The 108,724-nt window shown below is 42.8% G+C and carries 87 protein-coding genes, 1 tRNA gene, 1 pseudogene and 1 riboswitch; of the genes and pseudogenes, 36 read left to right on the top strand and 53 right to left on the bottom strand.

The features are described 5' to 3' along the window. Nucleotides 1-389: 389 nt before the first annotated feature. A tRNA-Arg gene (locus tag LN995_RS16160) sits at nucleotides 390-463 on the bottom strand. 66 nt (nucleotides 464-529) lie between these two features. Then, a complete protein-coding gene (locus LN995_RS16155; RefSeq protein WP_229962119.1) occupies nucleotides 530-1,249 on the bottom strand; it encodes a TVP38/TMEM64 family protein in 720 nt (239 codons plus the stop codon). A gap of 165 nt (nucleotides 1,250-1,414) precedes the next feature. Between LN995_RS16155 and LN995_RS16150 the strand changes: the two genes are divergently transcribed. Both LN995_RS16150 and LN995_RS16145 read left to right on the top strand, forming a co-directional pair. After that, nucleotides 1,415-2,557: a cystathionine gamma-synthase gene (locus tag LN995_RS16150; protein WP_229962118.1), complete on the top strand. Its 1,143-nt coding sequence runs from the start codon at nucleotides 1,415-1,417 to the stop codon at nucleotides 2,555-2,557. A gap of 90 nt (nucleotides 2,558-2,647) precedes the next feature. Further along, a complete protein-coding gene (locus LN995_RS16145) occupies nucleotides 2,648-3,169 on the top strand; it encodes a DUF6141 family protein (RefSeq protein ID WP_229962117.1) in 522 nt (173 codons plus the stop codon). A gap of 79 nt (nucleotides 3,170-3,248) precedes the next feature. On the opposite strand, the gene LN995_RS16140 is transcribed toward LN995_RS16145, so the two are convergent. Next, on the bottom strand, nucleotides 3,249-3,959 hold the full coding sequence (locus LN995_RS16140; RefSeq protein ID WP_229962116.1) for an OmpA family protein: 711 nt from the start codon (nucleotides 3,957-3,959) through the stop codon (nucleotides 3,249-3,251). A gap of 775 nt (nucleotides 3,960-4,734) precedes the next feature. Further along, a complete protein-coding gene (locus LN995_RS16135) occupies nucleotides 4,735-5,133 on the bottom strand; it encodes an NUDIX hydrolase (protein ID WP_229962115.1) in 399 nt (132 codons plus the stop codon). 182 nt (nucleotides 5,134-5,315) lie between these two features. Between LN995_RS16135 and LN995_RS16130 the strand changes: the two genes are divergently transcribed. Continuing rightward, nucleotides 5,316-6,356 (top strand): isoaspartyl peptidase/L-asparaginase family protein, encoded by a 1,041-nt coding sequence (locus LN995_RS16130; protein WP_229962114.1) that lies wholly within the window; start codon nucleotides 5,316-5,318, stop codon nucleotides 6,354-6,356. 110 nt (nucleotides 6,357-6,466) lie between these two features. Here the strand turns inward: LN995_RS16130 and LN995_RS16125 are convergent, their stop codons facing one another. Both LN995_RS16125 and LN995_RS16120 read right to left on the bottom strand, forming a co-directional pair. Beyond that, entirely contained in the window at nucleotides 6,467-6,823 is a 357-nt protein-coding gene (locus tag LN995_RS16125) for a SpoIIAA family protein (protein WP_229962113.1), read from the bottom strand. A gap of 92 nt (nucleotides 6,824-6,915) precedes the next feature. After that, nucleotides 6,916-7,329 (bottom strand): DUF5329 family protein, encoded by a 414-nt coding sequence (locus tag LN995_RS16120; RefSeq protein ID WP_229962112.1) that lies wholly within the window; start codon nucleotides 7,327-7,329, stop codon nucleotides 6,916-6,918. A 139-nt stretch (nucleotides 7,330-7,468) separates the two neighbouring features. Between LN995_RS16120 and LN995_RS16115 the strand changes: the two genes are divergently transcribed. The 3 genes from LN995_RS16115 (at nucleotide 7,469) to LN995_RS16105 (ending at nucleotide 10,922) form a co-directional block, all read left to right on the top strand. Next, nucleotides 7,469-9,394 (top strand): hypothetical protein, encoded by a 1,926-nt coding sequence (locus LN995_RS16115; RefSeq protein WP_229962111.1) that lies wholly within the window; start codon nucleotides 7,469-7,471, stop codon nucleotides 9,392-9,394. A 275-nt stretch (nucleotides 9,395-9,669) separates the two neighbouring features. Further along, nucleotides 9,670-10,179: a DUF421 domain-containing protein gene (locus LN995_RS16110; protein WP_229962110.1), complete on the top strand. Its 510-nt coding sequence runs from the start codon at nucleotides 9,670-9,672 to the stop codon at nucleotides 10,177-10,179. A gap of 80 nt (nucleotides 10,180-10,259) precedes the next feature. Then, entirely contained in the window at nucleotides 10,260-10,922 is a 663-nt protein-coding gene (locus LN995_RS16105; RefSeq protein WP_229962109.1) for a hypothetical protein, read from the top strand. Between the two features lie 52 nt (nucleotides 10,923-10,974). On the opposite strand, the gene trxA is transcribed toward LN995_RS16105, so the two are convergent. Together trxA and dnaE are read right to left on the bottom strand one after the other, a co-directional pair. Beyond that, on the bottom strand, nucleotides 10,975-11,301 hold the full coding sequence (gene trxA, locus LN995_RS16100; RefSeq protein ID WP_229962108.1) for a thioredoxin: 327 nt from the start codon (nucleotides 11,299-11,301) through the stop codon (nucleotides 10,975-10,977). A gap of 412 nt (nucleotides 11,302-11,713) precedes the next feature. After that, nucleotides 11,714-15,337, bottom strand: a complete 3,624-nt coding sequence (gene dnaE, locus LN995_RS16095; protein WP_229962107.1) for a DNA polymerase III subunit alpha — start codon at nucleotides 15,335-15,337, stop codon at nucleotides 11,714-11,716. Nucleotides 15,338-15,588: 251 nt separating this feature from the next. On the opposite strand from dnaE, the gene LN995_RS16090 reads away from it, so the two are divergent. Continuing rightward, nucleotides 15,589-16,185, top strand: coding sequence for a thiamine phosphate synthase (locus LN995_RS16090; protein WP_229962106.1), 597 nt, complete (start codon nucleotides 15,589-15,591; stop codon nucleotides 16,183-16,185). Nucleotides 16,186-16,224: 39 nt separating this feature from the next. Here LN995_RS16090 and moeB read toward each other — a convergent pair whose 3' ends face one another. The 6 genes and pseudogenes from moeB to thiS all read right to left on the bottom strand — a co-directional run bounded on the left by moeB (nucleotide 16,225) and on the right by thiS (nucleotide 22,698). After that, on the bottom strand, nucleotides 16,225-17,316 hold the full coding sequence (gene moeB / locus LN995_RS16085; RefSeq protein WP_229962105.1) for a molybdopterin-synthase adenylyltransferase MoeB: 1,092 nt from the start codon (nucleotides 17,314-17,316) through the stop codon (nucleotides 16,225-16,227). A 192-nt stretch (nucleotides 17,317-17,508) separates the two neighbouring features. Then, on the bottom strand, nucleotides 17,509-18,618 hold the full coding sequence (thiH, locus tag LN995_RS16080; protein WP_229962104.1) for a 2-iminoacetate synthase ThiH: 1,110 nt from the start codon (nucleotides 18,616-18,618) through the stop codon (nucleotides 17,509-17,511). 224 nt (nucleotides 18,619-18,842) lie between these two features. Further along, nucleotides 18,843-19,610, bottom strand: a complete 768-nt coding sequence (locus LN995_RS16075; RefSeq protein WP_229962122.1) for a thiazole synthase — start codon at nucleotides 19,608-19,610, stop codon at nucleotides 18,843-18,845. 234 nt (nucleotides 19,611-19,844) lie between these two features. Continuing rightward, nucleotides 19,845-20,399: pseudogene (locus LN995_RS16070) on the bottom strand (thiamine phosphate synthase); the annotation flags it as partial. Between the two features lie 187 nt (nucleotides 20,400-20,586). Further along, nucleotides 20,587-22,449 carry a phosphomethylpyrimidine synthase ThiC gene (gene thiC / locus LN995_RS16065; RefSeq protein WP_229962102.1) on the bottom strand — a complete coding sequence of 621 codons (1,863 nt, stop codon included), beginning with the start codon at nucleotides 22,447-22,449 and terminating at the stop codon, nucleotides 20,587-20,589. Between the two features lie 45 nt (nucleotides 22,450-22,494). Continuing rightward, entirely contained in the window at nucleotides 22,495-22,698 is a 204-nt protein-coding gene (gene thiS, locus LN995_RS16060; RefSeq protein ID WP_229962101.1) for a sulfur carrier protein ThiS, read from the bottom strand. Between the two features lie 78 nt (nucleotides 22,699-22,776). After that, a riboswitch (TPP riboswitch) is annotated at nucleotides 22,777-22,881 on the bottom strand. Between the two features lie 337 nt (nucleotides 22,882-23,218). Between thiS and LN995_RS16055 the strand changes: the two genes are divergently transcribed. Beyond that, nucleotides 23,219-24,550, top strand: a complete 1,332-nt coding sequence (locus LN995_RS16055) for an MFS transporter (RefSeq protein WP_229962100.1) — start codon at nucleotides 23,219-23,221, stop codon at nucleotides 24,548-24,550. Nucleotides 24,551-24,650: 100 nt separating this feature from the next. Here LN995_RS16055 and LN995_RS16050 read toward each other — a convergent pair whose 3' ends face one another. The 4 genes from LN995_RS16050 to LN995_RS16035 all read right to left on the bottom strand — a co-directional run bounded on the left by LN995_RS16050 (nucleotide 24,651) and on the right by LN995_RS16035 (nucleotide 30,516). Beyond that, nucleotides 24,651-27,053 carry a LysM peptidoglycan-binding domain-containing protein gene (locus tag LN995_RS16050; RefSeq protein ID WP_229962099.1) on the bottom strand — a complete coding sequence of 801 codons (2,403 nt, stop codon included), beginning with the start codon at nucleotides 27,051-27,053 and terminating at the stop codon, nucleotides 24,651-24,653. Between the two features lie 309 nt (nucleotides 27,054-27,362). Continuing rightward, nucleotides 27,363-28,007: an O-methyltransferase gene (locus LN995_RS16045; protein ID WP_229962098.1), complete on the bottom strand. Its 645-nt coding sequence runs from the start codon at nucleotides 28,005-28,007 to the stop codon at nucleotides 27,363-27,365. 92 nt (nucleotides 28,008-28,099) lie between these two features. Continuing rightward, on the bottom strand, nucleotides 28,100-29,332 hold the full coding sequence (locus tag LN995_RS16040; protein ID WP_229962097.1) for a M16 family metallopeptidase: 1,233 nt from the start codon (nucleotides 29,330-29,332) through the stop codon (nucleotides 28,100-28,102). Between the two features lie 56 nt (nucleotides 29,333-29,388). After that, nucleotides 29,389-30,516: a glycosyltransferase family 4 protein gene (locus LN995_RS16035; RefSeq protein WP_229962096.1), complete on the bottom strand. Its 1,128-nt coding sequence runs from the start codon at nucleotides 30,514-30,516 to the stop codon at nucleotides 29,389-29,391. A gap of 183 nt (nucleotides 30,517-30,699) precedes the next feature. On the opposite strand from LN995_RS16035, the gene LN995_RS16030 reads away from it, so the two are divergent. Beyond that, a complete protein-coding gene (locus LN995_RS16030) occupies nucleotides 30,700-31,995 on the top strand; it encodes an aminopeptidase P N-terminal domain-containing protein (protein WP_229962095.1) in 1,296 nt (431 codons plus the stop codon). Nucleotides 31,996-32,390: 395 nt separating this feature from the next. Continuing rightward, on the top strand, nucleotides 32,391-33,854 hold the full coding sequence (locus tag LN995_RS22065; protein WP_317206963.1) for an OmpA family protein: 1,464 nt from the start codon (nucleotides 32,391-32,393) through the stop codon (nucleotides 33,852-33,854). 150 nt (nucleotides 33,855-34,004) lie between these two features. Here LN995_RS22065 and LN995_RS16015 read toward each other — a convergent pair whose 3' ends face one another. The 6 genes from LN995_RS16015 to LN995_RS15990 all read right to left on the bottom strand — a co-directional run bounded on the left by LN995_RS16015 (nucleotide 34,005) and on the right by LN995_RS15990 (nucleotide 39,526). Further along, nucleotides 34,005-35,015: an LLM class flavin-dependent oxidoreductase gene (locus LN995_RS16015; protein ID WP_229962094.1), complete on the bottom strand. Its 1,011-nt coding sequence runs from the start codon at nucleotides 35,013-35,015 to the stop codon at nucleotides 34,005-34,007. Between the two features lie 192 nt (nucleotides 35,016-35,207). Continuing rightward, nucleotides 35,208-36,131 carry an aspartate carbamoyltransferase catalytic subunit gene (locus LN995_RS16010; protein ID WP_229962093.1) on the bottom strand — a complete coding sequence of 308 codons (924 nt, stop codon included), beginning with the start codon at nucleotides 36,129-36,131 and terminating at the stop codon, nucleotides 35,208-35,210. Between the two features lie 9 nt (nucleotides 36,132-36,140). Continuing rightward, nucleotides 36,141-36,689, bottom strand: coding sequence for a bifunctional pyr operon transcriptional regulator/uracil phosphoribosyltransferase PyrR (gene pyrR / locus LN995_RS16005; RefSeq protein WP_229962092.1), 549 nt, complete (start codon nucleotides 36,687-36,689; stop codon nucleotides 36,141-36,143). 137 nt (nucleotides 36,690-36,826) lie between these two features. Next, entirely contained in the window at nucleotides 36,827-38,347 is a 1,521-nt protein-coding gene (locus LN995_RS16000) for a hypothetical protein (protein ID WP_229962091.1), read from the bottom strand. Between the two features lie 123 nt (nucleotides 38,348-38,470). After that, on the bottom strand, nucleotides 38,471-38,875 hold the full coding sequence (locus tag LN995_RS15995; RefSeq protein ID WP_229962090.1) for an EVE domain-containing protein: 405 nt from the start codon (nucleotides 38,873-38,875) through the stop codon (nucleotides 38,471-38,473). Between the two features lie 252 nt (nucleotides 38,876-39,127). Next, on the bottom strand, nucleotides 39,128-39,526 hold the full coding sequence (locus LN995_RS15990) for a hypothetical protein (RefSeq protein ID WP_229962089.1): 399 nt from the start codon (nucleotides 39,524-39,526) through the stop codon (nucleotides 39,128-39,130). 349 nt (nucleotides 39,527-39,875) lie between these two features. On the opposite strand from LN995_RS15990, the gene polX reads away from it, so the two are divergent. The 3 genes from polX to LN995_RS15975 all read left to right on the top strand — a co-directional run bounded on the left by polX (nucleotide 39,876) and on the right by LN995_RS15975 (nucleotide 43,119). Continuing rightward, nucleotides 39,876-41,579, top strand: a complete 1,704-nt coding sequence (gene polX / locus LN995_RS15985) for a DNA polymerase/3'-5' exonuclease PolX (protein ID WP_229962088.1) — start codon at nucleotides 39,876-39,878, stop codon at nucleotides 41,577-41,579. A 149-nt stretch (nucleotides 41,580-41,728) separates the two neighbouring features. Beyond that, on the top strand, nucleotides 41,729-42,718 hold the full coding sequence (locus LN995_RS15980) for a glycosyltransferase family 9 protein (protein ID WP_229962087.1): 990 nt from the start codon (nucleotides 41,729-41,731) through the stop codon (nucleotides 42,716-42,718). Next, on the top strand, nucleotides 42,718-43,119 hold the full coding sequence (locus LN995_RS15975) for a hypothetical protein (protein WP_229962086.1): 402 nt from the start codon (nucleotides 42,718-42,720) through the stop codon (nucleotides 43,117-43,119). Before LN995_RS15980 ends, LN995_RS15975 begins: the two co-directional genes overlap by 1 nt. 132 nt (nucleotides 43,120-43,251) lie before the next feature. On the opposite strand, the gene serS is transcribed toward LN995_RS15975, so the two are convergent. Then, nucleotides 43,252-44,526, bottom strand: coding sequence for a serine--tRNA ligase (gene serS, locus LN995_RS15970; protein ID WP_229962085.1), 1,275 nt, complete (start codon nucleotides 44,524-44,526; stop codon nucleotides 43,252-43,254). A 281-nt stretch (nucleotides 44,527-44,807) separates the two neighbouring features. On the opposite strand from serS, the gene rho reads away from it, so the two are divergent. Then, the gene (rho, locus tag LN995_RS15965; RefSeq protein WP_229962084.1) at nucleotides 44,808-46,613 is read left to right on the top strand and encodes a transcription termination factor Rho; all 1,806 of its coding nucleotides are present in this window, start codon (nucleotides 44,808-44,810) and stop codon (nucleotides 46,611-46,613) included. A 98-nt stretch (nucleotides 46,614-46,711) separates the two neighbouring features. Here the strand turns inward: rho and LN995_RS15960 are convergent, their stop codons facing one another. The 4 genes from LN995_RS15960 to LN995_RS15945 form a co-directional block, all read right to left on the bottom strand. Continuing rightward, nucleotides 46,712-47,185, bottom strand: a complete 474-nt coding sequence (locus LN995_RS15960; RefSeq protein ID WP_229962083.1) for a hypothetical protein — start codon at nucleotides 47,183-47,185, stop codon at nucleotides 46,712-46,714. A 53-nt stretch (nucleotides 47,186-47,238) separates the two neighbouring features. Then, nucleotides 47,239-48,126 (bottom strand): UbiA family prenyltransferase, encoded by an 888-nt coding sequence (locus tag LN995_RS15955; protein WP_229962082.1) that lies wholly within the window; start codon nucleotides 48,124-48,126, stop codon nucleotides 47,239-47,241. An 83-nt stretch (nucleotides 48,127-48,209) separates the two neighbouring features. Continuing rightward, complete coding sequence (locus LN995_RS15950; protein WP_229962081.1) at nucleotides 48,210-49,010, bottom strand: class I SAM-dependent methyltransferase; 801 nt, start codon at nucleotides 49,008-49,010, stop codon at nucleotides 48,210-48,212. A gap of 46 nt (nucleotides 49,011-49,056) precedes the next feature. Then, nucleotides 49,057-49,563 carry a hypothetical protein gene (locus LN995_RS15945; protein WP_229962080.1) on the bottom strand — a complete coding sequence of 169 codons (507 nt, stop codon included), beginning with the start codon at nucleotides 49,561-49,563 and terminating at the stop codon, nucleotides 49,057-49,059. Nucleotides 49,564-49,787: 224 nt separating this feature from the next. Here LN995_RS15945 and LN995_RS15940 point away from each other — a divergent pair, with 224 nt between their 5' ends. Beyond that, entirely contained in the window at nucleotides 49,788-52,112 is a 2,325-nt protein-coding gene (locus tag LN995_RS15940) for a penicillin-binding protein 1A (protein ID WP_229962079.1), read from the top strand. Nucleotides 52,113-52,210: 98 nt separating this feature from the next. Here the strand turns inward: LN995_RS15940 and LN995_RS15935 are convergent, their stop codons facing one another. From LN995_RS15935 to LN995_RS15880, 12 genes are all read right to left on the bottom strand, one after another. Next, complete coding sequence (locus tag LN995_RS15935) at nucleotides 52,211-53,128, bottom strand: TIGR01777 family oxidoreductase (RefSeq protein ID WP_229962078.1); 918 nt, start codon at nucleotides 53,126-53,128, stop codon at nucleotides 52,211-52,213. Nucleotides 53,129-53,247: 119 nt separating this feature from the next. Further along, the gene (folE, locus tag LN995_RS15930; protein ID WP_229962077.1) at nucleotides 53,248-53,934 is read right to left on the bottom strand and encodes a GTP cyclohydrolase I FolE; all 687 of its coding nucleotides are present in this window, start codon (nucleotides 53,932-53,934) and stop codon (nucleotides 53,248-53,250) included. After that, nucleotides 53,897-54,304 carry a 6-pyruvoyl trahydropterin synthase family protein gene (locus LN995_RS15925; RefSeq protein ID WP_229962076.1) on the bottom strand — a complete coding sequence of 136 codons (408 nt, stop codon included), beginning with the start codon at nucleotides 54,302-54,304 and terminating at the stop codon, nucleotides 53,897-53,899. The genes folE and LN995_RS15925 overlap by 38 nt, the downstream gene beginning before the upstream one ends. Nucleotides 54,305-54,589: 285 nt before the next feature. Then, nucleotides 54,590-55,177 (bottom strand): inorganic diphosphatase, encoded by a 588-nt coding sequence (locus LN995_RS15920; RefSeq protein ID WP_229962075.1) that lies wholly within the window; start codon nucleotides 55,175-55,177, stop codon nucleotides 54,590-54,592. 126 nt (nucleotides 55,178-55,303) lie between these two features. Further along, the gene (gene rplS / locus LN995_RS15915; protein WP_229962074.1) at nucleotides 55,304-55,657 is read right to left on the bottom strand and encodes a 50S ribosomal protein L19; all 354 of its coding nucleotides are present in this window, start codon (nucleotides 55,655-55,657) and stop codon (nucleotides 55,304-55,306) included. A gap of 154 nt (nucleotides 55,658-55,811) precedes the next feature. Then, nucleotides 55,812-56,489 (bottom strand): tRNA (guanosine(37)-N1)-methyltransferase TrmD, encoded by a 678-nt coding sequence (gene trmD, locus LN995_RS15910; RefSeq protein WP_229962073.1) that lies wholly within the window; start codon nucleotides 56,487-56,489, stop codon nucleotides 55,812-55,814. Next, nucleotides 56,489-57,070 (bottom strand): ribosome maturation factor RimM, encoded by a 582-nt coding sequence (rimM, locus tag LN995_RS15905; RefSeq protein WP_229962072.1) that lies wholly within the window; start codon nucleotides 57,068-57,070, stop codon nucleotides 56,489-56,491. Before rimM ends, trmD begins: the two co-directional genes overlap by 1 nt. Nucleotides 57,071-57,081: 11 nt before the next feature. After that, the gene (locus LN995_RS15900) at nucleotides 57,082-57,621 is read right to left on the bottom strand and encodes a 30S ribosomal protein S16 (RefSeq protein WP_229962071.1); all 540 of its coding nucleotides are present in this window, start codon (nucleotides 57,619-57,621) and stop codon (nucleotides 57,082-57,084) included. A gap of 174 nt (nucleotides 57,622-57,795) precedes the next feature. Further along, nucleotides 57,796-58,551: an acyl-CoA desaturase gene (locus LN995_RS15895; RefSeq protein ID WP_229962070.1), complete on the bottom strand. Its 756-nt coding sequence runs from the start codon at nucleotides 58,549-58,551 to the stop codon at nucleotides 57,796-57,798. Nucleotides 58,552-58,884: 333 nt separating this feature from the next. Further along, the gene (locus LN995_RS15890) at nucleotides 58,885-59,553 is read right to left on the bottom strand and encodes an RluA family pseudouridine synthase (protein WP_229962069.1); all 669 of its coding nucleotides are present in this window, start codon (nucleotides 59,551-59,553) and stop codon (nucleotides 58,885-58,887) included. A 107-nt stretch (nucleotides 59,554-59,660) separates the two neighbouring features. Beyond that, a complete protein-coding gene (panB, locus tag LN995_RS15885) occupies nucleotides 59,661-60,479 on the bottom strand; it encodes a 3-methyl-2-oxobutanoate hydroxymethyltransferase (RefSeq protein ID WP_229962068.1) in 819 nt (272 codons plus the stop codon). A gap of 149 nt (nucleotides 60,480-60,628) precedes the next feature. Beyond that, nucleotides 60,629-63,310, bottom strand: coding sequence for a putative LPS assembly protein LptD (locus LN995_RS15880; RefSeq protein ID WP_229962067.1), 2,682 nt, complete (start codon nucleotides 63,308-63,310; stop codon nucleotides 60,629-60,631). Between the two features lie 73 nt (nucleotides 63,311-63,383). Here LN995_RS15880 and LN995_RS15875 point away from each other — a divergent pair, with 73 nt between their 5' ends. The 4 genes from LN995_RS15875 (at nucleotide 63,384) to LN995_RS15860 (ending at nucleotide 68,003) form a co-directional block, all read left to right on the top strand. Further along, entirely contained in the window at nucleotides 63,384-64,166 is a 783-nt protein-coding gene (locus tag LN995_RS15875) for an N-acetylmuramoyl-L-alanine amidase family protein (RefSeq protein ID WP_229962066.1), read from the top strand. 21 nt (nucleotides 64,167-64,187) lie between these two features. Continuing rightward, nucleotides 64,188-65,288, top strand: a complete 1,101-nt coding sequence (locus LN995_RS15870) for an MlaD family protein (RefSeq protein WP_229962065.1) — start codon at nucleotides 64,188-64,190, stop codon at nucleotides 65,286-65,288. 96 nt (nucleotides 65,289-65,384) lie between these two features. Continuing rightward, nucleotides 65,385-67,013 carry an acyl-CoA carboxylase subunit beta gene (locus tag LN995_RS15865; RefSeq protein ID WP_229962064.1) on the top strand — a complete coding sequence of 543 codons (1,629 nt, stop codon included), beginning with the start codon at nucleotides 65,385-65,387 and terminating at the stop codon, nucleotides 67,011-67,013. Nucleotides 67,014-67,139: 126 nt separating this feature from the next. Next, nucleotides 67,140-68,003, top strand: a complete 864-nt coding sequence (locus LN995_RS15860) for a transglutaminase-like domain-containing protein (RefSeq protein ID WP_229962063.1) — start codon at nucleotides 67,140-67,142, stop codon at nucleotides 68,001-68,003. 173 nt (nucleotides 68,004-68,176) lie between these two features. On the opposite strand, the gene LN995_RS15855 is transcribed toward LN995_RS15860, so the two are convergent. Continuing rightward, nucleotides 68,177-68,767 (bottom strand): thioredoxin family protein, encoded by a 591-nt coding sequence (locus tag LN995_RS15855; RefSeq protein ID WP_229962062.1) that lies wholly within the window; start codon nucleotides 68,765-68,767, stop codon nucleotides 68,177-68,179. After that, on the bottom strand, nucleotides 68,764-69,435 hold the full coding sequence (locus LN995_RS15850; RefSeq protein WP_229962061.1) for a 4'-phosphopantetheinyl transferase family protein: 672 nt from the start codon (nucleotides 69,433-69,435) through the stop codon (nucleotides 68,764-68,766). The genes LN995_RS15855 and LN995_RS15850 overlap by 4 nt, the downstream gene beginning before the upstream one ends. Before the next feature lie 107 nt (nucleotides 69,436-69,542). Here LN995_RS15850 and LN995_RS15845 point away from each other — a divergent pair, with 107 nt between their 5' ends. Genes LN995_RS15845 through folB form a run of 3 tightly spaced genes read left to right on the top strand, consistent with a single transcriptional unit; the run spans nucleotide 69,543 to nucleotide 71,796 of the window. Next, the gene (locus tag LN995_RS15845) at nucleotides 69,543-70,466 is read left to right on the top strand and encodes a WD40 repeat domain-containing protein (RefSeq protein ID WP_229962060.1); all 924 of its coding nucleotides are present in this window, start codon (nucleotides 69,543-69,545) and stop codon (nucleotides 70,464-70,466) included. A 4-nt stretch (nucleotides 70,467-70,470) separates the two neighbouring features. Further along, nucleotides 70,471-71,430 carry a DivIVA domain-containing protein gene (locus LN995_RS15840; RefSeq protein ID WP_229962059.1) on the top strand — a complete coding sequence of 320 codons (960 nt, stop codon included), beginning with the start codon at nucleotides 70,471-70,473 and terminating at the stop codon, nucleotides 71,428-71,430. A 9-nt stretch (nucleotides 71,431-71,439) separates the two neighbouring features. Beyond that, nucleotides 71,440-71,796, top strand: coding sequence for a dihydroneopterin aldolase (folB, locus tag LN995_RS15835; protein WP_229962058.1), 357 nt, complete (start codon nucleotides 71,440-71,442; stop codon nucleotides 71,794-71,796). A gap of 74 nt (nucleotides 71,797-71,870) precedes the next feature. Here the strand turns inward: folB and LN995_RS15830 are convergent, their stop codons facing one another. From LN995_RS15830 to meaB, 3 genes are read right to left on the bottom strand one after another with little or no spacing between them, the layout of a single operon-like run. Continuing rightward, complete coding sequence (locus LN995_RS15830; protein WP_229962057.1) at nucleotides 71,871-72,533, bottom strand: ATP-binding cassette domain-containing protein; 663 nt, start codon at nucleotides 72,531-72,533, stop codon at nucleotides 71,871-71,873. Beyond that, nucleotides 72,520-73,467 (bottom strand): hypothetical protein, encoded by a 948-nt coding sequence (locus LN995_RS15825; protein ID WP_229962056.1) that lies wholly within the window; start codon nucleotides 73,465-73,467, stop codon nucleotides 72,520-72,522. The genes LN995_RS15830 and LN995_RS15825 overlap by 14 nt, the downstream gene beginning before the upstream one ends. A gap of 13 nt (nucleotides 73,468-73,480) precedes the next feature. Continuing rightward, complete coding sequence (meaB, locus tag LN995_RS15820) at nucleotides 73,481-74,461, bottom strand: methylmalonyl Co-A mutase-associated GTPase MeaB (RefSeq protein WP_229962055.1); 981 nt, start codon at nucleotides 74,459-74,461, stop codon at nucleotides 73,481-73,483. A 306-nt stretch (nucleotides 74,462-74,767) separates the two neighbouring features. Here meaB and LN995_RS15815 point away from each other — a divergent pair, with 306 nt between their 5' ends. After that, entirely contained in the window at nucleotides 74,768-76,162 is a 1,395-nt protein-coding gene (locus tag LN995_RS15815) for a DUF5723 family protein (RefSeq protein ID WP_229962054.1), read from the top strand. Nucleotides 76,163-76,258: 96 nt separating this feature from the next. Here LN995_RS15815 and treF read toward each other — a convergent pair whose 3' ends face one another. From treF to LN995_RS15785, 6 genes are all read right to left on the bottom strand, one after another. After that, on the bottom strand, nucleotides 76,259-77,920 hold the full coding sequence (treF, locus tag LN995_RS15810; protein ID WP_229962053.1) for an alpha,alpha-trehalase TreF: 1,662 nt from the start codon (nucleotides 77,918-77,920) through the stop codon (nucleotides 76,259-76,261). A 425-nt stretch (nucleotides 77,921-78,345) separates the two neighbouring features. Further along, the gene (locus tag LN995_RS15805) at nucleotides 78,346-78,606 is read right to left on the bottom strand and encodes a hypothetical protein (RefSeq protein WP_229962052.1); all 261 of its coding nucleotides are present in this window, start codon (nucleotides 78,604-78,606) and stop codon (nucleotides 78,346-78,348) included. A gap of 169 nt (nucleotides 78,607-78,775) precedes the next feature. Continuing rightward, entirely contained in the window at nucleotides 78,776-79,240 is a 465-nt protein-coding gene (locus LN995_RS15800) for a hypothetical protein (protein WP_317206962.1), read from the bottom strand. Between the two features lie 47 nt (nucleotides 79,241-79,287). Then, the gene (locus LN995_RS15795; RefSeq protein ID WP_229962051.1) at nucleotides 79,288-80,211 is read right to left on the bottom strand and encodes a restriction endonuclease; all 924 of its coding nucleotides are present in this window, start codon (nucleotides 80,209-80,211) and stop codon (nucleotides 79,288-79,290) included. A 74-nt stretch (nucleotides 80,212-80,285) separates the two neighbouring features. Beyond that, nucleotides 80,286-82,436 carry a methylmalonyl-CoA mutase gene (scpA, locus tag LN995_RS15790; protein ID WP_229962050.1) on the bottom strand — a complete coding sequence of 717 codons (2,151 nt, stop codon included), beginning with the start codon at nucleotides 82,434-82,436 and terminating at the stop codon, nucleotides 80,286-80,288. A gap of 82 nt (nucleotides 82,437-82,518) precedes the next feature. Beyond that, nucleotides 82,519-84,363, bottom strand: a complete 1,845-nt coding sequence (locus LN995_RS15785) for a methylmalonyl-CoA mutase family protein (protein WP_229962049.1) — start codon at nucleotides 84,361-84,363, stop codon at nucleotides 82,519-82,521. A gap of 257 nt (nucleotides 84,364-84,620) precedes the next feature. Between LN995_RS15785 and LN995_RS15780 the strand changes: the two genes are divergently transcribed. Next, entirely contained in the window at nucleotides 84,621-85,964 is a 1,344-nt protein-coding gene (locus LN995_RS15780) for an amidohydrolase (RefSeq protein ID WP_229962048.1), read from the top strand. Nucleotides 85,965-86,187: 223 nt separating this feature from the next. Next, on the top strand, nucleotides 86,188-89,055 hold the full coding sequence (locus LN995_RS15775; RefSeq protein WP_229962047.1) for a ligand-binding sensor domain-containing protein: 2,868 nt from the start codon (nucleotides 86,188-86,190) through the stop codon (nucleotides 89,053-89,055). Between the two features lie 6 nt (nucleotides 89,056-89,061). Here LN995_RS15775 and LN995_RS15770 read toward each other — a convergent pair whose 3' ends face one another. After that, a complete protein-coding gene (locus tag LN995_RS15770; RefSeq protein ID WP_229962046.1) occupies nucleotides 89,062-89,274 on the bottom strand; it encodes a hypothetical protein in 213 nt (70 codons plus the stop codon). 427 nt (nucleotides 89,275-89,701) lie between these two features. Between LN995_RS15770 and LN995_RS15765 the strand changes: the two genes are divergently transcribed. From LN995_RS15765 to LN995_RS15715, 11 genes are all read left to right on the top strand, one after another. Further along, a complete protein-coding gene (locus LN995_RS15765; protein ID WP_229962045.1) occupies nucleotides 89,702-92,701 on the top strand; it encodes a SusC/RagA family TonB-linked outer membrane protein in 3,000 nt (999 codons plus the stop codon). A 17-nt stretch (nucleotides 92,702-92,718) separates the two neighbouring features. Continuing rightward, nucleotides 92,719-94,203 carry a RagB/SusD family nutrient uptake outer membrane protein gene (locus LN995_RS15760; protein WP_229962044.1) on the top strand — a complete coding sequence of 495 codons (1,485 nt, stop codon included), beginning with the start codon at nucleotides 92,719-92,721 and terminating at the stop codon, nucleotides 94,201-94,203. A 181-nt stretch (nucleotides 94,204-94,384) separates the two neighbouring features. Next, nucleotides 94,385-95,755 carry a glucoamylase family protein gene (locus LN995_RS15755; protein ID WP_229962043.1) on the top strand — a complete coding sequence of 457 codons (1,371 nt, stop codon included), beginning with the start codon at nucleotides 94,385-94,387 and terminating at the stop codon, nucleotides 95,753-95,755. Between the two features lie 97 nt (nucleotides 95,756-95,852). Beyond that, entirely contained in the window at nucleotides 95,853-98,168 is a 2,316-nt protein-coding gene (gene bglX, locus LN995_RS15750) for a beta-glucosidase BglX (protein ID WP_229962042.1), read from the top strand. A gap of 66 nt (nucleotides 98,169-98,234) precedes the next feature. Further along, complete coding sequence (locus LN995_RS15745) at nucleotides 98,235-99,026, top strand: carboxylesterase family protein (RefSeq protein WP_229962041.1); 792 nt, start codon at nucleotides 98,235-98,237, stop codon at nucleotides 99,024-99,026. A 233-nt stretch (nucleotides 99,027-99,259) separates the two neighbouring features. Further along, nucleotides 99,260-100,015: a 5'-nucleotidase C-terminal domain-containing protein gene (locus LN995_RS15740; protein WP_229962040.1), complete on the top strand. Its 756-nt coding sequence runs from the start codon at nucleotides 99,260-99,262 to the stop codon at nucleotides 100,013-100,015. A gap of 9 nt (nucleotides 100,016-100,024) precedes the next feature. Continuing rightward, on the top strand, nucleotides 100,025-100,957 hold the full coding sequence (locus LN995_RS15735; protein WP_229962039.1) for a bifunctional metallophosphatase/5'-nucleotidase: 933 nt from the start codon (nucleotides 100,025-100,027) through the stop codon (nucleotides 100,955-100,957). Nucleotides 100,958-101,062: 105 nt separating this feature from the next. Further along, on the top strand, nucleotides 101,063-102,487 hold the full coding sequence (dnaA, locus tag LN995_RS15730) for a chromosomal replication initiator protein DnaA (protein WP_229962038.1): 1,425 nt from the start codon (nucleotides 101,063-101,065) through the stop codon (nucleotides 102,485-102,487). Between the two features lie 1,233 nt (nucleotides 102,488-103,720). After that, the gene (locus LN995_RS15725) at nucleotides 103,721-104,929 is read left to right on the top strand and encodes an alpha/beta hydrolase family protein (RefSeq protein ID WP_229962037.1); all 1,209 of its coding nucleotides are present in this window, start codon (nucleotides 103,721-103,723) and stop codon (nucleotides 104,927-104,929) included. Nucleotides 104,930-105,838: 909 nt separating this feature from the next. After that, nucleotides 105,839-106,306 carry a hypothetical protein gene (locus LN995_RS15720; protein WP_229962036.1) on the top strand — a complete coding sequence of 156 codons (468 nt, stop codon included), beginning with the start codon at nucleotides 105,839-105,841 and terminating at the stop codon, nucleotides 106,304-106,306. Between the two features lie 52 nt (nucleotides 106,307-106,358). Further along, on the top strand, nucleotides 106,359-108,724 hold a 2,366-nt coding region (locus tag LN995_RS15715), incomplete at its 3' end, for a beta strand repeat-containing protein (protein WP_394801834.1).

Genomic DNA, 108,724 nt, shown 5'->3' with positions numbered 1-108,724 from the left:
TAGTTCTAAAATTGGGGAGCCGACAAACGCATGTGAGAATGACAGACAATGATTGTTTATTCTCAAATTATATTCAACTAAACTGTAGAGTCTATATCATTTAAATGCTGAAGGCTTAAGAGAAAGCTTCTGATAGATTTTATACCTAACATATATGAAGGGGTTAGGAGCTTCTAAAGCTGGTCTTATATGTTCTACATCATGATAAAAAAGGCTATCCACACCAGGTAGCCTTTTTATTTTATTCGTCTTATTTACAAAAATTATAATTTGTAAAATTTAACTATAGAAACATTAAGCGAAGGACAATAAGTGGTGAATTTGTGTGGTGAATATAAAATAAAATGCCGCTAAGGTATTGAGTCTTAGCGGCATTAAGTGTAAAAGTGTGGTCGCGAAGGGAGTCGAACCCCTAACCTTCTGATTCGTAGTCAGATGCTCTATCCAGTTGAGCTACGTGACCATTCCGTTATTGTGATGCAAAATAACAGCGTTTTTTCTTAATACGCAAGTGCTGCTTGAAAAAAAATTAATTTTTAGTGCTGGCCCGTTTCAAAGCTTTCTTCAGGGCCCGGTCAAAAATAAAGTATAGACCAGCTATAGATATGATTATCAATACGATCATAAGCAGGCGTCCGTTACTGCCACTGTCGGGGTTTTGCAGCAAATTTATGATGTCATTAGCCTTTGTTCCTATCCAGAAGAAGAAAAAAGTGCGCGGTAGCATACCGACAATACTGGCTATAAGAAATTTTTTCATACTAACCTGAAGCAACGACAATACAAAGTTCATCAGGGCAAAGGGTAGTACCGGCGAAATGCGGGTTAAGAAGATCAGGCTCCAGCTTTGGTGTTGCAGTTCCTGCATCAGCAGCCTGGATTTTTCAAACTGGTTAAGGAAACCCATCATTTTGCCATGGTCTATTACCTTGGCAATACTGTATCCTACAATTGCAGCGGCACCATATGATAAGACCACGCCAGGAAAGCCACTCCAGCCTAAGTAAAAGCCACTTACCAGTGCCACAAACGTAGTAGGTGTAAGCGCAAGCCCCATGGTAACCGACACAACTGCAAAGTAAAGCAGCATTTGCCACCACGCCAGGTTCTGAAGCAGCACTTGGTGCTGGTAGAAAAAGTAGGCTAGTGTAGAACTAACTACTACCGGTACTACCACCAGTAAAACCATCGATATAAATGTAGAGGCGTTTTCGCGTAAGAGGCTTTTCAGCCAAATAATTCTACTCATGTATCAGTTTTTCTTTGACAGATGAAAGGCAAAGGAAGGAAGTATAACCCAACAATGAAAACTTATCGTAGCCCGACTTCCGTAAGCAGTATATACTTGAGTAGTGCCATCCTTGCTAATTTTGTTATCTTGCATCATACTGATTTTTAAGAAACCATTAAAACTATGAAGTTCGGAACCAAAGCAATACATGCTGGCATAGAGCCAGATCCAGCCACAGGTGCCATCATGACACCTATTTACCAGACCTCTACATACGTACAAAAGTCTCCGGGCGACCACAAAGGCTATGAATACTCCCGCACACATAACCCCACTCGCACAGCATTGCAAAACTCGCTGGCTGCATTGGAAAATGGAAAGCACGGCTTATGCTTTGCTTCTGGCATGGCAGCTGTAGATGCTATTATTAAGCTGCTGAAGCCTGGCGATGAGGTTATCTCAACGAACGACCTGTATGGTGGCAGTTACCGCATCTTCACACGAATTTTCCAAAACTACGGCATTAAGTTCCACTTCACCAATATGGGCAACTTAAGTAAGGTAGAAGAGTTGGTGAATGAAAATACACGCATGATTTGGGTGGAGACTCCTACAAACCCGTTGCTCAACATTATTGATATCAAAGGCTGTGCCGCTATTGCTAAGGAACATAGCCTGTTGCTGGTGGCTGATAATACCTTTGCCACGCCCTATATGCAAACACCACTCGATTTGGGTGCCGATATTGTGATGCACTCCCTTACGAAGTACATGGCTGGTCACTCTGATGTGGTGATGGGGGCCATAGTTGTAAAAGACGATGACCTAAGAGACCGGCTGGCGTTTATTCAGAACGCTTGCGGTGCCACCCCCGGTCCGCAGGATTGCTTCCTGGTGCTGCGTGGCATTAAAACCTTGCACCTGCGCATGGAGCGCCACTGCCTGAACGGACGAAAAGTTGCGGAGTACCTGCGTAATCATCCGAAGGTAGGAAAAGTGTACTGGCCTGGTTTTGAAGACCACTACAACCATAATGTAGCTAAAGAGCAGATGCGTGATTTTGGAGGCATGGTTTCATTTGAGCTGAAAGGAGATAAGGTAGATGATGCAACTAAAGTACTGGAACGCCTGCATTATTTCTCTTTGGCCGAATCGTTAGGTGGTGTAGAGTCGCTCTGCGGGCACCCAGCCACCATGACACATGCCAGCATTCCGAGTGCAGAGCGTTTAAAAGCAGGCCTTAGCGATTCACTTATCCGCTTAAGTGTAGGTGTGGAAGATGTAGAAGACTTAATTGCTGACCTGGAGCAGGCAATAGGGCAGTAACAAAGAGCCTGTAAATTAATATATGAAGAGCCACCTGCTGTAGCCGTAGGTGGCTTTTTTCGTATCCTTATTTTATAAGGTGATGCAAAGATGGCAGAAACAGTGCTCTTTCAGGAAAAGCAACGGTTCAGGCAGTTGGGGCTCTGGACAGTAGTGCTTGCTTTTGCTGCTATATTCTGGGTAGGTTTTGTTTATCAGGTACTGTTAAGCGGTACTTATGGTAATAATCCTGTTTCCGATGTAGAGTTAAGTGTTGTGTTTGCTGTTGTTGGAGTGTATTTGCCTTTGTTCTTTTACAAGATGAACTTAACAACAGAGGTACTGCCGGGTATGCTGCAAGTGTATTTTTCTCCGTTCCATCTAAACCCTGTGCGCGTACCTTTGCGTTTGGTGCGCACTTATGAGAAAGTAGTGTACAGCCCCATTGGAGACTATGGCGGGTGGGGAATCAGGTGGGGGCGTAAAGGGAAAGCCTATAACATGTCTGGCAATGAAGGTGTTGAATTGTTATTCTACAACAAGAAACCATTGCTCATTGGTTCTCAAAGAGCGCATGAGCTATACCAAGCTATCAGGCAGGCAAAAGAAATGAAATCAGAAATTGGTAGCTAGCTATACCCTAAGCTGCAGATAATGAAAAAGCCAGTGACCCTGTACTGATCACTGGCTTTTACTATTGCTATAGAATTAACTAAGCCTGGATACCTAAGATTTTGTAAATCTCGGTGAAGTCAGGAGTTAAGATAATTTCAGTACGGCGGTTTTTAGCTTTTGCTTCAGCTGAGCGGCCAGTATCAACAGGCATATAGAAAGAACGACCTGCTGCAGTTACCCTATCAGGAGAAAGACCTTTCTCAGTCATCATACGAGTAATTTCTGTAGCACGAAGTACGCTCAGGTCCCAGTTGTCAGTAAGGTATCTCATACCGGTTAATACACTAACATCATCTGTGTGGCCTTCTACCATTACGCCAACTTGCTGGTTTTTAGTTAGTACGCTTACTAACTGGTCAATAGCTCTTTTGCCGTTGGTATTTACTTTAGTGCTACCAGTTGCAAAAAGAAGCTTATCAGACATAGACACATAAACTTTACCATCACGAATGCTTACATGCAGGTCACCTTGGTTGAAGCCTTGCAGAGCCGTGTTAACTTCGTTTTTCAGGTTGTCTAATACTTTCTGCTGCTCATTCATAGCACGCTCCATCTGAGCAAGCTTTTGCTCACGGTCTTTCAGGCTGGCTGTCAGCTCATCAACTTTTTGGCGGCTTGCGGCTTGTTCACGCTCAAGGGCTTCTTTACTTGCTTGAAGATCTTCGTATTTTTTAGAAGAAACACAAGAGGCTAAAAGGCTGGAGCACAGCAGCATCGATAAAGATGCTTTGAAGAAATTAACTTTCATTTTTACTTGATTTGTTGTTTATGATTAGTGATAGTTAATGAATGTCGTTAGCAAATATGATAAAATATTGGTGTTCAAGCTATAAAAAATCGAAAAACTATATATTTTGTTAGGCTTATCTAAGGTGTTCCTTACCTTTTACTATCTTGTCTAGAGTTATAATTTCTACTAACTCCTTCGTTTGAGTTGTAAAAGCAACAATCAGGCCACAAATATATTTATTTTATATATAGTTAAATCGTTGTTAAATAAAACTAATACCCAAAGGCAGGAAAACCTATAAGTAGAATGGCTTTACAAACTCAGTTGTATCTATAGATTTTGTTTTTCAATTACTTATGTAGAAATGGCCACAAAATAAAAAATATATAAAATATATAATGAGCAGAATGTGGCAGAAAAGTGAGATGGCACAAACATAAAAACTATCGCAAAAGGAAAAATCAGGCTTTCTCTTGCTGTTGTAACAGCATAAATAAGTAGTGCTGCATATAGCAGCAGGTAAACTAAGCCAAGCTCATAACATGAGCAGCTGATAGAAGTGCTTTTTTGTAACCGGCTGTGTAAGTACAGCTCTGTTACTCAAGGCCACGCCAGGTAAAATGCTACAGGAAGTAAACTATAACACAGGTTGTATTACATCTTTAAGGGTAAGGGTGGTCCCGTAAAGAGAAAGCACAAGAAATACTGCAGCAAAACCGGAAGCACAAATAATAATAGAAAAAGCTGCGATTGTTCAATTTAATACCCAGTGCAAGTTTAAGTGTGTTTAGCCTTAATCAATCAGGTACTGCTGCTTTAACCAGTCGAAAATAAGCTTGTCTACAGGAGATACCAAGTTTCGGTCGCTATAGCTTAGCCACACTACTTCTTCAATTTCATTGTTGGCTACAATGTCTCCTATGCAGGAACCTTTATAGCACTGCATTTTTACTTTTACCCCTGGTGCATGCCCATGTGCTTGAGCCTGAAATGTAGCCAAATACTCCAGTGTTTCCGGGGCCAGCGTAACGCTCAACTCTTCCTGTATTTCTCGTATAAGTGCCTGATGGTCTGATTCTCCTGCTTCGCGCTTGCCTCCAGGTATATAGTAAGTATCTTTGCCTTTGCTGCGGGTGCTTAAAATCTTTTTGTCCCGGATTTCAATCCATGCTAGTTTATCTATCAACATCATGTGGCGAATATAAGCATAAGCTGCAGAAGCTTTAGGTTAGGCGTTGTGTCTGTTCCTGATTTATTGTTTGACTGTTTGACTGTTACGTTTTCTTCTTCAGGCAAAAAGCCTAATTTAGGACTTATAAAATTACTAAGCTTGTAAGCAAACTAACCTTTACATTTTACCTTATTATACTAACCATGAAAAAACAATTACATTTCCTGTGCTTGCTTCTGTTATCCGGCTTTATAAACTTGGCACAGGCACAAACAAAGCCGGATTATAGTAAAGTAACGCTGGTGATACATGGCGGCGCAGGTACCATCACCAGAGAGAACATGACTCCTGAAAAAGAGAAGGCTTATCGCGAAGTGCTGAATGAGGCGCTGCAGACAGGTTATGCTGTACTAAAGAAAGGCGGCACAAGCCTTGATGCTGTAGAGGCTACTATACATGTAATGGAAGACTCTCCTCTGTTCAATGCAGGTAAAGGAGCTGTTTTTACAAACGAGGGTAAAAATGAAATGGATGCTGCCATTATGGATGGCAAAACCCTTAATGCCGGCGCTGTGGCCAGCATAACGACTATCAAGAACCCAATTTCGGCAGCTCGCGCTGTAATGGAGCAGTCTGAGCACGTAATGATGATTGGGAGCGGGGCTGAAAAGTTTGCCAGAGAGAAAGGCCTGAAGATTGTCGATCCTTCTTATTTCTATACAGAAACCCGGTATCAGCAACTACAGAACATCAAAGGCAAAGAGGAAACACAACTTGACCACAGTAGTAATGGCACAAGCAATAACGAAAACATCTTTATAGAAGGTAAAAAGTTTGGTACAGTTGGAGCCGTTGCTCTGGACGCTTACGGTAACTTAGCTGCGGCTACCTCCACAGGCGGTATGACGAACAAGCGCTATGGCCGTGTAGGTGATGTGCCTATTATTGGGGCAGGTACCTATGCTGATAATAATACCTGTGCTGTTTCGGCTACAGGGCATGGCGAATACTTTATCCGTTCTGTAGTTGGACACGATATTGCAGCACTAATGGATTACAAAGGCTACTCCGTTAAAAAGGCAGCAGATGAAGTTGTTATGAAAAAGCTGGTAGAGCGAAAAGGTGAAGGAGGGGTTATTGCTTTAGACAGAAAAGGAAATTTCACGATGACCTTCAACTCAGCAGGCATGTACCGGGGCTACATTAAAGAAGGTAAAAGTGATGTTTTAATCTATAAAGAATAGCTTTAACAAGTACTTTGTAGTTAGCGTCTGAAGCTGAAGAGCCTAGCTTTGTAAAAAGAAAAAAGAGACCTCGCTTAAAGTGCCTCTTTTTTCTTTTTACAAAGCTATATTTAAGATTCTAACCAGTTTATGGCTTCTGTACGCTGGCTTGTTTCAAAATATTTTACATCTGCTGAGGTAAAGGGTGAGGCTGCCGATGTTATCCAATCCAGCCATTTTTTATCCCCAACAATAACCACCTGGCTAAAGTTATTGGCATGTTTAAAGTCATATCTTATTTCTTCCCACAGAGCTTTTGCCGAATACTCGTCTACATCCTGAACTTCGGCATAAACACGTATCTTCTTGTACTGCTTTATTTTTTCTTCTAACAAAGGCAGCATGACATCATAGTCCTGCTTGTCCACTTGTCCGGAAATACGCATGGCAGCTAAATCGCCTTTCGATTCTTCTAAGAGTTGTAGCATGAGAAGTGTATTAATTATTAATCATTAATCATTAATCAGATTGCTTTAAAGTACGAGCCCTCGCAGTATGTGTTGAGTAAAACTACAGGCAGTTATAAAAGCTTTTCTTTTTCTATTTTATTAAGTTCTGTATGCAGTATATCAGCAGATTTATGTGTCTTGCCATCTGCAAACCGAATAAGATACGGTTCGCCAGACATAGACGATTTAGAGGCAAGATGTTCTATAAAGTCATCTGCATCTTTTATACGGTCGCTATGTTTATGCCATTTGGCTTGTAAATGGTCTGCTGCTTCTTTGCAGCTGTGCTCGTTACCGTTTCTTATAAAAGTGGCATCATTCATGCTGCGGATAAATTGAATAAGCTGTTCTATTTTTTGTTTTTCTGTTAATGTTTTGCTGTTAGAAGCATTTGTAACAGGTGCTGAATTTTGTTGTGCTACAGCATATTGAAGCGGGAGAGCGACCAATATTATTACCAGGCATTTTAGAACATATTGTAACATGATAGTGAAATGTTTATAAGTTATTTTTTATGATTATCGCTTAATTATTAGCAATTTTAATGCACTTAATTTCAGGCTATAGCGTTAAGCTGTGTTAACGAAAAGACCAGTATTGACTGCAAAGACTTCAACGTAATACATGAAAAAATTAGTTACACTTTTTCTTGTGCTGCTGCTGTGCCAGCAGGTTTTCGCCCAGCAAAGCATTGAAACCCGCCTGGGCTATAGTTATAACGATGATTTCGACTTCTCTGATGAGTGGCAATACCTCTCTACAGACTTATACCTATTTAACGGGAGTAAGTTTAACAGAGTATTACATGAATTAGAGACTGGTTCAAATAAAGAAAAGAAGAGGTACAGAGAACAACTTGAGTACCTTTTTATAACAGCACAGCTCAAAAACGTAAAGCTTTTTGGAAATGATGAAGTTATATATCCGCTTTACAATTTCTATATCACGAAAGACAATAATGCTACCAGTACGCAGGTAAGTGATAATATTGAGGTGGTTCGTATTATCGATAAAATGCCACTTACTTCTGCCCAGAATAGCATTGATGCTGGAATTAATGCTAAAGCTGTAACAAATGACGAAGGCGACCAAGTATTTAGCCTGGTCGCGAACCAACTGGTAAACCTGTCAAAGCTTACTACTCCAACTGGAGCCGTTATGTCTTTAGTAGGAGAGTTTGGTAATTTGTTAAGTACCCGTACCAGAAAGAAAGAATATAAATTTAGCTCTACCATTCGCCTGTACGAGGGGCAAAACTTTGATACGCGCCTACACTCTGTAAAAATTTATGTGTTTGTTCCCGGAGGTATAAAATCAGTAAACATAAAATCTGTAAAACTGACCGATTACCTTTCTAAAAACCCGAATGGCTTAAACAGGAAGCAACTGGAGGAGATGATTGGCTATAGAGATTATCCTTATATAGTAGTAGCCAATTACAAATCACTGTATAAGATGGATGTACTTACTGGCGATGAGGTAACCTTAGAACTGGTTGAAAAGCGCAAGCAGAAAGTACAGAGTGCCTATGAAGCCAAATTGGTAAACGATGAGACGTATAGGCAGGAAAAGCTGTATGTGGAGTTTTTGCGGGTATTTGCTGAAATGAAGCAAAACTTAAATACTTACCGGCTAAACTATAGAAACAATAGTCCTGAAGGCAACGCTAAAAACCTGTTTGCTATTATTCAGGAGTACAAGCGATTAAAGAGTACTTTCGATGCCAGGGAGCAGGAATTTGTTGAGGATAATACGACCTACCAGAATATCTTCAGGCATGAATATCAGGCCATACTGGATAATGCAGACTTGTATCTGGAGGCTGATCATAACCTGAAGAATGGCAAAGTGCTTGTAAACACTTTACGTGAACTGGAAAATAACCAGAAAGCCTGGGATACACCCGAAAAGCGTGAGGCATCTTTAGCCAAACTTTATGCTGTTGAGTTGCCAAGGGCAGAATTTTTATCATCATCAGTAGAGGGGGAGGCAATTATAAGGCTGATAGCCAAACTGGAAGATTTGCAATACAGGGAAGTTTTTGTGAAAGATGTACAGAAGTTATCTGAGCTTCCGGCCACAGATGAAACAGTAAATCAGCGGAATGTGCTTCAGGATAAAGCTACTGCCAGTAAGTGTCAGAACTGCCGAGATAAAGTGCGGGATGTTATCTCAGACTATAATAAACGCTACGATACTTATAAACTAAAGCAAGCCTTAAAGCAGAAAGATGAGCTTAACCAATTAGCAGATCAGGTAGTATTAAAGTTCCTGAAGCGGCAACTGTGTATAGAGAGCAATCTGCAGGTTGTGGCATCAGCTAACCAGGGCCTTGATTTGTACATGACACGTATGATTGAGAAAACAAAGGAGTTAGCAAATATCATTAAAGCACTGGATGAGCTTAATAAGAAAGAACCGGAAGCAGACAAACTTTCAAAAGTTCAGGGCTATAATTCACGCCTTCAGTATTTAATGAAAGAAGTGGAAGACACATTCAATATAATCTATACTCAAGATAAGACCTTGTGTGATTGCAATGATGTTTGATGGCTTTCAATAGTTTCAGATGTACATAAACTAAGTTACAGAAATAAAAAAGGGAGCAAATGCTCCCTTTTTTATTTCTGTAACTTAGTTTATAGTAAACAGGCAAGTTGAAAATGCTTCTTTAAACTTGTCTGTTTATAAGTTGAAAGGTAAAGTAGATGCTTTTTCAGTTTAGCGCTTTATTCTGTTTGAGTAGTTATGTGTTCGCTGACATAGCATGTGAATGCATACTTACTAGCACAAAACATTCATAATACATATCCGTTTCCAGATGTATGCAGGATTTTTTTGAGATAGCTTTTGGTTTAGAAGAACAATCTTTAACCTGGTGGCAAATGTCTCTTAGGGCCATCGGTGTTTTTGTGATGGCACTCATTATTTTGCGCATAGGCAGTGTCCGTATTTTTGGAAAGAATACTGCTTTCGACATTGTGTTAGGAGTTATTTATGGCTCTATTCTTAGCCGTGCCATCACAGGCAATTCTCCTTTCTGGCCTACTATAGTGGCAGCCTTAGTGTTAGTGCTGTTGCATAATGGTTTGGCGGCACTGGCCTATCGCACTCATTTTGGTGTTGGAGACTTTATAAAGGGTAAGCCAAAGGTTCTTATCAAAGATGGAGATCTGCAGCATGAGATTCTGAAAAGCAATGGCATCACCGATAATGATTTGCTGGAGGCATTAAGGAATTCTGGGAATGATGATGGCTTAGATATGATCAAAGCTGCTTATTTAGAACGTAGCGGGGATATTAGCATCATTCTTAAAAAGAAGAAAGGTAGTTGAGTACAAGTAAAATATAAAAGAACCCTATATTTAATGAGTGGTACATTGGTAAATTCAAAATAACCTGCTACTTTCATGTTATGAAAAAGCTGCTCATCATACTGATAGCTTGTGTGTTAGGGTCCAATATAGGCTTTGGGCAAAGCAAAACAAAACTAAAAGAGGTAATAGTAAGGCCTGGTGGGCAGAAAGTAGTGTTGGGCACCAAAAGAGAAAAAGCAGATTATGGACATGGTGGTGCTCCTAATAATCCGAAATACCAAACAGCTTATTTTATTCCTGCCAAAGGTGCATCAGGGCTAATAGATAGGGTAGGCATTTACATTTTTCAGAAGCACTCCTTCCTGGAATTTCTGAAGCCTTCTAATCCCGTGTACCTTTACCTGTACAAAGCAGATGCAAAAGATTTGCCTGGAGAGTTACTGGTGCCAGAGCCTTTAGTTATCAAACCTAAAAAGAATACGCATTGGTATTGGGTTGATATATCAGAATATAGCATTGCCTTGCCGAATGATGGGCTATTTGCTGCCGTGAGTTGGCCCAAGGCTACTAAAGAAGATAATGGACCTTATGTTGGGATGACAAACGAGTGTGATTCCTGCCCTTTTTACCTGTATCACTTTCCTTCTGAACCAAGGTGGCTCAAGGTTGATGAGAGGATGAAAAAGTCAGTTGAAAAGGGAAACAAAGAGAAGCTGAACCAGAACCTGATGGTGCGGTTGGAAGTGTCCCTTAAGAAATAGAAAAGCCTCTCCTGAATGGAAGAGGCTTTTCTTTTGCAGTCTGAAAGACTACTTATGCAATTTGTGCATCAAGTTTCTGAGATAATACATTTTTAGGCACTGCACCTACTTGTTTATCTACTACTTCACCGTTTTTGAAAACTAGTAGTGTTGGAATACTACGGATACCGAACTTAGAAGAAATCTGTGGGTTAGCGTCTACGTCAACTTTACCAATAACGGCTTTGCCCTCGTATTCGCCAGCTAATTCCTCTACAATAGGGCCTACCATACGGCAAGGTCCGCACCATTCTGCCCAAAAGTCTACTAATACTGGTGTATCTGAATTTACGATCTCATCAAAGTTCGCATCTGTAATTTCAATTGCTTTGTTAGCCATAACTTTAACGTTTATTAAGTTAAATTCTTAGTTACAAAATTAATGACAAAAAATAATAATCATTTATTTAACAAATATCTGCCCAAACTATTACAGCCTGACAAGCTGTCGTGAAGTACATTTACCTGTTATTTAATATTATACCAGTTATACTTACGGCGGAACCCGCCGATGGGTACATTTTATTTGTATAAACAAATGTCATAATTAAAAGTTTCAGAAGCAAGTGTGTGGATGAAAAGTGATTTAGGAGAAGATCTTTTAAGTGTTGAATATTGTATCTCTTTGGTAAGCAAAGTACAAGTTAAGCTGAAAGAATAGTTAACGGATGATCTCTCAAGACTAAAAACAAAAGGTATGCTACTACGGTAGCATACCTTTTCAAGAGTATAAATTATAGCTAACCTTTAGGTTATATTAACTTACATTCTCCAAAAGCCAGATCTTTAATCTGAGTCAGAAACTGTTTGGGTTCAATTCTGTATTTGCGTGAATACATTGGAATAGAAAGCTTTTCTTCCGGAACCTGTAGTGTTATTTCCAGGCGCTTCTGGCCAGGGCTAGCCACAATAGCATTCTCTAATGCATCGGCTAAGTTCTGATTAAAGAGCTGCATATTAATGTTAAGTTGAACGCCTTGTGCCATTTTATCCGTAATATCACCAAGTAGCTGGATATTAGTTGGCTTCAGTTCCCATTGGTCTTCTGTACGGTAACGTAGCTGTACCTTACCTCTAATATAGAGATACATGCCTTCTTTTAACCAAGGAGAGAACTTTATAAAGTCTTCTCCAAAGAGGGCCATTTGTAAGGTAGAGTCGTAGTCTTCAATAGAAAACAGCGCGAACGGGTTACCGTTTTTGGCCGTGCGAATGACTACTTCCGAAACCATACCCGCCACGTTTACATCACGGTTTTTATACTCGGCAATCTTATCCAGCGGGCAAGTACAGTAAGAGTCTATTTCTAGCTTAAACTGGTCGAGCGGGTGGCCCGACATATAGAAACCAACCACCTCTTTTTCGCGGCGCAGCATTTCGGCTTGTGTCCAGGGCTGTACTTCTGGTATTTTAGGCATGGGTGCTGCCACAGCGGCTCCACCACCAAAAAGCGACTGCTGCGCTGCCTGTAACTCTGCCTGATAATTGTTGCCGTAGCGTACTGCTTTCTCCAGTAAGCTGATGTTTTCGCCCTCTGGAACTTCTATAAGCTGCGCACGGTGGTACAGTTCCCACGAGTCGAAGGCTCCGGCCAATGCCATGCTTTCAAAAGTCTTTTTGTTTACGGCACGCAGGTTCACACGCTTCGAGAAATCAAAGATATCTTTGTAAAGGCCGTTCTGCTCGCGCTCTGAAATAATAGCATCCACTGCCGATTCACCTGTTCCTTTTATTGCAGCCAAACCAAAACGGATCTGGCCTTTTTCGTTCACATTGAACTTCAGCAAGGATTCATTTACGTCTGGACCTAATACCTCTACACCCTGCTTCCGCGCCTCTTCAATAAAGAACGTTACCTTTTTGATGTCGTTCATGTTGTTGGTAAGCACGGCAGCCATATACTCGGCAGGGTAGTGGGCCTTCAGATAACCCGTCTGGTAAGCCACGACAGAGTAAGCAGCAGAGTGAGAACGATTGAAGCCGTACTGCGCAAACTTCTCCATCACATCGAACACCTCAGAGGCTTTTTTTGCAGGAATGTTGTGCTTTTCGGCGGCACCCGCAATGAACTTCTCACGTTCCTCGGCCATCTTTTTCATGTCCTTCTTACCCATGGCGCGGCGCAACAAGTCGGCACCACCCAAAGAGTAACCAGCCAGAATCTGGGCCGTCTGCATGATCTGCTCCTGGTACACCATAATACCATAAGAGTATTCCAGTATCGGCTTGAGCAGCTCGTGCGGGTATTCCACTTCCTCCCTGCCATGCTTACGGTTAATGAAGTTTGGGATGAACTGCATCGGGCCTGGGCGGTACAAGGCATTCATGGCGATCAAGTCTTCAATGTTGGTTGGCTGAAGATCTTTTAGGTACATGCGCATACCTTCCGACTCGAACTGGAACGTACCAATGGTGTCGCCACGCTGGTAGAGCTGATACGTCTTTTTGTCGTCTATCGGAATCGCATCAATATCAATCTTAATGCCGTGGTTTTTCTTGATGAGTTCGATAGCATCTTTAATAATGGTCAGGGTTTTTAAGCCCAGAAAGTCCATCTTCAGCATGCCCGCACTTTCGATCACCTTACCGTCGAACTGCGTTACAAGCAGGTCAGCGTCTTTGGAAGTGGAAACAGGAATGTAGTTCGTTATATCGTCTGGGGCGATGATCACACCCGCCGCATGTATACCTGTGTTTCGTACAGAGCCTTCCAATTTCTCGGCCAGCTTCAGCACGGCTGCACGCGCATCGTTGCCTTCACGTATTGCGGCCAACTCTAAATTCTCTATAAAAGCTTTGGCGAGTGTAGTACCAGGCGTATCAGGAACCATTTTTGCCAGTTCGTTGGCTTCAGCCAATGGCAATGAAGTAGAGCGGGCCACGTCTTTTATCGACGATTTAGCCGCCATTGTACCAAAGGTGATAATCTGCGCTACCTGCGTTTTACCGTACTTCTCCACCACGTAATCAATTACGCGCTGGCGGTTTACGTCGTCGAAGTCAATATCAATATCGGGCATCGATACACGCTCTGGGTTCAGGAATCGCTCGAAAAGCAGGTTATACTTTATCGGGTCGATGTTTGTGATACCGATGCAATAGGCCACAGCAGAACCCGCAGCAGAACCACGACCAGGCCCCACGGCCACCCCTATATCGCGGCCTTTATTGATAAAGTCCTGCACAATCAGGAAGTAGCCTGCAAAGCCCATTGTTTCAATGATGCGCAGTTCGTAATCAAGGCGTTCTTCTATTTCAGGCGTAATATCTGTATAGCGCTTCTTGGCACCGACAAAGGTCAGGTGGCGCAGGAAAGCATCGGCATTGGCGTGCTCAGGCGGTATCGGGAAGTTAGGTAGCAAGATATCGCGCTTCAGTTTCGGAGGCGTTATCTTATCTACAATCTCATTCGTATTATCTACCGACTCAGGCACGTCCTTGAACAACTCGTTCATCTCGGCCTGCGTCTTAAAGTAGAACTGGTCGTTCGGGAAGCCGAAGCGGGTTTTAGGGCCAGCCTCATCAATGCGGTTCAACATCTGACGCACGCTAGCATGGTTACTATACTTGCCACGCACATTCTCCACCGTATCATAAATCACCTTCTGGTCATCCGACAGAAAGCGGTAATATTTTGTCTGGAAATCACCGACTGGAGTAGACTGATCTTCACCCGTGTTTACGCAAAGCAGGATGTCGTGCGCGTTCCAGTCGTCCTGGTCCACATAATGCGAATCGTTTGTGCAGATAACTTTGATGTTATACTTCTGCGCAAACTTCAGCAGCACCTGGTTCACATCTTCCTGGCTTTTGCCTGTGCCGTCGATGTTCTGCAGGCCGTGGCGCTGTAGTTCTATGTAGTAATCTTCACCGAACAGGTCGAGCCACCATTTCAGGTTTTCCTCGGCCTCTTCTTCGCCTTTCCAAAGTATAGTCTGCGGCAGTTCCGCCCCGATACAGCAACTGGTGGCAATCAGGCCTTTGCTATACTTCTGCAGCAGTTCTTTGTCGATGCGCGGCCATTTGCTATATACGCCTTCGATGTAGGATAGCGAGCAAAGCTTAGCCAGGTTTTGATAGCCTTCCTGGTCTTTGGCCAGCAGCAACTGGTGGTGGCGCACGTCTTTCTGCTCTTTGCTAAAGGTTTTCAGGTGGCGGTCTTTCACCAGGTAAAACTCGCAGCCTACAATCGGCTTCACGTTATACTTGTTCGCCTCGGCCACAAAGTTGAAGGCGGCAAACATATTTCCGTGGTCGGTCATGGCAACAGCGGGCATACCATCGGCCTGCGCCTTTTTCATGAGAGCACTAATGCTAGCCTGGCCGTCGAGCAGCGAGTACTGCGTATGTGTATGTAAATGCGAAAAAACTGGCAAGTTTCTAAGTATTAGAAATTAAAAAATTATGAATAAGCAATGACTTCTGTATTAGAGGAAATCTATACTTATAAGTCATTTTGGGATGTTAAAATTACGGAAAAACACGCGGATATCGAAAGGTTTTATATCTTGTCTTACTACCTTTAGAACACCTGCTTTAAGTAAGCAGTTCTTTTAAAGCCCGATAAGATGCTGGTTTATTTCGACACCTTGGCTACCCAACCTTTTTAAGTAAATACCTGCCGTACATGAAACTGATTGTTGTTGCCTCGCCTGTTCCACTTCCTATGGAGCAACAGCTCATAAGCCAGCTGTTTGAGCATGGTTTGGAGACACTGCATCTGCGGAAGCCAGGTTTTTCTTTAGAGGAGATGCGTAAGTTTATAGCTGAAACTCCAGCTCAATACCACTCCCGCCTGATGCTGCATAGTCACCATGAGTTGGCACAGGAGTTCGAGGTAAAAGGCCTGCATTTTCCAGAGGCGATACGTGCTAGTGCGGCTACAACACCAAAAGATAGGCTGCTTTTCTCTACTTCTTTTCACCAACTGCAAAATGTGCTGAAGCCTCAGCCATTGTTCGACTACGTTTTTCTGAGCCCGATTTTCGACAGTATCTCGAAAGAAGGTTACCAGGCAGCTTTTGCACCAGAAGATTTGCAAAGAACTGTGCGGCAAGCAAAAGTACCTCTAGTGGCTTTAGGTGGAGTTAACTTGAGCAGTCTGGAAGCTGTGCAAAAGATGGGTTTTGCAGGAGCAGCTGTGCTCGGTGCGGTATGGCAGGCAGAAGAGCCAGTAAAGACCTTTCTGGAGTTACAGAGGTTAGTTAATGATAGTGAAGCCTAATGCCACCAAACGTTCGTCGGAGTTGCACATGCTGCGAGATTAATACGGATACTGGTCTATGCCGCCTGTAAGATTATAGAAGGTAGTCTGAGGAAAGTGCTGTTGCAGTAGCTGAATGGCTTGGCGGCTGCGGCTTCCTGTTTTGCAGTGGACCACCACGGTTTTACTCGGCTCTACTTTATCGAGTTGCTGCTCCAATGTGGAAAGAGGCAGCAGCGTCCCTTCTATATTATACTGCTCATACTCATAAGGCTCCCGCACATCCAGCAGTTGAAAATCAGCTTCCTCATCCAGAAGGTCTTTCAGTTCATCGGCAGAAATCTCCTCTATCTCGTCAGCGGCAGATCCTGCAGTAGCAGGGGCGCAAAAGGCTTCGTAGTCAGGTTGAAGCGCTGTGACTTCTGCCTGTGCAGTACGCTTAAACTTAATGGACGAGGTTTCCATAGTCAGTGAGTTGAGCAATAACAGCTTTCCTGACAATACCTCGCCTGCCTCACAAATAATTTTGATAACTTCCGTAGCCTGTATCGTTCCGATCAGCCCTGGCAGTACACCCATTACACCTACCTCTGAGCAATTAGGTACTTCGTTCCGTGAAGGCGGTTCTGGAAAAAGGCAGCGGTAGGAGGGACCGTTTTTATAGTGAAAAACGCTTGCCTGTCCTTCAAATTTAAAGATAGCACCAAACACCAGCGGCTTTTGCTGCATGGCACAGGCGTCGTTTACCAGGTAGCGCGTCGGGAAATTGTCAGAACCGTCTACCACAATGTCATAATCTTGCACCAGTTCTAGCGCATTTTGCACCGTAATGCCCTCCGTATGCAGCTCAAACTTTACAAACGGATTCTGCACTGCCAGCTTTTGTGCGGCCACCTCCGCTTTAGATTTTCCTACATCCGCAGCTGAAAAAAGAATTTGGCGGTGCAGGTTGCTTTCCGAAACCACGTCAAAATCAGCTATACCAATCGTGCCGACACCAGCCGCCGTTAAATACTGCAGCACAGGGCAACCCAATCCGCCCGCACCAATCACCAGCACGCGTGCCTGCTTCAGCTTTTCCTGTCCTGCCAAACCAATTTCAGGAAGTATAATGTGTCGGTTGTATCGGTTAAGTTCTGCAGAGGATAACAAAGCGTTTGGGAGTTAAAGGGTTGAAGAGTTAGAGATTTAGAGAGTCTATTTGAGTTAAAGATTTAAAAGTTTGAGATTAGTATACGCATAAACTGAACGTTAAAGGTAATGATAAGATAAGACTGAGGCAAAAGTAGAGCCTTGCACATGTTCAGCGCTCTAAATTTTAACTCTCTAACTCAGATCAACTCTCTAACTCAAAGAAGCGTCCCAATCTTTCCAGATGGCTTCGTAGCCTTGGCTGCGGATCATGCTGAGGATTTCGGCAGGGGTGCGTTCGTCGCTGATTTCGAACTGCTCCAGCGCGTGCTCTTGCGAGGCGTAACCGCCTGGGTCTGTTTTGGAGCCAGCGCTAATAGAGGTAATACCGAGTTTGATGGCATTGTTGCGAAAAGTATGGCTTTCACGGGTAGAAAGCGACAACTCCACTTCCTCATTAAAGATGCGATAGGCACAGATTAACTGCACCAGTTCCCGATCGTTCATTTCTACTTTCGGAGGCAAACCACCTGAAAAAGGGCGCAGCCGAGGGAAAGAAATAGAATATTTCGTTTTCCAGTACTTCTTCTCGAGGTAGTTCAGGTGCAGGGCTGTGAAGAAGCTGTCGGTGCGCCAGTCCTCCAAGCCAATTAATACGCCTAGACCAATCTTATGTATACCTGCTTTTCCCAATCGGTCAGGCGTTTCAATGCGGTACTGGAAGTTTGATTTCTTTCCTTTCGGATGATGCTTTTTATAGTCCTCCTGGTGATACGTTTCCTGGTAGACCAGCACAGTATTCAAACCCAACGGCATTAGTTCTTCATAGTCTTCCTGATCCAGCGGCTGTACCTCCATCGAAATATGGGAGAAGTGCTTTCGGATGAGCTGCAAGGCGTTTTTGAAATAATCTACCCCCACGGTTTTATTAGCCTCACCTGTTACCAGCAACACATGATCGTAGCCATAGCTTTTAATGACAGCTATTTCATTCAGAATCTGTTCATCATTGAGCGTGATGCGGCGCATCGGGTTATCTAAGCTAAAGCCGCAATAAGTACAGATATTCTGGCACTCATTCGACAGGTATAGCGGAATGTACATCTGCAGTGTTTTGCCGAAACGTTTCTGCGTCAACTGCTGGCTCAACGTTGCCATCTGCTCCAAGTAAGGCATAGCGGCAGGCGAGATCAATGCTTTGAAGTCTTCCAAATCACGCGTAGGCTTAGCCAGCGCCCGCTCCACGTCTGCACCAGTTTTAGCATAGATGCTTTGCTTCACCTTATCCCAATTATGCTGCTCAAAAATATCGTTAAAACCCACTTCTTTATAGTTAAGAGTTAAAAGTTTAGAGTTATGAGTTGCGTCAAATTAAAAGTTATGAATTAGAAATGACGTTTTTTCCAGTGTCTGCTACTCTTTATGCATAGCAACCAACCCTAAAATCAAGGTTTTCCTGCAGCAACTCTGGCTAAATAGCGTTGCTTAACATCCAGTTTTAGATAAAGGAAAGTCGTGCATCTTGTGTCCTGAGTCATTTGTCTCTTTTAAAATTCATCCAGAAAAGCCGTAAGCGGGCTGCTGGCTACGGCAACTGAACCAACGGGAGCAAGCTTTGCTTCGTAGGCCATGCGTCCTGCTTCTATTGCCATTTTAAAGGCTTTTGCCATTTGTACAGGGTTTGGCGACACGGCTATGGCTGTATTTACAAGCACGGCATCGGCTCCTAATTCCATGGCTTCTGCTGCATGCGAGGGCGCACCTATACCTGCATCTACCACCACAGGCACGTTACTTTGCTGGATAATGATTTTTAGAAACTCACGGGTTTGCAAGCCACTGTTACTGCCGATAGGCGAGCCAAGCGGCATAACGGCAGCTGTTCCTACTTCTTCCAATCTCTTGCACAAAACAGGGTCTGCATGAATGTAAGGTAGCACCACAAAGCCAAGTTTTACCAGTTCTTCTGCAGCTCTCAAAGTTTCTATGGGGTCGGGGAGCAGGTACTTTGGGTCTGGGTGGATTTCCAGTTTGAGCCAGTTCGTCTCCAGTGCCTCACGGGCCAGTTGTGCGGCAAAAACAGCTTCTTTGGCATTACGTACACCCGATGTGTTAGGCAGCAGGTTAAACTGCGGATGTGCCAGGTGTTGTAAGATATCATCTTCCTGGTTCTGTACATCCACCCGCTTCAGTGCTACAGTAACCAGTTCTGAACCTGATGCAAGTAAGGCTTCTTCCATCTGGCTACTGGAACCAAACTTTCCTGTGCCAGTGAACAGGCGGGAGGTAAAAGTTTTATCTGCTATTTTGAGTATGTTCATAAGTATTGTGCTGCGCCAAAATAAAAATTAGAAATTAAGAATGAGAGGGAACGGGTCCTATCCATATTTACCCAAGCCATGTCATATGCTATAAATTACTTTAGAAGCTTGATTTTAAGCAAGCAGATAACTGTGCTAGTTGCTGAAATCAATTGCCTCTGCATGTAATTCTTTCTGAAAAAGCTTTACCATCTGCACTTTATCTGTGGCCAGGTTGATTGCTGATGAAATAGCAATACCATAAACACCTGCGGCCAACAGAGGAGCGACATCAGCGGTCGCAATACCTCCTATGGCAATAACAGGTATGGAAATATTTGCACTGTGGCACTGCTGCAAGATGTTTTGATAACCCTCTAAACCAAGTATAGGACTTAAGTTATCCTTAGTAGAAGTAAAACGAAAAGGGCCAAGACCGACATAATCCACTCCTTGCGCCACCAGCCGCTGCACATCCTCAAACGTGTTGGCGGTGCCGCCTATAATCTTGCCGCTGCCTAATAGCATGCGTGCTTCGGCTGGCGACATGTCTGTTTTTCCCAGGTGTACACCATCAGCATCTACTTCGGCAGCCAGAGCCACGTTATCGTTTATAATAAAGGTGCTACCATACTTTTGGCAAATGGCTTTAGTTTGTAAGGCTTCTTCTTTCCAAAGCGCTTCAGGCTGATGCTTTACTCGTAGCTGTACCCAGTCAGCACCAACGGCACAGGCTGCTTTGGCGGCTTCTGCATGGCTGTTTCCGTTTACAGCTTGCGTAATAAAGTGCAGTTTTGAAATCATTGTCTGGGGGTTTAATTTAAAAAAGACACAAGTATCAGGACACGCGACTTTTAGTTAATATATTCTCTTCAGGTTAATCAGGTCACTATACTTTCAGAATTAAGCTACCTGCCGCTCTCCACCAAAACTGAAGAGCGGCGGCAGCCTGTTTATCATAGCCTGGAATGGCAAATGTATTCGTAAAAGCTTATAAGTATATCGCGGAGCCCTGCGCTTTAAAAGCATCAGAACGTTCTTCCATACCTTTATTAAGTGCTTCTTCTTCAGCCATACCTGTTTTCTGAGCATAATCGCGCACTTCCTGCGTAATTTTCATTGAGCAGAAGTGCGGGCCGCACATCGAGCAGAAATGAGCTACTTTAGCGCCCTCAGCAGGCAAAGTTTCATCGTGGTATTCACGTGCCGTGTCTGGATCAAGCGACAGGTTGAACTGGTCTTGCCAACGGAATTCGAAACGGGCTTTGCTCAAAGCATTGTCGCGGTATTGTGCCCCAGGATGACCTTTAGCTAAGTCGGCGGCATGTGCAGCCAGCTTATAGGTAATCACCCCGTCTTTCACATCTTTTTTGTTCGGCAGGCCGAGGTGCTCTTTCGGCGTTACATAGCAAAGCATGGCCGTGCCAAACCAGCCGATCATGGCAGCACCGATCGCTGACGTAATGTGGTCGTAGCCAGGTGCAATGTCGGTGGTAAGCGGGCCCAAAGTATAAAATGGGGCCTCGCCACACACTTCCAACTGCTTATCCATATTCTCCTTAATCAGGTGCATCGGGATGTGGCCTGGCCCCTCAATAATCACCTGCACATCGTGTTTCCAAGCAATTTTGGTAAGCTCTCCTAAAGTCTCCAACTCTGCAAACTGTGCGGCATCGTTGGCATCGGCAATAGAGCCTGGTCTCAAGCCATCACCTAAAGAGAAAGCCACATCATAAGCTTTCATTATTTCGCAGATTTCCTCGAAGTGCGTGTACAGAAAGCTCTCTTTGTGATGCGCCAGGCACCATTTTGCCATAATAGAACCACCGCGCGATACAATGCCCGTTACACGCTTTGCCGTTAGCGGGATGTAGCGCAGCAGCACACCTGCATGTATCGTAAAGTAATCCACGCCCTGCTCTGCCTGCTCAATCAGGGTGTCTCTGAAAATCTCCCAGGTCAGGTCTTCGGCTTTGCCGTTTACTTTTTCTAAGGCTTGGTAAATCGGAACCGTGCCAATCGGAACAGGAGAGTTGCGGATAATCCACTCGCGGGTTTCGTGTATGTTTTTGCCTGTGGATAGGTCCATAATCGTATCAGCACCCCAGCGGCAGGCCCAAACAGCCTTTTCTACTTCTTCCTCAATGCTGGAGGTAACAGCCGAGTTACCAATGTTGGCGTTTATCTTCACCAGGAAATTGCGCCCTATAATCATTGGCTCGCTTTCAGGGTGGTTGATGTTGCTTGGAATAACCGCACGTCCTGCGGCCACCTCGTCTCTTACAAACTCTGGCGTGATAAAGCCTTTCGGTGTGTTTGCCCCAAAGCTGTGCCCTTCGTGCTGATGCCCCAGCTCCTGTATTTCCTGAATACGCTGATTCTCACGGATGGCAATGTACTCCATCTCTGGGGTAATAACGCCTTTGCGCGCGTAATGCAGTTGCGTTACGTTCTGCCCTTCTTTGGCGCGGAGCGGTTTGCGGAGGTGCTCAAAGCGCAGTTCATCCAGTGCAGCGTTGTGCAGCCTTTCTTTTCCGTATTCCGATGTAATACCTGACAGTTCTTCTACATCCTGGCGGTTCAGAATCCACTCTTCCCGCAGGCGCTGTAGCCCTTTTTTTACATCAATCTTAACGTTCGGATCAGTGTAAGGGCCGCTGGTGTCGTACACCGTTACGGGCGCGTTTTCTTCGCGGCTTTCAACGCCTAAAAACTGGGTTACGGTGTCTTCCTGCATGATTTCGCGCATGGCTACTTTAATGTTGTGTAGCTGGCCTGGTACGTAAACTTTGCGTGACCCAGTGAAAGGCGTGCAGGTAACGGCGCTTGCGCCAGGTATTTTGTCTTGCTTCATATTGCTTAATCTTAGTGTTGCGATGAGAGGTAACCAGAAAATCTTTTAGCCGCCTTGTGTGGCGCGAATGAGGGTGAGCCGGTCGTTTTCCTGTAGCCGATGGTGTTCCCAGTCAGCACGGGAAATAACTTCGTTGTTGATGGCAATGGCAACACCACGGGTGTGCGGCAACTGCAACTGCTGTAGCAAAGCAGAAACAGAAAGAGGCTCGGAGAGCTCCTTTAGCTGGTTATTCAAAAAGATTTTCATGATTCGCTCGGGAAGAGATGCAGAAAGCATGGGCGAAGACGCGCCGAGCGGCAGCAAGAAGAAGTAGGAAGAATGGAGTTCTTTTCATATACTTTTCCCTTCGTCAGTGCTAACTGTATCAGGTTCAGAGGGTATTTCTCAGTCCTGCAAATCGTTTAAAGCAGGACACCCCTAAAGTTTCAACCAAGGTAAACTATAGGTATGAGAGAAGCAAGCTTTATTTGAAGGAAAAGGGAAATAAATGTGATGCTAAAGATTTTATACTCTGCAAAACAGCTCCTGCTTCCATACTCGTTATTCACGCTAACAAGCAGCACAACATAAACTGAATTTAATGGCTGTATAGTTGTTGGTGAGAACACACAGCCATGGCCAATATCTTCCAGCATTAAGCTGTGGGCTCGCATTGGTGTATAATGTCAAACTTCTCTTGATGCCAGAAAGTCTCGCTTCTTTACCAGTTGCTAAACAACTTGCTGTGGAAAGAACGTAAGATAGAATCGATTAACTTGAATGATAAATGACGAAGGAAGAAGAATCGACGAGCAGGCTTGGTGGCATGTTTAGGGCACTGCGGTATCGTAACTATAAATTATTTTTTTTCGGGCAGGGAATTTCGCTGATCGGTACCTGGATGCAGCAGATTGCGCTTAGCTGGCTGGTGTACCGCCTCACCGACTCGGTTTTTCTGCTGGGTGCTGTTACCTTTTGCAGCCAGGTACCATCGTTTTTGCTAGGCCCGTTTGCAGGAGTGGTAGCCGATCGGTTTAACAAGCACAAAATATTAATCGCTACACAGGCACTCTCTATGCTACAGGCCTCCGTACTAACGGTGCTTGTCCTGACGGATACTATTGAGATATGGCATGTGCTGGCGCTAAGTGCCTTTCTCGGAATAATAAATGCCTATGATGTAGCCACCAGGCAGGCTTTTGTAATACAGATGGTGGATAAGCGGGAGGATGTGAGTAATGCGATTGCTCTGAACTCTTCGATGTTTAACATGGCAAGGTTGGTAGGGCCTTCTGTGGCGGGTATTCTGATAGCAGCAGTAGGAGAGGGCATGTGTTTCCTGATTAATGCGGTGAGTTACCTGGCTGTAATCGCTTCGCTGCTGCTCATGCGCCTGAAGCCTTTCGAGAAAGTGGTGCAGGAGCGTAAAGTGTGGCAGTCGTTAAAAGAGGGTTTTGGCTATGCGTTTGGTTTTGCGCCTATTCGGGCATTAATCAGTATAGTGGCTTGCCTGAGCCTGTTTGGGATGCCGTTTAGTGTGCTAATGCCTGTTTTCGCGCGCGACATTCTGCATGGTGGTGCTAATACATTGGGTTATTTGATGGGCGCATCGGGTATTGGTGCATTAACGGGTGCTATGTTTTTGGCGCAACGTAAAACAGTAGTGGGTTTGGGAAAGGTGATGGTTTTTACGATGCTGCTGTTCGGGGCTGGACTGGTTGCTTTCTCCTTCTCGGAAGTGCTGGTGATGTCGCTGGTGTGTATGCTTTTTAGCGGTTTCGGGATGATTGTTACAATGGCTTCCTGTAACACGCTGTTACAAACCATAGTGGAGGACGATAAACGTGGCCGCGTGATGAGCCTCTATAGTATGGCTTTTATGGGAATGGCTCCTTTCGGAAGTATGCTGGCGGGTTCGGTGGCAGAATTCATCGGCGTAAACTACACCTTGGCTGCCTGCGGATTGCTTTGTGGACTAAGTATTATACCTTTTGCCTTTAATCTGGGTCGCCTGCGCGAAATGGTGAACCCGATTTACGAACGGTTGGGCATTTTGCCTGAAATAGCTACAGGGCTGCAATCTGCCTCTACGCTTACTACGCCGCCAGAGGAAAAATAAATTAAAAGCAGCAGAGCCTGTCCTTTATCAGGGACAGGCTCTGCTGCTTTTACTGCTTTTGGGGTTATGTATTCTTTTTATTGGATTAATTCCTCTTAAGTTACTTCTTTTTTATCAGTAGCTTTTCTCCAATGCTTACAGAAAAATCGCTTTTGTTATTCCACTCCATAATGTCTTTGATCGTAACACCATAGTTCCTGGAGATCTGATACATGCTTTCGCCAGCTGCTACTGTATGGTAAGAAGACTGGTTAACATTTGCAGAGGTACTACTTACTGGGGCTTCTGCTTCCTGAGCAGGTGTGGCTATGTTCTCAGCAGGGGCTGCTACACGTAGTTCCTGTCCAACTTTGATGCTATTATCTGGCAGGTTGTTCCATTGCCTAAGATCATCTAAAGATATGTTGTATTGCTTGGAAACCTGGTAAAGCGTTTCGCCTGTTACTACTGTATGTAAACTGGTTGTAGCCTTTGTTGGAGCAGTAGTCACAGGTTCTTTAACTTCACTTTTCCCTGTTTCTGATGGTGTAATTAGTGGCTCAGCAATAATCAGCTCCTGCCCAATTTTGATTGGTGTGTCACCTAAATTATTCCATTTGGTGATATCGTTTAACGAAACAGCATACATCCTGGAAATGCTGTAAAGCGTTTCCCCTTGTTTAACTACGTGTTTAGCTGATTTCGCATTTGCTGCTGATGTAAAAGGTTGAGCTGTAACAGTAGTTTCTGTTGCGTTTTCAGAAGAGGCTTGTTCTTCTGTTTCAAAAGCTTCATCTGTTTCAACTGCCACTTCAAAAGATTCCTCTTTTACTGGTTCTGTTGTCTTGATAGACTCAGTTGTTGCCTCAGCTTTTTTGCCAGGGTAAAGAACAGGATTCACTGTGCTTTCTTTTGCAGCAGGAGCCTGAGTTGAAACTTGTTCTGCTGAGGTTGTTTCTGAAACAGACATAGCTTCTTTGTCTTGAACTTCTTCTTGATTGCCAGCGATGTACTCATCTTCTTCTGTTTCTTTTTTGAAACGCTTAAAGCTGTTAATAAACCTTTTAAAGATGTTTTCTTTTGGCTTATCCTCTTGGGTTTGTGTAGTAGCTACACTCGTAGAGGTGTCTTGCTTGCTGGTATCTTTTTTAAGGCTGTCGGATAATTTTGCAAAAGGGTTTTCTTTAGGTACACTGCTCTGAGTAGTGGTTGTTGTTGAGGCAGTTAGTTGTCCTTTCTGTTCGCGTACCACCTCTATTGGTTCGTTCTTTGGCCTGCGTTTCTGTAACCACAGTACACGACCTGGTGCCGGAGCCTCATTACGCTTCATGCGGTTTTTGTAAAGCAAATACCGTAGCTGTACGCCATAGTGCTGAGATATCTGTTGCATTGTTTCTCCTGCTTGTACCACATGGTAATCTTTATCTGCTCTTGCTTTCTTGCGCTCGATATAATAGGCAGTTCCCTCTTCCACTTTATCGAAGCTGTACATGTCATTGAATCGCAAGAACTTCTTAGTTGTTAATCCAGCTTTTTCAGCCAGTTTATCATGTGTATCACCTTTGTCGGCTATAATGGTATTTAAACCGTTTCGTTTAACTACGGCTGCCGTTATATGCTTTGTACTTCTTCCAAACCCTCTGAATATATTGGGAGATGCAGCAGTTGTATTATCTGTAGCAGTAGTGTTTGCAGCTAAAAGTCCACGATCATCACCATTGATGAGAGGGATCATGACATAATAATCCTTGTCTGAAGGTATTTTGTTTCCTAGGAGCCATTTGTTATATCTTTCAACCTCTGCCGGGTCGGCCTTGGTAGCACGGGCAATTTCAGATAAGCTCTGTCCTGGTTTTGCTCGCATCTCACGGAGTGACACTGGTGGATTTTGGGATTTACCAATAAACTCCTCATAAGCTATTTTGTGGGCCAGGAAAGTAAGCACATATGGATGTGTTTTATCCGTTACTTCCATTCTGCGGCTACCGTTGTCAGAAGCTTTGCTATAAGATTTAGCTCCGGTAAGGCCAAGATTATAAGAGAGAAGGGTATTTAACCAGTTATTATAATAATTGTTGCTTCTTTTGAGGTATTTGGCTGCGCCACGACTGGCCTCTATAATATGGCGTCGCTCATCAACCTGATTGTCAATCCGGAGGTTGAAATCAGAGGCAGCTTCTTTCTTAAACTGCCAGAAGCCAACAGCATTAGAGCTGGAAACTGCATCAGAAACCAGCCCGCTCTCCTGAAGAGCCAGGTATTTGAAGTCATCCGGAACTCCCTCTTCTTTAAGCGTTCGCTCAATAAGAGGGAAGTACATATCTGCCAAATTAACCTTTGCCTGAAAATATACAGGGTGCCGGTGTAGTGCATCTACTTTCTTTTGAATTTCCTGTTGGCCTTTATTCGATATTTTAACTTGAATATCAGCAAAATTAATACTGTTTGGTACTACAACGCTTTGGGCCAGTGTTAAAAGCGGCAGCAGAAGTAGCAGGAGGAGAGGTAGCTGCTTTCTCATCATACAATTGGAATAATACTTTGGCTATATATAATTTTTGCTCTACTTTAAGTTTAAAGAAGAGTAGGTAATTTACTCTAAGCTAATACGTTCAGAGACTAATATATCAATGGCAAAGTAAATCATTTTGCCTTGCTTTCTAAAGGTTGAACGAACTTCTTTTTCTAAAATTTTTTCAGGGATACAATCTTCTGTCTCGCAGTGAAGGAGGGAGGATGGATGTAACTTATAGAACTGCTTAAAATACAAGCGTCTGCCAAAACTTGTTATTAAAGCAGACGCTTGTGTAGGTTTATTATGTATGTAGCTTGTCTACAGCTTTCTGGCTACCAAAAGCCCATCGCGTACAGGCAGCAGAATATTTTCCACACGTTCATCGTCCTGTACTTTTTTATTGAAGTCCAGAATTTCCATAGTGCGTTCGTCGGACTTGGTGCGGTGCTTGGCTAAAACTTTGCCGCTCCACAGTACATTGTCTGCAATAATATAACCTCCAGGGTTTACACTGTCAACAATTAGGTCGTAATATTTGGCGTTGCTTCGTTTGTCTGCATCTATAAACACCAGGTCAAAAGTGGCATTTATGGTCGGGATAACATCTATGGCATTACCAATGTAAAACCTGATGCGTTCCGTCAGCCCTGCTTCTTTAAAATAGCTCCGTACTGTTTCCTCCAACTCCTCATTTACATCAATAGTATGTAAGGTGCCATCCGGCTGTAGCCCCTCCGCTAAGCATATAGCCGAATAGCCGGTGTAGGTGCCTATTTCCAAAATCTGCTTCGGCCTGATCATGTGTGAGAACATGGACAGCAAGCGCCCTTGCAGATGCCCCGAAAGCATGCGTGGTTTCATCACGTTCAGGTGTGTCTGGCGGTTTATCTTTTGTAGCAACTCGCTTTCAGGTGAAGTATGGTCTTCAGCGTAGTGCAGTAACTCTTCGTCTATAAACTCCATTTTTATAAATTTGGACAACTAGGATAAGGGGAAGTATAATGGTTTATTTTCTCCTCATTTCTAATTCATAATTTCTGATTCTATCGCTAATACTATGCTGGTACATAATTCAGAAAGCTTAGCTGATCTTCGCGTAGCGCATCGTTTGCTATGTCTACTAAATCTCCTGCTGTAATGCTCCTGATCTGGTCGAAAATTTCGTTGAGGGAGTCTATTTTATCCTGATCCAGGATACTTTTTCCCATCATCGTCATCAGGCCTATGTTGCTTTCCTCGGCCATTGCCAACTGGCCCATCAGTTGTTCTTTCGCTGTGTGTAATTGCAATGTGCCAAGTGGCTTCTCCCGAAGTTTCTTCAGCTCTTTCAGTACTAAAGAAGTTGTTCGCTTTAACTGCTTCTTTTCTGTGCCAAAATAAATAGACAGCAGTCCTGTATCTATATAAGTGGCATAATTGGCATCTATTGTATAAACTAAGCCATGTTTCTCACGCACGGCCAGGTTTAGCCGGGAGTTCATGCCCGGCCCACCTAACAGGTTAACCAGCATAAAGAACGGGATGCGGCGATCATCACTAAGGGCGTATGCGGGGCAACCGAGTACACAGTGTGCCTGCGAAATAGCCTTTTCTATAGTTAAGGTTTTAGGAACGTAGTTTTTGAATGGGACACGGGCCCGGTGCTTTTGAATAGCAGGAATGTCTCCCATGTATTTTTCGGCTAGCTTTACAACTTTCTCAAAAGGAAGGTTGCTTACAGAGCAAAACACTAAAGCGTCGGTACTCATGTTGCGGTCGATAAAGTCCAGGAAATCCTGCTTCACAAAACCGGACACACTTTCTTTGGTACCAAGTATGTTATTGCCCAGCGGATGCCCTTCGTACACGACAGCATCAAATTCGTCTACAATAGCTTCTTCTGGTGCATCTAAGTACATCGACATTTCTTCCAGAATTACACCCCGTTCTTTCTCAATTTCTTTTGCCGGGAAAATAGAGTGAAAAGTAATATCAGTCAGTAGTTCAAAAGACTTTTCGAAGTGCTTGTCCAGTACAGAACTGTAGAAGCAGAGCTTTTCTTTAGTAGTGTAGGCATTAAGTTCGCCACCAACTGACTCAAGCCTATTTAATATGTGGAACGATTTACGCTTGGTAGTGCCCTTAAAAGCCATGTGCTCCCAGAAATGTGCCAGGCCAAGCTGGTTGGGTAATTCATCGCGGCTACCTAAGTCTAAAATAAAGCCACTGTGGGCAATTTTAGTATGGCTTACTTGTTTATGAACGACACGTATGCCGTTTGGTAATGTATGGATATGATAATCAGGCATTCAATTTTAAATTAGCCTGCAAAGTTACTGAAAAAACAGTTAAAAAGCTGCTATGTCTATTCTTGGAGCACCTGCTTGTATAGCTGGTATAGTTGGGCTATGGTAACCTCTGGCCTGAAAAGTAAGGCATGTTCATAGCCATCTTTTATCATCTGGCTACGCAAAGGCTGGTTCGTGCTTGCCTCATAAATTGCCTGGGCTAAAGCATGTACATTGTCTGGGGCTATGTATAAAGCTGCTTTACCGCCTGCCTCACTAAAACAAGAGTCTGTTGAAGTTATTACAGGTACACCACTATTAAGGGCTTCTATAATAGGAATGCCAAATCCCTCAAAAATGGAGGGGTAAGCAAAGGTCGTGGCCATCTGATAAATGGCAGGTAACTCCTGAAAAGGAATATAAGGCATAAAATGCACTGTAGCTTCTAGCTTATGCTTCTTTACATAATCATTTAACTGATCGTAATAGGCAGTTCGCCTGCCCACAAACACTAATTCTATAGCTGCCCCTGAGCTATGCCAGGCTTTTAGCAGGTTGAGCTGGTTTTTGCGTGGCTCTAAGGTTCCGACACACAGCAGGTACTTCTCTGGTAGGCCATACTTCTCCTGAACGTTTTTTTTAATTTGGCTATCACAGGCTTGATGAAAGATCGGGTCACAGTCCTGGTATATAACTTCAATTTTAGCGGGATCAGTATGGAAGAAGTTAATTATGTCCTGCTTTGTTTGCTGGCTTATAGCTATAATCCGGTGAGCCTGCTCACATGCACGCCTAAACTTATAGTTATAAATAGCTCGGTCAATAGGCTTGTACAGCTCCGGGTGGTGGAGAAAAATCAAATCATGTATCGTTACAATAGCTTTAGCCTTACTCCTTCTGATGTTTAAGGGTAGTTCGTTGCTTAACCCATGAAATAGATCAAGCTGGTGTTCTTTTATAGATGAAGTTAACCCCAACACACGCCATGCAGCGGATAATTTTTCCCATAGGCCCTGTGGCTTAACAACGTGGGCAGAAGGAGTCACTGAATAAAAGTTCTGGAAGTTCTCGTTTATCCTGGGGGTGTAAAGCTGGTAGTTATTTTGAGGAAAATCGTGCAGGAGCGAAGAAATTACAAAGCGACTGTAATTGCCTAATCCCGAATTGTTTGTGAAAGCCCGCTTTGCGTCGAATCCTATATGCATGATTTACTTAGAAGAATAAAGCTGCAAGTTTACAAATTGTTTCCTCCTTATCTAAGGCAGGTGCCGGAGAAAGTTTGAAGGCCTAATATGTACGAAGTAAAATATATAATCCTATCTTTAACTTTACAAAAGAACATTTATATATCTGTTTTTGATATAAAATTAATAGCCGACAGAAAGACCATGAGATACCTGCCTATTAACCGGGAGTTGTTTATTCATAACCGACACAATTTTGTAAAGCAGTTAAAGCCTTGTTCTATAGCTATTTTTCACTCTAATGATGTGATGCCTACCAATGCAGATGGCACGATGGCATTTTGGCAGAATAGCGACTTGTTTTATTTGTCAGGTATTGACCAGGAGGAGAGCATATTGATACTGTTCCCTGACTCTAAAGATCAGAAGCTGAAAGAAATATTATTTGTGCGGGAAACCAACAACCTTATCCTGACATGGGAAGGCTATAAGTTAACAAAGCAACAAGCAAAGGAAGTATCAGGTGTTGATGCCGTGTACTGGACACATGAGTTTGAACAGGTACTGAATGTACTAATGAGTGAAGCGGAGCATGTTTACCTGAATACGAATGAGCACCTAAGAGCTGTGGTGGAGGTTGAGACCCGTGATGCCCGCTTTGTGAAATGGTGTAAAGAGCGTTATCCGTTACATAAATATGAGCGAAGCGCTCCAATTATGCATAATTTGAGGGCGATAAAGTCTGAAATGGAGATTGAACTCATTAAGAAGGCTTGTCAGATTACAGAGCTTGGTTTCCGTAGGTTGCTGAGCTTTATCAAACCAGGAGTAATGGAGTATGAGATTGAAGCAGAGATATACCATGAGTTTATCCGCAACCGCTCCCGGGGGCCTGCTTATAGCTCTATTGTTGCTTCAGGCGGCAATGCCTGCATCTTACACTACATAGATAATAACCAACCGTGTGAAGACGGAGACTTGGTACTGATGGATTTCGGAGCAGAATACGCTAATTATGCCGCTGACCTGACCCGGACGGTGCCTGTAAACGGAAAGTTTACAAAGCGCCAGCGGGAGGTATATGAGGCAGTGCTGCGCGTAATGAAAGTAGCTACCCGCATGCTGGTGCCTGGCAACACTCTAAACCAATACCACTCTTTTGTAGGCACTGTCATGGAAAACGAGTTAATCAGGCTTGGTTTGCTAGACCAGAACGATGTACGTAATCAGGACCCGGAGAAGCCTCTTTATAAAAAATACTTTATGCATGGCACTTCTCATTTTTTAGGTTTAGATGTGCACGATGTTGGTAATAAATATCGTCCGTTTGAAGAGGGAATGGTGTTTACCTGTGAACCTGGCATCTATATTAGAGAAGAGAATATTGGTATCAGGTTAGAAAATGATATTCTAATAACCAAAAATGGAGCAGTCGATCTTATGAAAGACATTCCGTTGGAGGCAGACGATATAGAAAGGCTTATGAAAAATAAAAATTAGAAGCTTAGGCCTTTATATAAGGAAAGCCAATTATTGGCTGTAGACTGAACTTTTTTCTATTCTCGCCTTAGATTTAAGGTTATTTCAATTTTTTTTCATGTTGTATAAAACTTTGTGCTCTAGTATCAGTTTCATTTACTATAGCCTGATCCATTAAACCTAAAAGTTGTACTGTTAAATATAATACTTATTGTTCCTGTTGAACATCAGTAATTTATAAGAGTTGATAATATTTAACGTAAAACATTTTGCCTATGAACAAACTGTACATGAACCCTTCATATGGGCGGAGCTGCCCTCATTTTACTACTTATGTCCAAATAATTTTTTGATAACTCAAAAACTTGATTGAAAACATGCACGTATTGTCATATCAGAATATATTTTTAAGAATTATGCGAACACAACTAACAAAACTTAGTACAATAGCTTTTGTGCTTATATTCCTGCTTTCAGCAAGTACAGCCTTACTTGCACAAAGCTCTGACCAGAGGACAAACCTCCAGATATATGGAAGTGCCTTACAATATAATGGCGAATTAGAGAATCAATTCTTCGAAAGCAACAGGCTTGAGTGGGGTGGTGGTCTTAACCTGAACCGCTATATAAGCCCTTCCTTTGATGCTGGTTTGCATCTGACCTATGGTGGTGCTGAATCATACCTTTCGAACACAGATAACTTTGATGCTCACATAGGTACCGCTATGCTGGCTCTTCGTCTGAAACTTTATGGTAATGTTTTGAAGGAAGATGCCTTTATAGGGCCATACCTGCAAATTGCGGGTGGTGGTGCATGGACTAACACTGAAGCGGTAGCTGGTGGCACTATGCTGGAAGATGATAAATTCATTACAGCCGCTGCAAAAGGTGGTGCCGGTATTCGTTTCCGTTTTTCTGATGCCGTAAGTGCTTTCATAGAAACAAACTACATGATCACTGGCCAGGATAAATTTGATGGCCAGTTTACTGGTAAAAATGATCGTTTCTTTATGCACAACGTAGGCCTAGGCTTTAACTTAGGTAGTGCAACAGACACTGATGGTGACGGTGTGCCAGATAGAAGAGATGATTGCCCTGATACACCAACAGGTGTACAAGTAGACAAAAGAGGATGCCCGATTGATACTGATGGCGACGGTGTGCCAGATTATCAGGACCAATGCCCTACTGAGACAGGTACTGCTGCAACGCAAGGTTGCCCTGACAGAGATAGCGATGGTGTAGCTGACAAAGATGATCAGTGCCCTGACCAAGCAGGTACTGCTGCAATGCAAGGTTGCCCAGATTCAGACGGTGATGGTGTTGCCGATCCTCAGGACCAATGCCCAGACACTCCAACTGGTGTGCAGGTAGATGCAAATGGTTGTCCAATGGATAAAGACGGTGACGGTGTATCTGATAATGAAGATCTTTGCCCTAACACACCTGGTACAGCTGCTAACCGTGGTTGCCCTGATTTAGATGCTGAGACGCTTCGATTAATGGAAGAGAAGGTACGTTTCGAATTTGACCAAGCTCGTGTTCAAGATAGCTATAAGCAACTATTAGATAGCATTGTAACTGCTCTTGAGAAATATCCTGAACATGTGCTGCTTATCAAAGGCCACGCTGACTACATCGGTAGTGAAGAGTACAACCAGGCACTTTCTGAAAGCAGAGCGCAGGCTGTGAAAGATTACCTGATCGAGAGAGGTGTTCAGAATCCTGATAGATTGGTAACAAGAGGCTACGGTGAAACTCAACCTTTGGTACAAGTTAACCAGCGTCTGTCACGTCGTAGAACTGAAGAGGCCAGAGCTCAAAACAGAAGAGTTGGCTTCGAAATGAATACGCCGGATATGCAGTTGAATATTGAATAGACTCCAAATAAACAAATATTAAAAAGGCACCGCAGGTAATACTGCGGTGCCTTTTGTCTTATAAGCCTATGCTCACGAAGCGATAATACTAAACATTAGATTTAGAGGGATGTATGCTTTGCTTTTTGTATTCCCTTTTGCGTAACTAGATCAGCAAAGTTCAAACGCTTCTGCTAATAATCGGTATGAACTTTTTCTGTCTTCAAAGCTATGGGTGATGGTTACAACTATCAGCTCATCCACCTCATATGTTTTTGCCATCTCTTCCAACTGCAATTTTACCTGCATCGGAGTACCTGAGACCATACGCTGCCTGTTATACTCAATGCGAAGTTGTTCTGCCTCTGAATATTGCTGTATCTTAACCTCCTCATAAGACGGAACACCTGAACTCCTGCCTTTCTCTATGCGAAGCATCATCAGGTCCATTGTTTCCTGCAGTTCCTGTGCTTTCTCTTCTGTTTCGGCACACATAACAAACACTCCGACATTTGCTTCAGGCTGCTGCATAAACCTTGACTTCTCAAAATGTTGTTTATAAGCTTTCACCATCTGTTCGCCTCCAACAGGATTGATGAAATGAGCAAAGGAAAAGCCAAATCCAAAGTGAGCGGCAAACAGGCCGCTTTGCCCGCTGGAGCTTAGCAACCATACTAAAGGAACCGAAGGAGTAGCAGGAGTAGCGTACACATTCTCTGTTATGTCGCCTTCTTCCGAAGTATCATGCAGATAATGTCCCAAGTCTTTTAGCTGCTGCATAAATGCTGCGTCGCTAAACTGGTTGTGCGGGTTAAGTGCTGCTGCTGTTACTCGGTCAGTCCCGGGAGCACGACCAATGCCCAGGTCAATACGATCAGGAAAGAGGTTCTCCAGAACTTTAAAATTTTCGGCAACTTTAAGTGCGCTATAATGAGGGAGCATAACACCGCCTGAGCCAACCCTTATACGTTTTGTAACTGAAGCCAGGTAAGGGATGAGAACTTCAGGGGAAGATCCTGCCAAGCCTGTTGTATTGTGGTGCTCAGATACCCAGAAACGGGTGTAGCCAAGTTCGTCTGTAAGTTTAGCCAGTTCTATCGTTTCCATAAGTGCCTGCGCAGCTGTGCCTCGTTTTCTGATAGGAGACTGGTCCAACACACTTAGCCGTATTTTCTTTGGCATGATAAAAAAACAATTTCTAAGTTTGTTTACAGTATTACAACAACTGAACTATGTAATGGTTCTGATACAGGAAAGCAGGAAGTGCCTTGCTGTCGGTGTTATATAGTTGCCAGTTGGCTTTTTAGTTCAGAAAAAATAAAAGCCCGCTTCTTTTTCAGAAGCAGGCTTCTCCTGTTCTGAATGTGTTTGAGCTTAGCCTTTCGCAGCCAGCAGATAAAGCACAGCCATTCTGATAGCTACGCCATTTTCTACCTGATTCAGTATAATGGAGTGCTGGGAGTCGGCTACATCACTACTAAGTTCTACTCCGCGGTTTATTGGCCCGGGGTGCATAATGGTTATTTCTTTGTTTAGGCTATCCAGCATCTTTTTATTGATGCCATAGTACAAAGTGTATTCCCGTAAGGATGGAAAATACTTCATCTGCATGCGTTCCAGCTGTATGCGTAGTACGTTTGCCACGTCGCACCATTGTAAAGCTTTGCGTACGTCCAATTCTACTTTCACACCTAGGTCTTTAATATATTTGGGTAGCAAGGTAGAAGGACCGCATACCATTACCTCGGCACCTTGTTTCTGTAAGGCAAAAATGTTGGAAAGGGCTACTCTGGAGTGCAGAATGTCTCCAATAATTACCACTTTTTTGCCTGCTACTTCACCATACCTTTCTCTGATGGAGAAGGAATCCAGCAGAGCCTGTGTGGGGTGCTCATGTGTGCCATCGCCGGCGTTCACAATGTTTGCCTTAATGTGACGCGATAGAAAGTGAGGTGTTCCAGGGCTGGAATGGCGCATTACGATCATGTCCACTTTCATAGCCAAGATGTTGTTAACAGTATCAAGTAACGTTTCTCCTTTTTTTACGGAGCTGCCGCTGCTGCTAAAGTTTATGACATCTGCCGATAATCTTTTCTCTGCCAGTTCAAAAGACAGGCGTGTGCGTGTAGAGTTCTCGAAAAAAACGTTGGCAATAGTAATATCACGTAGCGAAGGCACTTTTTTAATCGGCCTGTTTAAAACATCTTTAAAATTATCAGCTGTCTCAAAAATAAGCTGAATATCTTCGTGGGTGATGTCTTTTATGCCTAACAGGTGCCGGACGCTGAGCTCTTGCATGGGTGAGGTTTATTCTTCGTTTTTGGTAATAAGCCAGATATTATCTTCCGGAGTTTCCTGGCCTTTCCACTCTACCAATACCCGCTGGCTTTGTAAGGAATTAACACGTTGCCCTACATAAGTAGCATGAATAGGCAGGTGGCGGGTGTAGAGGCGGTCTATCAATACCAATAACTCCACGTTCGCAGGTCGCCCATAGGCGATCATAGCATCCAGGGCTGCGCGAACTGAACGGCCTGTGTACAGCACGTCATCCACCAGTATTACTTTTTTCCCTTCAATAAGGAAATCTATACGGGTAGCGTTGGCAGTAAGCGGAGTATCCCTGCGGCGGAAATCGTCGCGATGAAAAGTGGTGTCGAGGTAGCCAGTAGGTACTGGTTTCCCTAGTATCGAAGCTAAAGTGTTTTGTATGCGCTGTGCCACAAATTTGCCCCGTGGCTGCAAACCAAGAATAACTGTATCAGAAAAGTCACCGTGGTTCTCAATGAGCTGGTGGCAAAGGCGCATCACCATAATATCGAGTAGTTGGTGGTTTACGATGATTCTTTTCTGCATGGCCGGATGAATTAGGTGCAAATATAGAGAGTCAGATTAAGATGCGAAAATTTTTAAGCCCCCAATCAATAGTATAATTGTTATCAGCATATTATTAATGCAGCTTTAGATAAAACCTAGCTTTATAAGCAATACAGTTAAAAGCTTATTTTGTTGATATAGAAAACTTTTCGAGACATGCCACTCTTAGGTTTAACATGCTGAAAGCCAAAGGCCGCAAAATTTCCGTCATACCACTTTATAATGCCGACCTCCTCACTGGATACTATTTTTTCATCATCCTCATATGTTAAAAGAGTCAACTCTGTTTTTTCATCAGAAAACTTGTCTTCTTTCATGACATGGTAGAAAATTTTTTCATCTTCCGGATAGGCCATAATAACTCGTCCGTCAGGAGCATATGCAACTTCTAAAGTATATACCAGCGAATAGCTAACTACATTGATTAGAGGAAAAGCATTATCCCAAAGCAGGACTCCATTCTTATCGAAGCCAAGTGCTACCGCATGCGTGCGCTTGTACCCATCGGGGCCACGGCTAAGGGTTGGGGTGTTATTGCGATATAACCCTTGGTTGTGTGCCATATAAGGGTTTACAGACCAGCTGGACATGTTACTACGGTACTGGGGGTAATACACTTCGGCAGGCAATATATAGCCTGTGGGAGTCGTAATAAGATCGTGAAAAAGCAAACGATAGCGCAGCTTTGGATTTTTTCCTGCTTTCAAACGTGAGGCTTCTCTACGACGAGTGCGCGCTTCACGGCGCGGTTTCATGTACTTTAAAAAATTCTTAAGCTGTAGTATGTTGTAGAACTGCCCATCAGAAGCATTTGTGGCCATACTAGTAGTAAAGAAGCCTTGGGTATAGCGTAAGTCCCGTGTGCCAAAGGAACCTATCAGCATTCTGGAGGTAGTATCACCTGGGGTGATCTCTGCATTTAATAAGCTTTTATTATCCTGCTGCAGTATAAAATGGTTACTGAGTAGCTCCCCGTTAGCATCGAAGCTTTTTACCTGTAGCCGCGATACACGGCCGTTAGACTCTGTCATGACTACATCTATACGTTTGTTAACAGGGTCTGCCATCAGATCAGAGAAAGAAGACTCATCACCATAAACGGCAGGCAGGAGTTTTATCTGTCCATCGGCGGGGTTTAAGTGCAGTAGGAGGGGCTGGCTGGAAGACCTGTTGCGGCCAATAATAAAGTATCGGCCATATAATACCTTAAAGTCAAAAACAGCGTCTATCGCCTCAATTCCATATTCCTTGTACTGTAAGTCACCAGATAATAAGTTGATTCGTACAATATGGTACTTTTGTGCGTTAGTCTCCTCTCCGAAAATTAAGTAGGTGTAGGGAGCCTCTGTGAAATAATGTAGGTAATGGCTTCTAACAGGAATCTCGGCTGAATTACTCCAAATCTTATCCAGCTTATAGTTGTACTTAGTGAAATGAAAGCTGGCTTCACTGCCCCAGGAGTTAACTGTTTTATTGTATAGCAAGAGGCTGCTATCAGGTAAGGCAATTACTTCTGCATAGGTTCTTTCATAATCAAAATCAAGTTCCAGGCGCACAGGCTGGCTTGGCTCCTGCGCAAACAAAGAGGCAGAAGCTAAAAACAGGTATAAGCAAAACAAGTAGCGTACTTTAGCCATATTCGGGTGAGAGTGCTGTTAAGTAGCAGAAAAGAAAGTATAAATGGAAGTTAATTAATGTACTTGAATTAACCTCCATTCGTTGTTATGCATGTTAGCTTTTTTGCAAGTTGCTGTTAAAGCCTAGTTCCCCAAAGCCAATAGCACATCGTATTCCTCCGGCTTAAGCGGCATTACAGATAAACGTGACTGGCGCAAAAGTGCTATATTTTCCAGGCGCAGATCTTTCTTTATCTGATCCAGTGTTACAGGCTCTTTAAAGTCCCTTACAGGTACTATATCCACTGCTACCCATTTAGGGTCATCGGCAGTAGGATCAGGGTAAGCAGATTTGTCTACTTTGGCAATGCCTACAATAGCTTTTTCTGAAACGCTGTGGTAAAACAACACCAAATCCTCAGGCTGCATCTGTTTCAGGTTGTTACGGGCCTGAAAATTGCGAACTCCGTCCCAACAGGTGCGTCCATCTTGTACTAAGTCAGCCCATGAATATGTGCCGGGCTCCGATTTTACTAACCAGTATTGCATTATTATAGATTATATATTTAGAATGTTATAAGCCGAATTTACGTCAGGCTTTTTAATTTGCGACATTTCTATTTTTGAAAAATATGCTTAGGTTTATAATCACCGTGCCTGCAAATGCTCATAAAGAGAGCATGAACAGCATCAGAAGGCTGCAATATAGGGATCAATAAAAAAGAACAAACACTAATTGCAGTCGCTTTTGGGCTTCCATTTGCTCGTGTAGATACATTTTATGCTACTTTAGCTTACACTTTACTGATGGTGCTGCTTAATTTTTAGTACATCATCTTTCAGCGACACTATTTCGAAGGCAAAATTCTGTGGTGGCAAACTATCCCCCTGCATCTTTACCTTAACCATATTGTTTTTGTCATCTAACTCCCACTGGCCTTCTTGTTCTTCCAGGCCATCGGTAGGGGCGATGTCATAGCGTTTAATAACTCCTCCTGCTTCCAACGCAAAACCTGTACGGCCTCTTGATGGTGGAAAATCATAAGAATTGGGGCGATACACCAACGTATCACCCTCATCTTCCTCATAAGAATGTAACCAGGTTTTCCCGACAAGGCCAGACATTACTTTATCTTTTTTATTGCAGGTATTAGCCAGCAGGAAAAGGCATACTATACAAAGCAATGTTATCTTTTTCATATTTAAGTTTCTGGTAAAAGTCTGTTGAATTAAGCAACCTTAAAATTGCTTTTTTGTGCACCAGCTATTTATAATTAGCTGGTCTTTCTTGATTCAGTCTACAGTTTAGTGTTGATTCTTTGCGTAAATTCTGATTCATTTACTTTAACTATAAACGCCTTGATGAAGAAATTAATACAATATTGATGGACATCAGCGGTACTTGGTTCTTAAATAAAGGCGCTTTTAAAGAACCTTCGTAAGGCTAAGGTACGGATTTCTTCTTTTATATAGAATGCATAGAATATAAAAGGGCATCAGGTAGTGTTCGCAGGGTTTTTTCTATCTTTGTAAGATACGATTTTAAGCTTTGGAAAATAAGAAGATAATAAAACTGTTTAAGCTGACTGCAGAACTGTTGGAACTGCATGATGAGAATCCGTTTAAGGTTCGTTCTTACACAAACGCAGTAGGAGCCCTGGAACTGCTTGAGGAACCGCTGGAGGGGAAAGCCCAGGCTGAACTGGAGAAAATAGGGGGAGTGGGCAAGGGCATTGCCGCCAAAATTGTAGAGATAAACAGTACAGGTTCTTTTGAGGAGTTGGACCAGATGCTTGCCGCAACGCCTCCTGGTGTGGTAGAAATGCTGCGCATTAAAGGCATCGGCCCCAAAAAAGTGCGCAACCTCTGGAAAGAGCTTGGTACGGAAACAGTAGAGGAATTACTGGAGGCTTGTGAGCAGGACAGAGTAAGCAAGCTGAAAGGCTTTGGAGCCAAAACACAGGAAAATATAAAGCAGGCATTGCTTTTCACGCAGCAGAACAGTGGTAAGTTGCTATATGCTGAGGCGGAGGCATCGGCAGAGGAATTGCTTAAAAGCATAAAAGAAGCCATGCCGCAGGCACAGGTAGAATTGGCTGGTGATGTACGCCGCCGAATGGAGATAGTGGAAACGCTGCAGTTCGTTTTGGCTACAGATGAACCTGTTCATACACAGGAGGCACTAAACAAATTATCAATCCTGGAGCAGAATGTTAAGTTATCCGGACCGATGGTGTGGCGAGGACAACATACAGTAAGCAATCTGCATACAGAAATAAAGCTAGTGCCATCTGCACGTTTTGCGAATGAGTTGCTGCTACAATCAGCGTCGGTAGGGCATGTGGCGCAGCCATTTAAAGAGGGCAAGAACCTATTGGCCCTAGTGCGGGAGCAAAATTTTGCTTCAGAAGAAGATGCTTACAAAGCAGCAGGAATGGCTTATATAGTGCCTGAGTTACGCGAGGGCACTACTGAGTTACAGCTGGCACTGGATAACAAGCTGCCACAACTGCTGGAATTATCAGATTTAGCAGGTAGCCTGCATAACCACAGTACTTATTCTGATGGTGCCCATACGCTGGAGCAAATGGCTACCTACTGTCGGGATATGGGTTATCAGTACCTGGGTATATCTGACCACTCTAAAACAGCATCTTATGCAGGTGGCTTACGGGAAGGTGATGTGCTGCGTCAGCAAAAAGAGGTTGATGAGCTGAACAAGAAATTGGCTCCGTTCAAAATATTCAAAGGCATTGAGTCTGATATATTAGGTGATGGTTCTCTGGATTATGATGCTGACATTCTCTCTACATTCGACTTTATTGTGGCTTCTATTCACAGCAGCCTGAACATGGATGAAAAGAAAGCCACTAATCGCCTGATCTCTGCTATTGAGAACCCTTATACAACTATGCTGGGCCATCCGACAGGGCGCTTGCTGCTACGTCGTAAAGGCTACCCGATCAATCATAAGGCAGTGATAGACGCCTGTGCAGCTAATAATGTCATCATTGAGATTAATTCGAACCCGTGGCGTCTGGACCTCGACTGGCGTTGGGTACAGTATGCACTGGAACAGGGCGTAATGTTAAGCATAAACCCGGATGCACATCATACCAGTGGTTACCATGATATGCGTTATGGTGTGCTGGTTGGCCGCAAGGGAGGTCTTACTAAAGAATTGACCTTTAATACTAAATCTGCTGAGGAAGTAGAAAAGTATTTCAGGGAGAGAAAAGAGAAGGTTAAGTAAAGAGTAAAGTATGTATGCTGATTATTATTTAGCTTTCACCTCTCTACAAGTAAAGCGTAGTTAAGATAATTAAACAGGTCAGCTGAAAGCTGGTCTCCTAAAGTTTAGCCGCAAGCTTATAACTTTAGGCGGTGCTTATAGAGTTTAAAATGCCAAAAATCCTTATACTTCGTTTCTCGTCTATAGGTGATATCGTGCTGACGACGCCGGTAATCCGTTGTATAAAACAGCAGGTGCCGGAGGCGGAAGTGCACTATTGTACCAAGCAAGGCTTTAGAAGTATACTGGAGCACAACCCGTATGTAGATAAAGTACATGTGCTGAAGGATAGCTTAAAAGAGCTGGTGCGCGAGTTGAAAGCAGAAAGTTTTGATTATGTGATTGATCTGCACAATAACCTGCGAACTCGCGTTATCAAAGCAAGGTTAGGCAGGCCCAGCAAAAGCTTTAATAAGCTGAACTATGAAAAGTGGCTGATGGTGAACTTCAAAATGAACCGTCTGCCCGATGTGCATATTGTGAATCGTTACCTGGCTGCCGCAGCTGCTTTGGGTGTAAAAGACGATGGAAAAGGGTTGGATTACTTTATTCCGGCTCAGGATGAGGTGAATTTACAAGCACTTCCACAGCCTTTCCAGCAGGGTTATGTAGCCTTTGCCATTGGAGCTCAGCATTACACAAAACGCCTGCCTACGGAGCGTATTATTGAGTTATGTGAGCGGTTGAATAAGCCAGTCATTCTTTTAGGAGGCAAAGAAGATGCTGCCAAAGGAGATGAGGTCGTTGCTTATTTCGATAAACGAGAAGATACGAAGCCTGATGCACAAACATTGATTTTCAATGCCTGTGGTAAGTATAATCTCAATGGGTCAGCCTCTTTGGTGCGGCAGGCAGAGCAAGTGGTAAGCCATGATACTGGCCTGATGCATATTGCGGCTGCTTTTCAGAAAGATATTATAAGTGTATGGGGCAATACCATTCCTGAGTTTGGCATGTACCCTTTCCGCACCAAGTATAAAGTACTGGAAGTACATGGTCTCAGTTGCCGCCCCTGCTCTAAAATTGGCTATAGCAAATGCCCTGAAGGCCACTTTAAATGTATGTGGGATATTCCTTTTAATAATTTAGAAATTAACTAATGCTTAAATATAACCTATCCTGGCAAAGAACGGATGCACAACTGCTGGAAGCACTGTTGTTAGCAACAGGCGGTGAAGGAGGAACCACTCTGCAGGATGTGCTTTTAATGATTGATGCCATTGATGGAGATGTGCTTACACTACAGGAGGTGGAGCAGGCGCTGGAAAAGCTTATGGCTGTTAATTATGTGAGCGTGCAGAAGAATAAGCTGTCGCTGTCGCCACCCTTTATGCAGGATTATGAAGATGTGTCTGGTGCTGAAGATGAGCAACAGGCATTGTTCAGGTTACTAGAAGCCAAAGAGTTGACACCTGAAAGCATGGATGAACCTAAGATATTACTTAAGAAGTATAAACTGAAGAGTTATTATCAGCAATACCAGGAGCAGTTTGGCGGATAGTATGGTGATTTTAAAAATAACTGCTGTAACAACAGAAGCTTATAAAAAGAGAAAGCCGCTGAGCACGTTCAGCGGCTTTCTCTTTTTATAGCAGAATACTTCTCCACCACTTTAAACTGGCATGTACGGAAGCTAACCGATCTTCTCAAAACCTAGGTAAGGATGCAGTACCTTAGGCATGTTTATACCGTCAGGAGTCTGGTTGTTTTCCAGTATAGCAGCTACAATACGAGGCAAAGCCAGAGCGCTACCATTCAGCGTATGTAGCAACTGTGTTTTACCAGAATCATTCTTGAAACGCAATTTCAGGCGGTTTGCCTGGTACGTTTCAAAGTTAGAGGCAGAGCTTACCTCCAGCCAACGACCTTGTGCAGTAGAATATACCTCCATATCATAAGTCAGGGCAGCGGTAAAGCCAAGGTCACCACCACACAGGCGTAGCACACGGTAGGGCAGTTCCAACTTCTGCAACAGGCTTTGTATATAGCTGCTCATTTCTTCCAGCGCTTCATAAGATTTTTCTGGCAGTGATATCTGTACGATCTCCACTTTATCGAACTGGTGCAGACGGTTCAGACCCCGTACATCGGCTCCCCAGGAACCAGCCTCACGGCGGAAACACGGTGTATGACCTGTATTTTTTACAGGTAATTGCTCTACAGGAACAATAGTATCCCGATACATGTTTGTAATTGGCACCTCTGCAGTTGGAATCAGGTACAGGTTATCTGCAGTAGCGTGGTACATCTGGCCGTCTTTATCTGGCAGCTGACCTGTTCCGTAGCCGGATGCCTCGTTAACCATAATAGGCGGTTGCACCTCTATGTAACCAGCCTTCATGGCCTCATCTAAAAAGAAGTTGATGAGTGCACGCTGTAAACGGGCACCTTGCTTTTTATAAACAGGAAATCCAGCACCGGTAATTTTGTTACCCAGCTCAAAGTCGATGATGTCGTACTTCTGGATTAACTCCCAGTGAGGTAGAGCGCCCTCATATAACTCAGGAATTTCTCCCTGTTCGAGAACTACTTCGTTGTCTTCAGATGTTCTACCTGCAGGCACACTTTCGTGCGGGAGGTTTGGCAGTTTGTATAGCGCTTTCTGAAGATCTTCTTCTATAGTAGAAAGCTGTTCAGACAAGGCCTTTGCTTTCTGCTTTAGCTCAGTTGTTTCTGCTTTATACGATTCTGCTTTGTCACGCTCACCGCTCTTCATCATAATGCCAATCTCCTTGGAGATGCTGTTGGCCTTCGCTTGCAAGTCGTCGTGTTCGCTTTGCAGAGCGCGGCGTTGCTGGTCAAGGTCCAGTATAGCGGCGACTTCCTCGGCTGCATTTTTGTAGTTTTTTTTGTTCAAACCCGCCACTACCAGGTCGGTCTGCTCTCTTAAAACTGTTAATTGTAGCATATAAAGGGGTTAGATAGAGACACAAAAATATACTTTTTTGAGTAGTTAGAGGCATTTACGTAATCTTTTACGTTTTTTTGAAACATTTTTAACAAAAAGTTCCGTAATATTTGTTAATTAAACGGCATTGCAATAACATTGCGGTACAATTGAAGACGGCCCGTTCCTGTGCCTCAATAACTCTATCACAACCTATTCTTTTTCCTGATTAAAAAATAAATCTCTCGCTACGTTCGCTCACCGCGAAACAGGCAAGTTAAGTTAACTACCATACTATTATTATGTATAATATTGAAGAATTGAAAGATAGGCTTCTTTCAGAACTCAAGGAAATTGCTGAAGACTTAGGCGTAAAGAACTTTAAAAAACTAAGCAAGCAAGATCTTATCTACAAAATCCTTGATCAGCAAGCTGTAACCCCTCCTGAGAAATTGCCTAGAAAATACAAATCCACTCCTCGTGCAGCCGCCTCAACTCAAGAAGAAGCCCCTGAAAGCACAACTGAAGTAACAGAAGTAACTGAATCCGTCAAAGAACCTGAAGCAGTAACAACTCCTGCTCCTGTAGAAAGAGAAAAAAGACAACCTCGTCAGAAATCTGCTGCCCGTAACGAAGATCAGGTTCAGATGTTTGTGCCTGCACCTGCACCGGCTAAAGACCATGGGGCACAATCACAGCCAAGGGAGCGTGTTCGTACACGTAACGACAAGCGTGATCAGGGAAACGAGCATTACGAGCGTGTTGATAATCAGCGCAACGATAGCCGCGGTGAGGTTCGAAATGAGCGTAATGATACCCCCCGCACTGATGGTCGTAATGATCGTGAGCAGCAGCGTGATTACAGCAACAATCGTAATAACAACGACAATCGTAGCAACGATATTCGCAATAACGACCGTAACGACAGCAACCAGAACCAGCGTCGCAATAACAATCAACAGCAGCAGGCCAGCAGCAATAGCTTTAAAGAGTTTGATGGAATAATTATAAATGAGGGTGTGCTGGAGCTAATGCAGGATGGTTATGGTTTTCTGCGTTCTACACATTATAACTACTTAGCTAGCCCGGATGATATTTATGTGTCTCCTTCGCAGATAAAGCTTTTTGGTTTAAAAACTGGTGATACAGTAAAAGGACAGATTCGTCCTCCGAAAGAAGGTGAGAAATATTTTGCCCTGCTTAAGGTAGAAACGGTTAACGGACGTACGACTGAAGAAATTCGTGACCGTATTCCGTTCCAGCACCTGACACCGCTTTTCCCTGAAGAACGTTTAAAGCTAACCACAAGGCCTAGCCAGTTATCTACACGTGTGTTAGATCTTTTCGCCCCTATAGGTAAAGGGCAGCGTGGTATGATCGTAGCGCAGCCAAAAACTGGTAAAACAGTATTGCTGAAAGAAATTGCGAATGCCATCACAGAGAACCATCCGGAAGTTTACTTGATGATTCTGCTGATTGATGAACGCCCTGAGGAGGTAACCGATATGGCCCGTAGCGTAAAGGCAGAGGTAATTGCCTCTACATTTGATGAGACAGCTGACCGACATGTTAAGGTATCGAGCATTGTGCTGGATAAAGCAAAACGTATGGTAGAGTGTGGCCATGATGTAGTTATTCTGCTGGATTCTATTACACGTCTGGCTCGTGCTTACAACACTGTAGTTCCATCTTCTGGTAAGATATTATCTGGTGGTGTGGATGCGAATGCGCTGCATAAGCCGAAGCGTTTCTTTGGTGCTGCCCGTAATGTTGAAAATGGCGGTTCACTTACCATTATTGCAACAGCTCTGATTGATACCGGATCTAAAATGGACGAGGTTATTTTTGAAGAGTTTAAGGGTACTGGTAATATGGAGCTCCAGTTGGATCGCAAACTGGCGAATCGACGGGTTTATCCAGCTATCGATGTGCCTGCTTCTGGTACTCGTCGCGAAGACCTGCTTATGGACAGAGACGAACTGAATCGTATCTGGATTCTGCGCAAATACATGTCTGATATGAATTCTGTAGAAGCAATGGAGTTCCTGAAAGATAAAATGACTGGAACAAAGAGCAATGAAGAGTTCCTGATCTCAATGAACGGTTAAGTTCTGACAGCTATAAATCAAGAAATGCCTGCTTACCCACATAAGGTAGCAGGCATTTTTGTTAGTATAAAGCCCCTTGTAAAAGATATCAAACTCACTTATTGCCAGAAGCTGTACCCCGGATGCTGTAGTAGGTGAAAAGTATAGGTTACGAAAAAGCCAAATATTATATGGGCAAAAATAAGCGTAATAAGGTAAGTCTTGAGCTGTAGGAGAGGAGGCCTGGGGTGCATCATAAAAAAGAAGTACCAGGCTATCATTGCTAATATGCCATTGCCGAAGCCTAAAAAGGCACCCCATGAGGCTGTTAGCATACCAACACCAGAATCCCATAAGGCAAGGTAAAGAACCGCCAGAAAAACACCTACTGCATAATGTGCTATGGTCCCTATCAATTTTGTGCTGACGGCATCGGAAAGGCTGCCATCTGGTTGAGTACGATTGGTAAGCATGGTGCCCAAGATTTTAATTACTTTCATGACACGGTGTGTAGCTAGCGAAAGTAAGTAAAGAAAGGCAGTCATGGCGGCGGTACCGGAAATGCCAGCAAGTACTGCATATAATAGCTTCATCGGGAAAATATCTTTATACTATATACGAAGTAGTAGCTTTGGGTTATAAGAGACTATACTGAGAGAACTCGCACTGCTATAATGAACATAAAAGCCAGGCTTATACATATAGAGGATATCTTATTCATTAGCATCGTGTTTTCATAGTTTACCTCTCTGGTGTCGCGGAGTGCCCGAAAAACCCAGCCTGTAAAAAAATATAAGATAGGGGCTGTGCTTATCAGGAAAATAAAGAGGCTGGTTAATTGGTCGTTTGTCATGTATAGCCACAGGAGAAGTGTGGCACCGAGCGTAAGGCTAAGGCCAGCGAAAATATAAGTGCCTCTAATACCCAGTAAAAGGCTTAATGTTTTGTCGCCACGCCGGCTGTCTTCTTCGTGTTGGTAAATTTGTGTAAGCGGATAAGAGCCACAAAGAAAAAGTGTACTGATGAGGGCGTACCACATATTAGGTGTTACTACCACTTCCATAACAGATAGGCCCAACCCGATCTGTACCATTACATAAGTAAAAGCTCCTTGAAAGAAAGTGACGACAATGGTGCTAAGTATAGGTTGCTTCTTAAGCCTGATACCTTCAAAACTATATGCTTTGGAAATGAGCAGGTACAAAGCAACTAAGGCACCAAACAAAGGCGCTAACATTATGGCTAAGGCTACCGCTAATATATCAAAAAGCAGCACTAGGTGCATAAGCTCACGTGTTACCTTAGGAGGCTTTTTTAAGCCTCCAATGCTTCCCTCGTCGCGGTCATAATAAGAGTTATAGCCATTGCTGGCTGGGTACACCAACAAATGCAGAATTATAAACACAGCTGTTGCCCGCCATACACTGTACCCTGATACCGTGCTTAGTGCAAACCAGAATATCGGCATCAGGTAAACTGAAAACGGAATGCGCATCAGTGTCAGAGCGGTTTTATAATTATGGGAAACTGGCATTTTAACCTTTATCTGATAACCTGTTTCTTATATATAATATTAGTGTTTTCTCTAGAGTATAGCTCTGTTGCATTATTGGTTTGTTAATTTGTTTTAAGTTGATGGTCTGGATAACCAATAATGTAAATAACATGTTTGCCAATACGTGATCCTGCTTTACCCATACGCCATCTATAATGTGGGGCTGATACTTTGGCAGCCATGCTTTCCAGCATCTTCGGCGTGTAAATGCGTAGCAACGACACAGTACCATCCCAAACAATTCCGAAAGGTATTATTGGAATTAAATACGTGAAAAAGAGACGGCTAAGTTTAAAAGGGTGAATAAAAGGTGTTACCAGAAAAATGACTGCCGGAAAAGCAAGCCATAAAGCTAGCAGTTCGAGCCAGCTTTTACTAGCTCCCTCAAATATACCTATGGCAGCACTTTTGTCAGCAGCATCCTGAAGCACTGCCTGTGCCTGTTCGGGCTTAAGGTGATGAAAAGAAGAAAAAATGGTACGTACTCCCTTTATGCTTTCAGGTACTGAGGTAGCATCAACAGGGGAAGCAACAAAGTTTATTGTGTTGTTAGATTTAGCCTGCAAATATTGATAAGACGAAATATTAGGATACAGATCTGTTAGCGTTATCAGAACAGGTTCTTGCATTTGCTGTGCGAGCGCCTGCTGGATACCGGCTATACCTCCTCCGGCGCCGGAACACAAGTCTGTAATATGCCGCTGTTGCGTTTTTAGGAGTAGCTCCTGCAGCAACGGAACGGCAGCTTCATAAGCACCTAGTTTAGTGATCATGAAGCGTAGAAAATCAAGCATGCCTTCCCTGACCACGTGCGGAAACCACGGGAAGTCTTCAAACTCAAAAAGGTGGAGGCGAATGTTCAAAAGCTGCGTTTATGTTAGCCATACTGTTCACCCGCCGGAAAGGTTTTTAGTATATGATACCCGCTGCTCCGGCTCCTACCTTAAAGTCATTGCCTGTGTTGCTAAACAACTGCCAATAAACTTCTGCCTGTTTTGTAAGATCAGGCATTACCTCCAGTACACTTCCATTTATAAAGTAAAGTGTAAAGGTATAGTTAGCTTTCAGTTCTACACTTTCTACGGCTAATGCTGCAGTGTCTTTTACCAGTTCTTTCAAACGTTGGTCACGTAAGTTTGCACCTGGTACTTTCCAGTCGAATTTTGGGGAGGGTAAGCCTGCTTCGCGTTTGCGCATGAACACCTCGCCGTGCTTTATTACATCGCCGTCAACTGTTTTGAGCTGCCAAGGGCAGTTAAGGGCTAAGGTAAAGAGGCCAACATCTAAAATAAGTCCTTGCGGGGTAGTGTAGTGAGTGCTACCAAAATGGAAGTACTGTATTAGTTCGCTTCGTGTGGTTTTTGTAAGGGGCAAGCCTTTAATTTCATCTAAAGCCTGTTGTAAGTTCTGCTGCATTTGTTTATAAAATTAATATACAAAGATAGGAAGTGCAGCGTTAATGAGCAGTAGATAGTACATGTTCTGCTTAATCCACTGTTACTTTTTAAGTTTGTCCATGCCACTTTTACTAAGTTTTATATCTATAAACCATAGATGTTGTGTACAAAAGGTATATTTGTAAGTCTTTTTAAAGGAAAAGTGATAGGGAATTTTAAGAGGTTATCCTCTGTTTGATCAAAATGCTGCAAGAGCAAGAAATAGTAAAAGAACCTAAAAACTCGGTTTATAAAAGCGTGGTAGGGTTCATCTGGAAGTTGTTTTTTCTGGGTTTGGCCTTAGTGGTTATTTACCTGCTTAGTGTTGATAATAACGTGTTCTATCTGTTCGGAGCTTCCCCAAGCCTTGATAAGCTGGAAAACCCTCGTAGTGACCAGGCTTCCGAGCTGTATACAGCTGATGGAAAACTGATCGGGAAGTACTTTCGCGAGAACAGAAGCCCCGTTGCCTATAACAAAATATCGCCGATATTAATAAAGGCGCTTGTAGCTACAGAAGATGCGCGTTTTTATGAGCATGCAGGTATAGACCCAGCCGCCCTTTTCGGTGCCGTTTACGATAACCTTCGTGGCGAAAACCGTGGTGCCAGTACCATTACGCAGCAATTAGCCAAGAACCTTTATAAAACCCGTACCGATTCTTCTAAAGGAGTACTGGGGCACGTGCCGGGTGTTAATATCATCATTTCTAAAACAAAAGAATGGCTTACAGCCATAAAGCTGGAGCAACGCTATACCAAAGACGAGATTCTGGCCATGTACCTGAACACGGTAGACTTTGGTAGTAATTCTTTTGGAGTTAAAGTAGCTGCTAAGACTTTCTTTCATGTATCTCCGGACAGCCTTAAAACGGAGCAAGCCGCTGTGCTGGTGGGGCTGCTAAAGGCTCCAACGTACTACAGCCCGAAGTTCAATCCTGAGAATTCTCTTCGCCGCCGGAATACTGTGTTGGGTCAGATGGCAAAATACGATTATATCTCAGAGGCCGAAGCTGATTCACTGAGTAAGCTTCCACTGGAATTAGAGTATAAAGTAGAAAGCCATTACGATGGGCCAGCTACTTATTTTAGGGGAGCAGTGGCTGAGTATCTGAATGAATGGTGTAAGGATAATGGTTATGACCTTTATCGTGATGGTCTTAAGGTTTACACTACCATTGACTCGCGTATGCAGCAATATGCTGAGGAAGCAATGGAAAAGCAGATGCGCACGTTGCAGCACCGTTTTGACAATCATTGGAAAGGAAAGAACCCATGGGTAGATGAGAAAGATCAAGAGATTCCAGGTTTTATTGATGCCACTATTAAGCGAACAGCCTATTATAGGCGTTTAAAAGAGCGCTTTGGAGATGATACTCAGGCAATCAACAAAGAACTTAACAGGCCTCGTGAAATGATGGTGTTTACCTGGGACAATGATTCGCTGGAGAAAAAGGTAACTATGTCGCCGTTAGATTCTCTGGCTTATTATAAGCATTTTCTGCACGGAGGGCTCATGACGATGGATCCTTTTACAGGGCATATAAAAGCCTGGGTTGGTGGTATTAACTTCAAGTACTTTAAGTATGACCACGTGAAACAGGCGCGTCGCCAGCCTGGTTCTACTTTTAAACCTTTTGTGTATGTGTCTGCCATTGATAATGGCTATTCACCTTGTGATAAAATAGTAGATAAGCGCATCACCATAAACTATGTGGAGAAAGGGGAGAAGAAGAGCTGGTCGCCTACCAACGCTGATTGGACTTATACCGGGGCTCCTATGACATTACGCCGGGCAATGGGTAAGTCTGTTAACTCTGTTACAGCACAGCTTACAGAACTGGTTGGCTGGGAAACTGTCGTAAAATATGCACATCGCTTAGGAATTACCAGCCCATTGGAATCAGTGCCGTCTATTGGTTTGGGGCCAAGCGATGTATCTGTTTTTGAAATGGTAGGAGCCTATAGTACTTTCCCTAACAGAGGCTTCCATACCAACCCTATGTTTATTACCCGTATCGAAGACCGAAACGGCAATCTAATCCATCAGTTCGTGCCAAAGCAGAAAAAAGTGCTAAGCACAGAGACTGCTTTCCTGATGATGCACATGCTTAAAGGTGGTATGGAGGAGCCTGGTGGTACATCGCAGGCATTGTGGGAGTATGACCTTTGGAAAGGCAATGAGATTGGAGGCAAGACCGGAACTACTTCTAACCATTCTGATGGTTGGTTTATGGGAGTAACCAAAGACCTCGTTACAGGTGTGTGGGTAGGCGGTGAAGACCGCAGTATTCACTTCAGAATATCGCAGTTAGGTGAGGGGTCTAAGACAGCCCTGCCTGTATTTGGGCTCTACATGGAAAAGGTCTATAAAGACAAAGATCTTGGCTACACCATGGGCCGTTTTCCGGGGCCAACAGTAGAAATAAGCAAAGAGTACAACTGCACTACTGTTTTACCAAGAGCACAACCAGATTCTACCGCTGTAGACTCTGTTCTGCAGATACTTAATATGGGGAACATCTTGTAAATGTGGTATCATACTAAAGAAAGAGCGGCTACTATACATTATAGTAGCCGCTCTTTCTTTAGTATAGGTTTTGTTGTAGATCTGATCAGTGTAAAAGCTTAATCTTTAGGTGACTTATAAAATGTCTCCAGCGCTTCGTTCAGATAATTGTATTCAAATGTGAACCCGGTTTGCAACACTTTATTAGCGCTTACCCGTTGGCTGGCTAGCACTACTTTACTCATCTCACCCATCATCAGGTTAATGGCAAATGCTGGCACATTTGGCAATAACAGGGGCTTGTGCATTACTTCGGCAAGCGTTTTTGTTAATTGTTCGTTTGTAACAGGGTGTGGGGCTACTGCATTATACACGCCTTCAAACTGGGTGTCTTCAATAGCTTTTATAAACAAGCGACACACGTCATCAATATGTACCCAAGACATATACTGTTTACCTGATCCTAGGGCTGCTCCAGCCATCATCTTGATAGGTTTTGCAATCTGAGGTAAAGCTCCACCTTTATCACTGAGTACAATGCCTAAGCGAAAGATAGCAGTACGCAGCCCTAGCTCTTTTACCTGCCAAGCTGTACTTTCCCATACTTTACACACACTTGCCAGAAAATCGTCGGCATAGTTGCTCTCCTCAGACATTAGGCGGTCTCCGGAGTTGCCGTAAATACCAACAGCTGAAGATGAGATAAAGCCTTTTACATGATGCGGTATGTTTCTAAGGCTCTTATAAAGTAAGTTGGTGCTGTCTACGCGGCTCTTGAATATCTCATGCTTGCGTTCCTCGGTCCACTTACTACCTGCTACACTTGCGCCTGCTAAATGTACAATATAGTCGGCATACGTAATAGCGCTGTCGTCTATGTACCCCTCTTCTACATCCCACTTAAATGTTTTATAGACAGACACTTTTTCAGGATTCCTGCTCAGGTGTCCTACTTCATACCCTTGGTCTATTAACATTTCAGAGAGTCGCATGCCTATTAAGCCTGACCCGCCTGTAATTAAAATCTTACCTGGCATATTTCTTTTTTAGCGTAAAGCTGACTGAAATCCCCTATACGTAAATATAGTGTTATTCAGTTTGATAAATATTAGAGGTGTTAAATAAAGTAGGTTAATTATTCAGGAGTACGTGAGAACTACTTCTTACGGACGTGAGCTAAAAATTCTGTTCTATACTGATCCTGCTCAAACAGACCAGAATACTCAGCGGTAATAGTGCTGCTGCTAACATCGTTTACTCCACGGCTCATAACGCACAGGTGATCAGCTTCAATCATGACAGCCACATTCTCAGTATTAAGTGCTGACTTTAATTCATTGGCAACCTGCATAGTCAGGCGCTCTTGTACCTGAGGGCGGCGGGCATAGTACTGTACAATACGATTTAACTTAGAAAGCCCGATAACATGCTCGTTTGGCATATAAGCCACATGTGCTTTGCCTATGATAGGTACAAAGTGATGTTCGCAGGAGGAGTAGACGGTAATATCCCGTTCCACCAACATGTGATTATATTTGTACTTATTCTCGAAGCGGCGTAACACAGGCTTGTTATCCGGGTGCAAGCCATTAAAAATCTCCTGTACATACATTTTGGCTACACGCAGGGGAGTACCTTTAAGACTATCGTCTGTAAGGTCTAAGCCCAATGTACGCATTATATCCCCGAAGCGATCTGCAATGATAGCTATTTTTTCCTCATCTGAAAGATCAAAAGCATCAGCACGTAGAGGTGTTTCCAGAGAACTCAGAACATGATCATCCATTTCCTCTTCTTGTTCCCTGTTATCCATTATATTCAACAAAGTTTCGTTCAGTTTCATAAAGTGTTACAGCTAAATCGTATTCCTTGCTTATCTTCTTTCGAAGCTTGTTCCAAATAACAGTAGCTATATTCTCTACTGTCGGGTTCAGTTGCTTAAACTCCTCTGTGTCAAGGTTCAGGTTTTTGTGGTCAAATGGCTCCACTACTTCCTGCCGTACCAGCAGGCTTAGTTCTTTCATATCGTACACATAACCTGTATCCTCATCAACAGGGCCAGATAGCTTCACGGTTAGCTCATAGTTATGCCCATGATAATTAGGGTTGCTGCATTTCCCAAACACATCTGCGTTTTCTTTATCACTCCAGTTTGGGTTAAACAGTCTATGGGCTGCATTGAAATGTTCTTTTCGGCAAACAGTTAATCTCATAGTGTTGTCAACTACCAATGTCAGGATAATGTTTAGCCTTGCGTATTATCTTGGGCTGCAATTGCTATAAGTTTGCAAAGTTAAGGTTGATGGCCCTATTCCCAAACCAATTCTTTTCTAAAATTGTGCCCCAAATACTATCTTTCTTATTTTAAGCTGATCAGGCTGTAGATAGTTTGTGCTTGAACTGCAACAGTATTTACATATGCAGCATGTATAAGGCAATATTGAAGGCTTTAGGAAAAATGATGTCAATATCAGAATTTTATTATGGTGGCTATGTTGCTATAGCTTCATCCAACGTTGAATCTCCTGCTTTGCGAAAGCCTCGTCGCGCCATGCTACAAACTTAGTTTGTGCATTTGCATTATAATGTACAAACCAAGCTTTAAGTATATCCTTTGCTGCCGGATATTCCTTGCTAAAGCTCTCGTAATCTGTGGCCATAAATGTCTGCTCGCTTGGTCTGGCTGGTACAGCAATAATAACTGATTTAAGCTCTGCAGTAGTTTCCAGTTGCAACACAGCTATGGGTGTTATCTCCATTACCGTTCCTGGCTCCACCCGCTCCGAAATTACCAGAACCTCTAAGCCCCTGCCATTGCTGCTTACTTCAGTAGACGGTATAAAGCCTAAGTTTCCCGGGTAGGGGAGGTAGCGGGCAACATAATCCTGACCAGCTACTTTTTTATTTTCAAACTCCCGGGTTTCCAGGTTGTACTGCAGCTTATGGTTATTACCTGCCGGTACCTCTATGACTGCCTGCAGTTGTTTGTTTATCGTATACGTAGGCAAATTAGCATAATCTGTTTTACAGCTTGTCAGGCATAAGGCATTTAAGATTAACAGAAGAAGCGGTAAATAGTCTTTCATGGCAAACAATAATATAAGAATGATAAAGATAGTAAGCTGCCTTTGCTGGGAAAACAAAAAAAGGAGCCGACGTTAGGCGGCTCCTTTTTTACTAAAACTATGGTAAACTTATGAAAACAGGTATTTTTATCTTCTTTCTTTGATTCTTGCAGCTTTTCCTGAAAGACCTCTCAGGTAATACAACCTAGCTCTTCTAACTTTACCTTTTCTGATAAGTTCAATCTTTTCGATAGCAGGAGAAAGGATTGGGAATATACGCTCCAACCCAACTTGGTTAGATACTTTTCTTACAGTGAATGTTTCACCGTTTGTACCAACGTTTTTACGCTGGATAACAACGCCCTGGAACTGCTGAACACGCTCTTTGTTACCCTCACGGATTTTTACGTGAATATTAATTGTATCACCCGCCTGAAAAGAAGGGAAAGAGGTGCGTTTTTCTGTAGATTCCTGCTCGATTAATTTTAATAGGTCGCTCATGGCTATGATCTTAAAGTATCTTCTTCAATTTTCGGACTGCAAAGATATAGAATTATTTAATTAATAAGAAGATTAACTGAAAAATATTTTACTCAATTATCTTATTAACAGTCTTCTTGGTTTCTTTTAGGATAAAAAGCTTACCATCGTAAACCTAACCATCCAACAAATCAGGGCGGCGTTGCTTCGTACGCTCAATAGCTTGTTCAAACCGCCACTGCTCAATTTTAGGTGCATCACCTGATAACAGTATTTCAGGCACTTGCAGGCCTTTGTACTCTGCCGGGCGTGTATAAACAGGTGGAGCCAATAACCCATCCTGAAAAGAATCTGTCAGGGCAGAAGACTCGTCGTTCAACACACCAGGGATAATTCTGATGATAGCATCTGTTAATACTGCAGCACCTAATTCTCCACCGGATAATACATAGTCTCCAATGCTTATCTCGTGGGTTACAAACTGCTGACGAACACGCTCATCTACCCCTTTATAATGCCCACAGATTATGATTATATTTTGCAGCAACGAGAACTGGTTTACAATGCTCTGATTCAGCGTTTGCCCGTCAGGTGTCATGTAAATTACTGCATCATAATTTCGTTCAGCCTTTAACGCAGAAATACACTTGTCTATGGGCTCAATCATCATAACCATGCCGGCTCCACCACCAAAAGCATAGTCATCGATCTGGCCATGCTTGTTTACAGCATACTTTCGCAGATCATGAATGTGAATTTCTACAAGGTTTTTTTGTTGCGCTCTCTTAAGAATAGAGTGGCTGAAAGGGCTGTCAAGTAAATCTGGTTGGCAGCTTATAATATCAAAGCGCATTAGTTGTCCTCCTCTGTCGCGTCGTCTTGCTCGTCGGTAGCTTCGGGAGTACCAGGTTGTGTATATACTTCCAGTAAACCTTCTGGCAATTTTACGTGCAATGCTTTAGCCTCGTGGTCTGCACGAAGCATAATGTCGTCGTTAACCGGTACCAGCATTTCCTGACCCAGGTAATCCATTGCCATTAACTGCTGTTGAGGCATATCGTAAAAGTCTTTTACTGTTCCCAACTCGCCATGGTTCTCATCTACTACTTTATAGCCGATTACGTCATGGAAGTAAAACTGATCTTCTTTCAGTTCAGGTAGTTTGTCAAGTGGCAGGTACAAGCTTGTGTTGCGCAGTTTTTCAGCTTGCTCCATTGTTTTGATATCCTCAAAACTGATAATGAAACGGCCTTTTTGCTGCGGCTCCATGCCCGCTATAAAAAAAGGAATCAGTCTTCCTTGTTGTTCAAGGAAGACTGATTCCAAATCTTCATAATCTTCGGGATAGTCTACGTCAAAAAACGCAACAACTTGCCCTTTGGTGCCATGGGTTTTGACGATATATCCCAGCAAAAAGCAGGCATCAATATTCATGGCAGATTAAATTATGCTTGTTCTTCTGTAGACTCGCCGCCTTCAGCAGGAGTTTCTGTAGCTTCCGCAGCTGGTGCGTTTGCTGCAGCTTTCTCTGCCTCACGCTGACGGATAGCCTCAGCACGAGCTTCTTTTACTTTAGTCTCAGCAGCAAGCGCAGCTTGTCTGGCTGTTTCTTTTGCAGTGCCAAGTGCGGTACGCTTACTTTCAACTGCAGCTTCTTTAGTTGTTTTCCAGTCCGTAAAGCGAGAGTCGGCAGTTTCCTGAGAAATTGCTCCTTTGATCACACCAACCTGTAGATGTTTTCTGTAAAGGATGCCTCTGTAAGAAAGCATAGCTTTTACAGTGTCAGTTGGCTGTGCACCATTCATCAACCACTGGAATGCTTTATCTTCGTTGAAGTCGATAGAAGCAGGGTTTGTATTAGGGTTGTAAACACCTAATTTCTCAATAAAGCGACCATCACGTGGTGCTCTTGCGTCAGCTACTACGATATCATAGATAGCGGCTTTTTTACGACCTCTGCGGGCCAGTCTGATTTTTACTGCCATTTCTTATAGATGTATTTAAGTCGGTGGATCCCGTCCACCATTTTAGAACCGCAAAATTAGGTATTAATTTACGGTATTACAAAGTTTTTAGAATAAGTATTTCTAAATTATTATCTCAGCTACAAAGGGTTATTGTAAAGTAAAAACCCTCCGGTTGTGGGGAGGGCTTTTATTTTAAACTGCTGCTTTGGCTTTTACAGTTTTAGCTTCTTTCAGCCTGATAATATTTAACTTATTGAGTGTCCAGATAACTGGCCAGGTTGGGTCAACCTCCCACCACTTTACACCAAAATTAACACGGTTTGGTAATTTATGATGGTTGTTCTGGAAAAGCTCCCCTCCGGTAAGGAAATCGAAAAACAGGGAGTTCCTTGATTTGTCGTTGTTGTCGAAGTTCTGATAGCCATACTTGTGTCCGCTCCAGTTTACGATAGCGCCGTGAACCGGCCCCATCAGAAAGTGGATTGGCAACAACAGGTACATCCACCATTGTGTGGCAAAGGCAATGTAAAATAATACATAACCTACACCCCAGCTAACCCTTGATAAATAAGTGTCTCCGAATTTCTCCAGAGCTGGCCAATAAGGATAGTTACCCTCAAAACGTTGCTCAGGTTCAATTCTGTTGTTTAATACGTTGTTGTAGATTTCTTTGGTTTTCCACATCATGGTAAACGCATTGTTAGAAAAATGCGGAGAGTGTGGGTCTTGCTCCGTGTCTGAGAATGCGTGGTGCATGCGATGCAGAATAGCATAAGCACGAGGGGAAAGGAAGGAGGAGCCTTGTGCTATATAAGTTAATAAATAGAAAGCCTTTTCCCATAATGGGTTCATGGTGAACATTTTATGGGCAGCATAGCGGTGCAGGAAGAATGTCTGTACGAACAGTGAAAGGTACCAGTGCACCACAAAGAAAATGAGTATGGCCATTAAATAAATTTAAAGATTTTTAATTGAGTTTAGATTAGACAGGTAAATTACTATAACCATGCCATGATTTTACAAATCTACAACACGAACTTTAAGTACAATATACTGAAGTCTATAAAAGTTCAGAAAATGATAAAAATCACTTTTTATAAATTTTAACGTTTGCGTTTGCCACAGTTGCTGTAGTTAGCATTTACTAATGCTATATTAGCTTTTAACCCAAGCTTTTTACCCACGGAACAGGCTATTCTAAATGGGTTTGCAAGACCCAAATTACTAATGCGGAAAAGCTTATAAAATTACTGCTAATATACAATAGAAAGGTCTGTCTGCTTACCTGAAAGGAGCCCAGGCGGCAGTGCGAGGTGGAGGAGCGCTTACCGTTATTGTTGTTTTAAGAGTGGGATGCTCAAATTCTAGCTGTCGTGCATGTAGAGCTATGCTTTTGTCAGGAAGAGGCAGAGGGGCGCCGTATTTTAAATCGCCCATGATAGGGCAGTTAATAGAGGACAGCTGCACCCGTATTTGGTGTGGCCGGCCTGTAATCGGGTTTACTTTCAGCAAATATTTGCCGCCTTGATGGTTAAGTAACTGATAACTTAGCTCTGAGCGTAAACCGCTTTTATTTTCTTTAGCATAAGCTTTTGTTACATTTTTTTCACTGTTCTTTACGAGCCAATGTACCAATGTGGCTTGTTCCTGTTGAGGCCTGTTCTGAACGACAGCCCAATATGTTTTAAGTGTTTTTTTACTTCGGAATAGCTCATTAAGACGTGTTAAGGCCTTGGAAGTTTTGGCAAGTAGTACCACTCCGCTTACCGGCCTGTCGAGGCGATGAACAACCCCCATGAAAACATTGCCTGGCTTATTGTACTTCTGCTTAATATATTCCTTTGCTAGTTCAGCAAGGGGCGTGTCACCAGTCTCATCGCCATGCACCAGCATCCCTGCTGGTTTGTTTACTACCAGTACATGGTTATCCTCATATAAAACCTCAAGCATAGAAATGATGAATTTGAAATTATGGATTATGAATGAGTATCATAAAGCGGGTGCCAGTCTTATGTTTGGCTCTCCGCATAGTTCTTGCCCCATAATCCATAATTTAATTAGTAAGCTTCCTTTTCATTAGGGAAGTCCTGGGCTTTTACGTCTTTTACATAGTTGGCAACAGCATCCGTCATGATAGTGTGCAGGTCCGCATAGCGTCTTAAAAACCGTGGTTTGAACTCTTTATTGATGCCAAGCATATCATGCACCACCAGTACCTGCCCATCAACATGAGGTCCGGCCCCGATACCTATAATAGGAATGTGTAGTGTTTCAGCTACTTTTTTAGCCAGTGAGGCAGGCACCTTTTCCAACACAATGGCAAAGCAGCCCAGTTCTTGTAGTAGTTGAGCATCACTTAAAAGCTTTTCGGCCTCAGCGTCTTCTTTGGCTCTGACACTGTAAGTCCCAAATTTGTAAATAGACTGTGGTGTAAGGCCTAAGTGCCCCATTACCGGAACACCAGCACTTAAAATACGGGTAACAGATTCTTTTATTTCAGCACCACCTTCCAGCTTAATGCCATGCGCCCCGGACTCTTTCATAATACGGATTGTAGAGCGAAGGGCCTCGGAAGAATTTCCCTGATACGAGCCAAAAGGCAGATCTACTACTACAAAAGCACGTTTTACTCCCCGCACAACAGAAGAAGCATGGTAGATCATCTGGTCTAATGTAATCGGCAGCGTTGTTTCATGGCCAGCCATTACGTTAGAGGCAGAGTCTCCTACCAATAAAACATCTATGCCAGCTGCATCCAGTATAGTGGCCATGGAATAGTCGTAGGCCGTTAGCATGGAGATTTTTTCGCCACGCTCTTTCATGTTCTGCAGTTGGTGAGTGGTTATAATTTTAACCTCGTTTTTATGAACAGACATAGCTTTGTTCGATAAATTCAAATAAAAAGTACAGGCCCAAAGTTTACAAAAATTATTCAGATTTGCGCCTGTTACAGCACTAATAATGCAGAAAGCCACTCGTGTACTAGTGGCTTTCTGCATTATGAATGGGGATATTGTTCTGTAAGTTAGTAAAGACCAGAGGAGTAGTTCCTCTTTGTAAGTTTCAGATCCCGTAGCAAGGACGATCTGGCATTAATGGTCAGGTTATAGCCTCGCTGAAAACCAAACGGAATCCAGGTAATGCTCATGTCCCAGCAGTGCAGGTCACGGTAAATGCTTACCTGAGAATAAGAAATGTTGTTATTAGTGAAGTCGTAGTTAGCATTATAAGTTACTTTCCACTTTTCTGTCAGGTTAACGGAGCCATTTACCCCAAATGTTTTATTAAATCGATCTTCAGCCGTTGCCGTTTGAGCAGGAGCATAGTAGAGTGTAAAGTCAACGTTGAGCGTCCACGGAATTTTAAAATCTACATATTCCGGCATAAAGGGATTGTTGTTCTGCTGTAGGTCAGGCAGGTTTGTTGGCGCCGTTGTTTCTGACCGCCTTGCCTGAGGGTTTAAACTTGCGGTAAGGCTCAGGTTTGCGTTGGTTAACCTTGCTAATTTAAACTGATTAATGTCAAAAACATATTCGTTTATTCTTATACCATCATCACTGATTTTATATGGGTCAAAGGTAGAACTGAAGTTAAGGTTAATAACCTTTAGTAAGGTCGTGTTCATATTCAATGAAATGGTGCTGAGGTTAAGGGAATCGGCCGCAAAATTGTAAGAGCCGCTTAAACCTAAATTGTTTATCAGGCTTACCTTTTCAAAAGCATTCTCTGTGGAGTCACTCTTGGAGCGAACTTTCATTTCCACACTATTCTGCAAACTGAAAGACATAGCACTCTGTAAGCCTCTGCCTGGCACACTTGCACCAGACCCAAAACGGGAAAGAGTCTGGTATATGGGCACCTGCGTATCTGAGTTTACGCCAGTCTGTACTGTTTGATAGAAGCCATAACGTTCGTTGCCAAAGTCGGGAGTGTAGTTATAGGAAATAGAAGGCCTTAGAAGGTGGCGGATAGCCTCCACTCGTTTTCCTTTTACATACACTGTACCATAAATATTGGTGCTAAGAGAAGCTCCTGCATTATAGCGGTACACACGCCCGAAGTTTGCTGTATCAATTTCAACCTGGTTTTGATCAGGATTATATGTGTAGGTGAATTTTCTGTCTACCCACGATTCTGCGTAACTAACAGAAGGCGAAAAGTTCAGATACTTCATTACTTTATAGCTACCCAGGCCAAGCTGGAAACTATGGTCAGCTGCTCTTCTGCCGTTTCGCCACAATCTGCCGAAATCATCAAGGCTTATAGTACCAGTATCTCTTTCTGCCGCTGCTGCTAAGCCTACCACAGATTCTGTAGAGAGGCCGCTGGGTGCAGTTCGGGTAGTCGGCACGTTAGAAATAGTATTGTTAGCTGTAAAGCCATAACCAAATGTAAACTGCTCGTACCATCGCCCGGTTGAGGGAGCATCTGAGAAAAGTTCAGAAATACTAACCTGTGACATACTAAAGCTAAGGTCTGGCAATACAAAGTTCATGGTACCGTTGCTGTTCTGCCCCTGGCGTAGCTTAGCTGTATAACTGAATGGTGTATTGGTTATGTTTTTCTGGTAAGAGATACTCGAGTTAAATGTTGGTGACAGATATTGGGTCGTGTTGGTATAGTGTAACCTTTGGTGTAAGGTGCTACCCGCGTTCACGCTTGCTGTAAAGCGCCCTCTACCCGGTTTCTGCTCTGGCGTATGAGACCAGTTAATCCAGAACGTTTTAGTACTTGGTGGTAATGACGAAAGCAGGTCGTTCGTGGAAAGAGAGGCAGCTATATCTGCCTCATCGTTTTTAAAATATTGATATTGTATGTTAAGGTTTCCACTGTAGGCATAGCGCTTTCTATAACTATTGTCTACTGTTACGTTGTAACCTCCGAGGGAATATATATCACCAGTCAGGCGGGTACCAATATAGTCGTTCCAGGCAAAGTAGTAGCCACCACCACGCAGGTAAAAGCCTTGCGCATTAGACTCTCCATAGCTCGGCACAATAACACCTGAGGCGCGTCGCTGAGACTTTGGAGTGGGAAAAAGGCCAAAAAGAAATCCGACAGGGGTTGGAATGTCGCTAATTACCAGGTTAAATGGCCCGGACATTATTTTGCTGTTAGGTATTGCTTTAATCCTCCTGGCATCAATGTAAAAGTGCGGATGCTCCAGGTTACAGGTTGTGTACTTTGCGTGATAGATAAAGGCCTCGTTGTTTTCGTTCTTCTTTACAATCTCACCGTGTATGTATCCTTCCCCTTGCTGCGTTACTACTTCAGCAATGCGACCTTTCTTGGTCTTAAAATTATAAGAAATACGTTTGGCAGCATATTTTTCACTGCCATCTACAAACACAGGTACGCCTATATCGCTACCAGTAGAGTCGGTAAGAGGAGTGGCGGTAAGCATATTTGAGTCGTAGTCTATCTCTATATAGGCTGCGTCCAGCGATATGCTCCCGTAATTAATTTTCGCGTCTCCATAAAGATGCACTACCTTGCGGTCAACCTCAAACTGAATAGAGTCTCTGGCTGAGTACTTGATAGTGGTTTCAATATCTCCCTGCGGGGTGTTTACTGTAACCGTGTCCAGCCCGGATATAAGAGTATCCTGGGGTGTAGCGGGTAGTTGGGGCCTTTGCTGGCCTATCACCTGTGAGGGGGAAAGTATGCCAAACTGCAGTAGCAGTAAAAAGATTAAAATGTAGCGCAACTTCTTCAGACTTCCCTAAAGTTTTATTTAATTTGTACAAAGTTATTGTTTTAGCTTTTAAGTAACGAAAGTTGTGAGAAATATTGTTGTTGTTTCGTTTTTAGCTGCCGTATTATTGCTGTGTTCTTCTAATAAATTAGAATATCGCAAAGCGTATAAGGTTCGTACAGTGGTAATTGATGCCGGGCATGGGGGGAAAGATGTAGGCTGTAATGGCAGGTTTTCACATGAAGCAGATGTTGCATTGCAGATAGCAATGCAGGTGGGGACGCTCATTGAAAAGAATCTGCCCGATGTTAAGGTTATATACACGCGTAAAAATAATACATTTGTTGAGTTGATAGACAGGGCCGGTATTGCTAACAAAAACAACGCTGATCTTTTCCTTTCTATTCACCTTAATTCAGGGCCATCAGCGGCACAGGGAACAGAAACCTATACAATGGGCTTACATACCTCTGAAGGTAACCTGCGTGTAGCTAAGCGTGAAAATGCAGTTATTCTACAGGAAGATAACTATCAGGAGAAATACGAAGGCTTTGATCCTAACTCTCCGCAAAGCCACATTTTGTTTGCCCTGCAGCAGAGTGCCTATATCGATAACAGCTTACGCTTTGCCGGAAAAATAGAAAATGAGTTTAAAACACGGGTCGGACGCACAAGCCGTGGGGTGAAGCAGGCTGGATTTCTGGTGCTATGGAAGTCTTTTATGCCTAGTGTCTTAATAGAGTGCGGCTTCCTGACAAATCCTACCGAAGAAAAATTTCTTAACGATAAGACCGGCCAAACGTATATGGCATCAGGTATATATCGCGCCTTCAAAGAATATAAACAAGAGTTGGAGGCCATGAACTAGTGTTTAAGCTAAAGCTCTTACGTGAAGATATCCAAAGAAATTAAAGTTGCGCTGCTAGGCATAGTGGCACTTGTTATTCTGTATTTAGGTTTCACCTTTCTGAAAGGATCAGATGTATTTTCAGATTCTAAAACATTTTATGTCGTCTACGACAATGTAGATGGCCTTTCTGTTTCGAATCCGGTTATTCTGAATGGTGTTCAGATTGGTTCGGTACAGGATATTACATTGCTGACAAGTAAGGACAACAGTATAAGAGTTGAGCTTGATGTGCTGGAAGATGTACAGGTTGGGGATTCAACAATAGCAAGCCTTGCCAGTTCTGACCTATTGGGGAGTAAAGCTATTGTACTTTACCCGGGAAACAGCAGAACAATGTATGACGGAGGTGAAACCCTGATTCCTTTACATGAGAGTAGTATTACTGATATGATCTCCTCTAAAACAGTCCCTGTTATTGACAGAGTAGATACTACTTTAACCCGTGTAAACAGGCTGCTGGATGATGATACCAGAAGCAGTATACAAGGGATTCTGGAAAATACCCAAGCCACTTCGGCTGCCATAAACGATATGCTTCGGGCAAACCAGCAAAATATTAACTCTATCACCTCAAATATTAGTGAGCTGACATCATCTTTACGACAGACGGAGCGCCAGATCAACCGCCTTGCCGGAAATATGGCTGATATTACGGACTCGCTTAAGCAGGTGCAAATTAATAAACTTGTAAACGATGCAGATAAAGCCGTTACAGAACTGGAAACGGCAGTTGCCAAACTCAACTCTAACGAAGGCTCCATCGGCAGAATGATGAACGACGATGAGTTATACCAGAACTTGGAACGTTCCACAGACGCACTTAATCTGCTGCTACGCGATATTCAGGTAAACCCTAAACGCTATGTGCAGTTTTCTGTATTCGGTCGCCGCGATAAATATAAAGTAGATGAAACTGGTCGGGTTATCACTATTGATGAGGTGAAAGATATGCAGGATGAACATCCGCAGAACTTTCGCGAACCTGTACCAGACACTGTATACGTGCCAGTGCCGGATACTTCCAGAACGACTATCAAAATGCAGAACACTACACCTGGTGCAAATAGGTCAGAACAGTAATGGTTTTGAACAGTATCTTTAAATCCGCTTCTTTTAAGCGGATTTTTTGTTAGTTCTTAACTCTTAGGTTTAATTCTAACTCTTGAAACAGTGCCTATGGATATCGAATTCAATAAAAATGAAGACGCACTAAAGCAGTTAACGTTTCAACTGATAAGCAAGCTGAAGAAAGTTTATGTTGGTGGAGGCGAAAAGCGTATTCAGAAAGAGCACGATAAGGGTAAAATGACTGCCCGTGAGCGAATTCAATACCTGCTGGACGAAGAAAGAGAATTCTTGGAAATTGGTGCACTGGCAGGCGAGGGAATGTACCAAGAGGTTGGCGGCTGCCCCAGTGGAGGGGTGGTTACAGGTATTGGGTACATTAAGGGGCGCCAATGTGTGGTAGTGGCTAACGATGCCACTGTTAAAGCAGGAGCCTGGTTCCCGATTACGGCCAAAAAGAACCTGAGAGCGCAGGAAATTGCTATAGAAAATAAGGTACCCATTGTCTATTTAGTTGATAGTGCAGGCGTGTTTCTGCCGATGCAGGATGAGATTTTTCCGGATAAAGAACACTTTGGGCGCCTGTTTCGCAATAATGCTGTTATGAGTTCGATGGGGATTGTTCAAATTGCTGCCATTATGGGTACCTGTGTGGCAGGAGGCGCATATTTACCCATTATGAGCGATGAGGCACTGATTGTGGAAGGTACAGGCTCTGTATTTTTAGCTGGTTCATATCTGGTAAAATCTGCTATAGGCGAGAATGTGGATAATGAAACATTAGGCGGGGCCACTACACATAGTGAGATATCTGGTGTTACCGATTATAAATGCAAGAACGATAAAGAGGCTTTAGACCATATCCGAAGTACTTTTGACAAACTTGGAGACAATCAAAAAGCTGGTTTTAGCAGAGTAGAGCCTGCGGAACCAAAGCTGGACCAGAACGAGATATACGGGTTGTTGCCAACAGACCGAACAAAGCCGTACGACATGATGGACGTTATTCTGCGCCTTGTAGATAACTCAGAGTTTGAACCATACAAAGACCTCTATGGCCAAACGCTTATCTGTGGCCTGGCCAGGATTGATGGATGGGCTGTAGGCATTGTCGCGAACCAACGTAAAATCGTAAAGAGCAAAAAAGGAGAGATGCAGATGGGCGGTGTCATCTACTCTGACTCTGCTGACAAAGCGGCACGTTTTATTATGAACTGCAACCAAAAGAAGGTTCCGTTGGTATTTTTGCACGACGTTTCAGGTTTTATGGTGGGCAGCAAAGCAGAGCACGGTGGCATTATAAAAGACGGAGCCAAAATGGTAAATGCCGTGGCAAACGCTGTTGTGCCAAAATTTACTGTTATTATAGGCAACAGCTACGGAGCGGGTAACTACGCCATGTGCGGAAAAGCTTACGACCCACGCCTGATTTACGCTTGGCCAACAGCGCAACTGGCTGTAATGAGCGGGGCTTCTGCTGCTAAAACATTGCTCCAGATTCAGGTATCCTCCTTAAAAGCAAAAGGGGAAGAAATTACTCCTGAGGCAGAGCAGGAACTGCTAGAAAGAATAACTGCGAAATATAACGAAGAACTCTCTCCATACTATGCAGCGGCACGTTTATGGGTAGATGGTATTATAGACCCTCTGGAAACACGCAAAGTAATAGCTATGGGTATAGAAGCTGCCAATCACGCACCTATTGAGAAGAGATATAACGTAGGCGTTATACAGACCTGACATGAATAAATTAAAAAGCAGGAATTAAAAATTAGAAATGAAGTGTTAAGAATAAAAAGATCATTTAGGTAGCTTTGCTGTCTGGAATTTCTGATTTTTAAATTGCATTTCTAATTAGGAGATAGAGTGACGAAGAAAGAAATAAAAGCGTTGATATCCTTGCTGGACGACAGCGACTATGAAGTTGCCTCGCATGTAGAGAAAAGAATTGTGTCGTTAGGTACAAGCATTATTCCATACCTGGAGGAAGAGTGGGAGGAGACGCTGAACACTGATCTTCAGAAGAAAATAGAAGACCTGATTCATGATCTGCAGTTCGATGGACTGTTGCAAAGAATTCAGGAGTGGAAAAATAATGGGGCAGAGAACCTGCTGGAAGGGATGTGGCTTGTGAATTCTTACCTGTATCCTGACATAGAGCTTTCTACTATAACCAAAGCGATAGATCAATTGTATTTCGATGCCTGGGCAAGTATGCAGGACAATATGCATCCATATGACCAAGTAAAGGCATTGAATAACGTGCTGTTTCGCGAAAAGCGCTTTTCAGCAAACACCAAAAACTTTCATTCGCCAGCTAATTCTATGTTGCATCTGGCACTGGAGACAAAGCGAGGAAACCCCCTTACCCTATGTGTTATTTATATGACATTGGCTCAACGCTTAAAAATGCCTGTGTATGGTGTAAACCTGCCTAATCTTTTTATCCTGACTTATAAACTGGATGATCGGTTACAGTTTTATATTAATGTCTATAATAAAGGGCTTATCTTGTCAAAGTCAGATATTGATAACTACATTCTGCAGTTAAACCTAAACCCGTTAGATATTTTCTATGAGCCTTGCTCTAATATAGAGATTGTGAAACGTGCACTACGAAATCTTGCTTTCTCTTTTGAGAAAATGGATGATTTGGAAAAAGCGACAGAAGTAACCAAGCTTTTGACTGCTATATCAGATGATGATCCGACCTTAAGTGGTACTGCTTAAGGCTAAGCCTTAGAATATATTTTACATAAAAAGCAGAAGCCGCTTCTGCTTTTTATGTAAAATATATTCTAAGTATGGACACTAGACTAAATTGCTGTATCAACAAATGCTTTTCAGTATTTAAATCATCCTACAAGTTAGTTAGATCAAAAGCAGGTATGTTTTCATACTTATTAATATCTTTTAATTAAACAGCCTGTAGCGCGTCTGTCTAAAGTGGTTACTGTTTTATTGGCTAGCACATCATCAAGCACCTTCTTCAGGTAATTGTCTTTTACGCCAGACTCTACTTGCGGATTATCGTCGATAGCACCTTTATACTTTAACACAAAGTTGCCATTGATATTGTGAAGTACAAAAACCTCCGGCGTTTTAGTGGCACCAAACTGTGCACTAATTTTCTGCCCCTCATCAGCAAGATATGGGAAACTGTAATTTTTTGCAGCCATTTCCGCTAGCGTTTCACTTCCATCTCCACTGCTCACACCAGGGTTAATAAAAATGAACTGTGCACCACGGCTGTTATAAGTGCTTGCCAAGGTAACTAAGCGGTTTTCATACAATTTAGCATAAGGGCAGGTCGTGTTGGTAAAAACCAGTACAACAGTCTTGCTATCAGCAAAGTCACTTAAAGATACTGTCTGGTTATTGCTGCCTTTAAGGGTGAAATCAGATACTTTATCACCAAGTTGATATCCACTTGATTGGGCAAACACTGTTACAGAAAAAAGTACGGCTGTAACAAGAGAGGCAAAGTGTTTCATATAGAGGTATAGTTTGTTTGTAAGGGGTAAGAGTGGTTATCTACAGTGTAAGTAAGTATGTGATTTAGGATTGTCTCATAGCTTATGCGGTATAATTTAAGATAATTCTCAGTTTGTACACGCCCTAACAACACATTTGCCTCTTCTGCTGGCTTTATGAACAGATTTTCTTTCAGCGTAAGCTTTCTACGGCTATACATCTTGTATAAAGTTTCTTTAGCACTCCAGAATAAACAGGTACTTGTTTCATCTCTGCCTGTAAACTCACTTTCTGCTTTTGAGAGAAATTTATCAGCCACACGTAGCGCCTTTGGGCTAATTAATTCAATATCTATGCCAACTTCATGTTTATCAGAAACTATAACAGCAGCAAGCTTTGGTGAGTGTGTAATAGAAAGGTGAAATCGATGGTCAGAAAAATAAGGGCGGTTATTGTCATCCTTCTGTAGAAGGAGAGGCGCATTTGTAAAATGCTGTAGTAACCTGTAGGCAAGAACACGACTGGCTAGCCATTCCTTCTGGCGACGGTGGTGTACTTTGCTAAGTACTTCAGTAGCAATTTTAAGATGCGATGGAAGTAACGGCAACAGTTGATCAGGTTCCTCTGTCAACTCCCAGATACCTAATAAAGTATGATGGCTTAAGGGGCGGGTTTCTAGGAGAGGCATATCTGATAAAGCGCCAAGCGCCATGTTTTATAAGTGTATGAGCCGCTTGTTCTGCGCTATTTGTCGTAAATTTAGCTAAAAATTTAGACACAGTATACAAAGCCACTATGGCCAGTAAAATACAGGTACAAAAAATAGCGACACTAACCGGGCACCGTGATTGTGTTTACACGTTGGAGCCTTCTGGAAATCAGGCTAAATTCTTCTCAGCAGGAGGCGATGGCCTTGTAGCTGCCTGGGACCTGCATAACCCTGAGAACGGTGAACTGATGGCGCAGGTAACAACTTCTGTGTATGCTTTGCGGTTTGTGCAAGACCGTAACCTGCTGCTGATCGGACAGAACCAGGAGGGAGTGCAGGTAATCGACCTGAAAGATAAAAAAATATTGAAATCAGTAGCCCTGCCTAAGGTGGCTATTTTTGATATAATTTATAGCCTGGAGCATAATAAAGTGTTCGTGGCTTTGGGTAATGGCAGTATTGCTGTACTAACCGCGGATACTTTTGAGCTAAAAGCCATGGTGCGCAAATCAGACCAAAGCGTTCGTTGCCTGGCATTGAATAATAATACTGGAGAACTCGCTGCAGGTTACAGCGATAATATTATCCGTGTGTTCAATGTGAGTAACCTGGAGCTAAAACATGAATTAATGTCGCATACAAACTCAGTGTTTACGGTTGCGTATTCTCCAGACGGGCTCTTGTTGCTCTCAGCAGGACGTGATGCGCACTTGCGGGTTTGGGAGGTAGAGAAGGCATATGAGGAGCGAGGCTATGTAATTGCACATATGTACACTGTTAATCATATTGCCTACAGCCCTGATGGTCGTTTTTTTGCTACCTGCAGCATGGACAAATCCATTAAATTATGGGATGCACAGACCTTTAAACTATTGAAAGTGATAGACAAAGTGCGGAATGCCAGCCATGGCACATCCGTTAATAAATTATTTTGGTCGGCTCATCAGAATCAGTTAGTTTCGTGTAGTGATGACCGTACTATTTCGGTTTGGGATATTAATTTAGGTTAGAGTTATGAAGATTACACCATTAGAAATCAGGCAGAAGACATTTGAGAAAGCTTTCAGAGGCTTAGATAAGGATGAGGTTAATGCCTTTTTGCTTACGCTCTCGCAGCAATGGGAAAGGCTGATGGATGAGAACAAAGACTTGCGCATGAAGTTGGAGGCATCGCACCGCGAGACTCAGAAGCTGCGTGAGGTGGAGTCTTCATTATACAAAACCTTAAAAACAGCCGAAGATACTGGTAATAGCATCTTAGAGCAGGCAAACAGGTCAGCGGAGCTAAAAGCACGCGAGTCTGAGCTTAAGGCCGATGAGTTGATAAACCAGGCCCGTAATCAGGCACGCCAGATGCTGGAAGATGCAACCAAGCAGTCTGAAAAAGTGGTAGCGCAGATGCAACAGGAGGTAAGAGCCCTGGAGCAGGATTATCAACGCATGGAAGGATATCTGGACTCTCTGGTGCGTGAACTTAAGAATATGGCAGATGATGCTTTGGAAAAAGTTGAAAAGACCAAAGCAAAACCTAAAACCTATGTACAGAGTATTCTTTCAAGAGCCTCGGACGTAAAAGTACAAAGTGCCGAGTTGTTAAAAGACTTGAAAGAAATGAATACGACAACTGAAAATACAACCATACAATTAGCTGAGTCTACAGCTGCAAATGCACCTGTAGCTGTAAAAGACATAAGTGCATATGAGCCCTTTGGCGATCCCGCACCAGATGTAACACAGCCACATCCGGAAATTCCAACTCCCACGACCCCGGTACCTGATGTACCAGGACCAGAAATTGAGCAGCCAGAGCCTGATTATCCAGGGCGTGTGCCTTCTCCGGGTATTGATAAACCTGTACCAGATGTGCAACCCGTGCAGCCTGACAAACCGGAAGTGCAGCCGCCGCTTACTGAGCCGTCCCGTAATATGGCCTTAAAGCAAACAGCTGGTTCTTTTTTTGACGAGATAGGTTAACAAGGAACTATGGGGCAAATTGCGCTGGAAGGCATGGAATTTTTTGCTTTCCACGGTTATTACGACGAAGAGCAAAGAATTGGCAACAAGTATGGCATCGACTTATTCATAAATACTGATCTGCAACGTGCAGCTGAGTCTGACGACTTAGATGAAACGGTAAATTATGAAGTGCTGTACAATTTAGTATTAGAGGAGATGAAAGTACCTGCCCGCCTGCTGGAGCATCTGGGGCACCGCATTATAGACAAAGTGTATGACAGGTTTACATTTGTACAGTCTGTAAAGATAAATGTTTATAAGTTTAACCCGCCGCTTGGAGGTATCTGTAAGTGGGCAAAGGTTAGCTTAGAAGAAAGTAGATAAAAATTTTACTTATTGATACAGAAGCAGCTGGTTCAGAAATGGGTCAGCTGTTTCTGTTTACTTAAGAGCAAACCTTATTGAAGTGCAGTCTTTTCATGCAGTTCCTGATACAAAAGCTCCTGGAACTGCTTGAAATCTTCTTTGGCGTAAACCTGGTTTATTTTTTTGTGTTCCAGTCGATGGATAAAATCGCAGTTGTCCGTAAGCGTTTCTAATATGTGTGAAGTAAGCAGAATTGTTTTTGTATGCTTTATATCAGAAATAATCCGTTTCACCACCCACATACTTTCCAGGTCCAGGCCGTTAAAAGGCTCGTCGAGTAGCAGAATGGGCTTATTCTGCAGTAGTACACCCATAAGGGCAAGTTTCTTTTTCATACCTGTAGAGTAGCTTTCTATCAGGTTGTTTAAAGGCAGCAGAAACAGCTTGTTCCATTCTTTATGTTTCTCTGTGGCTTTGCAAAAAAGCTTAAGATACTCTCCTCCGGTTATACCAGCATAAAAGTAGTTTGAAGTCTCCAGGTAAGAAATATACTTTTTGCTGAGCTTTTTCTCCTGGTAAGTAATTTCTCCTGCAGTAGGTTTTATAAAGCCATAGAGTGAGTTTAAGAAGGTGGTTTTCCCTGCTCCGTTCAAGCCCACAATGCCATGTACCTGTCCTTGTTCAAATTGGCCTGTCAGGTGCTGTAAGATTACCTTGCCCTTCTGTTCTACGTTAAGGTTTTTAATTGAAATCATGCAGGTACAAGTTTAAACGGTGAACAGCTTTTTTATAGTTACGAATAGAGCTAATGAGCGGAAAAAGCAGCAGGAACGGGAGCAATGGACTTAAAATGTCAATGCTGTTTAAAAAGCTTGCCGCCGACGATACTGTGTTGTTTGGTTCATAATAAGCATATTTGGCAAGTATGCTTGATACAAGCACAAGTAACAGGAGCGGGTAGAAAACCAAAGCAGGTACCATGTGGTCGGGGTGCAGGAGGCTATATAGCAGTAATAACGGCAACGTGAGCACCATAAACTGCTTCAGGTTAGCTTTGAGTTTGTAATACAGAAAAGCCTTTGCGCCCTTCTCGGGTACGGTTAACAAATTTACTGGCTCACACCTCTGGTAAAAGGTACTTATAATAGCAGTAGAGAACCAAAGTATAAGAAGAGAGCCAAAGGGGTACAGGCAAAGAGCAAACGCTGCCACATAAAGTATACACAGGAGCCACTTGTTTTTTCTGACTCCTGCCTTCCATTCAAAACAAGCATCAGCAATAAATACTAAAGGTATAGCCTTGCGAGGTTTTGGTAATTCAAGCCCAAAGTTTGAAATGGGAAGTAAAGCAAGGATTACAGGGCAAATCAAAAACCAGCTAGCAGTAAAGGTGTATAGTAGCAGTAGTGGCGACAAAAGCAAAGTATACTCAACCCAGAATATAAGGTAAGGGAAATGGCTCAGGTGGGAAACGAATCGTTTATCATTACGATGCATTTGCAAAGCAAGTATGGGTAACAGTGAGGTGGCAGCAACAACAATAGCACTATTTCTTTGGAGTAATAGGTTGTAAAGCCAAATAACAAGGTATAGAAGTAAACCTCCAAAAATAATGTAATGATACCAGTGCAGCCCTTTTTGTGCACGCAGAATTTGCTTTAGTCTTATTTCCAGAAGTGGTTTTAGCATGCCAGTCAATTTTTTACACTAACTTTAGTAGCTCTGTTGCTGCCTTAAACGCTGATGTATGCCCTTCTTTTACCTGATCAGCAACATTCTGAAGTTGCTCCTTAACCTGCTGATTGGAATAAAATCGTTCTTCTAAACCTTGTTGAATAGCTGCATACAACCATTGCATGTTCTGATTACGGCGCTTCTGCTCAAAGTAATTATTTTCTTGGGTTAGCTCCAGGTAAGCTGTTATTGTTTGCCAGATGGAGTCCAGGCCAATATGTTCTACTGCCGAGCAGGTACTTACTTGTGGAGCCCACCCGGAGGCGGCAAGAGGATAGAGGTGCAGTGCGTGCAGGTATTCTGCGCGGGCCGCTCTGGCTTTACTCAGGTTGGTGCCATCTGCTTTAGTTATAGCAATGGCATCAGCCATTTCCATAATTCCACGTTTAATGCCCTGTAACTCATCACCTGCGCCTGCCAGCATTAATAAGAGAAAAAAATCGACCATGGCATGCACAGCCGTTTCAGATTGCCCTACACCTACAGTTTCTACTATAATAGTATCGAAACCAGCTGCCTCACAAAGAATAATAGCTTCGCGGGTGCTACGGGTAACGCCACCTAATGACTTGCCTGCCGGAGAAGGCCGAACGAACGCCTGCGGGTTAACAGACAGAGACTTCATACGAGTCTTATCTCCTAATATACTACCGCCTGAACGTTGGCTGGAAGGGTCTATTGCTAATACTGCCAGCTTTTTGTGTTGCTCCTTTATAATGTAACTGCCAAACGCCTCAATAAAAGTGCTTTTGCCTACTCCAGGCACTCCGGTTATCCCTATTCGTACAGAATGGCCAGCGTATGGTAACACGCTATTAATTACTTCCTGAGCCAGCTCCTGATCGCTCGGAAGCCTGCTTTCTACAAGTGTAATAGCACGACTCAGGACCACACGGTCTCCCGCTAAAATGCCCTGTGTATAGGTCTCGGTGCTGAAGCGTTTTGGCAAGATGGTTATTGGTTATGCAGGGTTAAGGTAAGTGTTTACAAAACAAATTTAAAGCTTCTGTCCTTTTACGCATGAATAGAAAAAAATCTTTTGGGTATGTTTGATTTAATTGCATCAAAGTAGTAGCTTTCGCTTTGTTATATCATTATAAAGTGCAAAAAAAGTGTTAAGCAGAAAATATGCTGCTTTTCTTATTGTTTTTAGGGTAAATGTTCTTTAAACAGATCATCTGCAATTCTAAGCAACTTCTGTCAGCTTCAGGCTTAAGCCATTTTTAAAATTCCATTGCATTATTTTTCAATTTTAATGAAGAAGTTGTTCTTGATCGCCGCAATATTTTTGGCTTTTGAAGCAGAAGCGCAAATAGCGTTGAACAATGTTTCGGCTGTAGGGCGGGGCGGGGTAATGAACACTTTTGTAAAAGATTACAGATCAGTAGGTGTTAACCCTGCTAATTTAGGACGTAGAGGTGCTGTTCTTTCTTTCACTGTGCTGGAAAGCGGGGCTAGCTTTAATTCTCAAACACTTAATCACGACATCTTTAGTAAGTTCCTCGAATTCTCCGATTTGCAAGATATCTCGTTGCAGGACCGGCAAGATTTAGCTAAAGCTTTTACAGGTGAGAATGTGTTAAATGTTGCTGCTGATATAAACACCTTTGCACTGTCTGTTAGCATACCTAAAGTAGGTGGTTTTGCTTTTAGTAACAGGCAGCGGGCTATGGGGCACGTAAATATTAACAAAAACTTTGCAGAGCTAGCGTTTTTAGCTAATGATGCCTCTATTTACGAAGAGATTGTACCAGGGCAGACGGTATATGTGGCAGATGTTTTTGATGGAACAGATATGAAATTTAGCTGGGTAAGTGAGTGGAATGTTGCCTTTGGACGTACTATTGTTGATCTGCCTGGCATCAGTATATATGGAGGAGTCGGTTACAAATATCTGCAAGGTTTAGGCTTATACGAATACAGTGCCCATAACAAGGAGCTGAAAGCTTACAACGCTGCATCGCCTATTCTGACTATAGACTATTCAGATTTTATAACTAACCCCGATTTTAATTACAGGAGTAGCGGTAGTAGACTTAATCCGGTAGGCAAAGGAAGTGGGATGGATGTCGGGGTCTCTGCAGATATTGCAAAAGTGGTAAAAGTTGCTGCATCTATTACTGATATGGGTGATTTAACCTGGACAGAAAACTTGTTGGAAGGGCATGATAAAGGCTTTAAGTTACCTGAAGCTGCTGAAACAGCGGGTAGCTATAACTTTATGGATTATGTAACAGCGTTAGGAGAGGCTATCATGGACACTTCTCTTGTTTTTGCTCCTGTAAAGGAACATAAGACAAAACTACCAACCCGATTAAGATTAGGAGTTGGTGTGAAGTTAGGAAGTAAAGTGGAAGCAGGGGTGGATTATGTAAGAGCTCTTAATAACGCACCAGGTAACATTACGGAAGACTTCTTTGGGTTAGGACTAGAGATAATGGTAGCCCCTAATTTTAAGGTGAGTACCGGGGCATCGACAGGAGAGGGCAGGACTATGAACCTGCCTATTGGCTTAGCCTATGTTTCACGTGTGTACGAATTCGGTGTTAGTACCCGCAATGTGACAGCTCCTTTTTCAGAAGAAAACCCGGGGGCTTCGCTTGCAATGGGCTTTCTGCGCTTTAATATAGGAGCACCACGTAATCTGTAGCTCAGGCGATGCCTATTTGTGCATAACTAAGCGCATATCAGTATATAAATATAGGGAGAGGCAAAACTTGCCTCTCCCTATATTTATATACTAGTACTAGTTAGATGGTACCTTCTCTCTTTGCTTCTTACTCTTTAGTAGCCTGCTTGGCTTTATATTATCCTGCTCACCACTTTGGGTAGACAATAGTTTTAATAAAACACCATTCGTCCAGCCGAAGCCATCCTGATTAGGATACTCGCCCCCGCCTCCTTCCAGGTCAGTGCTTTCTACATTATATTTTTCAACTAGTTTCCCGGTCTGTTTATACACGTTTATGTTAAGGTTCGTCCAGTTACTGGCAATTTTATCAGCTAGTTCTCTGTGTCTGTAATTAACCAGTCCCTGGTAAGTCATCCACTGCAGCGGAGCCCAGCCATTGGGTGCATCCCATTGTTGGCTTGTGTGGTTTAAGGTTGTTACCACGCCACCTGGTTTCAGGAAGTCAGTCTCAATTTTGTGTGCAACAGCTTTGGCCTGAGAATTCTTGGCTATATTAAAGAAAAGCGGATAAGCAGCTGCCAGTGTAGGGATATCAGTGGTAGTACCTTTTACAAAATCATAATCGTAGAAGTACTTATCAGCACCGCTCCAGCAGTAGGTACGTAATGCTTTTTTGCGGGCATTGGCTCTTTGTTTATAAAACTGTTCCTCTGTTGTGTTATGCTCCATATGAGCCATGTCGGCCAGGGTCATCTCTACAAAGTATAATAACGAGTTCAGATCTACAGGAATTAGCTCAGTGGTTCGAATTGTTGAGAGGTTTTCTGCATCTGCAAACCAGCGGCTGCTAAAGTCCCAGCCCGATTCAGCAGCTGCTCTTATGTTTCTGTATACTTCCTCCGGACTTCTGCCTGATTCCTGCGCTATATGTACATCTTCTTTATAAGCTTCAGGCCGAGGTTCTGGCTTATCGTCCCAATAACGGTTTAATACGCTGCCGTCGGGTAAGCGTACCACTCTACGGTGTGTCGGATTAGTGGTAGTAAGTGCATCAGCTCCATCCATCCAAAAAGCATATTCTTTCCGAAGTGCCGGTGCATAAGTGTTAAGTACCTGTTTTCCTTTTTCCTGAGCCAGTACGTGCAGCATCAAAGCATAAAATGGGGGCTGAGATCGGCTTATATAATAGCTGCGGTTACCATTCGGAATATGGCCTACATTGTTAATCAGGTGCGTGAAGTTATCTACCATGTTCTGGATAAGCTCTGTCTCACCACTTTGTTGCAAGCCTAACATAGTAAAATAGCTATCCCAGTAATATATTTCTCTAAAGCGACCACCAGGCACTATGTAAGCATTCGGTAAAGGTAAAAGTGAGCTTTGCTCCTCGTCTGGCTGGCGTGTTAGTATAGGCCACAGCCTGTTAATATGCTGCTTTACTGTAAGACTAGGGTCTGATTTAAAATTAGTTGCAGGCTCAGGAGGCAACTGAAAGTGTTGCATTACAAAAGCCTTTAAGTCAAAACCCGGTTGTCCTTTTTCCTGATGGTAAGCCTGTAAAATTTGCTCTGGTGATGAAAGCGGAATACAATCCGGAAAAGTCTTAGAGTCAGGGAAAACAGGAGCTAGCTGTACTTCCTCGAACAGCTCCCCAAGTTGTTCATCAGGCTGGTACTGTGCATACAAAGGGTGATTAGCGTACAGTAAACCAAAAAACAGTAAGGGGTAAAGTGTTTTGTTGGGGCTAACCTGGCTGCAAGCTGATAATTGTTTCATAATAAACTGTATTGACAAACAAAGCAGGTAAACAGGATAAATGCGCTTTGTCATGTTAGTATTACGGAACAATAATTTGGCCAAAAGCTTACAGGTGTTAGTCATTTTAGGAGTCTTATGCTATAATAGTGTGAAAAACTTTTTTCTATACAATTTTATATTCCTTCATTTACAATGTTGTATAATTTATTTAATAGCCTTAAGCCGGGAATAGGATAAAGAATCTGTCTCGGTTTCCAATATTGGAAACGCTTGCACGTTTTTTTCTATACCAGGGACCTTGCAAAACTGCGTATGGAATTAATACAGGCAGGTGTCTTGCGTGGTTTAGAGCAACAAGTAATAAATTTCATCTATATCTCTAAACTACCTAAGCAATAAGAGAGTGTTTTTACCACTCTCTATATTGCTTCTAACAAATAGGATTAATTACCGCCTGTAGTGGTGGCGCTTTCAGTTGTGGATCTTGTGGTTGTACTAATGGTATCCATATTAGTTGTAGTGCCTGTTGTGTCTGGCGATCCTGGATCCATGGTATAACCATTACCATCAACGCCAGTTTCTCTGTTATTGTCTCCGTTCGTAGTTTCAGGGGGCATATCTCCGTTATTGCCGCCACAAGATGTCATGAGCATTGACGTACCAAGAAATAAAGCTGCTATTATTGATTTCCATTCTTTTTTCATAGTTCATAATCTTTAGTAAAAAACAACATTGTAAAGGCTTCTCTTTTTCCTTTTACTGATGAAATACTTAAATACGTGCTTTTAGAGCTAAATGATAAGTTTAGGCAAAAGAGATAGCATTAAAATGGAGCTTAAAAGAAAAGGCAAAGTATAAAAGGAGGTACTAAATTTACTTAGATGCTCTGAAAGGATACTTCATAAAGGAAGTCTGGCTCATTACATCTTTCTCATATTTTGCGAGGCAATATTGCTGGTACTGCTGATCAAAGCTATCTTGGTTAGGATATACTTCTTTGGGAGCAGGTGCGTTCTTTGAGAAAAAGTATACTTTCGTATTTCCGTATTTTGTATGCGGCATGTATCCTCCATATTGCTGCATTTCCTGCCAAAGCGTATCAGCTACCGTAACAGCATAAACCCTAATGATAGGGCCTGTATTATTTTCATTTCTGTAGAAAGCCACTTCTTTGAAATTACCTTTTAAATCCTGTGGACCTGGTTGAGAAAAGGAATCATATATAAACCAGACGATAAGTACTGCGGCAATGGCAGTTAGTGTATATTTTAAGGTTTTGCCTGACATAAAACTAAATGAATAATGAAAAAGGCAAAGGTAGGTAATATTTCTAGGCATATGGGATGAGTAGCTAAGATATCGTATTTATATGCTTAGCTTTTGTGTTACTCTTCGCCAAAATAATCTATATCAAGTCTTTTTACTTCGTATGCAGAAATTGGAGTAACTCCTAGATTGTAATCAATCATATACTGAGCGAGTTGCTCTCCATCTATTAAAATGATTTTTGTGTCGTTGCGAGGAGTATAAGATTGAGCTTCAGTTGTGAAACGCGAGGTAGTGATAAATACACCTTTCTTGGCTCCATGCATGGCTAAGGCTCCAACAAAGGCCTGTACATCAGGCCTACCAACCGGGTTGTTCTCATTCCATCTTTTTGCTTGGATATAAATTGCATCTAAGCCTAATTTGTCTTCTTTGATGATGCCATCTATACCTCCGTCCCCGCTTTTACCAAGTGCTTTTCCCGCATCTCTTAATGATCCTCCATAACCCATCTTTACTAACAGTTCAACTACAAGTTTTTCAAAAAATGAAGGTGGTAAGCTTTGAATCTTGGCAAGTAACTCTTGGGCAAGAGCTTTTCTTATTGCTTCATATGCAGATTCTATGATTTCTTCAGGGGTTTGCTCTGCCACACTTGTGTTGGGGGACCAAAGGACTTCTGTAGATATAGACTCGCTCACTTGCACTCCAATGAACTCTTTGAACTCATGATACTGAGATAGAAGTGAATTCGTAATGTTAATTGGGTGTGTTTCTAAAAAATCAATACCACGTTTAGTGATTTTAAAATGTGCTCTGCGTGTGGCTTCTAAAAGTTGAGCTTTTTTCAAATAAGTTGTAGCCCATCCAATGCGGTTTTTGATAACATGCTGGCCACTTGACAAAAGCTCTTCTTGTTCCTGCACACTTAATTTGAAATAGCTAACCATATGTTCTAAAGCATCTTTTGTAGAATGTTCATTCTGATCTGCTGCAAATTTTAGGAGAGGCAGCATTAGGGTTTGATAGTCAGGAATAGCCATTAAAAGAATCAAATGTTATGAATTCCAATATAAATAAAAATCTCATGCCACTAGTTAGTGAGAATTAGATTACCTTATTCTTCCAGCCGCTTCATTAACTTCTCCAGAATATGCTGTGCTGCTACTGAAATGATAGTACCCGGCCCGAATACACCTTCTACTCCTGCCTCGAACAAAAACTGGTAATCCTGAGCAGGAATAACACCGCCTACTATCACCATAATATCTTCACAATTCAACTTATGTAGTTCTTCTATAAGTTGCGGTACCAAGGTTTTATGACCTGCTGCCAGCGAAGACACACCTACCACATGCACATCGTTTTCAGCGGCTTGCATAGCTACTTCGGCTGGCGTTTGGAATAGTGGCCCAATATCGACATCGAAGCCGAGGTCAGCGAAGGAGGTGGCGATTATTTTGGAGCCACGGTCGTGACCATCCTGTCCCATTTTGGCGACCATAATGCGTGGCCGGCGGCCTTCCAGTTCTTCAAACTTATCTGCTAAGGCTTTGGTGCATTCAAAATTTTCGTCGTCTGAAAGTTCTGCGGAGTATACTCCTGTTATAGATCTGATTACTGCTTTATGTCTGCCATAGACTTTTTCTAATGCATCAGATATTTCGCCAAGCGTTGCACGGTGGCGGGCTGCTTCTACCGCCAATGTCAGTAAATTACCTTCACCTGATTCAGCAGCTTTGGTCAGCGCCTCTAATGCCTGCTGCACAGCTTCGTTGCTGCGGCTTTCTTTTACCTGTGCCAGCCTTTTAAGTTGTGATTCCCGTACAACAGTGTTGTCTATGTTCAGAATTTCAATTTCATCTGCCTCAGCCTCCGCTGGCTTATACTTGTTTACACCTACAATTACATCCTTGCCAGCATCAATGCGGGCTTGTTTACGGGCGGCAGCTTCCTCAATTCGCATTTTGGGTAAGCCTGTCTCAATGGCTTTGGACATGCCACCTAATCCTTCTACCTCTTGCATCAGTGCCCAGGCTTTATGTGCCAATTCGTGGGTAAGGGTTTCTACATAATAAGAGCCTCCCCAAGGGTCTACTATTTTCGTAATGTTGGTTTCCTGCTGAAGGTACAGCTGGGTATCTCGGGCAATGCGAGCCGAAAAGTCTGTCGGCAAGGCAATGGCCTCATCCAAAGCATTGGTGTGTAAGCTTTGTGTGCCACCCAAGGCAGCAGCTAAGGCTTCTACACAGGTACGGGTAACATTGTTGAATGGGTCTTGCTCAGTTAAGCTCCAGCCGGAGGTCTGGCAGTGGGTGCGTAAGGCCAGCGATTTTGGGTTCTTTGGGTTAAATTGCTTTATCAGCTTAGCCCAAAGCATACGCGCCGCACGCATTTTGGCTATCTCCATAAAGTGATTCATACCGATGGCCCAGAAGAAGGAGAGGCGTGGTGCGAAATCATCAATATCCAAGCCTGCTTTCAAACCTGTTCGTACATACTCCAAACCATCTGCTAAGGTATAAGCCAGTTCAATATCGGCGGTGGCTCCGGCTTCCTGCATATGATAGCCCGATATAGAGATAGAATTGAAACGCGGCATGTTTTGCGAAGTGTAGGAAAAAATATCTGAAATGATCTTCATGCTTGGCTCTGGCGGATAAATGTAGGTGTTGCGCACCATGAACTCCTTGAGGATGTCGTTCTGGATTGTGCCGCCCAGTTGCTCTGGCTTTACGCCCTGCTCTTCGGCTGCGACAATGTAAAAAGCCATAATCGGCAATACGGCTCCGTTCATGGTCATAGATACCGACATTTGGTCCAGCGGAATTTGGTCGAAGAGTATTTTCATATCCTCAACTGAATCAATGGCTACACCTGCTTTACCTACATCGCCTACTACACGCGGATGGTCAGAGTCATAACCACGGTGTGTGGCAAGGTCAAAAGCAATAGAAAGCCCTTTTTGCCCGGCTGCCAGGTTGCGGCGGTAAAACGCATTAGACTCTTCTGCGGTAGAGAAACCTGCATATTGCCGGATGGTCCAAGGCTTTTGCACATACATGGTAGTATAAGGGCCTCGCAGGAAAGGCGGTAAACCAGCTGCAAAGTCAAGGTGCTCAAAAGCCTGTGCATCTTCCGGTGTGTAGTAGGTTTTAACCGCTATTTTTTCGGGTGTATTCCAGACTTTAGCATCTTCAGGTGCTTTAGGACCATGAGTCGCCGAGGCCGTTTTATGTATGTCTACTTTAGAAAAGTCAGGTTTCATAATTTAATTTTGGCTAACGGAGTAATTAAGGCAAAGTGATCAGTTTAGGTGAAATTCAGTTGTTAGCTAACTCTTGTATCGTTTAAGAGTCATCTTCCCCTTCCTGCGAAAGCCTTTTATAGATGTTACGGAGGATAGTGCTGGTGTCGCAGTTTTCAAAGAGGAATTCATCAAACCCCTGGGCTATCAGTTCGTCCTTCATCAGCTGTGGATTTTCAGCCAGAATAATTGTTGGCTTACCTTGATGTGTGCGTAGCTTGGGGCCAAATTCACGAGTATAGTTTCCTTTGGAAGCGGACACTACCACTACTTCTGCCGCTGCATGCAAAAGTCGGTCAGCTGCATCGTCTACAGAGGCATAATGCTGCTCCTCTGTGTCAAACCCGGCACAACTGAATAGCTCTTGTGCAAAAGAAGCATTAAGCTGGCGTTGCTCGGCCTGCCCTATCACGGCTACAATAACTTTTGGTCGTCGCTTGCGTTTGCGCAGATGCAGCTCTATAGCCATACGCATGACCTCAGTTGGGTAGGCAGCGCGCGTTGTGTCAAAATCTGCACTTTGGATAAGCTCTTCGGGGTCAAAGTCGATTTTTTCTTTAGGATCAGGGTACTTGTTGGTACCTACCAGCACGTCTTTTCCAATGGCAATGTTCCTGAACTTCTCCCGGCTGACATTGGTGACAGAATCAAGTATAAAACCTTCCTGATAGGCTGCCTCAAATCCACCTTTTGCCTCAACTTCTCTGAACAAGTCCCATGCTTTGGAAGCCAGTGCATCTGTCAGGTACTCTAGGTAATAAGAGCCAGCGGCTGGGTCTATAGCTTTGTCCAGGTAAGCTTCCTCTTTTAAAATAACAGACACATTGCGGGCAATACGGGCAGAGAATTCTTCAGGCTTATGAAAGGTATAATCAAAAGGCATAACCGCCAATGAGTCGCAGCCTGCAATAATAGCCGACATAGCCTCCGTGGTTACCCGAAGCATATTTACGTTTGCGCCAAGTGTGGTCTGGTACCAACTGGATGTAGTACAGTGTATACGTAGCTGTGCTGCCAGGGCTGGCTCCGCATTATATGCCTCTACAATAGTTGACCATAATAGCCGGATAACCCGAAACTTAACAATCTCCATGAAGTAATTGGTGCCGGCAGCCATAAACAGCTGCATGTTCCGCAGTACAGCCTCCAATGACTCGCCTGCATTAGTCAGATGATCAATATAAGCTACTGCAGCGCTAAGTGTATAAGCTATCTCCTGGGTCGCAGAAGCGCCAATGCTGCTGAAACTGGTGCCACAGACAGTAATGCCATAAAAGTCGGTACTTACTTTAGTCAGGTCCAGTAGCTTACTGATGATTTTCTTATCATTTCTATCCAGCTTTCCCGTATTGCTTAGCGGTTCGTAATTAATAAAACCTTTCAGATTAAGAGGAGATACCTGCTTTTTTTTTAGCTCAGCATAAATCCTCTTCAGGAAGAGGTCTGGCTCTTGGCCTATTGTATAGTTAACGACCTTCTTGCTTAAATCCAGGTTCTGTACCAGGTAAGGCACATCAAACAGGGCTTGTTCACGAATAATAAAAAGCACCCCATCGGCTCCTCTGCTTAAAGCATCAGCTGCTATATCAATAGCGGCTTTCCCGTTCCCGGCTGCTTTAATATGTTGTATGTTTAGCCAGCTGTTTATGCCGGTCCTGCGGCCCCGCATAAAAGGAAAGCTGCCTGGGTTCTGTTGCCCCTTAGGCAGGCTTCTGATGTCTTCTTTTGTATAATAAGGCTTTAGATCAATTCCCTCATATGTGCGGTAAACTAAGCTTTCCAGCGGTTTATCTCGCAGTTCCTTGCGTGTTCTCTCTTCCCAGTCAGCCGCTGTGGCAGGATTAAACTCCGGGAATAATCTTTCCGGATGGTGCTGCTCGTCAGTCATTATACTTCAGGTCTTGTTTTATGTAAATATAATCTTTTCTGTTTTACGTGTTAAACAGATGAAGTATTGTTTGCCCAAGGCTAGGACGTGCTATAGTGAGAAATGGCCTTTAATATTATTTATTATAATATTAATATTATTGATTTAGTTATAACGGAAATACCAAGTCAGTGTGATTAATATAATAAGATGTTGTTAATGTTTTTAAATTTATAATTTGAGTATATTTAAAGCTTCACTTATCTAACTTTATCCATATGAAAAGTAACTCTACCTTACTGAAACGTATCTTACTTTCTACCTTAGGACTGGGCTTAGTGGCTGTTCCGGCTTTTGCTCAAAGCAGTAAACTTACAGCTAAAGCCAACACCATGGCTGATAAACTGGAACCCAAAGTAATAGAGTGGCGTCATGACTTTCACCAGCACCCCGAACTAAGTAACCGCGAAGTAAAAACAGCTGAAAAGATAGCGGCGCATCTCAAAAAGCTGGGCATAGAAGTAGAAACAGGAGTAGCACATACAGGAGTAGTAGGAATCCTGAAGGGAGGGAAGCCTGGCCCGGTGGTGGCCTTAAGAGCTGATATAGATGCCTTGCCTGTAGTTGAACGGGTAGATGTGCCTTTCGCTTCTAAAGAACGTAGCACTTACAACGGACAGGAGGTAGGCGTGATGCATGCCTGCGGCCACGATACGCATATTGCCATGCTTATGGGAGCCGCAGAAGTGCTAGCAAGTATGAAAAATGATTTGAAAGGTACAGTGAAATTTGTCTTTCAACCAGCAGAAGAAGGTGCGCCGGCAGGTGAAGAGGGGGGAGCAAGCCTGATGATAAAAGAGGGCGTGCTGGATAAAGGACCTAAGCCGGAGGTGATCTTCGGGTTGCATATTAATTCTCAAACAGAAGTAGGTACATTAAAATACAAGCCGGGTGGCACGATGGCAGCTGCCGACAGGTATGTAATTAAGGTAAAAGGAAAGCAGGTACATGGGGCTTATCCATGGAATGGAATTGATCCGGTAGTGGTGTCTGCGCAAATCATCAACGGACTTCAAACTATCATTAGCCGCCAGACACAGTTAACGGAGGAGGCTGCTGTTGTTACAGTAGGAAGCATACATGGTGGTGTTCGCAACAACATTATTCCGGAAGAGGTAGTACTCGAAGGCACTATCAGAACTCTTGATACTGAAATGCAGAAAAAGATACACGAGAAGGTAAAACTTACGGCCACAAAAATAGCCGAAAGTGCCGGAGCCACTGCCGAGGTAGATATTTTTACGGGTACACCAGTCACATTCAATAACCCTGCTCTTACAGAAAGAATGCTGCCTACCTTACAGGCTGTAGCCGGAAGTAACAAGGTTGTTTTGACTAAAGCAGTAACGGGGGCCGAAGACTTTGCTTTTTACCAGGAAAAGATACCAGGCCTGTTTATTTTTGTGGGAGGCATGCCGAAAGGCAAAAAACCTGAAGAAGTAGCCCCGCATCACACACCTGATTTCTATATTGACGACAGTGGCATGAAGTTAGGCGTTAAGACGCTCACGAATCTAACCTTAGACTACATGGAAGGGAAGGGGAAGCTTACAGTACAATAGCTGAAAGTTTTGTGTCGTTCCTGGCAACTGAAATTTATGTAGCAACATATTCTTCTAAAATCTTTGAATGAAAATCTTCTTACCTTTGAGGTATGGTTACAACTATTAGTTATAGTTGTTGCTTTAAAAGAATTATTAGGCACTTTTTAGCGTTTATTTGTTAAAAGTGATCTTACTGCTCAAAATGTTTAAAAGGGTAAGTATTAGTTTCTTCTGCATCTTTATGTTTTTGGTTTTTCCTGCTTTAGCCTCAGAGGCAGGAAATTACCAAAAGCTAGGGTTCCCTTTTGTCCAGAATTATTCCAAGCACACGTACCAGGCTGCCAACCAGAACTGGTCTGTAACACAAGATAATAATGGGGTTATGTACTGGGGAAACTCAGAAGGGCTTCTTGTGTATGACGGGCATTACTGGCAGCTGCATAAAATGCCTCATAACATTATTGTACGAGCTGTTGCCGCAGATTCTGGTGGTAAAGTTTATGCAGGAGGGTTCGGTGAGTTTGGGTATTGGAAATACAATCAGCAGGGAACATTCTCTTACAAATCTCTGGTTAGCCTGATACCAGAGGGCTATGAGCTGAAAGATGAAATCTGGAAAATCTATGTTGACAGAGGTCGTGTTATCTTTCAATCTTTTTCTGCTATTTATATTTATGAACAGGGAAAAGTAAGGGTTATAAAGGGAGCCAATCCTTTTCTGTTTTTATTCAGGGCTGGAGACAGATTTTTTGTTCAGGTGATCTCTGAAGGATTATTTGAGTTAAAGAACGATTCTCTTATTCATATTGCGGGAAGTGAAGCTTTTGAGGGGACAGGAGTTCTTTCTGTTCTTCCCTATAAAAAGAATCTGTACCTGATAGGCACGGCTAAGAAAGGGATGTTTGTATTTGATGGCACCCATATTGAGCCCTGGGAAAACCAGGCAAACGATTTCTTAAAAGAAAATCAGTTAAACAACGGGATCTTTATACAGGATAGCAGGCATTACGCTTATGGCACTATATTAAATGGTATCGTTATTCTGGATGAGAATGGAAATGTTGTGCAGCATACAAATAAATCGAAAGGGCTGCAGAATAATACAGTATTAAGCTTATTTGCGGATAAAGATCAAAACCTTTGGGCAGGCCTTGATAATGGAATAGACAGAGTGGAGGTAAACTCACCACTTTATTTCTTTTTCGATAAAGCAGGTAAGTTTGGTACCGTTTACTCTAGTATAATTCACAATAATAAAATTTACTTAGGTACGAACCAGGGGCTTTTTTACAGCGGGTGGTCTCCCGGCACCAATCAGTCTTTTCAGTCTTTCGATTTTAAGTTAATAGATAACTCGCAAGGGCAGGTATGGGACCTGTCTCTGATAGATGGGCAACTGCTCTGCGGACATAACGAAGGTACTTTCCGGGTCGAAGGCAACACTATTGTCAGAATTTCTGATGTAAAAGGTGGCTGGACAATCAAGAAGCTCAATTCTAATCCTGCTTACCTCATACAAGGGACTTATACGGGTTTAGTATTATATAAGAAAGATGCCAAAGGTAACTGGACTTTTTCGCACAGGCTGGAAAACTTTAGTGAGCCATCACGTTATGTAGAGCAGGACAATACGGGGCATATCTGGGTGAGCCATGCCTACAAAGGGTTATATAAACTTAATCCAGCCCGTGATTTAAGAAGCATTAAAAGTAGCCAGAATTTTGATAAGGCTGATGGGCTGCCCAATAGCTATAATGTCAATACGTTCAGACTAGATAACCAAATTGTCTTTTCGTCAAATTCGGGTTTTTATGTGTATGATGATGTAAGTAATAAGTTTACTAACTATAAGCAGCTGAACGACAAACTGGGAAGCTTTGCATCTTCTAACAGAATAATAAAAGCTGCCGATAAAAAATACTGGTTTATTGATAATGGCAAGGTAGCTCTTGCTGATTTTACGGAACCTGGTGCTGTTAAAATAAATTCAAGCCCGTTTAGTGTGCTTAGCGGGCGTATGGTTCAATACTATGAGAACATTAGCCGCATCAGCAATAACATTTATCTTATTAGTATAGACGAAGGTTTTGTTGTTTATAATGCTGAGGCTCAGCAGAACGAAAGGAAAGCTTTACCAACTGTTTTGATCCGCAAAATAGAAAACATTACAGATGGGCTAACTTCCATTACTGAAAACGGCAGTAAGTTGAATAGCATTGAGTTGCCGTATGCAAAAAATAATATTCGCTTTTCGTATGCGCTGCCGTATTACACGCAGGAAAACGTTAACTATCAGTATTTTTTAGATGGCTACTCGCAAAGCTGGTCTGGCTGGACCAGCGACACGCAAAAAGAATTTACAAACTTGGCCCAGGGCGAATATCAGTTTAAGGTACGGGCTAAGATAAGCGGCAAAGCTGAGTCTCCGGTTACTGTATTTACTTTTACTGTACTGCCTCCTTGGTATGCCAGCACCTGGGCCTTAACTGCTTATGGTATAGTAGCCATTGTTGCTATGGCCCTGGCCCGGTACCTCTATAAACTAAGATTGCAACGGGATCAGCAACGAATACAACAAAAGCTGGAGCGTGAAAAAGAGGAGCACCTTAAACGTGAGGCTATTGCAACGGAACAGAAAATTGTAAAACTCCGAAACGAGCAACTCCGAAACGACTTAGCTGCGAAAAGCAGAGAACTTGCCAGCTCTGCCTTAAACATTATCGCAAAGAATGAGCTACTGCAAAACTTAAGTCACGAGATTCTGCAGCTAAAAGACTCTAACGGTAAAAAGCTAGCAGCCGCACAACTAAAGAGGCTTCAAAAGGTAATTGATGAGGGCATGAGTAATGATTATGACTGGAACTTGTTTGAGAACAGTTTTAATGAAGCGCATGAAAATTACTTTAAGAAGCTAAAAACAAGCCATTCCGAGCTTACACCAAATGATTTAAAGCTGTGTGCCTATCTAAGGATGAATATGTCTAGTAAAGAGATAGCCTCGCTGTTGAATATAACTGTTCGTGGCGTTGAAATCCGGCGCTATCGCTTGCGCAAGAAGCTTAACCTGGAGCACGAAAAAAACCTGACTGAGTTTTTGATGGAAGTTTAGCTGCTTTTATGCTGTTGTAATTATTCTGTCTCTAAGGTAAAATCTATCATTCCATATCTCTGTTTTATCTGTCTTCTCAACAATTACGGCAGATACAGACTCATGTTGAGAAACCACAATGGCTACAGTTTTTTCTGTTAATTTCCTGCAATAGCTTAAGGTGCCTTTTTTAATGGAAGTAATAAGGCCCTCAGGTTGCTGAAAGAAAACTGTAGCCATTGGAGCATCTCAGCCTTCTCACCCATTCTTAACTGAAGAAGATGAAAACTACATATAGGTTTATGAGTAAGGTCGTCGTGTTTTTACCTGGCATCTACTTTTTTCTCTGTCCTTCTTTTAGTTACTGAAAGTTATAATTCAGTAAATCTGATGGCATTAAACAAAAAATGCCTCACTTCAGCCTTGTTTTGCTTCTGTTTTTACTACATCATTACCTCTCATCGGGTGCAGTAAGAGCTAGTAAACTACTTTTTGTGAAGCCTTTGATAGTCATTATTTTTTATTTAAATGGTTTGCTATTAGGGTTTTATGCCTTTTGTATTTCTTAGTAGTACTTTGATGTAGTGTTGTTGGGGTATTATGTTTTGCTTACTACTGTTAGTTGTAGAGATTTGTGTACAATTCGTATTTAAAAATAGGAACAATAATGGACAAGAAATTACTATTACTATTACTTTGTCTGCTAACCTTTAATCTTTTGTTTGCTCAGGAACAAGGGAATATTACCGTTAGCGGAAAGGTGACAGATGCTTCGACTGGGCAACCTCTTATAGGAGCGAGTGTACAGGTAAAAGGAACCACGCAAGGTGCTCAGACCGACGTTGAGGGTAACTTTACAGTAAATGCGCCAGCAAACGGCACCCTTATAGTTAATTACCTGGGCTACGATCAACGCGAAATTGCTATCAATAACAACAGTACACTTAATGTACAACTCGGCATGGCAACAAACGAGTTGGAACAGGTGGTAGTAGTTGGTTATGGCGTGCAGGAGAAGCGCGATGTAACGGGCTCAATTGCCTCTGTAGAGGGTGAGGAAATTGCTAGACAATCCTCCCAAAACCCTGTTAGTTCTTTACAAGGCAAGGTAGCCGGTGTAACAATTACCAATAACGGCCAGCCAGGTGCTTCGCCTCAGATTCGCATACGTGGTACAGGTTCAGCCTTGGGTGGTTCCGACCCGCTTTATGTGGTGGACGGTACCTTTGTGCAGGACCTATCTTTTCTGAACCCAAATGATATTGAGTCTATTGAGGTTTTGAAAGATGCTTCCAGCGCAGCTATCTATGGTATTCGTGCTGCAAACGGCGTAGTGTTGGTAACTACCAAACGCGGTAAAGCCGGCCAGACTCGCATTAATTACAATGGATTTGTGGGGGTGCAGCAGGCCACAAACAAACTGGAGATGGCGAATGCCCAGGAGTATGCGGCTCTTATCAATGAGAAAGAAGGTACTAATCTTGTAGGAACAGATTATCCGACTACAGATTGGTATGATCAGATACTGCAAACGGCTACGATTCATAATCATCAGATCAGTGCTTCCGGAGGCTCAGAGAAAGCAACCTACTATCTAAGTGCTGGCTACCTAAACCAGGAAGGTATTGTAAAGGGTAACGATTATGAGAGGATTACGGCACGTCTACAGACGGATATTAAACTTTCTGATAATGTGAAAATTGGATACAATACCATTTTTTACAACTATAACTCCAACGACATACCTGGTGATATTTTCTATCAAGCTTATGTGGCGCCTCCGGTGGTACCTGTAAGAGAAGCTAATGGCTGGTATGGTGACCCTAATAACCCTGGTACTTATAATCTGGGGAGCTTTGGCAACCCGCAGGCCGCGCTAGATTGGTTTAACCGGGAGTCACAGGGGCAGCGTTTAACAGGCAACGCCTTTGGAGAAGTTAATTTTTTAAAAGACTTCACTTTCCGCACAAGCCTAGGTATCAACTACGGCATTGAGGAGTATCGTAGCTACACCTCACAAGACTCGCTTACCAGTACACAGTTTGCTGAAAGAAGCTTACTCGAAAAGTCAAGAGATAAAACTACAAGCTGGCTGTGGGAAAATACCTTAACTTATAGCAAAACATTTGGAGACCATGATATAACAGCTTTGGTAGGAACATCAGCTCAGCAAGACCGAAGAGAGCGCATGAGAGGGTTTGCCAATGATGTAGACTATAACACCGAGGCTAACCTTTATCTTAGCTTGGGAGATCCTGGATCGTTTAGAATTATAAACGGAGGAGCAGATGATGATTCTACTGCTCTTGAGAGGTTTAATTCTTACTTTGGCCGTGTAAACTATAGCTATAAGGACCGTTACTTATTAACAGCCATGTTGCGTTATGACGGCTCTTCTAAATTTCCGAAAGATAACCGCTGGGACTATTTCCCATCTATAGGTTTGGGTTGGCGCGTAACAGAAGAGCCCTTTATGCAAGACCAAACTGTTATAAACAATTTAAAGCTTAAGGCAAGTTGGGGTAAGCTCGGTAACAATAACATTCCTGCTAACATCTATAACCTACAGGTTAGCAGGCCGGGAAGATATATTTATACCTTTGGTGGCGTACCGTATTTAGGGGCAAGTATTGCTACTTCTGTTCCGACACAGTTGTTGTGGGAAGTGGTAAAAGAAACAGATTTAGGAGCTGAATTCGGCTTGCTGAACAACAGGTTAACAGTAGAAGCAGACTGGTACAATAAAGAAACCGAAAATGCTATATATGGTATTGTAGGCATTGGCTCGCTTGGGTTATCCGGGGAAATTAGAGGTAACTATGCAAGCTTTAGGAACAGGGGCTTTGAACTGGCCGCAAACTGGCAAGACGATGCTAGCGATGACTTTAGCTACAATGTTGGGTTTAACTTCTCTGTTAACAAGAATGAGGTAACGGATCTGCAAACAGGCAATGTCTCTCTCTATAGCGGTAATTTACCTGTAGGCGGCTATCAAGTAAGTGTAACACGTATCGGCGATCCGATTGGTTCTTTTTATGGTTATGAGGTAGACGGTATCTTCCAGAACGAACAGGAAATAGCGGAGTCTTTACAACCCACTGCGGAACCTGGTTATTTCAGGTACAGAGACCTGAACGATGACGGCGTTATCGACCAACGAGACAGAACCATTATTGGTAATCCGAATCCGGGTTTTACCTATGCCATTAATACAGGCTTCCGTTATAAAAGCTTCGACTTGCAGCTAGACATTCAGGGCGTAGCCGATGTGGATATTTATAACGCTAACAGAAACGTGAGGGTTGGAAACGAAAACTTTGACCAGGATTTCTTCCAAAACCGCTGGCATGGAGCTGGAACTTCTAATACATATCCTTCTGCTGCCTTAATCGGTCCTAACCTGGACCCTAACAGTTTCTATGTTGAAAAAGGTGATTACATCAGAATCAGAAATGTGCAGGTCGGCTATAATTTACCTACAGATCTGGTGAATAAGTGGAAGATGCAGAATCTGAGAATTTATGTAAATGCTCAGAACCCGGTAACATTCTTTAACTATAATGGGTTCTCGCCGGAAGTGGGAGGAGCGCCAATCAGCCAGGGAATTGACAGAAATGTCTATCCGCTTTCTGCTACTTACAACTTTGGTGTAAATGTTACTTTTTAATGAATCAAAACTAGTATATGAAAAATATAAATTTTGTAGCTAAGCGTAAAGTACTTATGCTGGCTGGTATACTTACCATGGGAGGGTTTTATTCCTGCTCAGAAGACTTTTTGGACGTGGAGCCGGAAGGCCAGGCAGTAAGCGAGCAGTTTTTTGTAACACCCGATCAGGCAGTACAATCTGTAACAGCGATATATGGGCATCTGAAAGACTTCAATGTGTCGGCCTTTCCGCATTTAGCTATCACAACTATTGCTTCAGATGATGCAGGAAAAGGAAGTGTGCCGGGTGATGCTGGATATCTGGAAGATTATGATAACCTTACCTTTACTCCTTCCATAGGTTTGCTGGATGGGTATTGGGTTGCACAGTATCAGGGCATAAACCTCGCTAACCAATCCATCTCTAATATACCTGCCATTGAGATGGATCAAGCATTGAAGGAACGCTTAATTGCAGAGGCAAAATTTCTGAGAGCTTACTATTATTTTAACTTGGTGAGAACTTTTGGCGGAGTTCCATTGCGTACAACTGTTCCTGTGCCTCCTACTGAACCAGAAGACCCTGCACAGCTAAATCCTGAAAGAGCCTCCGAAGAAGCTGTATATGAGCAAATAATTGGCGACTTAACAGATGCCTCACAGGTGCTTCCTGCTACCTATAGTGCTGCTGACGCAGGTCGTGCCACTAATGGGGCAGCGTTGGCATTGCTTGCAAAGGTGCAGCTATATCAGAAAAACTGGAGTGAGGTGCTTAGCCTAACAGAGCAGGTTATGGGTATGGGTTATTCATTAACTCCTAATTATCATGACAATTTTACGATTGCGGGAGAAAATAACAATGAATCGATATTTGAAATTCAAGCGCAAACCATTCCTGGTAATTGTGATGCCTCTAACAGCCAGTGGGCTGAAGTGCAGGGAGTAAGGAGCCAGTTCGGCTGGGGCTTTGTAGAGCCTACCGAAGACTTAGTAAATGCTTTTGAAGAAGGGGATGAGCGTCTGGATGCTACCATACTTTTTAGAGGAGAAACTACTCCTGAAGGAGATAAGATTATAGAAAATGCTCCTAATCCTCGCTATAATCAAAAAGCATATGTACCAAGTTATGTAACTCGACAGTGCGGCTATGGCAGAGACCAGAACATAAGAATATTGCGTTATGCAGAAGTGTTATTAATGCATTCAGAAGCAGCCAATGAGCAAGGCCTGGTAGAAAAAGCACTGTTTTCGCTTAATATGGTGCGTGAAAGAGCTGGGCTAGATCCAATAGAATCTGCCAGCCAGCAAGAACTAAGAAATATTATCTGGCATGAGCGCCGTGTTGAACTAGCGCTGGAAAATGGTGACCGCTTTTATGACTTGGTTCGACAAGGCAGAGCAGCTGAAGTGCTTCAGGCACAAGGCAAACAGTTTACAGAGAATAAAAATGAGCTGTACCCAATTCCACAACGTCAGATTGATTTGAGCGGCGGTACTTTAACCCAAAACCCAGGTTATTAAAACCTTCAAAAGTGTTGAGTCAGCTTGGCTCAACACTTTATTTTTCAATCAAATCACTCTCTCTCAGCTCTGTTGTTTCTATCTGAAACAGTAGGAGCAATAGAGCTTCTGTATCTTATGATAGAGAAGTAACACTATCTGTAAAAATCTCATCACCCTTAATATCTGCACTAAAACAAAAATGAAAGCAAGATTTTTAGCGCTACCTTTATTACTGACACAGCTTTTCTTTAGCTGCCAGCAACCTACAGAATCTGCAACACTTACTACTGAAGATAAAGAATCTACAGAAAGCTTAAGTGACGAAGAGCTGTTGACAGAGGTGCAGCGCAATACTTTTCAATACTTCTGGGATGGCGCAGAACCTACTTCAGGCCTTGCCCGGGAGCGGATTCACCTGGACGGTGATTACCCCGAGAATGACCAGAACGTAATTACAACTGGTGCTTCTGGTTTTGGAGTAATGGCAGTACTGGTGGGCATAGAGCGTGGCTTTATTACCAGAGAAGAAGGTTTCCAGCGCTTGCAGCAAATGGTAAACTACCTCGAGAAAGCAGATCGGTTTCATGGGGCATGGCCGCACTGGATGCAGGGCGAGACAGGTAAAGTAAAACCATTTGGTCAGAAAGACAACGGTGGCGACTTAGTAGAGACAGCCTTTTTAGTGCAGGGACTGCTTACGGTGCGGCAGTACTTTGCAAATGGCAATGAACAGGAAAAAGCATTCGCTGCCCAAATTGATAAACTCTGGAGAGAAGTAGAGTGGGACTGGTACCGTAATGGCAATCAAAATGTACTGTACTGGCATTGGTCGCCTGAATATGCCTGGGAAATGAATTTTCCGGTGAGTGGCTACAATGAGTGCTTAGTAATGTATGTACTGGCAGCAGCCTCACCTACACACACTATACCTGCCGAAGTTTACCACGAAGGCTGGGCCAGAAGCGGAGGTATAAAAGCTAATGCAGAACAATACGGGCACCTAATAGAATTAGACCATAACGGTAACAAAGGCAGTGTAGGGCCGCTGTTTTGGGCACATTATTCTTACTTGGGCTTAGACCCTCGGAGCCTGAAAGATCGCTATGCTGATTACTGGCGCCATAACGTAAGCCACACCCTAATCCACCGCGACTACTGTGTGGATAACCCGAAGAGCTTTAAAGGCTATGGGGAAGATGCCTGGGGCCTTACCTCCAGTTATTCTCCCGGAGGCTACGCTGGTCATAGCCCGCAGCACGATTTAGGAGTTATTTCTCCAACGGCAGCACTATCGTCTTACCCTTATGCTCCTGAGGAGTCCATGAAAGTAATCCGCCATTTGTATGAAGACCTAGGCGATAAAGTGTGGGGCAAGTATGGCTTTTTTGATGCTTATAGTGAGCAGGAGAACTGGTATCCGCAACGTTACCTGGGCATAGACCAAGGGCCAATTGTTGTAATGATTGAGAACGGACGCAGCGGTATGCTCTGGGATTTGTTCATGAGTGCTCCAGAAGTGCAGGCTGGCCTTAAAAAACTAGGATTTGAGAGCCCGCAGATTAAAGAATAAGGTTCATACTCCTATAGAACATCAGCTATTCCTTAGCATTCTGCCACTCAATTTAAAAATACACACCTAAAAAGTTACCTAAACAATATTACAATACATGAAGCGAATAATAAAAACGGCATTGATTATGTCTATAGGCTTTATGGGTACGCAAGCAGTGGCCCAGCAACAAAAGCCGGTAACAACCTCTGCCGTCAGCACTGATCAGAAAATGAACAAGTTTGTTGATGATCTGATAGCAAAAATGACTTTGGAAGAAAAAATAGGGCAGTTAAACCTGGCGGCTGTTGGGTTCGATGTAACGGGTCCTATTGTGAGCGAGAACGTAGACGAGAAAATACAAAAAGGCTACATTGGTGGTGTTTTTAATACCTTTACTCCATCAGCAGCCAGAAAACTGCAGCAAATGGCTGTAAAACGTACCAGGCTGGGCATTCCCCTTCTTTTTGGCTATGATGTGATTCATGGGCACAAAACCATTTTTCCTATTCCTCTGGGGCTTGCTTCCAGTTGGGATTTAGCAGCTGTTGAGCGCAGTGCACGTATTGCTGCCGAGGAGGCTTCTGCAGATGGTCTGAACTGGGTTTTCTCACCGATGGTAGATATTGCCCGCGATCCACGTTGGGGACGAGTGGCAGAGGGCGCTGGCGAAGATACTTATTTAGGATCGCAGATTGCCAGAGCTATGGTACGTGGTTACCAGGGCAATGACCTTACAAAAGAAAATACCGTAATGGCCTGTGTTAAACATTTTGCCTTATACGGTGGTGCCGAAGCCGGACGCGATTACAATACTGTAGATATGAGCATGAACCGCATGTTTAATGAATATCTGCCTCCCTATAAAGCAGCTGTAGATGCAGGAGCTGCAAGTGTAATGACCTCATTTAATGATATAAATGGAGTGCCTGCCACAGCTAATCGCTGGCTGATGACAGAGCTGTTACGTGAAAAGTGGGGCTTTAAAGGTATGGTAGCCACAGATTATACAGCCATCAATGAACTGGTTCCTCATGGGTTGGGTACTGAGGCTGAAGTAGGGGAGTTGGCACTTAAAGCAGGAGTAGACATGGACATGGTGGGAGAAGTTTTCCTGAACAACCTGCAGCAATCTGTTAAAGATGGCAAAGTAAGTGAGGCAGAAGTGGATGCAGCCTGCCGTCGTGTGTTGGAAGCAAAATATAAGTTAGGTCTGTTCCAGGACCCTTACCGGTATACCAATGAAAAGCGTGCGAAAAAAAACATCATGAAGCCGGAGTACCTGGAGGCTACCCGTGATATTGCCCGCAAAACTATGGTGCTCCTGAAAAACGACAAGCAAACACTGCCTCTTAAAAAAACAGGTTCTATAGCCCTTATCGGGCCATTGGCTACAAGCCAGCGAGACATGATTGGTAACTGGAGTGGCGCCGGTGACTGGAAACAGGCAGTTTCCGTAGAGCAGGGGATACGTAATGTAGCAGGCAAGGACATTAAAATCAATTATGCCAAAGGAGCTAACATTGCCGATGATCAGCAAATGATTGAACGGTTGAATGCACATGGAGGCAACCTGGAGATAGACAGTAGATCATCTGAAGACATGATTGCTGAGGCGGTAAAAGTAGCACAGAACTCAGATGTTATTGTGGCAGTGGTAGGAGAATCACAAGGCATGACCGGTGAAGCTTCCAGCCGTGCAGACATTACCTTACCCGGAAAGCAGCAGGATTTATTAAAAGCATTGAAGAAGACAGGCAAGCCAATGGTAATCGTGTTAATGAGTGGCCGTCCGCTGGCATTGAACTGGGAGGCTGAAAACGCTGATGCTATGCTGGAAACCTGGTTTGCCGGTACAGAGGCAGGAAACGCTATCGCGGATGTACTGTTTGGTGACTATAATCCATCCGGTAAACTTACCATGACTTTTCCGCAAGTGGTAGGGCAGGTGCCGATTTACTATAACCACAAGAATACAGGCCGCCCTTATGGTGGTGAACTGTTGGATAAATATAAGTCACGTTACCTGGATGTTTCAAATGAACCATTGTTTCCGTTTGGTTATGGCCTAAGCTATACTACATTCAGCTACAGCAGGCCAGAGCTGAGCAAAAATACCGTCAACCCTAATGAGACACTGGAGGTGCGCGTAAATGTGAAGAATACTGGTAATTATGATGGAGAAGAGGTAGTGCAGCTGTATGTACAAGACGTGATAGCTTCTGTTACAAGACCTGTAAAAGAACTAAAAGGTTTTCAGAAAATCTCTTTAAAGAAAGGCGAAAGCAAAACAGTTACGTTCACACTTACTGCCGAAGACCTTAAGTTTTATAATAAAGATCTGGAGTATGTGTTTGAGCCAGGGGAGTTTAAGGTCTTTGTAGGCACCAATTCCAGCGATGTACAGGAAGCTAGTTTTACTCTAGCGCAATAACTTACAAGTGCCTCTTATTGACAATTTATTACCAATAAGAGGTTAATTTATTTTCTATCTTTATATATGAAGCAATATCTGATAATCTTATTACTTGCTGTGTTAGCTTTTCCTGCTCAAAGCCAGTCTTCATTAGATGCTTACGAGAGAAAAGTGTTCAGAAAAGGCGATGACAGTCTGCAATACCGGATATTATACCCAAAAAATTTTGACCCTAAAGTGCAGTACCCGCTGGTGCTGATTTTACATGGCGCAGGAGAGAGGGGAGATGATAACGAAGCACAACTGGCTTATGGAGCAAAACTTTTCCTGGAGCCAGAAAACCGGGAAAAATATCCTGCTATTGTGGTGTTTCCGCAATGCCCCAAAGACTCTTATTGGGCTAATGTAAACATTGTAACTAACGAAGACAAAAGCCGAACCTTTAACTTTTTAAAAAAGGGCAAACCAACTAAAGCCATGAACGCTTTAATTGGTTTAGTAAATGAACTGGAAAGCACTGGTTCTATTAATGAAAACCAGGAGTACATAGGCGGACTTTCTATGGGAGGAATGGGCACTTTCGAAATGCTGAGACGCAAACCAGATACGTTTGTGGCTGCCTTTCCTATCTGCGGTGGAGGCCACCCTGCTACAGCAAAGAAATTTGCTAAGAGAGTAGACCTATGGGTTTTTCACGGAGAAGAAGATAGCGTAGTTCCCGTAGAAAAGTCTAAAATAATGGCAGAAGCTATCCTAAAAGCTGGAGGCAACGTGAAGCTCACGCTTTACCCGGGAGTAGACCACAACAGTTGGGATTATGCCTTTGCAGAACCTGATTTACTACCTTGGTTATTTTCTCATAAAAAGGAAGAGTAGCATTCATCCAGCTAAAAGCATTTAACTTCTTAATAAAGGGTATTACCTGACAGGTAATACCCTTTTGTGTTTTATTGTGGCTAAGCTAAAGGAGGCTAATGAAGGCCTGCTTTACTATTACAACACAAAATGCCCAAAGCAAAAGCATTTTTTATATAGAACCTTATATCTTTTACTTCTTGGTGAGTGTTAGAGATGTTGATAACTTTGTGCGTTAAAAGTATCTGATTTATATGTTGCGAATTTTTCCAAAAGTTACAGGCACTTTCCTGTTAGTGCTCAGCTTGGTTTCCTGCCAGCGTTCCTGGCAGGCTTCGCCAAGCCTTGCGCAAACAGACGTGCCTGTAGATAAAACTATTGTTGCAGACCCGCAGGTAGAGCAACAAATTGCACCTTATCGGGAGCAGGTAACAGCTAAAATGAATGAAATTATAGGCAATGCTCCAGTAGAACTCAAAGCAGCAGATTACCAGTCTCCGCTTGGAAATTTTGTGGTCGACCTTATGCTGGAAGAGGCAAGGCCACTTTATAAAGGGCATATAGACATGGCTACAACGACTAATGGTGGTTTGCGCGTTCCTATTCCTCTGGGGCAGGTATCAGTGGGGAGTATTTTTGAGCTGATGCCTTTTGAAAACGAACTGGTTGTGCTTGCATTGGATGGACAAGCAGTGCAGGAGTTCTTTGATATTGCAGCGGAAGCTAAATATGCTCCTATTGCCAATGCTACTTATAAAGTTAAAGACGGCAAAGCGATAGATATCAGGATTGGAGGCCAATCTTTCGATCCGGTAAAGAACTATACCATAGTTACTTCTGATTACTTGGCAGGAGGCGGCGACAATCTGAATGTGTTTAAAAGAGCAATAAAATCTGAAAAGGTAGGTTTAATGATGCGCGACGCTATCATACAGCATATTCGCCAGCTAACAGCTAAAGGGTTGCCTGTGGGCGCTGACACTGCTAACAGAGTTACTATTCTTCCTTAACCATACGCCATGAGAAGAAGAGACTTTTTAAAGACAACAGCGGTAGGCGCGGCAGGGCTTAGCTTAGTAGGCTTGCCTTTTTCTGCGGATGCGGCTCAGCAAATAAAGCTTACTATTCTGCACACTAATGATCAGCACTCACGCATAGACCCTTTCCCGGATGATGGCCGCCTTTATGGAGGCATGGGAGGTATGGCCCGTAGAGCATCGCTGATAGAGGAGGTTCGGAAGCAGGAACCAAATGTGTTGTTGCTGGACTCCGGCGATATCTGGCAGGGCACGCCATACTTTAACTTTTTCAACGGAGAGCTGGAGTATAAGCTGATGTCGCAGATGAAGTACGATGCGTCTACTTTAGGGAATCATGACTTTGATAACGGTCTGAAAGGATTGGAAAACAAATTACCCAATGCCACGTTTCCGTTTATAATTGCTAATTACGATTTCTCAAAAACTATTTTGAAGAACCGCTTTCAGCCTTACAAAATATTTGAGAAGCAAGGCGTGCGGGTAGGAGTGTTTGGCCTTGGTATCGAACTGGAAGGTTTGGTTAGCAAAAACAATTTTGGGGAAACGGTGTATCAAGACCCGGTGCAGGTAGCAAAGGAGATGGTGCAGGAACTGCGGCAGAACCAGAAGTGCCAGTTAATTATTTGTCTGTCTCACCTCGGGTATGAGTACAAAGACGAAAAAATTGACGATATTAAACTGGCGCAGCAGGTAGAAGGTATAGACCTGATATTAGGAGGGCACACGCATACTTTTCTGGATGAGCCAGAGGTTGTGCGCCATGTGAGTGGCCATGAAACGTTAGTTAATCAAGTCGGTTGGTCAGGTATATTTTTAGGACGTATTGACTTCTTATTCAATAGGAAATCAAAAGAAAAAAAAGGTATAAGTACGGCTCTTGTGCCTGTGGATAACCCTGTATTAACTTCGTGAATAAATAATTTTTTGTTTAGAAATATTTGAGCATTTTTGTAACCCCCCTGCCGATAAGGAGAGGTTTGTTCCACAAAACGAATCTTGTGTGTTTTGGAAAATTGGATGATTAAAGACTGTACAACCGTATGGAGTAACTGCCTGCAGGTTATAAAGGAAAATATTGGCGAACAGAGTTATAAGACTTGGTTTGAGCCAATAAGACCTATTTCTCTGCGCGATAGTGTACTGACCATACAAGTGCCCAGCCAGTTCTTTTATGAATGGTTGGAGGAGCACTATGTAAGTCTGCTGAAGAAAGTTATCTATCAGGAACTGGGCAGTGAGGGGCGATTGGAGTACTCTATTATTGTTGACCGTGGCAATGATTCAAATAAGCCGCAAACGGTAAATATCCCAACTAAAAAAATACCGGCAGCTGTCGTTAACTCTTACAAGCCAGAGCAAAGCTTTATCAAGAGCCCGTTTGAGTCTAAAACCATTGACCGGAACTTCCTTAACTCACAGCTAAACCCGTCTTATTCTTTCGAGAATTACATTGAGGGAGATTGTAACCGGCTGGCCCGTTCAGCTGGCTATGCTGTAGCAAATAAACCTGGTACTACCTCTTTTAACCCACTGATGGTTTATGGTGGTGTAGGACTGGGGAAAACGCACCTGGTGCAGGCTATCGGGAACCACATCAAAAACAGCAATCCAGATAAGTTTGTGCTGTATGTGTCGTCTGAGAAGTTTGTGAACCAGTTTATTGAGTCAGTAAAGACAAACAACGTACAGGACTTTGCCAACTTTTACCTGTTGGTGGATATCCTGATTATAGATGACGTTCAGTTTTTAAGCGGCAAGGATAAAACGCAGGAGATGTTTTTCCATATTTTCAACCACCTGCACCAGTCCGGCAAGCAAATTGTCATGACGTCGGATTGCCCGCCTCGTGATTTGAAAGGATTGGAGGAACGCCTGCTGTCTCGCTTTAAATGGGGGTTAACAGCCGACCTGCAAAGCCCTGACTTTGAAACGCGTATGGCTATCATCCAGAAAAAGATGCAGAGTGATGGCATTGATATTCCGGATAATGTGGTAGAATATCTGGCCTACAGTGTAGATACTAATGTGCGCGAACTGGAAGGAGTGCTTATTTCCCTGATAGCGCAATCTTCTCTTAATAGAAAAGAAATTGATCTGGAGCTGGCAAAGCAAGCCCTGAAGCATATTATAGAAGATGTTGAGACAGAGGTTAACCTTGATTTCATCCAGAAAACTGTAGCAGAGTATTTCCAGGTTAGCTTAGACTCACTTAAAGCTAAAACGCGTAAAAAAGAAATAGTTATAGCGCGGCAGGTAGCCATGTACTTTGCCAAAGAGTTTACCAGCCATTCTCTTAAATCTATCGGCTACCACTTCGGTGGCCGCGACCACAGTACAGTTATTCATTCTGTGCAAACTGTGTCAGATATGATTGACACAGACAAGAAATTTAAAGTCAGCATACAGGAGCTCCAGAAAAAGTTTAAATCTAAAGCTGGATAAGATCTTTGTCTGTATGATGCTTATTATTGAAAAGGCTTTTTATAATATATAAAGTGCAGTAGGTTCAAGGCTTGGCACCAATAAATAAACCTTGTTTTCTTAAGTACTGGAAGGAAAGAAGTATTTCCTGTTAAGAGCTTATTTACCAGAAAGTACTCTTTCCCTTTCAAAGTATACAAACAAGTAAGTTGTGCTGGAGCGACGGCATGGCTTTAGAGAAGACTTTCTTTATTTTGATATAGAATAAGTGCTTAAGTTAGTCTAGTCTTATAAGGCTAGTGAAGCTGTATCAATGTTCCCAAATATCTTGCTCAGTCAGCTTTCCTTTGTCTGTTTAAGCAAGAGTGACGTGCTCTAAATCTTAGTTCTTTTTTTCGTATTATCTTGGCTGCTCTTTTTTGGTAAGGCTTCCTTATCATAGTTCTTTTTCCCTGTCAAACTTCTCATTATAGCCATTGTATAAATAACTTTTAGCTGCTTTGCTGTAATAGAATTACCTGCTCGATTTCATCTGTTTCTTTTCTTTACGCTTGCTAGCTCACCCTTATCCCTGTTGGGGTGAGCTGCTTTGCCTGCCTTTTAATGGGGTCTTTCTGTTCTAGATGTTCTGAATTCTCAACACTTGTTTTTCCACTGTAGATTTTAAATAGTGCCTTTTACTTCTAGTTCTGCATATATAGGTGTTGGTTGTTATAGCTACTACTATTATGCTCACTTCCTGCTTCTAAGTCAACTAAACAGCTCTTGTAATAGGTGGCCAATCGCACACTTAACAATCGCTTTCTTGATATTGATAGAGCATACTTAGGTGTTCACTTAATGTGAATTGTTCTTGAAGTGTTGACTTTTTACTAAAAGTGTGTTGTAACATTATATTACAATTCTTATTAAGAGTATATATGTTTATGATTTCATTATATAAATGCTAGTTTTATGGAAATATATATTAATATTAATATTAATATATTGTATGTATAATTTTATATTTTTAGAATATGTATTAACTTTATATTAATTGAACTATACTAATAATATGTATGCTGTAATATATTTATTTAGTTTAGATGATTAGTGCGTATAATGTGTGTTTGTGGCTAGTTGTATAGCTTTTATCTATAGTATAACTACAGGTGTAGTTTATAAGAGGTTGATATCGTGTAAAGTATTATTTAATTATTTTCTAAATTCTTTGTTTGATGATCATTTTTTTTTTGTTTATTTGTTACAAATTAGATGGTTCTGATAAAGGGGCGTCTGATGATGAAATTATCCAGTAATATGATCCTGTTTTTGCTAACTGTTGTATTGGTGTTACTAGCTTTTGTTCATAAAGAACTGCTTCGTGACAAATTTGTTATCCCAGCACCTACCGGAGCTTATCGTGTAGGATATCAGGAGCGTGTTCTTATGGATTCTGCGCGGGTTGCCAGCACTTCCTCTAGCGGATATAGGAACCTGATAGTGTCTCTGTATTATCCAACAACAGAGTGTGAAGGGGAGAGCGTAAGCTATCTTTCACCAGAAAGCCCGGTTGTTCATAACCTGGCTCAGGTCTTAGGGCTACCAGAGAAATCACTAAAACATATAGCTGAAGGAAAAACCCATTCATATTTGAATGCTCCGGTTGCAGACGTAGATGAGCTGCCTGTTGTTCTTTTTTCACACAGTATAAATGGTATGCGTGGCCAGAATACCTATTTGGTGGAAGAGTTAGCTAGCCATGGCTACTTGGTGGCCAGTATTGAGCACGACGGCTACTCCATCGGTTCTGTTTTTCCGGATGGGGTGGTAGGAGATTTTTTGAAACACGATGTGTTGCAGGATGTTTCTGCAGGAGGCGAGATTATTGATTTGTGGAGCGAAGACCAGTTGTTTGTGTATGAACAACTCCAGCAGCTTAATAATAAAGGAAAGTTGTTTTCCAGGCAGATAAATTTAGGCAAAGCTGGGCTTGTAGGACATGCTTTTGGAGGAGCTGCTTCTTTTAATACGGTAACAGTGAGTGATGTTTTTGAGTCTGCTGTAAACCTGGACGGATTCTATTTTGGAGAAAACTATACCAAAGGAACATATAAGCCCTTGCTAGAAATTCGTGCTGAGCCTAGGCCTGCTGAGGAAATGAAACCAAGGCAGTTGGAGCAGGTGGGAATGAGCCGCCAAGAATACCAGACGATGATGTTTGACGAGTGGAACCGCCGCATAAATTATTATGCTAAAGGGGTAATATACCGTTATGCCCTTCATGGAGCGAAGCATTTGTCGTTTACAGACTTGGTGTTGGCAGTGCCCTTTAAGCGTCTTCTTCTCGGAGACTGCAAGTACTATCACAACGAAACCAGAGTTCTAGTGAAGGCATTCTTTGACCATACGCTAAAAGGTGCATCTTTTGGGTTGATTGGTTCAAGCTCTCTGGCAGAGCCAATACATGCAGTTTCAGCTTAAGTATACGTTTAGGTGTATCCTTTATACTTGCATGGAGATATTACTTGATTAAGGATAGAAGAGCAGTAATTCGGTTGAGTACGCCTTTTTGTCTATTGATGAGTTTTAAAACAGGAGCTAATTGCATAATAGTTATGATGTGTGTGTGTGTAGTTAATTAACTAAATATGAAATAATATAGAAGTTGTTTTTTAGTTAGTAAGTACAATCACTTGTTTGTAGGGGTGTCGTCTGTTTTATTAGTGTTGCTTTGGTTAACTGTTTTATTGAGCGGTGTAAAAGTTATAAATTGTTTTTATTAAAGTCTTGTCCTTTTGTTATTTAAGATTTGCTGCACTACTTTTGCATAATTTTATTGCAATAGGTGAGGAGACTAGTAGTTTGTTGATTTTACTATGCAGGCTTTTTTTGACGTCTGTGGCTGTGAAAAAGAGGCAGCTTAAGCTAGTTTAAATGAAGAATAATAATATAAGGATTGCAATTTTATGTGTGTTTGTGCCGGAGGTTGTAAAATTATAAAAAGTAGTGCTAGTAAAGTTTGAAATACACATTAATAGGTTAGTTTAAAACAGTTTGTCTTTGATTGATATCAATAATGTTTTCTCACTTTAGTTTATTCTACAAGTCATTTAGAACACGTCAAAATTAATTGGTTTGGCCTGGAAGGCCTATACTGGTTTACTTGTCCATTCTTTGCAGTAGTCTATACATAAGCTAAGCTTGCTGATCCTGCACTAAAATTTACTTTACATTATTTAATAAGGGTCTATGAGTAAATTATACTTAACACTCTCTCTTACTTTCTTTACTTTAGTTACAGTCCTGGTACAGGGCAGTTCTATAAAGGTGTCTTTAAATAGAACAGAGAGGAATAAAAGTACTTTCGCTAATAGGAAAGAAGCTTCTAACATGGTTCTCCAAAAGGCTTCTTTTATAAATCAGCCTATTGAACCTGGTATTAACGTCTATTTCATACATTTCTATGTAATGAGAGAAGACACGAATACAGGTGACAAAACTGCTACTACCAAGACTAAGACAAATGGTAGTCCTGCCAGTAATAAGCCTGGTTTATGTGAAGTAGTGCAATTTGCAGTAAGCAATAATCAGTTCATAAGAAATTTTGAAAGTTCAGCGCATAGAGAAGGTTTCTTAAAAATGCCTGATTTGGCAACTTCTATAGTAGGTGATGTATCATCTTTTACTATGACTACTATGTGGAACAAAGCTTCTTTTCGTTTCCATAAGAAGCAACAGTACATGAACAGTACTAATTGGCAACAGGAGATGCACCCAGCATGCCCTCATTTAGCTGTTAATAAGGAACAATACGATATCTGGGTTCTACAAGGAACTGCATCTCCTTATTTCAGCTAGCCATCAATCATTTAAAAGAGACCTTCCTTTAAGAAATAAATTTTTACAACCAATGAATCTGAATAATTACTTTATAATGTCAGTGAAATGCTTTCTTATAATAAGCGGGTTACTGTTTGCATTTAGTGTACAAGCTCAGGTTGGTATAGGTACTACTACGCCAGATGCCAGTGCTCAGCTTGATATATACTCTAATTCAAAAGGCTTGCTTGCTCCCAGAATGACGGCTGCACAGCGTAGTGCTATAAACAGCCCGGCTAATGGGTTGCTTGTTTATCAGACTAACGATACACCGGGGTTCTATTTTTACAATAATGGGCAATGGCAGAGGCTACTCACGAACACTGATACGTCGACTGGAGGAACTGGCGAAAGTGGTAACACTATCTTGAACGGTTCTGGTAATCCAACTTTAAGTACTGGTAAAGACGGTGACTTTTATATTAATCTAACTAACTATACTTTATTTGGCCCTAAAGCAAATGGAGCATGGCCTGCAACAGGAGTTTCAATTGCCGGCGCTTCGGCGGCGGACGCCACCCCAGATGCAACGACAGCTGAAAAGGGTAAAGTGCAACTAGCGGGAGACTTAACAGGAATAGCTGCTGCACCTAGAATAGCAGAAGCTGCTATTACCAGAAATAAAATAGCAGATAGCGCAGTTAATTCAGATAAAATTGCCGATGGTACTGTTCAAAATGCTGACCTTGATAAAGTAAATATTCCCTTAAGTGGTTTTGGACCAGCTACTGCGGATGTAAATATGGGCTTTCAGCGAATTACCCACATGCAGGAGCCCTTGCAGTTATGGGATGCGGCTACAAAGAACTATGTGGACAGTAAAGTCGCTGCAGCCTTAGGGTATAGCGGCGGAAGTGGTAGCGGCACTGGTACAGGTACCGGTACGGTAACGTCTGTATCTATCAATGCAGCCAATGGAATATCTGGTACGGTTTCAAACTTTTCGACTACTCCAGCAATTACGCTGTATCTAGGAAATATTACCCCTACGTCTGTTGCGGCAACAGGAACTGTTACCGGTAGTAATCTATCCGGAACAAATACTGGCGATCAGTCAGCCAGTACAGTACCCTTCACTCCTGTTGGTTCGGTAACGGCTACTAATGTACAGGAAGCACTGGAGCAATTGCAGGAGCAGGTTGGTTCCGGGGGTGGAAGTAGTGGTGTAACTATATCGGCTGCAAATGGCTTTACGGGCACTGTTGATAATGCAAGCGGCAGTTCAGAGATCACATTAGGTACATCTGTTAATGGTATATTGTTTGGTTACGGAGGAGCAATTTCATCGGCCAGTACAACAGGAACAGGCGCCGTAGTGCTGGCAGAGTCGCCTATACTGAATAATCCGACTATAGGTACTGCAATAGGAGATATTACTGGTAATGCGGCTACAGTAACGACTAATGCCGACCTGACAGGCCCTGTAACCTCTATAGGCAACGCAACCTCAATTACAGACGGAGCCATTACTGCAACAAAATTGAAGAACATAACAGATTTTGGTTCAACAGGTTATGTGTTGTCTTCTGATGGGAGTGGCGGATTTGGCTGGAGCGAAGCAGGGCTTACTAATATCATGCCAGGGGCAGGAATCAATATTTCTAATTATGGCTCAGGTGTACGGGAGATAGGGTTGCTGAATAACGGAGTAGATCTTATAAAATTAAAAGCAAGTGGTACACGTAACGCGAATACGTTTCTGCGTGGTGATGGAACATGGGCAACAATCACATCTGGTGATGGAAGCGGAATGACAGCCGTTAACCATGATGCAACCTTAGTGGGTGATGGAAATGCGACTCCGCTAGGGCTTGCTGATGAAGCGGTAACGCAAAATAAATTAGCTGCCGGGGCAGTTACTGAGGCTAAACTAGCAGACAATGCTGTTACGACACCTAAAATAACTAATGGAGCAGTTACAGAAGCTAAGCTGGCAGACAATGCCGTTACAACACCTAAAATAGCTGATGGAGCGGTTACAAATGATAAAATCGCAACTGTGGATGGCTTGAAAGTCACAGGAAACATTAGTGGAAGTGCTTCAAATGTAACTGGGGTTATTGATGTAGCTAACGGTGGTACAGGAGCTAACAACCCTGCCGATGCCCGAACCAATCTTGGATTAGGCAATGTAGATAACACCAGTGATGCCGATAAACCGATCAGTACTGCTACTCAAACAGCTCTTGATACAAAAGTTGATAAAGTAGAAAAAGCAGCTGCCAACGGTGTTGCTACCTTGGGGGCTGACGGTAAAATTCCTAGTAGCCAGCTTCCGGCTTTATCTGCTACCCCGGTAGATGTAGTGAGCAGCAGCACAGAAATGACAGCGTTAGGAGATCAGGTTGGTCGTATGGCTATTAATAATGTAGAAGGAAAAACCTACGTACTTTATGC

The sequence above is a fragment of the Pontibacter silvestris genome, from assembly GCF_020907275.1.
Lineage (GTDB): Bacteria > Bacteroidota > Bacteroidia > Cytophagales > Hymenobacteraceae > Pontibacter > Pontibacter silvestris.
This window is presented reverse-complemented; position numbering and strand designations above follow the sequence as displayed.

Excerpts from the sequence above, each read along its gene's own strand:
- LN995_RS16155 (WP_229962119.1), bottom strand. The coding sequence starts at position 1,249 with ATGAGTAGAATTATTTGGCTGAAAAGCCTCTTACGCGAAAACGCCTCT.
- LN995_RS16150 (WP_229962118.1), top strand. The coding sequence starts at position 1,415 with ATGAAGTTCGGAACCAAAGCAATACATGCTGGCATAGAGCCAGATCCA.
- LN995_RS16145 (WP_229962117.1), top strand. The coding sequence starts at position 2,648 with ATGGCAGAAACAGTGCTCTTTCAGGAAAAGCAACGGTTCAGGCAGTTG.
- LN995_RS16140 (WP_229962116.1), bottom strand. The coding sequence starts at position 3,959 with ATGAAAGTTAATTTCTTCAAAGCATCTTTATCGATGCTGCTGTGCTCC.
- LN995_RS16135 (WP_229962115.1), bottom strand. The coding sequence starts at position 5,133 with ATGATGTTGATAGATAAACTAGCATGGATTGAAATCCGGGACAAAAAG.
- LN995_RS16130 (WP_229962114.1), top strand. The coding sequence starts at position 5,316 with ATGAAAAAACAATTACATTTCCTGTGCTTGCTTCTGTTATCCGGCTTT.
- LN995_RS16125 (WP_229962113.1), bottom strand. The coding sequence starts at position 6,823 with ATGCTACAACTCTTAGAAGAATCGAAAGGCGATTTAGCTGCCATGCGT.
- LN995_RS16120 (WP_229962112.1), bottom strand. The coding sequence starts at position 7,329 with ATGTTACAATATGTTCTAAAATGCCTGGTAATAATATTGGTCGCTCTC.
- LN995_RS16115 (WP_229962111.1), top strand. The coding sequence starts at position 7,469 with ATGAAAAAATTAGTTACACTTTTTCTTGTGCTGCTGCTGTGCCAGCAG.
- LN995_RS16110 (WP_229962110.1), top strand. The coding sequence starts at position 9,670 with ATGCAGGATTTTTTTGAGATAGCTTTTGGTTTAGAAGAACAATCTTTA.
- LN995_RS16105 (WP_229962109.1), top strand. The coding sequence starts at position 10,260 with ATGAAAAAGCTGCTCATCATACTGATAGCTTGTGTGTTAGGGTCCAAT.
- trxA (WP_229962108.1), bottom strand. The coding sequence starts at position 11,301 with ATGGCTAACAAAGCAATTGAAATTACAGATGCGAACTTTGATGAGATC.
- LN995_RS16090 (WP_229962106.1), top strand. The coding sequence starts at position 15,589 with ATGAAACTGATTGTTGTTGCCTCGCCTGTTCCACTTCCTATGGAGCAA.
- thiC (WP_229962102.1), bottom strand. The coding sequence starts at position 22,449 with ATGAAGCAAGACAAAATACCTGGCGCAAGCGCCGTTACCTGCACGCCT.
- thiS (WP_229962101.1), bottom strand. The coding sequence starts at position 22,698 with ATGAAAATCTTTTTGAATAACCAGCTAAAGGAGCTCTCCGAGCCTCTT.
- LN995_RS16055 (WP_229962100.1), top strand. The coding sequence starts at position 23,219 with ATGACGAAGGAAGAAGAATCGACGAGCAGGCTTGGTGGCATGTTTAGG.
- LN995_RS16050 (WP_229962099.1), bottom strand. The coding sequence starts at position 27,053 with ATGATGAGAAAGCAGCTACCTCTCCTCCTGCTACTTCTGCTGCCGCTT.
- LN995_RS16045 (WP_229962098.1), bottom strand. The coding sequence starts at position 28,007 with ATGGAGTTTATAGACGAAGAGTTACTGCACTACGCTGAAGACCATACT.
- LN995_RS16040 (WP_229962097.1), bottom strand. The coding sequence starts at position 29,332 with ATGCCTGATTATCATATCCATACATTACCAAACGGCATACGTGTCGTT.
- LN995_RS16035 (WP_229962096.1), bottom strand. The coding sequence starts at position 30,516 with ATGCATATAGGATTCGACGCAAAGCGGGCTTTCACAAACAATTCGGGA.
- LN995_RS16030 (WP_229962095.1), top strand. The coding sequence starts at position 30,700 with ATGAGATACCTGCCTATTAACCGGGAGTTGTTTATTCATAACCGACAC.
- LN995_RS22065 (WP_317206963.1), top strand. The coding sequence starts at position 32,391 with ATGCGAACACAACTAACAAAACTTAGTACAATAGCTTTTGTGCTTATA.
- LN995_RS16015 (WP_229962094.1), bottom strand. The coding sequence starts at position 35,015 with ATGCCAAAGAAAATACGGCTAAGTGTGTTGGACCAGTCTCCTATCAGA.
- LN995_RS16010 (WP_229962093.1), bottom strand. The coding sequence starts at position 36,131 with ATGCAAGAGCTCAGCGTCCGGCACCTGTTAGGCATAAAAGACATCACC.
- pyrR (WP_229962092.1), bottom strand. The coding sequence starts at position 36,689 with ATGCAGAAAAGAATCATCGTAAACCACCAACTACTCGATATTATGGTG.
- LN995_RS16000 (WP_229962091.1), bottom strand. The coding sequence starts at position 38,347 with ATGGCTAAAGTACGCTACTTGTTTTGCTTATACCTGTTTTTAGCTTCT.
- LN995_RS15995 (WP_229962090.1), bottom strand. The coding sequence starts at position 38,875 with ATGCAATACTGGTTAGTAAAATCGGAGCCCGGCACATATTCATGGGCT.
- LN995_RS15990 (WP_229962089.1), bottom strand. The coding sequence starts at position 39,526 with ATGAAAAAGATAACATTGCTTTGTATAGTATGCCTTTTCCTGCTGGCT.
- LN995_RS15980 (WP_229962087.1), top strand. The coding sequence starts at position 41,729 with ATGCCAAAAATCCTTATACTTCGTTTCTCGTCTATAGGTGATATCGTG.
- LN995_RS15975 (WP_229962086.1), top strand. The coding sequence starts at position 42,718 with ATGCTTAAATATAACCTATCCTGGCAAAGAACGGATGCACAACTGCTG.
- serS (WP_229962085.1), bottom strand. The coding sequence starts at position 44,526 with ATGCTACAATTAACAGTTTTAAGAGAGCAGACCGACCTGGTAGTGGCG.
- rho (WP_229962084.1), top strand. The coding sequence starts at position 44,808 with ATGTATAATATTGAAGAATTGAAAGATAGGCTTCTTTCAGAACTCAAG.
- LN995_RS15960 (WP_229962083.1), bottom strand. The coding sequence starts at position 47,185 with ATGAAGCTATTATATGCAGTACTTGCTGGCATTTCCGGTACCGCCGCC.
- LN995_RS15955 (WP_229962082.1), bottom strand. The coding sequence starts at position 48,126 with ATGCCAGTTTCCCATAATTATAAAACCGCTCTGACACTGATGCGCATT.
- LN995_RS15945 (WP_229962080.1), bottom strand. The coding sequence starts at position 49,563 with ATGCAGCAGAACTTACAACAGGCTTTAGATGAAATTAAAGGCTTGCCC.
- LN995_RS15940 (WP_229962079.1), top strand. The coding sequence starts at position 49,788 with ATGCTGCAAGAGCAAGAAATAGTAAAAGAACCTAAAAACTCGGTTTAT.
- LN995_RS15935 (WP_229962078.1), bottom strand. The coding sequence starts at position 53,128 with ATGCCAGGTAAGATTTTAATTACAGGCGGGTCAGGCTTAATAGGCATG.
- folE (WP_229962077.1), bottom strand. The coding sequence starts at position 53,934 with ATGAAACTGAACGAAACTTTGTTGAATATAATGGATAACAGGGAACAA.
- LN995_RS15925 (WP_229962076.1), bottom strand. The coding sequence starts at position 54,304 with ATGAGATTAACTGTTTGCCGAAAAGAACATTTCAATGCAGCCCATAGA.
- LN995_RS15920 (WP_229962075.1), bottom strand. The coding sequence starts at position 55,177 with ATGAAAGACTATTTACCGCTTCTTCTGTTAATCTTAAATGCCTTATGC.
- rplS (WP_229962074.1), bottom strand. The coding sequence starts at position 55,657 with ATGAGCGACCTATTAAAATTAATCGAGCAGGAATCTACAGAAAAACGC.
- trmD (WP_229962073.1), bottom strand. The coding sequence starts at position 56,489 with ATGCGCTTTGATATTATAAGCTGCCAACCAGATTTACTTGACAGCCCT.
- rimM (WP_229962072.1), bottom strand. The coding sequence starts at position 57,070 with ATGAATATTGATGCCTGCTTTTTGCTGGGATATATCGTCAAAACCCAT.
- LN995_RS15900 (WP_229962071.1), bottom strand. The coding sequence starts at position 57,621 with ATGGCAGTAAAAATCAGACTGGCCCGCAGAGGTCGTAAAAAAGCCGCT.
- LN995_RS15895 (WP_229962070.1), bottom strand. The coding sequence starts at position 58,551 with ATGGCCATACTCATTTTCTTTGTGGTGCACTGGTACCTTTCACTGTTC.
- LN995_RS15890 (WP_229962069.1), bottom strand. The coding sequence starts at position 59,553 with ATGCTTGAGGTTTTATATGAGGATAACCATGTACTGGTAGTAAACAAA.
- panB (WP_229962068.1), bottom strand. The coding sequence starts at position 60,479 with ATGTCTGTTCATAAAAACGAGGTTAAAATTATAACCACTCACCAACTG.
- LN995_RS15865 (WP_229962064.1), top strand. The coding sequence starts at position 65,385 with ATGGATATCGAATTCAATAAAAATGAAGACGCACTAAAGCAGTTAACG.
- LN995_RS15855 (WP_229962062.1), bottom strand. The coding sequence starts at position 68,767 with ATGAAACACTTTGCCTCTCTTGTTACAGCCGTACTTTTTTCTGTAACA.
- LN995_RS15850 (WP_229962061.1), bottom strand. The coding sequence starts at position 69,435 with ATGCCTCTCCTAGAAACCCGCCCCTTAAGCCATCATACTTTATTAGGT.
- LN995_RS15845 (WP_229962060.1), top strand. The coding sequence starts at position 69,543 with ATGGCCAGTAAAATACAGGTACAAAAAATAGCGACACTAACCGGGCAC.
- LN995_RS15840 (WP_229962059.1), top strand. The coding sequence starts at position 70,471 with ATGAAGATTACACCATTAGAAATCAGGCAGAAGACATTTGAGAAAGCT.
- folB (WP_229962058.1), top strand. The coding sequence starts at position 71,440 with ATGGGGCAAATTGCGCTGGAAGGCATGGAATTTTTTGCTTTCCACGGT.
- LN995_RS15830 (WP_229962057.1), bottom strand. The coding sequence starts at position 72,533 with ATGATTTCAATTAAAAACCTTAACGTAGAACAGAAGGGCAAGGTAATC.
- LN995_RS15825 (WP_229962056.1), bottom strand. The coding sequence starts at position 73,467 with ATGCTAAAACCACTTCTGGAAATAAGACTAAAGCAAATTCTGCGTGCA.
- LN995_RS15815 (WP_229962054.1), top strand. The coding sequence starts at position 74,768 with ATGAAGAAGTTGTTCTTGATCGCCGCAATATTTTTGGCTTTTGAAGCA.
- treF (WP_229962053.1), bottom strand. The coding sequence starts at position 77,920 with ATGAAACAATTATCAGCTTGCAGCCAGGTTAGCCCCAACAAAACACTT.
- LN995_RS15805 (WP_229962052.1), bottom strand. The coding sequence starts at position 78,606 with ATGAAAAAAGAATGGAAATCAATAATAGCAGCTTTATTTCTTGGTACG.
- LN995_RS15800 (WP_317206962.1), bottom strand. The coding sequence starts at position 79,240 with ATGCCTAGAAATATTACCTACCTTTGCCTTTTTCATTATTCATTTAGT.
- LN995_RS15795 (WP_229962051.1), bottom strand. The coding sequence starts at position 80,211 with ATGGCTATTCCTGACTATCAAACCCTAATGCTGCCTCTCCTAAAATTT.
- scpA (WP_229962050.1), bottom strand. The coding sequence starts at position 82,436 with ATGAAACCTGACTTTTCTAAAGTAGACATACATAAAACGGCCTCGGCG.
- LN995_RS15785 (WP_229962049.1), bottom strand. The coding sequence starts at position 84,363 with ATGACTGACGAGCAGCACCATCCGGAAAGATTATTCCCGGAGTTTAAT.
- LN995_RS15780 (WP_229962048.1), top strand. The coding sequence starts at position 84,621 with ATGAAAAGTAACTCTACCTTACTGAAACGTATCTTACTTTCTACCTTA.
- LN995_RS15775 (WP_229962047.1), top strand. The coding sequence starts at position 86,188 with ATGTTTTTGGTTTTTCCTGCTTTAGCCTCAGAGGCAGGAAATTACCAA.
- LN995_RS15770 (WP_229962046.1), bottom strand. The coding sequence starts at position 89,274 with ATGGCTACAGTTTTCTTTCAGCAACCTGAGGGCCTTATTACTTCCATT.
- LN995_RS15765 (WP_229962045.1), top strand. The coding sequence starts at position 89,702 with ATGGACAAGAAATTACTATTACTATTACTTTGTCTGCTAACCTTTAAT.
- LN995_RS15760 (WP_229962044.1), top strand. The coding sequence starts at position 92,719 with ATGAAAAATATAAATTTTGTAGCTAAGCGTAAAGTACTTATGCTGGCT.
- LN995_RS15755 (WP_229962043.1), top strand. The coding sequence starts at position 94,385 with ATGAAAGCAAGATTTTTAGCGCTACCTTTATTACTGACACAGCTTTTC.
- bglX (WP_229962042.1), top strand. The coding sequence starts at position 95,853 with ATGAAGCGAATAATAAAAACGGCATTGATTATGTCTATAGGCTTTATG.
- LN995_RS15745 (WP_229962041.1), top strand. The coding sequence starts at position 98,235 with ATGAAGCAATATCTGATAATCTTATTACTTGCTGTGTTAGCTTTTCCT.
- LN995_RS15740 (WP_229962040.1), top strand. The coding sequence starts at position 99,260 with ATGTTGCGAATTTTTCCAAAAGTTACAGGCACTTTCCTGTTAGTGCTC.
- LN995_RS15735 (WP_229962039.1), top strand. The coding sequence starts at position 100,025 with ATGAGAAGAAGAGACTTTTTAAAGACAACAGCGGTAGGCGCGGCAGGG.
- dnaA (WP_229962038.1), top strand. The coding sequence starts at position 101,063 with ATGATTAAAGACTGTACAACCGTATGGAGTAACTGCCTGCAGGTTATA.
- LN995_RS15725 (WP_229962037.1), top strand. The coding sequence starts at position 103,721 with ATGGTTCTGATAAAGGGGCGTCTGATGATGAAATTATCCAGTAATATG.
- LN995_RS15720 (WP_229962036.1), top strand. The coding sequence starts at position 105,839 with ATGGTTCTCCAAAAGGCTTCTTTTATAAATCAGCCTATTGAACCTGGT.